Source organism: Sphingopyxis selenitireducens (genome assembly GCF_051550705.1).
In the GTDB taxonomy this organism is placed as follows: Bacteria; Pseudomonadota; Alphaproteobacteria; order Sphingomonadales; family Sphingomonadaceae; genus Sphingopyxis.
In genome coordinates, this window is sequence record NZ_JBPULG010000007.1 from 57,672 (window position 1) to 172,687 (window position 115,016).

Sequence of the window (115,016 nt, forward strand, 5' to 3'; positions counted from 1 at the left end):
GCTGCAACGCGCTGCCGACGACCTGACCGTTCAGTAACCAATCGGGGGAGCGGGCAGGTCCATGACGGACTGGCCCGCTCCTTTCACACATTATCTTCGGGGACATTCGACCATGACCAAGCGGCCGATCTTCGCCAGCCTGCTTCTCCTCAGTTCCGCCCTTGTCGCGCCAGCGGCGCTCGCTCAGGATGCGGGTGCCGAGCCGGCCGCCGACGCGCCGGCCGAGGCATCGGCACAGCCGGATGAGGAAGACGGCGATGTTTCGATCCCCGGCGGCGCCGACGCCGAAATCGTCGTCACCGGCCGCTTCACCCCCAATATCGTCCGTGCGACTCCGGAAGTTGTCTCGGCGCTGTCGTCGGCCGATATCGCGCGGACGGGCGAGGGCGATATTTCGGGCGCGCTGCAGCGTGTCACCGGCCTCAGTGTCGTGGGCGGCGGCTATGTCTATGTTCGCGGCCTCGGCGACCGCTATTCGCTCGCGCTGCTCAACGGTTCGCCGTTGCCCAGTCCCGAGCCGCTGAAGCGTGTCGTTCCGCTCGACATCTTCCCCTCGAACGTGATCGATTCGACGCTGATCCAGAAAAGCTATTCGGCGAATTTCCCGGGCGAATTCGGCGGCGGCGTGATCAACCTCACGACCAAGGCGATCCCGCGCGAGCCCTTCCTGACCTTTAGCGGCGGGATCGGCTGGGACAGCGAGACGACCAACCAGCTTGGCTATACCTATTATGGCAGCGACACCGACTGGACCGGCTTCGACGATGGCACGCGCGACGTGCCGCCGTTGCTCAAGGCGGCATTCGGCAGCGGCAAGCCGATCCTCGAAGGCGCCGACTTCAGCCAGGACGATCTGAAGGCGATGGCGATGGAGCTTTCCAATTCGCCAACCTCGCTGGTCCAGCAGAATAATCATATCCCGGTCAACTGGTCAGCGGGCGTCACCGGCGGTACCACTATCTCGCTGGGCGACGGCGAACTCGGCATCATTGCGACCGCCGGAATCAGTAACAAGTGGCGCACCCGCGACACGCTGCAACAGACGTCGGTCGAACGCGACCTGTCGGGCGACCCGCAGACCAGCTACAACCGCGTCGTCACCGACAACCGCATCGTGGTCAACGGGCTGCTCGGTTTCGGGCTGGAGATCGGTGAGCACAAGCTGCGCTGGACCAACCTCTATATCCGCGACACGCTGAAACAGGCGCGTCTCGCGCTTGGCACCGACGCGAACCAGCAGGGTCGCGACATCATGAAGCAGGATACGGCCTGGTACGAGCGGCAGCTGATCAACACGCAGTTCGTCGGCGAATTCCACTTCGACCAGCTCAAGCTCGACCTGCGCGGCGGTTATGCCAATTCGCAGCGTGAGGCGCCCTATGAGCGCAGCTTCACCTATGTCCGCACCAATTTGCCGACTGCACAGGATCCGCTCGGCGATAAGTTCGTCAACGATCTGGGTGGCAGCCGCGGCGACGCAAGCATTGCCTTTTCGGACCTGAACGAAGATCTGTGGTCGGGCGGCGTCGATCTGTCCTACGAACTCGCTCCCCGCATCACCGCGACGGTCGGTTATGCCTATAGCGACACGCATCGCACCTCGGCGCGCCGCTCGTTCCAGTTCCGTGCGTCGAACCTGCCGCTCGCGGTGCAGCAACTGCGCCCCGACTATCTGCTTTCGGACGCGACGATCCAGCTTTACGACATCACCCTGCTCGAAACCTCGGCGCAGGATGGGACCGCGGCTTTCGCCGCCGACCTCACGACCCACGCCGGCTATGCGCAGGTGCAGGCCGAACTGACGTCGGGCGTCAACATCAACGCCGGCGTGCGTTATGAGGACGCGAAGCAGACGGTCGCGCCGATCGATCTGTTCAACACCGGATCGTCGGCGATCGTCTCAACCAATTTGAACAATGATTACTGGCTCCCGGCCGTGACCCTGACGTGGGAAGTCGCCCCCGATATGCAGCTGCGCGCCAGCGGGTCGAAAACGATCGCGCGCCCGCAGTTCCGCGAACTGGTGGCGCAAGTCTATCAGGATCCGGAATCGAACCGCCTGTATCGCGGCAACCCCTCGCTGACCGACAGCGAGCTGTGGAACGCCGAAGCGCGCTACGAATGGTATTTCGACAAGGACCAGCGCCTGTCGGTCGCGGGCTTCTACAAGTCGATCGACAATCCGATCGAAGCCTTCACTTCGCTGTCGGATTCGTCGGTCAGCACCGGCTTTGCCAATGCGCCGAAGGCGACGCTCTATGGCGCCGAGTTCGAAGTGCAGAAATATTTCCCGCTCGACACCCTGTCCGACACACCCTTCTGGCAGAGCCGCCGCCTCGTCCTGATCGGCAACTACACATATACCCAGTCGGACATTTCGGTGCGCGCTGGCGATACCACCGTGATCAACGGGGTGACCGAAGCCGCGAGCAATTATTTCTTCGACGGTGCACCGATGACCGGCCAGTCGGACCATCTGGTCAACCTCCAGATCGGACTGGAAGATCAGGACAAGCTGTCGCAGCAGACCCTGCTCCTGACCTACGCCAGCCCGCGCGTCACCAGCCGCGGTCCGTCGCGCCAGCCTGATCTGCTCGAAAAGCCGGGCATTCAGCTCGACTTCGTCGCGCGGCAGGGCCTGAACATGCTCGGCAAGGAGGTCGAGCTGAAGTTCGAGGCACGCAACCTGACCGGCCGCAAATATCAGGAAGTCCAGGAATCGGGCGACAACCGGATCTACTTCAACCGCTACAAGCTGGGCCGCACTTTCTCGCTCAGCGCCTCGCTGAAATTCTAAGCACGAAACCCTCCCTGTCGCGAAGCGATGGGGAGGGGGACCGTCGGCGTAGCCGATGGGCGAGGGGCCGGGATAAAGCCCCTCCATCAGTCCCCGCGGGACTGCCACCTTCCATGCCGACGGCACAGGCAGGATCGGGTCTGGCCCATGCCTCGAGACTCGCCCGGTTGTAAAAAAACTGTCATCTTTGCGTCAACTGCCTGTCATCAAATCCACCTAGGCGATTCGGGACGGCATTTTTCACACGGGGGACAGGGGCAATTTCATGGCGACGCTGATGTCTGGATCGGCTGTGCGGCTGTCACGCGGCGTACCCGCGTGGCTGCGCAGCGGTGCGGGTAAGCCGCGCGAGATCTGGCCGAAGCTGCTCGCGGGATTTCTTGGCGCGTTGCTCGTCTGGCAACTTGTGCGTCTGCTCTGGGTGCTGATCGTTCCGCTGTCGCCGCTCGGTGCATGGCAGCCGCAGGCGGCGGTTATTGCCTCACCCGCCGAACGCCGCGCGCTGTTCGCCAGCCTCGATCCCTTTTTCCGCACTGCGGCGCAGGGCCCCGCCAGTGCGACCGTGACCGCGCTCGGGCTGACGCTGTTCGGCATCAATCTCAACGAAGCGACCGGCGGCGGCTCGGCGATCATCGCGGGCGAGGATGGGGTGCAGAACAGCTATGCCGTCGGTGATGAGATCGCGCCCGGCGTGAAGCTGGTCGGTGTCGCCTTCGATCATGTGACGCTCGACCGCAGCGGCGCGCGCGAGAGCCTGTTCCTCGACCAGAGCGGCGAGGCGCCCGTCGCCGGCTCCGCGACCCCCTTGCCTGCACCGACGCCCGAAATCGGCAGCGCGGCGGCCGGCGGGGTCAGCACCAATGGCGAAATGTTGCCCGCCGCGCTCAAGGCCGGTGTGGGCTTCGCTCCGCGGACCGAAGAAGGGCGCGTCACGGGTCTGGTCGTCCAGCCGCAGGGCGATGGCGCCGCCTTCCGTGCCGCGGGCCTGCGTCCCGGCGATGTCATCCGCTCGGTCAACGGCCGCCCGATCGGCTCGGCGGCCGACGCCGCCGGGCTTGCCAATCAACTCACCCCGGGCGCCCGCCTGTCGCTCGAAGTCGAGCGCGGCGCCAGCGTCGTCCCCATTGCCCTTTTTCTCGCAAAGCCCTGATATCCATGCGTTTCAAACTGTCCCTGATGCTTGCCGCCGCGCTTGTTTCCGCAACCCCCGCGTCGGCCCAATATACGCTCAACGTCCGTGACGCCGATATTCGCGCCTTCATTCAGGACGCGGCGCGGATCACGGGGCGGACTTTCGTCATCGACGGCCGCGTCAACGGCAAGGTGTCGGTCGTCACCGACCGCCCGCTGTCGCGCAGCGAATATTTCGAGATTTTCCTGTCGACCCTGCGCTCGAACGGGCTCGTCGCGGTTCCCGGCCCGAACGGCGCCTATCGCGTCCAGCCGATCGACGGTGCGGCGGCGCAGCCCGGCCGGATCGGCAGCGGCGGGGCGGCGCAGAACCAGTTCGTCACCGAAATCATTCGCCTGCGTCACATCGACGCCGTCGCGGCGGTCGAGACCTTGCGCCCGCTGGTCAGCCCGCAGGGCTCGCTGACCGCGAACCGCAACGCGAACAGTCTTGTGGTCGCCGATTTCGCGGACAATATCCGCCGCATTCGCTCGCTCGCGTCGAGCATCGACCGCGACAGTTCGACCAGCCAGATCGTCACGCTGAAAAACGCCGGAGCGCGTGAAATCGCCGCCGCGCTTCAGGCGCTGGTCCCGGCGGCGGGCGAAGGCGCGAAGTCGCCGGTCGCGATCGTCCCGATCGACAGCAGCAATGCCATTGCCCTGCGCGGCGATCAGGCGCTGGTCGCGCGCTTCGTATCGATGGCGAATGATCTTGACGCAAAGGCAGCGGGTGGCACCGAACTTCGCGTTTACTGGCTCGAACACGCCAATGCCGAAACATTGCTGCCGACGCTGCAACAGCTCATCGGTGGCGGCAGCGATCCCGCGCAAAAGGCGGGGCTGTCGCCGGCCACCTCTTCATCGTCGTCGGGCAGCAGCAGCACGCCGGCGCCAGCACCTGCGGCAACCACGGCGGTTTCGACCGGCGGCGGCGGAAGCGGCAGCATATCGACCCGCGGCCCCGCGATCGTCACGCGCTACGAAGGCGCGAACGCGATCATCGTCGCCGCGAACAGCGAAGTTCAGCGCATGCTGGGCGAACTGATCCGTCAACTCGACAGCCGCCGCCAACAGGTGCTGGTCGAGGCGATCGTCGTCGAAATCGGCGACGATGCGGCCAAGCGTCTCGGCGTCCAGTTCCTCCTCGGCGGCAAGAATATTCCGTTCGTCGCGACGAGCTACAGCAATGCGCAGCCGAACATATTGACGCTGGGCGGCGCCTATGCCGCGAACCAGTTGTCGCAGCAGACCACGACGGTCAACGGGACCACCACGGTCACTCAGACCAACAGTTCGCTCGGCAACAGCCTGCAGGAAGCCGCTGCGGCATCACTCTTGACTGCGACCGGCGGCTTTGCCGGTTTCGCGGGAGATATCGGTAAGAACACGATTTTCGGCGCGATCATCAATGCGGTGAAATCCGATACCACCTCGAACCTGCTCGCGACCCCGCACATCGTCACGCTGGACAATCAGGCGGCGAAATTCCTCGTCGGACAGGATGTTCCGATCACGACCGGCGAGAAACTGGGCGACAATTTCGAAAATGCCTTCCGCACCGTTCAGCGCGAAGAGGTCGGGATCAAGCTGGAAGTGACGCCGCAGGTCAATGGCGCGGGCGAAGTGAAGATGTTCCTCCGTCAGGAAGTGTCGAGCGTCGCCGGACCAGTGTCGTCGCGCAACAGCGACCTCATCCTCAACAAACGCGCGTTTGAGACGGTGCTGACCGTCGACGATGGCGAAATCCTCGCGATCGGCGGGCTGCTCAACGATGACGAGCGCAAGACGATCGAGCGCATCCCGCTCCTCAGTGACATTCCGCTGCTTGGCGAATTGTTCAAATCGCGCAGCCGCACGCGGTCGAAAACCAACCTCATGGTCTTCATCCGCCCGACTATCCTGCGCAACCGCGAGGATAATGCCGCGCTCACCGCACGCCGCTACGGCTATATCCGCGACTTCCAGTTGCGACGGAATCCCGATGAGGAGCCCGCGATCGATACGCTGGTGCGCGACTATCTGGGCGCGGTGCCGCCCGCGCTGACTGCGGCGACCGCCGCCGATATCACCGTCGGCCCGGTCGATTTGCCCGCGCTGCGTGGTCCCGAGGGCAGCGTCTCGACGACCGACGTCCCCCCCTCGATTTCAAAGGCGCCTGCGCCTCCCGCCGGAGATTATCCGTGACCGATGGCGAACCGACCGCCGCGCCGCTTCCGACGCCGGTCGACATCCCTTATGGCTTTGCGCGGGCGCATGGCGTCGTGATCGCGCAGGGCGAAGGCGGTGCGTGGCTCGCGACGCTGCGCGAGGACGCCGATCCCGCGGTGCTGATCGAGGTGAAGCGCTATCTTTCGCAGCCGCTGCGCGTCGCGACCGCGAGCGTCGCCGATTTCGACCGGCTGCTCTCCGACCATTATGCCGTCGATAGTTCGGCCGCCGCGATGGCGGGGTCGCTCGATGGCAGCGACATCGACTTCAGCCTGCCGAGCGCCGAGGATTTGCTCGACAGCGCCGATGATGCGCCCGCGATCCGGCTGATCAATGCCATCATCGCCGAAGCGGTGCGCCAGGGCGTCAGCGATATTCATATCGAGCCCTATGAAAGCGGGCTTGTCGTTCGGATGCGTACCGACGGCGTGCTGCGCGAGCATTTGCGCATGCCGCCGCATGTCGCTCCCGTCGTCGTCAGCCGTATCAAGGTGATGGCGCGCCTCGACATCGCCGAACGCCGCGTGCCGCAGGACGGCCGCATCGGGCTGACCCTTGCGGGCAAGGCGGTCGATGTTCGCGTCTCGACGCTCCCCAGCCGTGCCGGCGAGCGCGTCGTGATGCGTATCCTCGACAAGGATGCCGCGGGGATCGACTTCGACGTCCTCGGCCTGTCGGGGGCCGCCGACCAGATTTTGCGCGAAGCACTCGCCGAACCCAATGGCATCATCCTCGTCACCGGGCCGACCGGATCGGGCAAGACGACGTCGCTCTATGCCGCGCTCAAGCAGCTCAACGACGGCCAGCGCAATATCCTGACCGTCGAGGACCCGGTTGAATATGCGGTCGACGGCGTCGGCCAGACGCAGGTGAACAGCAAGGTCGGGCTCGACTTCGCTGCGGGTCTGCGCGCCATCCTGCGACAGGATCCCGACGTCGTGATGGTCGGCGAAATCCGCGACCGCGAAACCGCCGACATCGCGGTGCAGGCCTCGCTGACCGGCCATCTGGTCCTCTCGACCGTTCACACCAATGATGCCGTCGGTGCGATCACGCGCCTGAAGGATTTGAAGGTCGAACCTTTCCTGCTCGCCTCGACCCTTCGTGCTGTCATCGCGCAGCGACTGGTCCGCAAACTTTGCGATCATTGCCGCGAGCCCGTTCAGGCCGACAATAGCGTCGCCGCGATCCTCGGCCTCGACATCGGTACGGTGATCTGGCGGCCCAAGGGCTGCGAGCATTGCAATGGCACGGGTTATAAGGGACGCATCGGGGTGTTCGAGGCGATCAAGGTCGACGATACCGTGCGCCGCTACATCTATAATGGCGGCGACGAGGCGATGATTGCGCGCCACGCTTTCCTGAAATCGCCGACGCTCGCCTCGGCGGCGCGGACGATGGTTGCGAAGGGGCTGACGACGGCCGAAGAGGCGATCCGTGTCGCGCGGCGCGAGGAAATCGATGCCTGATTATCGCTATGTGGCGATTGATCCGCAGGGCCGCGAGCGCACGGGGCGGTTGACCGCCGCCAACGACGATGCCGCGCGCGCCGACCTGATGCGGCGGAAATTTCATATCGTCGCGGTCGAAGCCGCCGGGGCAAAGCCGTCTGGCGGCCGTTCCTTGCTCGCGTTTCGCCGTAACAGACTGTCGGGCAAGGATCTTGCGCTCTTCACCCGCCAGCTCGCGACGCTTGCCGAAGTCGCACCGCTCGAAGAGGCGTTGCGCACGCTGACCCGGCAGAGCGAGGCGGAAAGCGCGCGTGCCGTCATTGGCGACGTTCACGCCGGACTGCTCGAAGGCCGCCGCCTCGCCGATGCGATGGCGCGCCAGCCGGGCAGCTTCCCGCCGCTCTACCGCGCGATGGTCGCGGCGGGCGAAACCACGGGCAGCCTGACGACCATCCTCGCGCGGCTCGCCGACCTGCTCGAACGCCAGGCCGAAGTGCGCGGGAAGCTGATCGCCGCGCTGGCTTATCCGATCGTGCTCGCGGTGGTCGCGGTCGGCGTCGTCGCGGCGCTGATGATCTTCGTCGTCCCGCGCGTGGTCGAGCAATTCACCGATGTCGGTCAGCAACTGCCCTTCCTGACCCGCGCGGTGATCGCTATCTCGGGCTTTGCCGCCAACTGGTGGTGGCTGATTGCACTGCTGATCGCTGCGGCAAGCTTCGGCTGGATCAGCGCGATGCGGCGCCCGGCGTTCAAGGCGCGCGTCGATGCGCGCCTGCTGCGCCTGCCCCTCTTTGGCCGCCTGCTCCGGGATCTCTATGCCGCGCGTTTTGCCCGCACGCTGTCGACGATGGTGTCCAGCCGCCTGCCGCTTGTCGAGGGTCTGCGGCTGACCCTGCCGACGATCCGCAACGCCGCGCTTACCGGCGCGACTGCGGCGATCGTCGATCAGGTGCGTGCGGGCGGCAGCCTGTCGGCGGCGCTCCGCGATGCCGGGGTTTTTCCGCCCCTGCTCGTCTACATGACCGCCAGCGGCGAAAGCGCCGGCCGGCTCGAACAGATGCTGGAGCGCGCGGCCGATTATCTAGAGCGCGAATTTGATCGTTTCACGGCGGCGTCGATGGCGTTACTCGAGCCTGTCATAATTGTCGTTATGGGGTCGTGCGTTGCCCTTATCATCCTCGCCATTCTGCTTCCGATCCTTCAGTTGCAGAACCTAGCAGGTCTATGAAAATGTCCCTGATGCAGCTTTTCTTCCGTCTCATGCTCGATCCGTCCTTTGCAGATCGGGGCCGTTCGCCCGTAAAACGGCAACGCAAGAAGGACGAACGCGGCTTCACCCTGACCGAGTTGATGGTTGTGATCTTCATCATCGGGCTGCTCGCGACGGTGGTGATGATCAACGTTCTGCCGAGCCAGGACAGGGCGATGGTGACCAAGGCCAAGGCGGATATCGCGACGCTGGAGACCGCGCTCGAACAATATCGCCTCGATAATCTGACCTATCCGGCCTCGTCCGACGGGCTGAACGCACTCAGTGTCGCGCCGCCTTCGCTCGCGCAGCCCGAACGCTATCGCCGCGGCGGCTATATCAAGAAACTGCCCGCCGATCCGTGGGGCCGTCCCTATAATTACCAGGCCCCCGGCCCGGACGGGAAGGCGTTCGACGTCTGGTCGCTGGGCGCCGACGGGGCACCGGGCGGGACCGACGACAATGCCGATATTCGCGGAGACAGCTGAGGACGCAGCACCCGGCCGTCGCAAGGCAAAGACTGGCGGCTTTACGCTGGTCGAGTTGATGGTCGTGCTCGCGATCCTCGGGCTCGCTGCGACCGCAGTTGTGCTGACGATCCCCGGCGAAGAGCGCAACGTCCGCAGCGAAGCCGATCGCCTCGCCGCGCGCCTCGCTGGCGCGCGCGATGTCGCGGTGATCGAGGGGCGCAGCGTTTCGGTCAACTTCGCGCCCTCGGGCTATGGCTTCGAACGACGTATCGGCGGCGAATGGCAACCTTTGCCCGGCCGGGCCTTTGCCCAGCGCAACTGGCCAGCCGACATCCGCTTCGTTGCGGGCGACGGTCAGGGCGCGGCGCGAATCCTCTTCGACCGTGTAGGAACCAGCCCGACGCCGCAGGTCGTTGTCCTGTCGGGCGGCGACGCGCGGGAGGTCGTGCGCGTGTCGGCGACGGGGGAGGTCAGCCGTGGGCAGTGATCGCGCCAAAACTTGCGAGAGCGGCTTTACCCTGCTCGAAATGCTGGTGGCGCTCAGCATCATCAGCATCGCCGCGCTGACCCTCGTGCGGCTCGACGCCTATGCGGTGCGAACCGCGGGCGATCTCGACGAAAGCACGATGGCGGGCGTCGTCGCGCAGAACCGCGCGGTCGAACTGTGGACCGACCCGGCGCCGCCGACGATCGGCAACAGCGCATCGTCGGTCGCCAACGCCGGCCGCAACTGGCGGATCGAACAGCGGGTCAAGCGGACCGCCGACGACAGCCTGCTGCAAATCGATCTGATAGTCCGGCCTGAGTCCGGGCGCGGGCAGTCGGTGCTGACGATCATCCGGCCGTCGCGATGAACGTGGAACGGCCTTCCGTGGGCGACCGCGGCTTCACTCTCGTCGAAATGCTCATTTCGCTGTCGCTCTTTGCTGCGATCGCCGCGATGGGTGTCGGGCTGCTGCGGAGCAGCGTCGATACGCAAGACGCGGTGCAGGAGCGGCTGAAGGCGATGGGCGGCGTCAACCGCCTCCGGGCGTTGATAGCGAACGATCTGGCCCAGGCGCTTCCGCGCCCCACGCGCGGCCCGTCGGGCGAAACCATTCCGGCGTTTATCGGGTCGGAGAGCGGCTTCGCTTTCGTTCATGGCGGTGCAGGGGCGTTCGATGGTGGCCCGCGTCCGGCGGTCGAGCGTGTCGGCTATGCGGTGGTGGGCAACGAATGGCGCCGCGCCGTCCAGCCGATGCTCGACGGCACTGCAATGGGGGAGGGCGATCGGCTGGCCGGCGACGTGCGCGCGGTTTCCGTTCGCTACCGCGACGAAAACGGCGCGTGGGGCAGCGTCTGGACGTCGGAACCCGGCGACCGCCTGCCGCGCGCGGTCGAAGTGCGGTTGACCCGTGAAGGCCGCGCCCCGCTCGTCATGCTTTTCCTGACCGCGCCGGCCCCGCCGCCGCCGCTTGTTGCTCCGGTGCCGGCACCATGACCCAAGGTTCGAAAGAGGAACGCGGCGCGGCGCTGCTGAGTGTCTTGCTGCTCGTCGCGGTGATGGCGGTTATCGCTGCGACCGCGCTCGACCGGCTGACGCTGGCAACTCGCATCGCCGGCAGTGCGGCCACGGTTGATCAGGGGCGCGCATACAGCTTTGCCGCCGAAGAAATTGCGCTGCGCCGCGTGGCTGATCTGGTCGGGCGCGATCCTGCCAAGCTGACGCTCGCCGGCGACTGGCTCGGGCGCGATTTTGTCCTGCCGCTACCGGGGGGCGAGGGGAAGGCGCGGCTGGCCGACGCCAATAATTGCTTCAACCTCAACAGCCTGGTTGCCGAAACCGCACCCGGGTTGCTCAGCCAGCGTTCGGTTATGATGCGGCAATTTGGCGAGTTGATGACCTTGCTTGGCATCGACCCGGGCGAGGCACAGGCGATCGCCGGGGCGGCGGCGGACTGGATCGACAGTGACAGCAACGAAGGCCCCCTGGGCGCCGAGGACGGCGTCTATCGATCGATGTCGAATTCCTATCTGCCCGCGAACCGCAAGATGGCCGACATCAGCGAGCTGCGCGCGGTGCGCGGGGTGTCGCCCAAAATTTATGCGCGGCTGAAACCCTGGATTTGTGTGCTTCCGGTCGCCGAACCGGTGCGGCTCAACGTCAACACACTCGCACCCGAACAGGCGCCGCTGGTTGCGATGCTGATGCCGGGCGAAATCTCCATCGCCGATGCACGGGCAGCGCTGGCGGCACGGCCTGCGGGCGGCTATGGCAGCAGCGAGCGATTCTGGAAGGCCCGCTCGCTCGAACGGTTTGCTCCGGGCGATGTCGGCGAACAGGCCGGGGTGACGAGCCGCTGGCTGACGCTGACGACGAATGTGACGATGGGGGACGGGTTTTTGACGGCAGTTTCACTCATCGATGCCAATGGCGGTGCACCCGCTGCCGGGCAGGCGCCGCCGGTCATCGTTCGCCGCGATTGGGGCGAGGCCGACTGATATGACGCGCTCGCTGCTTCTCTGGCTGCCTTCTGTGGCGGCCCTCGCCGACAAGGATTCGCCGCCGCCCGCATGGTTGCGCATCGACAATGGCGTGATCGTCGATTCGGGACAGGATGACGGCTGGATCGATGCGTGGGAAAAACCACAGGACGACGGCGCCGATGACCGGCTGATCGCGCTCGCGCCCGTCGCCGACGTGCCGCTGCGCTGGCTTCATTATCCCGATGCAGCGCCCGCTCAGGCCTCCGCCGCGGCGCGCATCGACACGCTGAAGGCCAGCCTGGGTGACGCCGCGGCACTGCATATCGTCGCTGGCCAGCCCGCCGAAGCAGGGCAGGCGGTGCCGGTGGCTGTGACCACTCACGCCGCGATGACCGCCTGGATCGATTGGCTCAAAGCGCGGGGACTTTCTCCTGCGGCGATCATCCCGGCGGGGGCCGCGGTGCCGCCCCCCGAACCCGATCATGTGTGGTCGGCGGAGCTTGGCGGCGAACAGATTATCCGTACCATCACCCGCGCCTATGTCTCCGATCCCGAACTCGACCCGCTGATCGCCGGAGGTCATGATATTGCGCCGCTCGGCGCCGACCGGATGCGCGACGCACTGCTTCTGACGCTCGCCGCACCGCCCATTGACCTTCTGAGCGGAGGGTGGAAGCCGAAGCGGAGCTGGTCGGTCGATCCGGTCATGTTACGATTGGCCAAGTTTCTGACGATCGGACTGCTCGTCATCAGCCTGCTCATCCCGATCATCCATGCCGTGCGGCTGGCCGCAGATACCAGCCGCGCCGACAGCGCAGTGGTCGCAACCGCAACGAAGGTCGGGATCAAGGCGTCGGACGCGACGGCGGCAGAGGCCGAACTCGATCGCCGCCTTGCGGCCGCAGGCGGCGGGCCGCTTGCTTTCTCGGTCCCGGCATCCGCGCTTTATGATGCGATGGCAGACGCACCGGGCGTGACGCTGAAAACCCTGTCGCATCGTACCGACGGCACGCTGACGACGACCCTCGCCGCGCCGCGCATCGATGATGTCAATCAGGTCCTGCTCGCGCTGCAGGCGCGTGGCTATCGCATCACCGCGCAGCCGATGGCGGGCACCGACGGCCAGCAAATGGCCAATGTAACGATCCGGGCGGTGCCATGACCGAGAAATTGCAGAATTGGTGGATCGCGCTGTCGGTGCGCGAACGCTGGCTGGTTGGCATAGCGGGGGTGTTGGCGCTTGGCGTCATCATCTGGGGGCTCGGGCGTCCGGCCTATGCGGCCTTCACCGACCTTGAAGCGCAGCATCGCGCCGCGATCGAACGCGAAGGCCGGGTGGCGGCAAAGGTGCAGCTGTTGGCGCAGCGGCCTGCGAAACCGCTCACGGCGGCGCTCGATGCGGTCGCGATCGACCAGTATCTCGCGCAGTCGGCGGGCGAAATCGGCTTGACCCTTGATCGCAACGAAGCGCGCGGCGACCGGCAGGCGACGATTGCCATCGCGACGGCAAAGGCTCCGATACTCACCGATTGGCTCGCCGCGCTGGAAGCACAGGGTTTCGTTGTCGATCAGCTGACGATCACTCCCGCTGCCGACGGCACCGTCGGCATGACCGCCGAGCTTCGAAAGGGCGGACAATGACGCTGCGCAGGCGCTGGATTTTTATAGCGGCGCTGCTCGCGTTGCTGCTGATCGTCGCAACCTTCCCGATGCGGCTCGCGCTGGGGCTGTCGGGCGCATCGGACGCCGGCGTCACCGCGCGCGAGGTTCGTGGGTCGGTATGGTCGGGTCAACTGGCCGAGGCGCGGCTGGGCGCACTGCCGCTCGGCACCGTGCGCGCCAGCCTGTCACCGCTCGCGCTGCTGACGGGGCGGATCGAAATGGCGTTCGCGCGTGCCGACGACCGGCTTGGCGCGCTGGCCGGGCGCCTGCACGGCAGCAATCCGCGCGGGGTGTCGGACGTCAATGGCGTCACCTCGATGTCGGGCGGGCTCGGCATGATCCCCGTCGACACGATCCGCTTCGAAGGCGCCACCGTGCAATTCGACAACGCCGGGAAATGCGCGGCAGCGAGCGGACGGCTTCATCTTTCGGTCACAGCGCCGATCGCCGGGCTCGACCTGTCGCGCGGCCTGTCGGGGCCGCTGACGTGCGCGAACGGCCGTGCGCAAGCGGCGCTCGCCAGCCAGTCGGGGATGGAACGACTAACGCTGTCATTCGACGGCAGCGGTGCCTGGCGCGCGCAGTTCGCGATCAACGTCGACCGTGATCCCACGATGGCGGCTGCGCTTTCGCTCCTGGGTTTCAAAGCCGGCTCGGGCGGGTTCGTTCTGGCGACCTCTGGCCGTTTCTGACATGCGTGCCCTCGACGCCTTGCCCTATGGCCTGGGCGTCGGTTTGGCCGCGCTGATCGGGCTGATCCTCGGCAGTTTCATCGCAACGCTGGTGCTGCGCTGGCCCGCCGAGCGTTCGGTGCTCGGGCGGTCGCATTGCGATGCTTGCGAGCGGCCGCTCGCGGCATGGGATCTCGTGCCTTTGCTCTCGGCGCTTTTGTCACGCGGACGCTGTCGTCGATGCGGTGCGCGAATCGATCCTTTCCATAGCCGTGTGGAAATCGCTTCGGCGTTGATCGGCGCGTTGGCGCTCGCCTTCATGCCCGGTGTCTCGGGTTGGCTCTGGGCGTTGTTCGGTTGGCTGTTGCTGCCGCTTGCGCTGCTCGACGCGCGTCACCTGTGGTTGCCCGATCGCCTGAACGCATTGCTCGCGGCCACCGGCTTGCTGTTCGCGGGGCCGCTGATGGGGACAGTGCTCACCGACCGCTGGATCGGCGCCGTTGCGGGCGGGCTCGCGCTGGCGCTGGTCGCCTGGGGCTATCGCCGCGCGCGCGGCGCCGACGGCATGGGCGGCGGCGATCCCAAGCTGGTCGCCGCGCTCGGCGCGTGGCTGGGCTGGCAGGCATTGCCGCTGGTGCTGCTGCTCGCCAGCGTCGGCGGGCTGGCATGGGCGCTTGCGACCCAAGGAAAAGGGGACCAGCCACTGGTTCAGCGGCGGATCCCCTTTGGTCTTTTTGTCAGCATCGCGGCCTTTGCCGCAGTGCCGATCTGGCTGCTGATCAGCGGCCGATAATGACGGTCACCGCGCGGCGGTTCTTCGCATAGGCTTCTTCGGTCGAACCCAGTTCTGCCGGGCGTTCCTTGCCATAGCTGATCACCTGAATCCGGTTCGGATCGACGCCGATCGAGGCAAGATAATTCTTCGCGGCGTTGGCACGGCGTTCGCCCAGCGCGATGTTGTAATCGCGGGTGCCGCGCTCATCGGCGTGACCTTCCAGCGTGACGCGCACCGCAGGGTTGCGTTGCAGCCATTGCGCCTGGCTCTGCAGCGTCGCCTGGTCTTCGGCATCGACATTATACTGGTCGAAACCAAAGAAGACGCGATCGGAAGACACGTTGGCAACGAAATCTTCCTGCGATCCGGGGACGACCCCCGTGCCGGTTCCGGCGCCGGTGTCGCTTCCCGTACCCTCGGGAGCCGGCGGCAGCACTTCAGGCGCCTTTTTCGAGCAGGCGCCAACAGCAAACATGGTGATCGCCGCGATCATCGCGGTGGTTTTGCGTATCGTCATGATTTCTGTCCTTTATTGTTGCGTAGGTGGTTAAGTGCCGACGGGATGAACGCATGTTGAACGCGATGTTCCAATCCCGCAGATTTCCTTTGGTTCCCGCTTATTTCGCGCCTCAGGGCAGCACCGGACCCCAGCTGGGATCCGATCCGTCTTGCGGGGTCGGCAGGCGGCGCAGGTTCACGCCGGTCAGGTCGACCTGCCACAGGCTGGACTTGCCCTCGCGGCCCGGCGAGGTGCGGAAGAATTGCAGTACGCGGCCGTTCGGCGACCAGGTCGGCGCCTCATCCTGCCAGCTGTTGGTCAGCATACGCGTGCCGCCGCCTGCGGGGGTCATCACCCCGATGCGGAACTCGCCGCCGCCCATGCGGGTGAAGGCGATCAAATCGCCGCGCGGCGACCATTCGGGGGTGGCATAACGGCCGCCGCCAAAGCTGATCCGCTGCTGGTTCGACCCGTCGATGTTCATCGTATAGATTTGCTGATTGCCCGACCGATCGCTTTCGAACACGATCTTCTTGCCGTCGGGGGAGAAGCTGCCGCCGACGTCGATTCCCGGGGTGCTGGTCAGCCGGACCGGCGTCCCACCATTGGCCGAGATGCGATAAATGTCGGTGTTGCCGCCGACCGCCATCGAATAGAGGATCTGGGATCCGTCGGGCGACCAGCGCGGGGCGAAGGTCGCGTTGCCGCTCTCGGTCACCAGCTTCTGCGACCCGTTGGCGACGTCATAGATGAACACGCGGACGCGGTTGTTCAAATAGCTGACATAGACGATCTTCTTGTAATCGGGTGAGAATCGCGGGCTGATCGCCAGCGCTTGGCCGTTGGTGATGAAACGGTGATTGCCACCATCGCTGTCCATGATCGCAAGCCGCTTGATACGGTTCCCCTTCGGCCCGCTCTCCGCGATATAGGCGACGCGGCTGTCAAAGAAGGGCGCTTCGCCCGACAGGCGCGAGTAAATCGCGTCGGCGCATTTGTGCGCGGCGCGGCGCCAGTCGCCGGGCTGGATTTCAAAGCCTTGACGCACCAGTTCGCTGCCCAGCTGGGTGTCGTAGAGATAACAGCCGACGACGAGCCCGCCGGTTCCGCTCGCCTGGACAAAACCATGCACCACATTTTCGGCGTTGCGTGCCTGCCAGTCGGCGAATTGCGGTGCGCGCACTTCGGACATGCTGATTGCACGCAGGCTACCGGGGCCGAGCGGCGCGTAAAGGCCGCTGCGCTCGAGGTCGGCGGCGATGACTTCGGCGATCTGGCGGCCAAGGCTGTCGGTGCGAAGCCCTGCAACGGTCGTGACGGCGGGCGTCGCGAGCGCCGGGACGGCGATGACAGTGCGGTCCTGGGACAGCGTGCCCTCGATCGTTTCGCGCGGTTCGGTTGGCGTGACTGCGGGCGGCGCGGCCGTCTGCGCCAGAACCGGCGCAGCGGTCAGCAACAGGGCGAAGGACAGGCTGGTGCGGAGGATCATCTCACTTACCTCTTGATGAAATCGAGCGTGTAATTCTGCCAGAAGCTGTAATTTTCTTCGGGCAGGTCGAAGGGCGCGGCGAGTTCCACCGCGCGTTTGGCGCATTCCTGGTGGCGCTTTATCTGGAATGTGTTGCTGTCATTTTCACCCGATGTCGTGACGCTGCTGAAACCGGCGAGCGCACCCGATTGGGTCAGGCGGAATTTCACGACGGTTTTCAGCTGATCGACATCGACTCCGCTGACCCGGCAGCTGTCCCAGCGGGGGCGGATGGCGGCCTTGATGCTGACGTCGATCGATCGCCGGACTTCAGCAGCCGTCGCGGCGGCGGGGGCGCCCTTTTTGGCGGGCGTTTTGGGCGCGTCCTTCGCCAACCCGTCGGTGATCCCGTCGAGCCTGCCCGTCGGCCGCGTCGGGGTCTTCTTGGCCGGCGGAGCTTTGGGTGCGGCTTTGGGCTGCGCCTTTCGCGCGGCGGGTGGTTGTCTTTTGACCGGTTCGGATTTGGGACGAGCAACCTGTTTTGGGGTGGGCGCCGGGGTCGGCCGTACCACGGGGTCCGGCTCGGGCGGCGCGGGCATCGGTTCGGGCGCCGCGATATCGATCGCATCCTCTTCGCCCAGTCGCGCGGCGGGCGGCGTGTCGCTGATCACCGGCGCGGTCGATTGCACCGCGGTTTCGGCGATCAGGTCGACCTCCATCGGCGGGTTGTCGAAACGGCGATCGCCAGCGGTCCACTGCACCGAAAGCAGGCCGATAATGACGATATGCGCCGCCACCGCGACAGCGACGCCGCGTCCTTCATTTCCCCCCAATGCCCGTATTTCGGTCATCGTCCTTGCCTATTGCCCGCTATCTGAACCCGCGGTGACCGCTGGTTCAACGGCCGCGGGCGCGGTCTCTGATCCCGTTGTCACCAGCGCAATCCGCGACAGGCCGGCGCGGTTGAGTTCACCCATCACGCGCATCACGCGGCCATAGTCGAGGCCCTTGTCGGCGCGCAGCATGATCTGGCGCGGTTTGTCGCCGTCCTTCGCTTCGCTGGCGATCGCTTCGAGCCGTGCGGGCAAATCGGCCTCGGGCACCACCTCTTCACCGATATAGAGCGTATCATCGGCGTTGATCGACAGCTGCACCGGTTCCTGCTCCTCGGTCTCGACCGGCTTGGCCCGGCTTTCGGGCAGGTCGATCGGCACGGCGGAGGCGAGCAGAGGCGCGGTGATCATGAAGATGATCAACAGAACCAGCATCACGTCGACCAGCGGGGTGACGTTGATTTCCGACATCGGCGCGCGATGCCGCCCGCGGCCGCGCCGTGCGCCGGTGCCGCCCGAGGGACCCGTCATCGCCATCAGGCTTCGACCTCAAGCTCGCGGCTGAAGGTTGCGTGCAGCCCGTCAGCGAAGCGGCCGAGGCGCGATTCGAGCCGGTTCAGGCGCTGCGAGAAGCTGTTATACGCGATCACCGCGGGAATGGCGGCAAACAGCCCGATCGCGGTCGCGAACAGTGCTTCGGCGATCCCTGGTGCGACGACGGCAAGGCTGCTGTTATTTTCGGCCGCGATCGCGGTGAAGCTGCGCATGATGCCCCACACGGTACCGAACAGTCCGACGAAGGGCGCCACCGAACCGATCGTCGCGAGTGTCCCGATCTTTTCGGCCAGCCGGTCGACTTCGCCCGCAATCGCCGAATTCATTGCAATGCCCAGCCGTTCGCGGGTGCCGTCGCGGTCGACGGCTTTGCCCACAGTCGACCGGCGCCATTCCGAAATTCCGGCGCCCAGGATCTTGGCGCTCGGCAGTTCCTCGCGGCCATTTTCCTCGTAAAATTTGTCGATATTGCCCGCGCGCCAGAAATCGCGCTCGAAGCGTTCGGACGAACTCATCATCTTGCCGACGCTGCGGCCGTGGCCGATGATGACTGCCCAGACATAGATGGAGGCGCCGAGAAGCCCGATCATCACGCCCTTCACGACCCAGTCGGCTTGCAGGAACAGTGCCACGGGGGACAGCGTCGCCGCATCGGCGGCCAGCGAGATATTGTCTAGCAAGGGAAATTCTCTCCATTCATGATGGCGGTAAATCGGTCGGCCCAGCCCGCGGGCTGGCGGCGCGGCCGGCCTTCGGGTGACAGAAATGCAGCGGTCACGCGTCCGTCTGTAAGCGTTTCGTCGCTTAACGTGTCATGACCGCGAAGGATGCGCTGTGCGATCATTACGCTCGCGCCGCGCACCGCCTCGACCGTGCTGACGATCAGCAAATCATCGTCAAGCTTCGCCGGGCTACGATATTTTATGGTCAGATCGGTGACGGCCCATGCGCCTTCGCCGCCCTCCATCGCCGCGCGCTGGTCGATCCCGGCGAGGCGCAGCATGTCGGATCGTGCACGCTCCATATAGCGCAGATAATTGGCGTGATAGACGATCCCCGACAGGTCGGTGTCTTCGAAATAGACCCGCGCCCGATAATGATGCGCGGCTCCGACGAAGGCGCCGGGGACGAAGGGTGGGGGAACGTCAACCATTGTTCCGACCGATAGCCGCTGGGCGACTCGCCGCAAAGCCCTCTTCAACGGTTCGTCGCACCTTCGTGCCATTTGGCAGAAGAAAACGGCGCAATTGCGCGCTACTTGCCCTGATCGAACAATCCATCCTGCGATCCCGCCGGCGGGTTGAGCCCCAGATGCTTCCACGCGCTGGCGTTGAGCATGCGTCCGCGCGCGGTGCGCGCGATCAGCCCGATCTGGAGCAGATAGGGTTCGATCACATCCTCGATCGTGTCGCGGGGTTCCGAAAGTCCCGCCGCGAGCGTCTCAACGCCGACCGGCCCGCCGCGATAAATATCGGCGATCATCGTCAGGTAACGGCGGTCCATGGCGTCGAGCCCGAGGGAATCGACCTCCAGCCGGTTGAGCGCGGCATCGGCGGCCTTGCGATCGACGATCGCATGGCCCGCGACGGTGGCAAAGTCGCGCACGCGGCGCAGCAGTCGCCCCGCGATGCGCGGCGTGCCGCGCGCGCGTTTGGCAATCTCCAGCGCGCCGTCGGGTGCGATCGGCAGCGACAGCAGCTTCGCGGCGCGGGTGATCACCTGTTCCAGCTCGCCATGGGTATAGAAATGGAGCCGTACCGGGATGCCGAAACGGTCGCGCAGCGGGGTGGTCAGCAGACCTTGCCGCGTCGTCGCGCCGACCAGCGTGAATTTGGGCAGGTCGATCCGCACCGATCGCGCCGACGGCCCTTCGCCGATCATGATGTCGAGCGCGCGGTCCTCCATGGCCGGATAGAGAATTTCCTCGACCGCAGGCGACAGGCGGTGGATTTCGTCGATAAACAGCACATCGCCGTCCTCGAGATTGGTGAGCAGCGCAGCGAGGTCGCCCGCCTTGGCGATCACCGGGCCTGACGTGGACCGAAAGCCGACGCCGAGTTCGCGCGCGACGATCTGCGCCAGCGTCGTTTTGCCGAGCCCCGGGGGGCCAAAGAACAGCACATGGTCGAGCGCATCGCCGCGCGTCTTCGCCGCTTCGACAAAGATGCGCAGATTCTCGCGCGCCGCGGCCTGTCCGACGAATTCGGCGAGCGATTTGGGGCGCAGCGCGGCGTCGGCATCCTCGGGGGTGCGGATCGGGGTCGTAAGGCCGGCGGATTCAGTCATAATGTTCTATTGCATCGCCAGTGATCGAAACCCAAGGCTCCTTGCGGTCCTCCCAGACCGAAAACTGCGGCTTGAAGTCGTGGCCGGGTTCGAAATTGCCGAGCGGTATCGCATAGGCGTCATGATAAGGCCGCGCCCGGTACCAGACGCCCGAACCGCAGGTGCCGCAAAAGAAGAAGTCGGCGCTATTCCCGCTGTCGCCGGTATATTGCCACATCTTCGCCGCGCCCTCGGTGCGAACCTGTTCGGCAGGGAAGCGGACCTGAGCGGCAAACGCGCTCCCGCTCCGCGCTTTGCATTCGCGGCAATGGCAGACCGAAACGCGGATCGGCTCGCCGGTGCAGGCGATCCGGACCTCGCCGCAGCGGCACCCTGCATTGCGGACGCGCTCGCTCACTTTGCCGCTTTCTTGAGCGCCACCCGCACGAGTGCATCAAGGCTCGCGCCCGCACCCAGCTCCTCGCTGGCGGCAGCGACCGCAGTACTCGCTTCGCCGGGTTTGAAGCCGAGGCCGGTAAGGGCGGTGACGGCGTCGCCGAGCGGGCCGGGGGTTGCGGAGTAAGACGAGCTTGAGCTTCCCGAAATCCCACCCAGCGCTCCCGCCTTATCCTTCAACTCATGTGTAATCCGCTGCGCCAGCTTCGGTCCGACGCCGTTGGCGCGTGCGATCATCGCGCTGTCGCCGCTTGCCAGCGCACGCTGCAAATCGCCGATTTCGAGTGCCGACAGGATGGCCAGCGCGACCTTCGTGCCGACGCCCTGAACATGGGTGAGCAGGCGGAACCAGTCGCGCTCTTCGGCGCGGGCGAAGCCGAGCAGGCGCATAAAATCCTCGCCGACCAGCATTTCGGTGTGGATGGTGACGTCGCTGCCGGTCTCGCCGAGCGCGTCGAGAGTCCGTGCCGATGCTTCGACCAGATAACCGACGCCACCGACGTCGATCACCGCATGGCCCGCGCCGCTGCTGTCCAGTCGTCCGGTGAGTTTTGCGATCATGCGACATGCCTAGCGTGACAGGAATGAAAAGGGAACAAGGAAGGAGGAATGTCTCACGCAAAGGCGCAAAGGCACGAAGAAGAAAGAGGGACTCACACAAAGACACAAAGATGTCGGCTTCAACCGAGCCCTTGGGTTTGCGTCCAACGGCTGCCAAATTTCCTGCCGGATTTCATCCGGCCATAAAAAGATGGAGTTCACACATCAGGTCATCGTCCGCGCAGAAAACCACCCTCTTTGTGTCTTTGTGTGAGTCCTCTCCCCTTCTTTTTTTCTTCGCGCCTTTGCGCCTTTGCGTGAGACCATTTCCTAAAAGCGCGTCCGGTGGTTGGCATGACAGATCGCGACCGCCAGCGCGTCGGCGGCATCGGCTCCCACGACCTTCGCTCCGGGCAGCAGGATGCGGAGCATCGCCTGCACCTGTTCCTTCGCCGCAGCGCCGGTGCCGACGATCGCCTTCTTGACGAGGCGCGGCGCATATTCACCGACGGTCAGGCCTCCGCGCGCACAGCCGAGCAGCGCGACGCCGCGTGCATGCGCCAGCTTCAATGTCGACTGCGGGTTGTCGTTGACGAAGACTTCTTCGACTGCGGCGCACTGCGGGCCATAATCGGCGATCACCGCCGCAAGTACGGTGTCGAGATAGGCGAGGCGGTCGGGCAGCGGCGCCTTGGTGTCGGTCTTGATCTGGCCGTTGGCGACATGGCTGATCCGGCTGCCCTCAACGCGGATCACGCCCCACCCGGTGCAGGTAAGCGATGGGTCGAGGCCGAGGATGATCATATCGTTCCGTTCGTGTCGAGCGAAGTCGAGACACCGTGAAGGCATGCGCTGCCGATGGGCATCTCGACTTCGCTCGATGCGAACGGGTGTTGGCGTTTTTTAGCCAAGCTTTTCCATCACCGCGTCGGGGATTTCATAATTGCCCCACACGGTCTGGACATCGTCATCATCGTCGAGCGTGTCGATCAGCTTGAACAATGTCTGCGCCATCGCCTGGTCGTTGACTTCGCTCTTCAGCGTCGGGCGCCAGGCGAGTTTCACGCCTTCGGCTTCGCCGAGCTTGGCCTCGAGCGCTTTCGCGACTTCGTGCAGGCCATCGACGTTGGTCCAGATTTCATGGCCGTCTTCGGACGATTCGACGTCGTTCGCGCCAGCGTCCAGCGCGGCTTCGAAAACCGTGTCGGCGTCGCCTGCCTTGGCCGGATAGCTGATCAGGCCGAGCCGGTCGAAACCGTGGCTGACGCTGCCCGATGTGCCAAGATTGCCGCCGTTCTTGCTGAAGGCGGTGCGGACGTTGGTCGCGGTGCGGTTGCGGTTGTCGGTCAAGGCTTCGACGATCAACGAAACACCGCCGGGGCCATAGCCTTCATAGCGGATTTCTTCGTAATTATCGCCGTCGTTGCCCGATGCCTTGTCGATCGCGCGCTGGATATTATCCTTCGGCACCGACTGCGCCTTGGCGGCGTTGATCGCGGCGCGCAGGCGCGCGTTCGCGTCGGGGTCGGGCAGGCCCATTTTCGCCGCGACGGTGATTTCGCGTGAAAGCTTGGAAAACAGCGAGCTGCGCTTTTTGTCCTGCGCACCCTTGCGGTGCATGATGTTCTTGAATTTACTATGGCCGGCCAAACCAACCTCCATCGGTGTTTTTGAAATGTGTCGCCGCCCTAGCGCGGCGACAGCCATCAGACAATCACGGCGGTTCCCGACGCGCTGACCATCAGCATCGATCCATTCTGGCCGAGCACTTCATAGTCGAGGTCGACGCCGACCACGGCCGTGCCACCCAGCCGCGCCGCTTCGGCTTCCATCTCGGCGATGGCCTCCTTGCGCGCGCGGGCCAGAACGTCTTCATATTTGCCCGACCGCCCGCCGACGATATCGGTGATGCTGGCGAACAAATCGCGGAAAAGATTGGCCCCGACGATCACTTCGCCGGTGACGATGCCCAGATATTCGCGGACCGGACGGCCCTCGAGCGTGTTGGTGGTGGTGCTGAACATCGTCTCTCTCCTCGTTGGAATGGCGGACGTCGGTCGATCGGCTTTTAGTCGATCCCGAGCGCCGATTTATACACGTCCAGAATCGCTTCCATTTCCTTGCGGTCGTGCGGTGGCAATTTACGCAGGCGGACGATCTGGCGCATGATCTTGGGGTCGTAACCCTGTGATTTCGATTCATTATAGGTGTCGCGAATATCGTCGGCGATGCCCTTTTTCTCTTCTTCCAGCCGTTCGATGCGCTCGATGAAAAGACGCAGTTGCTGGTCGGACACGGTGGCTTCGCTCATTTTTAACTCCGCTAAGTCTGGATGGGGTGGCGCGAGAATCGCCTTGGCGTCGCAGTAGCGAGGTCAGGGATTCTTGGCCATGCTTTCTTCCATCCTTGCGAGCTGTTCGGGTGTCGCGGGGGTGTGGTGCTGCGCTTTCCATGTCGCGGTGGACATGCCGTGGACGATCGCGCGGCCAGCCTCCTTGTCCATATCGCCCGCTTCGGCGATCCAGTCGCCCAGGCAGTTGCGGCAGAAACCGGCAAGGCCCATCAGGTCGATGTTCGCGGCGTCGCTGCGATGCTGGAGCAAGCGGACGAGGCGGCGGAAGGCTGCGGCCGCGACGGCATCGTCCAACGTGTCGAGCGCGTCGTTGGGGGCGGGCTGGTCTTCGCTGCAGGACATCGTGGCTTCTCCGTTCGTCGGCTGGGTGGATGAATAGCTATACGGCGGTTGCGTTGGCGCGATCAACGCGTCATGCCACGCCGGACGTAACGGCAGTTCAACCAGCGGAGCAAATGTGGTCCAGCAATTTACCCCCCGCCAGCGCAAGGTGCGCATCTTGGCGACCCTTGGCCCCGCGAGTGCAACCCCCGAGATGATCGCCGCGCTGCACCGCGCCGGCGCCGACGCCTTTCGCGTCAATATGAGCCATGGCGACCATGCCGGCCACGCCAAGGTAATCGCCGCGATCCGCGCCCTTGAAAAGGGAACCGGCCGCCCGACGACGATCCTCGTCGACCTGCAGGGGCCGAAGCTGCGCGTCGGCGCGTTCAGGGACGGCCCCGTCGAACTGGTGAAGGGCGCGCCCTTCACGCTCGATACCGATACCGCGCCGGGCGACGTGACGCGCGTTCACCTGCCACACCCCGAACTTTTTGCGGCGGCCGAGGCGGGCACGCGCCTGCTGATCGACGATGGCAAGCTGGTGCTGCGGGTTCAGAGCGTCAGCGCCGACCGGATCGAGACGCTGGTCGAGGTCGGCGGCAAGATTTCGGACCGCAAGGGCGTCAATGTCCCCGACGTCGTCGTTCCGCTCGCCGCTTTAACCGAAAAGGACCGCAAGGACCTGACCTTCGCGCTTGAGCAACATGTCGACTGGGTCGCGCTGTCGTTCGTTCAGCGGCCCGAAGATGTCGCCGAGGCGCGGCGGTTGATTGGCGGCAAGGCTGCTTTGCTCGTGAAATTCGAGAAGCCCGCCGGCGTCCAGCGGCTCGAGGAGATATTGGAGATCGCCGACGCAGCGATGGTCGCGCGCGGCGACCTCGGCGTCGAATTGCCCCCCGAAGCGGTGCCGCCGCTGCAAAAGCGCATCGTCGCGACCGCGCGGCGCATGGGCAAGCCGGTGGTCGTCGCGACGCAGATGCTCGAATCGATGATCGTCTCGCCATCGCCGACGCGCGCCGAAGTGTCCGACGTCGCGACCGCCATTTACGACGGCGCCGACGCGATCATGCTCTCGGCCGAAACCGCGGCGGGTGCCTGGCCGGTCGAGGCGGTGACGATGATGGACAGCATCGCGCGCTCGGTCGAAAGCGACCCCGACTATTATCGCCGCCTGCATTTCACCGAGACCGCACCCGATGCGACGACCGCTGATGCGCTGGCCGAAGCCGCGGGCACGATCATCCAGACGATTGCCGCCGACGCGATCATCTGTTTCACCGCATCGGGGTCGACCGCGCGCCGGGTTGCGCGCGAGCGGCCCAATGCGCCGCTTCTCGTGCTGACACCAAAGAAAGAGGCGGCGCGGCGCATGGGTCTCTTGTGGGGCGCGCACGCGGTGCCGACCAAGGATATCGGCAGCTTCGAAGAAATGATCGCCAAGGGCAAGCGCATGGCGCTGCGTCACGGGATCGGCCGCGCGGGTGCCAAGCTGGTGATGACGGCGGGGGTTCCCTTTGGCACGCCGGGGTCGACCAACGTGCTCCACGTCGCGACGCTGACCGGGGATGAGCTGCGCGACTACGCGGATTGACTCAGTCTGGCACAAGAGTTTCCGCCCGATTCAGAAAATTTTCGAGGTGATTCAGAACGGGACGTTGAAAAATGGTAAATGCTCTTTGCACCATTGACGCAGGGCGGCATAGTTGGTGGATGTAGTGCGTCGGATCCGCATGGGGGGATCGGCATCAACAGTCCGGAGGTCCATTCCGCGTGTCCGCACCGTTTCGTTTTCCGCGCTTTTTCGTAACGAGCCCGGCGCCTTGCCCCTATCTGGCGGGCAAGACCGAGCGTAAGGTTTTTACGGAGCTTAGCGGGAATAATGCGAACGAACTGAACGACGCGCTGGGCCGTATCGGGTTCCGGCGCAGCCAGTCGGTCGCCTATCGTCCGAGCTGCGCCGATTGCTCCGCCTGTGTGTCGGTGCGCGTCTGCGCGAATGAGTTCACCCCCAGCAATTCGCAGAAGCGCAACCTGCGCCGCAACGGCGACCTCGTCGCCACCGCCTGCAAGCCCTGGGCCACCGAAGAACAATATGCGCTGCTGCGTTCCTACCTCGGTTCACGCCATCCGAATGGCGGCATGGCCGATATGGACGAGCAGGATTTCGGCGACATGGTCGAACAGACCCCGGTCGACAGTTACATGATCGAATATCGGGAACCGACGGCGGACGGCAGCAAGGGCCGGCTGATCGGTTGCTGCCTGACCGATCGGCAGGGCGACGGCTTGTCGATGATCTACAGCTTCTTCGACGCTCATCATCCGCTGCGCGAGGGGCTGGGCACCTATATCATCGCCGACCATGTGCTGCGCGCCGCCAAGGCGGGGTTGCCCTATGTCTATCTCGGCTACTGGATCGAAGGGTCGACGCGCATGGCGTATAAGGCACGCTTCCGCCCGATCGAGCGCCTCGGTCCCGACGGCTGGTCGCGTTTCGAGCCGACCGCGTCCGATCGCGTCGCGGCGATATTCGAACTCGCCTGAGGCGAGATAGCTTGCCCGTTGACGTGCATGCTTTTCCATTTCATTGAATGTGCAGGGGATTTTCGAGGCGGGGAATGAAGGAGACGACCTTGTCCTGTGATCCCATCGCCACGAAGCTTCTGTTTTCAGCCATCGCGACCAGCCTTGCCCTCGGTGCCGTGCCGTTGGCGGCGCAGCCACAAGGCGGCACGGGAACGCGCGATGGCGCCGCGGTCCATGGGGTCGAGCAGGCACACCGGATCGATTGCGAAGGTCGTCCCGCCGAAGTGTCCGGATCGGACAATCGCATCGATTTCGTCGGTGATTGCCCCGGGCTGACGGTCAACGGCGTCGACAACCAGATCAGCATCATCCTGCGTCCCGGCGCTCCACTCCGCGTTTCGGGCGTCGACAATGTCGTGACCTGGCGCGTGGCCGGAAAAGGCAAACCGCGCGTGTCGGTCCAGGGCGTCGACAACCAGATACGGCCGTCGCGCTGAGGCGCATAAAATTAAAGCGCCCGAGCAACGCGAATCCCATCTGTTGCGAACGTCTCGCAGGAACTGGAATCTCGACCTCGCCAGTTGACCTTGCCCCGCTTTCAAGGGCATAGCTCTTCGCCCAGGACATAAGTCCGGGTCGCATCCATTGTGATCTCGCCGGGGGGCTGGCGAAGGGGGGATAGGGATGCCTAAGTGCAATCTTTTCAGTGTCATGGCCGCCGCGTTGACTGACGGCCGCTGCAATCGGCGTGCGCCCGCATGAGCGAGCCGGTCAAGGTCGCGATCATCGGTTCGGGTCCAGCGGGGCTGAGCGCTGCTTCGCGCGCGGCGCAGCTCGGGCTCAGCCATGTGCTGCTCGAAAAGACCGATCATCTGTCGGACACCATCTACAAATATCAAAAGGGCAAGCATGTCATGGCGACGCCCAATCGCCTCGACCTGCGCTCCGACTGCCGTTTCGACGAGGGCGCGCGCGAAACGATCCTTGGCATTTGGGACGAGGATGCCGCCGCCAACAAGATCAGCGTCGCCTATCATGCCGAAGTCGTCGAGGTGACGGGCGAAAAGGGCGCGTTCCAGATCAAGACCGCGAAGGGCGACACCATCGTCGCCGAACATATCGTGCTCGCGATTGGAACGCAGGGCAATCCGAACCGGATGCGCTGCCCCGGCAACGATTTGCCGCACATCATCTATACCGTCGACGACCCCGAAGATTTCAAGGACAAGCATATCACCGTCGTCGGATCGGGCGACGCGGGGATCGAAAATGCGCTCGGCGTCGCTGAAGAGGCGCTTGAAAACACGGTCACCATCCTTAACCGATCGAAGGATTTCGCGCGCGCCAAGCCGAAGAATGTCTCCGACATGATGGAGGCCGGCGAAAACGGCTTTATGAGTATCCGCACCGAGACCCAGCCCAAGCTGGTCGAACCGGGCTGGCTGACGCTCGAAACCCCGACCGGTGACGAAAAGATCGAATGCGACGTCATCGTCGCCCGCCTCGGCTCGGTCGCGCCGCGCGCCTTCGTCGAATCGATGGGGATCGAGTTTACCGGCCCCGACCGCGAAGCCTTTCCGAAACTGTCGCCGACGTTCGAGACGACGGTTCCCGGCATCTATGTCATCGGTGCGCTTGCCGGTTACCCGCTGATCAAGCATTGCATGAATCAGGGCTATGACGTCGTCGAGTTCATCAACGGCAATGGCGCGCTGACCCCTGCCGATGAAAAGGATCTGGCGGCGATTTTCGCGGGCCTGCCGCAGCAGAAGACGGTCAGCGAATGGCTGGAATTCCTGCGCACGCGCATCCGCATCTTCGCCGATGTCTCGCCGCTCCAGATGCGCGAGTTCATGCTCGATTCGAAGGTCGCCTTTTACCGCACCGGCGACGTGGTGTTCGAAAAGGATGAGCCCGGATCGTCGCTCTTCGCGATCGCCGACGGACAGGCGCTGGTCGAAGTCGCGCCCGGCGTGACCGTGCCGATCGAGGAAGGCTCGATCTTTGGCGAAGTCGGCCTGATTTCGGGCCGCAAGCGCGGCGCGACAATCCGCGCCGGTGCCGACAGTATTTTCGTCGAAGTGTCGCGCACCGCGGCGCTGAAGCTGATGGGATCGGTTCCGGGCGCCAAGCGCGTCATCAACCGCATCTCGCTCGAACGCCAGCTGCTTCAGATTTTCAAGGGCGGCCTGACCGTCGAAGATCTGGCGCCGGTCGTGGACGATGCCGAAGTGATCCGCGTTCCCGCGGGCAAGGTCGTGCTTCAGGAAGGCGATGAAGGCGACGACGTCTTTGTCATCCGGTCAGGATCGATGGTCGTCGAAAAGGATATCGGCGGCAAACCCATCTTCCTGCGCTATCTGCCCGCGGGCAGCTATTTCGGCGAAATGGCGGTGCTCAGCGGCGCGCCGCGCAACGCCACGGTCAAAGCCGCGGTCGGCAGCGAGGTCATCAAGCTGACCGGCGCCGGTTTCAAGGCGATGCTCGACGCGCGGCCGCAAGTGCGTGAGGCGACCGAAAAAGCCGTCGCCGAACGCGCGCAGATGAACAGCTTCATCGAATCGCGCAAGGCGAGCTATTCGAGTGCGGTCGATCTTTATTCGGACACCGCGACCTTCATCATGAAGGAAGGGCTGGGTGAGGCGACGGACGCGCTGCTGATCGACGAAAACCTCTGCGTCGGCTGCGACAATTGCGAAAAGGCGTGCGCCGACAGCCATGAGGGTCTATCGCGGCTCGACCGCGAGGCGGGCAAGACTTTCGCGCATCTTCATGTGCCCACCAGCTGCCGCCACTGCGAACATCCGCATTGCATGGCCGACTGCCCGCCGAACGTGATCCATCGCGGCCCCGACGGCGAAGTGTTCATGGAGGACGGGTGCATCGGCTGCGGCAACTGCATGCGCAACTGCCCCTATGGCGTGATCCGCATGGAGGCCGCGCCGCCGCAAAAGCCCAGCCTGCTGCGCTGGCTGCTCACCGGCTTCGGCCCCGGGCCCGGCGAACCCTCGCCCAAATGGACCAAGGCGAATATGCCAGAGGGCAAGAAGCCCAAGAAAATCGCGGTGAAGTGCGACATGTGCAAGGGCATTTCGGGCGGTCCCGCCTGCGTGCGCGCGTGCCCGACCGGCGCCGCGATCCGCGTCTCGCCTGAAGAATTCCTGTCGATCGCGCGGCTCGAAGAGGATGCCGGCTGATGGCAAGCCTCTTTTCACGCAGCCGCAACAAGGCGACCCAGACCGAGCGTATTCGCGAGCGGCGCCACGAAGGCTTTCTGCGCCACGCGGATTTCCGCTGGGCAAAGATTTCGGGCGGGCTCTGCCTGCTCATCATCGTCAGCTATGCGCTGGTCGATGTCACCCCGCGGCACAATGGCGGCAGCTGGTATGGCTATACGCTCGGCACCATCGGCGCCGGGTTGATCCTCTGGCTCACCGCCTTGGGCTATCGCAAGCGCAAGATGACGAGCACCGCCTGGTCGCTGAAGGCGTGGACCTCGGCGCATGTCTATCTCGGGCTCAGCCTGATCGTGATCGGCACCTGGCACACCGGATTCCAGCTCGGCTGGAACGTCCACACGCTGGCGTGGGCGCTGATGATGCTGGTGATCCTCTCGGGGCTCTATGGCGTCATCGCTTATTCAACCTTGCCCAAGGCGCTGTCGAACAACCGCGACGAAATGACGCAGATGCAGATGCTCGAGGCGATCCGCGCTTTCGACCGGCAATTGCACGCGGCGGCGCAGCCGCTGACGCCCGAGGATACCGCGCCGGTACTCGCGGCGCTAGAGGAAGACCCGTTCGCGGGCGGCGTCCGCGCGCGCCTGTCGGGACGTTACCCCGGGTGCGCGACCGCCGCCGCGCTCCGCACCCTGTCGACCTCGCGCAGCAGCGATGCCGAGGCGCGCGAAAAGGTCGTCGGACTGTTGTCGCAAAAGGAAGCGGCGCTGACGCGGCTGCGCAAGCATCTGCGTATTCGCGGGCTGCTCGAAATCTGGCTCTATGTGCATGTGCCGCTGACTTTCGCGCTGATCGCGGCGCTGTCGGCGCATATCATCAGCGTCTTTTTCTACTGGTAAGGCGGGGAGGGGAAATATGAGCTTCATCCTGCGCCGCATTTCGACGACGAAAACCGGCAAGCAAATCATCCGCGATCAGGCGCTGCCCGGCGATGTGATCACGCTGGGCCGTGACGGCAGCAATATCATCCATATCGCCGATCTGGCGGTGAACCCGCAGCATGCGACGATCACCAGCAAGGACGGGCGCCATGTCCGCGTCGCGGCGCAGGAAGGGTTGGGGTTCGACCTTAACGGCCGCACCCATGACGTCGCCGACATCGACAGCGCGGCGGGCGGCGAGCTGCGCTTTGGCGGCCACCGGCTGACCATCGCGCGCGAGGGCGACAATATCATCCTGCTCGTCGAGCGGATCGACGATGTCTCGCAGTCGTCAAAGGATGTCGACGAGGTAAAGGCCTTCTCGCTGCAGGGCGTGATGATTGGCAAGCGCCTCGGCGCATGGACGTTCGGCCTGCTGATGCTGCTCGCCTTCCTGGTCGGGCCGATCTGGGCGTGGCACAGCTATAAAAACGTCAACGAGCGCCCCGATGGCTATCATGCCGACACGGCATGGCTGTCGGGCGATTTGTCGAGCGCCCACGCCAGCCTGAAAAAGGACTGCCAGTCGTGCCATGTCGAACCCTTTGTGGCGGTGACTGACAAGGCGTGCGTGAGCTGCCACACCGGCGAACATAAGGCGATGAGCATGGCGCATGCCAATGCGCCGACCGCAATGCTGCTCGCCGCGCGCCACCCGCCCGGGGTGGGCGAGCGGATTCTCAAGGGCTTCGCCAAGACCTTCAACCGGCCGCAGGGGCGCTGCGTCGATTGCCATACCGAGCATGAGGGCGCCGGGCCGATGCCCGCGACGCCGCAGAAATTCTGTGCCGACTGTCACGACGGCATGGCGGCGCGGCTCAAGACCGCGGGGCATCCGACGACGCTCGCCGACGCCGCCGATTTTGGCACGGGTCATCCCGAATTCCGCCCGCTCGTCCGCGCGGCGCCCGGCGCCAAGCCGACCCGCGCGATGCCGGGCAAGGACGTGCGCGATTTCGGCGGCCTGAAATTCCCGCACGACATGCATTTGCAGGCGGCCGGCGGGGTTGCGCGCATGGCGGCGAGCTTCCGCGGCCGCTATGATTTCGGGAAAAAGCTCGAGTGCAGCAATTGCCACAAGCCCGAGGCCGACGGGGTGCGGATCAAGCCGGTCGAGATGCAACGCGACTGCGCGATGTGCCACAGCCTCGCCTTCGAAACCGTCGGCGGCGTGACGCGGACCTTGCGCCATGGCGAGCCCGATCAGGTCGTCGCCGACCTCACCGCCTATTATCGCTCGACCCCGCCGACGCGGCCGCTCCAGCTTGGCGGCATGGAACGGCGGCGCCCCGGCGCCTATGCCGAGGGGCAGGTGTATAACATCTATTTCCGCGAGGTTGCGGTCCGCCCGAACCGCGCTCAGGATGCCGTTCGCGCGGTCTTCTCGAAGGGCGGTGCCTGTTACGACTGCCACACCGTCGTCGCGCCGCAGGGGGGGAACGGCTGGCGCGTGACGCCGGTGAACCAGACCCAGCGCTTCCTGCAAAAGGGCTGGTTTGACCATGACGCGCATAAGGAAACCGAATGCGCCGACTGCCACACCGGCGCGGTCGCCTCAAAGCAATCGAGCGACCTGCTTGTGCCCGGGCTGCGCCAGTGCCGCGATTGCCATGTCGGCGAAACCGGGGCGCGGCTGGTCAAGGTTCAAACCGCAACCGAATCGCCATGCGCCATGTGCCACGAATATCATTCGGACGGTGGCAAGCCGTGGATGCCGTCGCGCCAGCGCAAGAAGAATGTGACCGCAATCACAGATCGTCCATCGCGCGGTGCTTATGATGTGAGCGTGATCACAGGTCCTGAACGGCAGGGGCTTTATGACGTGACGTGGCGCACACCGGCGCTGCACGGCGCGAGGCGAGGTGGATGATGACAATGGGGCGGCTGGGACGAGGCGGCTGGAGCAGGGGACGCACATGCTGATCGCCCAGATCACCGATCTGCATATCGGGTTCGATCCTGACAATCCGGCGGAATATAATCGCAAGCGGCTCGACGAAGTGCTCGACGTGCTGATTGACGGTCCGAACCGTCCCGACCTTTTGCTCGCGACCGGCGACATCAGCGACCGCGGCGACCCCGACAGCTATCGCCGCCTCGCGACCGCCTTTTCGCGTTGCCCCTTTCCGGTGTGGCCGAGCGTCGGCAACCACGACCTGCGTGATAATTTCCATGAGCGTTTCCCGGGTTTCGACGACGGCAATGGCTTCGTTCAATATGCAATCGAGCTTCCCGAACTCCGGCTGGTGACGATCGACACGCTCGAGGAAGGGCGCCACGGCGGCGCTTTCTGCGACATACGCGCCGCCTGGCTCGACGCCGAACTGGCAAAAGCCCCTGACAAGCCGACCTATATCGTCATGCACCATCCGCCGATCGAAAGCGGGATCGAGTGGATGAACACCCACGCCGACGAACCATGGGTTGCGACGTTCACCAACGTCGTGCGCCGCCACGATCAGGTGCGCGGGCTGATCTGCGGCCACCTTCACCGCAGCGTCACCGTGGCGTGGGAAGGGCGCACCATCGCCATCTGTTCGTCAACCGCGCCGCAGGTTGCGCTCGATCTGCGTCCGATCGACGAAGATCGTCCCGACGACCGTCCGATGATCGTCGCCGAAGACCCCGCCTATGCGCTCCACCGCTGGAACGGGCGCGAACTGGTCAGCTTTTACGACCACGCTGGTGCACACACAATGCTCGCCAAATATGATGCGAATTTGCAGTCGCTGGTGCGCGAGTTGAAAGCCGAGCGGCCGGGTTAATCGAGGACCAGCTCTTCGGGCCCGGACAGCACATGGCCGAAATGATGGCGCCACAGGTTGGCGCCCAGCGACGCCGACGGATCGAGCGATGACCCGACGCTCAGCCATTGAAGCAAGGTCGGTTGCAGCCCCGCATCGAACAGCATGAAGCCCGCGGCGAGGCAGCAGGTATCGGCCTGCACGCCGCACACCAGCACCCGGTCGACCCCCAGCGATTTCAGATAGTCGATCGCCGCGACCGGCGGCAGATAGCCATGCTTGATGAAAATATGGTCGGCCGGAACAAGGCTGTCGTCATGCGCGCCGGGCTTCCAGCCAAGCTGGCGCTCGAAGGGCGTAACTGACTCATCATGACGTTCGACGGTGGCGATCGTCGGCAAGCGCCGACTGAGTTCGGTTATCGCCGCGATGGTAGGGGCAGGGACCGCAAAACTCGGCTGTACGTCGACGACGAGCAGCGCCTGTTTGCGAGCGGCCATAGCGCCTAATAACCCAGCGTCAGGTCGACCTGCGGCGCGACCGCCTCGCCCTTCTTCCAGCGATCCAGATTTTCCAGAAAACGCTCGGCCGATCGCACGAACATCTTGTCCTGCGCGCGGCCCGACAGGTGCATGGTGATATGGGCGTTGTCGAGGCTCCACAGCGGGTCGTCGGCGGGCAGCGGCTCGGGGGTCGTGACGTCGAGGAAGGCGGCTGCGATGCTCTGGCTATCGAGCGCGGCGACCAGCGCATCCTGATCGACGACCGCGCCGCGCGCGATATTGATGAGCGTCGCCGCGGGCTTCATCGCCGCGAGTTCGGCGGCGCCGATCATCCCGTCGGTTTCGGGGGTCGCAGGGACCGCGAGGATCACCCAGTCGAAATCGCCCAGCTTCGCGCGCCACTGATCGGGGGTCAGCGTATTGGGCCCCGGCGAACGGCGGACGACAGTGACATCGACCGCAAAAGCCTTGAGCCTCTCTTCGACCAGTTTGCCGATCGCGCCATAGCCGAGCAGCAACGCCTTCGATCCGAACAATTCGCCCTTGCCCGGCGATTCCATCAGCCATTCGCGGCGCTCCTGCGCGCGCACGACTTCGCGATAGCCCTTGGCGACGGTCAGCATTCCCATCACGACATATTCGGCGATGGTGATTGCGTTGATCCCCGCGCCGTTGGTCACCACCGTTCCCCGTTCGCGGAGAAGGTCCAGCGGCAGGCCATCGACCCCGGCGTAGATGGAGTTCAGCCATTTCAGGTTCGTCGCGGCGGAGATGACCGCCGCCATGTCCCTTTTGTCGTACATGTCGAACCAGCCGATCTCGGCCGTCGGCGAGAGCGCCATCGCTTCCTCCTTCGACATGAAGAAACGCGGTTCGACCCAGTCGGGGAGGCGGCTTTCGACGAGCGGGCGGATCAAGCCCGAAAGGACGGTGACGGTCTTGGTCATAACTTTCCTACTGCTGAAATGCGCGCCAGCCTGCCCAGGCGAGCGGAATGAGGCCGATCAGATCGACGAGAGCGATGGTGCCGAGCGCTGCGGGGCGCCCGTATGTGACGTAGAGCAACAGGAAACCGAGCATGCTGATCGCGGCCAGCAGGGTTGCCAGCTTGCGTCCGCCGGGATCGAAAGCCGCCCAGATACACGCAATGAACACCGCGAAAAACAGCGCCGCACGGTGATGCATGAGCAGGAACAACGGGCTGTCGGGCGCAACGCCGTAAAGCCGCGTGATCAGCGCCGGCCGGAACAGCGCGAGCGCCGGAACCAGATGGACAAGACCGACAAGGAGCCAGCAGATCAGTTGCGACATGCAACGAAGCTAGCATCCCGCGAAGCCGGAACAAGCCTCTAAATCGCGTCCAGCCGCCAGTCCCAGCCGAGTGGGTCGCCGTCCATCACCTCGACCCCTGCCGCTATAAGTTCGTCGCGCAGCGCATCGGAGGCGGCGAAGTCCTTGGCGGCCCGCGCGTCCTTGCGACGGACGAGCGCGGCTTCGATATCATCCTCGCTGATCGTCGCGGCTTTAGGACGCAAGCGCAGGTCGGCGCGCGAGATGGAAAGCAACTCGAGCCCCAGCACCGCATCCATCGCGGCGAGCGCAGCGCGCTTTTGCCCGGCGTCGATCTTTTTCATTGCCGCCGCTTCTTCGATCAGCGTCAGCCCGACGGCCGTTCCCAGATCGTCCGACATGGCGGCGTCGAATCTCGTCAGCAGGTCGGTCAGGCGCCGGTCGGATATTTCGGCATCTTCGGCGTCGCGAACCGATGCCGCCGCCATCACCAGCCGCTTCAGCCGCGTGAGCGCCGCGCCCAGACCTTCCCAGGAAAACTCCAACTCGCTGCGATAATGCGCCTGCAGGCACATCAGGCGATAGGCGAGGGGATGATAACCCCGGTCGGCGAGCAGTTGGAGCCGCAGAAATTCGCCCGACGATTTCGACATTTTGCCGCCGCGATCGATCAGGAAATTATTGTGCATCCACAGGCGCGCCCCCGAATGTTCGGCGTGGTCGAGCCCGCCGCAACCGCGGAACGCCTGATTCTGCGCGATCTCGTTGGGGTGGTGGATTTCGCGATGGTCGATGCCACCGGTGTGGATGTCGAACGGCATGCCGAGTTCGGCTTCGCCCATGACCGAGCATTCGAGATGCCAGCCGGGTGCGCCGCGACCCCAAGGGGAATCCCACTCCATCTGGCGCGTCTCGCCCGCCGGGGTTTTGCGCCAGATTGCGAAATCGGCCGCGTGACGCTTGCCATCGACCTCCTCGATCCGGCCTTCGCCTTCGTCGGTGACGGCGCGCGCGAGCCGGCCATAATCGGCCACGGTGGAAACGTCGAAATAGAGGCCGCTCTCAAGCTCATAGCAATGCTTGTCGGCGATGCTTTTGGCGAATTCGATCATCCGGGCGACATAGTCGGTCGCGACCGTCCATTTGGCGGGATCGCGGACATTCAGCCATTGAAGGTCGCGCTTGAACTCGGCGGTGTAAAAGGCCGCAATATCCCACGCCGACTTGCCTTGCAGCGCGGCGGCCTTTTCCATCTTGTCGTCGCCGGCATCGGCGTCCGACGTCAGATGCCCGACGTCGGTGATATTGATGATGTGGCGCAGCTTATAGCCCTTGAAGGCCAGCGTGCGGCCCAGCGTGTCGGCAAAGACATAGGCGCGCATATTGCCGATGTGCTGGAAGTTATAGACCGTCGGCCCGCACGAATAGACGCGCGCCTCATCCGCATGGACGGGAACAAAATCCTCAAGACTGCGCGTCAGGCTGTTGAACAGCCGCAGCGGTGTTGCGGAAGCGGAGGCATGGGCGTCGGTCATAGCCTTGCCCATGCCTTGCCGTGCCCGCCTGCGTCAACCGAAACGCGGTTCACTCGGCGGGGGGCGTCCACAGATCGTCGTTGCCTGCGCCGGTCACAGGATCGTCGAGTAGCGGTTCGCCGGTCAGCGGGTCGATGTCGCGCATCGTGATCAGCGGCGTCGGCAGATTATTGCCTTCGGCTTCTTCGCCATCGGGCTCGGACGGATCGTCGACCACATCCTGGACCGGGAAGTTTGTTTCGGGATCAAGCGAGATGGTGGTGCAGGCCCCGCTGAACGCGATCAGACAGCCGTTGAGGGTCGACCGGCGATCGAAATTGTTCGCGGTGCCCGATGGTGCCGCGCCGGAAATGGTCAGGAAGGCCAGTGTGTCGAACCCCGTAACCTGTCCCGTTGAGCCCAGCTGGACGCCGTTGATCACGATCCCGGAGGTCGGCCCCGCCGTCACGACATCGAGGCCGCCCGCGCCAAAGGTCAGTCCGCGGCGTTCGGCAAAGGTGGTTCCGGCACCGCTGTTCTGGACATAGAAGCCCCGGCCCACATCCGCGCTGATGCCGCGTGCGAACAGCGCGCCTTCGTCGCTGGCTACGCCGTCATTCTCGGCCAGCCGCGTGTTGATCGCATCGGTGGTCGTGGCGGCACGGACGTCGGCGATCGCGGCCAGCGTGGCGACGATAATCTCGTCCGAGGCCATGTTGAGCTGTCCGCCCGGTGCGTTGTTGACGCCCGTGAGCCGGACCGTTCCCTGACCCACAATGACTTCCAGCGCGGTGTCGGCGAACAGGTTCAGCGAACTGGCGTCGGACAGATCGCTCAGTTGCACATTGCCGATCACGCGCGCCCTGCCCGGGGTCTCGATCGTCAGCGATCCATTGTTGCCAAGGTTCGACGACGAATTTCCGCCTGTCATCGTGAAACTGTCGATGATGACGTCGGCATCCACGGAAACGCCCGAGGAGGAGGGAGGCACGACGGGGCCGGAAATCCGGATGTCGCTGCCGAACAGCAGCGCCATTTCACCGGCATCGATGTGATAGCCACTCCGCGTGCCCGTACCGCCGATGAAGGTCTGGCGGCCGGCATTGCCGTTGGTCAGTTGCAGCGTTGTGGTCACCCCGGAGGTGCCGGCGCGGCCGTTGGTCCCGATGCTGATATCGGCCGAGGTCAACGCCATGGTGCGACCGGTCACCGCCCCTGTCAGGGTCAGCAGATTGCCGGCTTGGGCGGTCAGTCCCTGTGTCGCGGCGACGTTGCCCAGCGTCATATCGGTACGCGCCGACAGATCGACGCTGTTCGCGGTCAGTTGCGAGACGCCGACGGCACCATTGGTCGAGGTCAGCGCGGCGCGGCCCGCGACCGTTCCGCTCGTCACTGCGATGTCGCCACCGTTGGTGACGATGGCATCCCCGGTGGCGGCGTTGATCTGGCTGAAGACCAGATTTCCGCTGCCGCCGCCGATCTGGACGCTTTGGCCGTTCGCATTGACGGGGCCGGCCGACGTTAGGCTGTCGACCGAAATCGCGCCGCCGGCGCTGATAAGAGCCGTGGTGCCGCCGCTTGCGACGGTTCCGGCCGTCACGCCATTCGCGCCGTCGATCGCAATATTGCGTCCGGCGGTGATGGGGGCGGTGGCCGACACCGCGCCGGTCGAAGCGACAATGATGTCGTTGAACGCGTTCAGATTGCCCAACGTCGTGGCGCCGCCTTGTGTGCGGATGCTGCTATCGGCGTCGGTCGCACTTCCAACGGTAAAGCCGCTACCGGACAAATAGCTGAGGGTACGGGTGCTGACGCCTGCGCCTGTCGTGGTGACATTTTGCGCGGTGATCGCGCCGGAAGCGCGAATCTCTGCGTCGTCGCCTGCCGTAAAGTCCGACAGGTTCGCCGTGGTTCCGGCCAGGATCAGCACATCCTCACCCGCGGACCCGCCGTTGACCGTGGCCGCCTGACCGGCATTGACGCCGACCATGCGCCCGGCACTCGCGCCGGTGAGGAGGGCATTGCCCGCCGCATCGACGAACAAATTGCCTTCGGCCGCCACGCCATTGGGATCGACCCAGCCGCCATCGGCGGCCACCGATGTTGCGATCGTGATATTGCCCGCTGACCTCAGCAGGACATTGCCGCCCGACGCAATGATGTTGCCGGTAATTCCCTCCGCGCCGGGCGCGGTGCCCGATGCGGTCAGGAAAACGCTGCCGCCCGCGCCGATGCTGTTGAAGGCGATCGACTGACCATCGACCGCGACAAAGCCGCCCGCGGTCGAATTGCCCAGGTCGACTGCGCCCGGCGAACTGACGACGATGTCGCCGCCGGTGATGATCGAATTGAGCCCGGTGCGGAAGCTGCCGGCCGTGGCGCTGAAGTCGTTGCCCGCTTCGGCATGTTCGACGCTCGCGGCGCCCGTGCTGTTGATGACGATATTGGTGCCGTCCAGCCGATCGACGCTGATCGTGCCATTGGGGCCGGTGGCGGTGAGCGACAGGGTCGATGCGGAGCCGAACAGGCTTCCCGCCGCGCCGCTGATGCTGGTTCCCGCGCTGATCAAAAGCTCGTCGCCGGCGTCGATCGTTGGCGCGGTTCCGCTGCGCTGATCGTGGCGAATATCGATCTGGTCCCCGGCATTCATGGCAAGGCCGGTTCCGGATCTGACGGCGCCAGCGCCCTGCGCATACACGCCGATCGAGCCGTCGGTCGTCAGCGCCATATTGGCGGTGGTCGCGATCGTGCCGCCCGCGGCGGACAGGAAAATACCCGCCGTCGCAGTGCCGGTGTCGTTGTTGGTGGGGGGGGCGATGCCGGTCGCGGTCGCATTCAGACTGGCCATGCTGATGTTGCCACCGGCGCGCAGTTCGATGCGGCCCGCATTGTCGCCGCTGGCGTTGATATTGGTGTCGCCCAGGATGATTTGTCCGGTCGTGGCCTCGATCACCACGCGGCCGCCCGTCGTGGGCGTCGTGGTTCCAGCGCCGCCGGGCGTGCCTGCACCGCCGCCGCCGGTGCCTCCGGCGCCGGAATCGGCGCTGGCGTCGATATCGACGGCAGAGCCGTTCGAAGTGATCGTGCCGCCATTGGTTCGCAGCAGGATCGTCCCGCCTTGCCCTGTTCCGGCATTTCCTCCGGAGCCACCGGTTCCGCCCGCGCTTTCATTGCCGGCGCCGTCGCCGCCGTCGCCGCCTGTGCCGCCGCTGCTGAGCAGAACGGGAGCGCTGACGTTGGTGGACAGGAGCGTGACGGTCGCGCCATTGTCGGCACCGATTTCCAGCGTGCCGCCCTGGCCATTGCCGCCAAGGCCACCGGAGGGTGCGACCGCAAGGGTTGCAAAGGGAGAGAGGCCGCCCTGGCCGCCCGCGCCACCGATTGCATTGGCGATAAAGCTCACCTGTTCCATCGTGACATTGCCGTTGGCGCCATCGGCGCGCGCGCGCGCGGTACCGCCGACGGCATTGCCGCCATTGCCGCCGTTGCCGTCGCGGCCGTCGCCGCCGACGCCGCCCTGCGCCCCGGCATCGAGCGTAACGGGGAGCGCCCCGGCATCGAAATTATTGACGACCGCCTGCGCGGTGCCGCCGGTTGCATTGCCGCCGTTGCCGCCGACATTATGCGCCCCGCCGTCGCCGCCGACGCCGCGCGCGATACTCGCCGTAAGGTCGGTGATATTTGCTGCGGCCGCCAGGCTGACGGTTGCAGTGCCGCCCTGACCATTGCCGCCTTGTCCGCCCGTCCCAATGCCCGTTGCCGCGGTCATGCCAAAGAAATTGGCGTCGCCGCCATTGCCGCCGATGCCCGTCGCATCGGCGACCATATTGCTGGAGGAAACCGTTCCGCTGATCAGGTTGATCGTTGCGGCGCCGCCGGTGCCATTGCCGCCGTCGCCGGTCACACCCGGCGTACCGCCTGTGCTGGAGAAGGAGAGAAAGTCGCCGCCAGCGCCGCCTGAGCCGATCGCCGATGCGCCGATCGCGCTCGCATTGACCACTGCCGAACCGTCGATCGTGATCGTCGCGGTGCCGCCCTGACCGGCGCCACCCCGGCCGCCCGCGACGGGATTGAGCGGGTCGAAGTCATTACCGCTCACGCCAAAACCGCCGGTGCCGTTCGCCGATGCCGAGATATCGGCCGTCGTGATCGTCCCGCCCAGCAAGTTGATCGTTGCGATTCCCCCGATGCCGTCTCCCGACTGGCCTGCGGCGGCATCGCCCAAGCCGTTGGCGCTGACCGTCAGGTCGGTGATGGATATTTCGCCGCCGGTCTGCGTGAAGGTCGCCGTGCCGCCCCGGCCCGTGCTGCTTCCCGTCGCGCCGCCCTCGCCGTCGGCGGACAGCCGGATGGCACCGCCGGTCAGCGAGCCGCCCTGTATGTCGATCGTTATGATGCCACCCCGACCGTTTCCGGCAGGATCGGGGAATGTGCCGGGGGGAACTTCGGCAATGACGTGGGATTCGCCGTTGGCGAATGCCGTGAGTTCGCCGAGGCTGATGGCGCTGCTGTTCGACGCGTCCGCAACGGTGCGGACAAGAATCGATCCGCCGGTGCCGGTTATGATACCCGCCCCGGGAGCGGTGGCCCCGCCCGAAACGCCACCCGCCGACAGATTATTGTCCGCCGGAAGATTGATCGTCCCTGCATCGGCGATCAAGCTGATTGATCCGCCCGTGGCCGCGCTTCCGGCGGTGCTGACCCCTGTCACGGCACTGGCATCGAAGCTGTTCCCGGCGCTTCCTGTCCCGGAAATCTGTCCTCCGTCGGACGCAATCAGGTTGATATTTCCGCCCAGCGCCGCGCCGTTGGTGCCACTGACATTGACGACCGACGCGCTGGCATCGACCCGGAAATTGTCGGCACTGATCGTGCCGCCATCGGCGATGAAATCGACATTGCCGCCGGTTCCGCTGCCCGCGCTCTCAGCGATAGTCGGCGACGAACTTCCGCCTCTGGCCTGAACATTAATCGCGGATGCCGTGCTGATGGCCCCTCCGGATGTCGCGCTGACCGTAACAAGCCCTCCGGTGCCGCTGCCGAAACTCTCGCCGAGCAAACCCTCTGCGGTAACCGACAGGTCGATGTTGCCGTTGGCCGTGAGGGTCGATCCGTTGGCGGCGCTCAGTATGACATCGCCGCCGCGCGCATTCCCCGATTGTCCGGTCGTGCCGCTAAGGCTGAAGCCGACCCCGCCTTGCGCGTTGGCATTGAGCGCCAACTGATTTGCCTGCAAGGTGACGCCGCCCGCAACGGTCAGCGTAGCGGTTCCGCCCCGCGCGTCGCCGCCGGTGGCATTTTCGCTGTTGGTGGCATCGCCGCCCAATCCGCTGGCATCCATGGTGAGAAGACCCAGCGACGCTGTCGCGCTACTGTTCACATTGATGATCAGTTCGGCGCGTCCTCCGGTGCCGTCGCCGCCGTTTTGGGCGTCCATCGGGCCGCTGGATCCCCCGCCATTGCCTTGAGCGACAAGCGAGGTGTTCGGGAGTGCGAACGATGTGTTCGTCCCGCTGATTTCGATACGTGCCGTGCCGCCCGTCCCATTGCCCGACTGAAGGGGACCGAATCCTCCGCTGCCATTCGCGCTGAGCGACACATTGTTGGATGCGCTGAAGTTCGCGCCATTGGCGACGGTCAGCACGGCCGTGCCGCCCTGCGCATCGCCGCCGACCGGGACAGAGATATTATTGGGTCCAGATGCGGAAGCGTCGATGGTAACGACGTTTGTGCTCAATGTGGACCCGGCATTGCTGACCGAAATGCTGGCATTGCCGCCGCGTGCGTTTCCGGCCAGACCATTGGTTCCGATATCGGCTCCCGCGCTGGCGGATATCGATATGACCGGGGATATGACGCTGCCGCCGGTAATCGTCAGGCTGGCGTTCCCGCCCACACTGTCGCCGGTCGCGGTGGCGGGTTGGCTCAGCGATGTGATCTGCAAAAAATTGCCGGTCGACAGCGTTCCGCCGCTGACATTGACGGCAACATTGCCTGCCGTGCCAGCGACCCCGTCCGACCGGATCGTCAGATTGCCCGTCGCGCCGCCCTGCTGACCCGCGCCAATGTTGAGCGAAGCGCCGGCATCGCCGCTGAAAACCGCGTCGCCTTCGACGAAGATTTGTCCGGCTGACGACAGCGGTGACGGCGATGCCGGGATCTGTTGCAGCGCCTCCGCCGCAAAAGTTCCGGTGGCATTGGCCGATGTGCTGCTGCGGAACAGCGTGTCATTGACGATGATGTTGGCGGCCGTCCCGTTGACCGGGGCAAAATTCTGGTTGCCTTCGGTAATATTATAGCCCGCCGACAGGCGCACAGCGCCATCGGGATCGGTCTGCGCCGACAGGGCGTCGTCATAACCGATCGCGCCCGATATCAGCATCGTAATGGCGTCATTTTTGGGAATGGCGACCATATAGATGCGGTTTTGGTCGTTATCGCCCTGCTGATGAGCGGGGCCGGTCGTGGTGCCGGTGTGGGTGATGACATTGCCGCCCTCGGCGCCGACCGTGACATTGATGTCGAACAGCCCGCTGACATTGCCGATCCGGATGTCCGCCTGTTCGGCGGCGACATAGGCGGCCGACCCGTCGACCCGGACATTGCCGGCCTGAACGACGCGCGGTGCGACCAGCGCGACATAGCTGCTGCCCGGGTTGAAACCGGTGTTCGCGTTGATGGTGCCATTGACGGTTACGGCCGACGTGCCGGTTGCGCCGCGAAAGCGGATCGTGCGATCGGGGCCGAACAGCCCGCCGGTTGTGTCGATGTCGTTGGTGGTCAGCACAAGGCTGCCGACATTGATGACGCCGGTGCTGCCGATCAGCACGCCGCCTGCGTTATAGAACCATATATTGCCGGTTTGCCCGGCCGAAGGATTGGTGTCGAAGCTGTTGACGGTGCCGTTCAGCGCGATCTCCCGGCTCAGCGATCCGCCGCCGCTGTTCACGAAGCGGTTGAGAACGGTATAATCGCCCGAGCCCGAAAAATTCCAGTTTTCCCCGGCCGGCAGAAAGTCGATCGCGCCGCCGGTCGGCGCCGAATCATTGGGGATCCAGTTGATGATCGTCTCGGGCGCCGTGACATTCACCGTCGTCGTGTTGCCGCCCGGGTTGGGCTCGACCGTGACGCCGGGGGTCGGAACGTGGACCCCGTTGACCTGCGCCAGCGCGGGGCCGCCAAAGGCGAGGGCGATCAGTCCCGCCGCAATCGCACAGCTTTCGAGCAGGCGTCCTTTGCCGTTGCGGTTCGATGTGGAGGTTGCAGTGGCACGCATGACAGTCGTCCTCGATGCAGAATTCATGGATCAGCGTGCCCGCACGCCGAACTGGGTCGTAAAGGAAAGCAAGAGCCGCGGGTCGGGCCTTTCGGTCAGAAAGCCCGCGCGGTTGAGTGGAACCGCCAGCGTCAAATCGACCCGCCCCAGATCGCCATAGGCGGCACGGATGCCGCCGCCGGCCGAATAGAGCTTCTGCGGATCGAGGCCGTTGAATGCCTTGTCCTCGTTCCACACCCACGCCGCGTCGAAAAAGACGAAGGGCTGGAAGACGAAGCTTTTGGTGTTCGCAGGAACGAAGGAACCGTAACGCGCCTCCAGCGCCACCGCGGCGCCGCTGTCGCCGATCACCGTCCCGGCGTCGAAGCCGCGCCCGATGGTGAAATTGCCGCCCGAAAACTCCTCATAGGCGAGCAGCGGGTCGCTCGCCCACTGCGCGCGCGGCGCCACCGACAGGGTGAAGTCGGGAACGGGCCGCCATTCGGCCTGCGCATTGGCGCGGATCAGGAAAGCGTCGGGCTTGCCTTCGATACGGGTCAGCGGGACGACTCCGGGCCGGAAACAGGCCGCGCCGCCCGGGCCGCAATCGTCGCTGGCGCCGAGGAAGCTCAAACCCTGCCGCGCCTCGATCGACGTGGCGAGCGACCAGCGCGGTTCGGCGGGGCTATAGCCGCTGCGCCCGGCGATCGATGCAGGATCGATCCAGCCCGCGTCGGCGCGCAGGTTGATGACGCGCAGGCGGTCGCGGTTGAGGTCCAAACTGCCCAGCGCAATATCCTGGTCGATGATGTCGAGCCCGCCGCCGACGGTAAGGCGCTGCGCCTGCGCCAATATGAGCGGATAGGATGCGAACAGGCTGATGATCTGGGTATCCGATTTCAGCGGCAGTCCGGCGATGTCGGGGCGCGTCCAGGCATAGGTATAGCCCGCGCCCAGCCGCAGACCGTTGCCACCAACGCGGAATTCATGCGCGGCCTGAACGACCTGCTGTTCGTCGATGTCGGCGGTCGAAAAGACGCTGAGCGTCGTGAGATCGCCCATGCCGGTCAGCCCGGCGAAGCGCGCGCGGGCGACCCCGCCCCAGCGACCCACGTCACGGGTTCCGAAATTCTGGATGTTGGCGTCGAACATGACCGGGGTACGCGCGACCGTAACCTCGCCAACGACTTCGCCCGGCGCGTCGCCGGGGCGCAGGGTCAGCCGCGCATCCATCCCCGGAATATCGCGCGCGAGCAGCAGGTAACGTTCCGCGGCGTTGATGTTGAACACCGGCAGGTCGTCGAGGCGCGACAGATAGCGTTGAAGCAGCCCTTCGTTGCCACCCGCGTCGCCGCGGACTTCGATCCGCGTCATCCGTGCGGCGAGGATATCGAGGCGGACGATGCCGTCACCGATTGTCTGCGGCGGAACGCGGACGGCGGCCAGATAGCCTTTCGACCGCAAAATCGTCGCGGCGCGGTCGCGAATGTCGCACACGACCGAAATCGGGACATCCTGCCCGACGCGGTCCGACCAGCTCGGATCGAGCAGCGCAGGGTCGATGCCTTCGACGGCCGAGAACTGGACGCCGCGCAGGACGATGCGGACATTGGCGAATTCGGGGTTGGCAAGCGGGCAGGGGGCACGTTCGATGCTGTCGTCTGCGGCGACAATGCGTTCGCTCGGCGGTGCGGCGGGTGCCAGCGTCGGTTGCTGAATTTGCTCGCGCGTCGGGATTTGCGGTGTCGACTGTGCCTGCGCGGCGAATGGCATTGCGGCCGCGATCAGCCCCATCGATCGCCATGCGATCCTGCCCAAATCCCCCATGCCCGTCATCACCACCCCTTGTGTATCGAGGGCACGCGCCGCCACCGCTGCGTGCCGTTTCAGTCTGTTCTGCCGGTCGGCCGGCAGTCCAATTCGATCCAGGGAATGGAGGCGCCGTCTGCGCGGCAACTCTTCATCCCATTGTTATCAGACGGGCCCGGCGGCTTCAATGCCGCCCATACCCCATCAGCCCCCGGTCGCTTCGCTGTCGGCCATTGTATCGACCAAACGATTAAGCTGCGGTGTGCAGCCCTTGGCCATCAGCATGTCGACCGATCCCTCGACCGTTTCCGGGGCATTTGCGAGGGCGGCAAAGCGCACCGTGACCGGCGCGGCGAGGCCGGCGCCCGACAGGCGATAATCGACGCCATATTGGACCGGCATCACGTCGGTCGGCCATTTGCGGAAATTCGCGCCCTCGATGAAGGCGACCGTTGCGCTTTTGTCGGCGCGTTCGATCTTGAGCAGTTCGTCGCTGTCCATATGCGGGCGCCACAGCATCAGCGATGCGGGATCGGTCACGCAGAAAGTGCCGGCGTCGCGATAGTCGAGCAGCCACAGGTTCGGCGCGCGGACATCGGCCGCCGCCGTTTCGCCGGGACCGCGCGAAAATCCGCCGCGCGACCGCATTGTCGGTCCCTTGGCAAGCATACGGCTGACGGCCGTGCCCATCGACTGGCTCGATGCGATTGCCCCCGTCGCGCCATAGGTGCCGGGGCCGGACAGGGTGCGCGTCTTGCCCGCCTGCATCAGCACGATCTTGTCGCCGGCGACCAGCGTCAGCTTGTCGGTCGGCTTCAGTTTGGCGCCGGTCGGATATTTGCTCGCCGAGGGTCCGGTCGAACGAATGACCATCGATTGGGCGGCGGCGGTGCCGACGACGGCGACCGCCATGACGGCGGCAACGGCGGTCAGGCTCAGGCGGCGCGTCCGGGTGTCAGGAAAGGACATAGCTTTCTCCCATTTTGGTCTGGTTGAGGCGTTCTATCAGGAACATGATGGCTGCATCCTGACTAAATTCGCTGGTTAACGCTGTGGCGCCGGTCACATAGGCATTTTTATCGCCCGCCATGTGCGCGGCGACAAGTGCGGAGATGCGCGCGCGCTGTTCGGGGGACAGGTCGGCGCGCGGGGTCAGGGCGTCGACCGGCTGCGCACGGCCGCGCAGCGTGACACGGCCGATTGGCACCAGATCGTCGCGTTCGGAACGCGCCGCGGCTTCGGCCGAAATCAATACCCCGGTTTTCAAACTCTTGTTGGCCGCCTCAAGCCGCGAGGCGGTGTTCATCGCGTCGCCGAGCGCCGTATATTGGATGCGGCCTTCGCCGCCAAAATTGCCGACGATCGCATCGCCGACATGCAGTCCGACGCGCGTCATGCCCAGCGGCGGAACGCCTTCCGCCATATCGACGCGGAATTTCTCGCCCGCTTCGAACATCGCGAGCGCCGCCGATGCCGCGCGCTCGCCGTCGTCGGGTCGGCTGAGCGGGGCGCCCCAAAAGGCAACCACGGCGTCGCCGACGAATTTGTCGATGGTCCCGCCATGTTCCAGCACGATATCGGAGAGCCGGTCGAGATATTCATTGAGCAGGCGCGCGACGGTTTCCGGCGTCACCGCGTGGCTGAGCTTGGTAAAGCCCTCAAGGTCGGTGAAAACGCAGAAAATGTTGCGCCGTTCGCCGTGCAACGACAGTTGGTCCGGGTCGCGCATGATCTGCGCCGCGACGTCGGCGGGCAGATATTTGCCGAGCGCAGATTGCGCGAAGGCGCGCTGGTGCGACCCGATGGTGCGCGCCGCGGTGCCGACGGCGGCATAGCCGAAGAGCCAGCCGAGCGCCCAGCCAAATGCGGGCAACGTCGTCGTATCGACCCCGCGCCCGTGCAGCCAGAAGGGGAAGGCCGCGAAAAAGGCCATCTGGCCCAGAAAGGCGATCGCGACCCAGCGCGCGCGCAGGTCGATCAGGCTGGTGAGCCCTCCCGCGAGTACGACAAGGATGGCGAGGGCCCAGAGCACCGGGCCGGGCACAGGTTTCGACCAGGCGTTGTCGAGCTGCTGCGCCAGCATATGCGCGTGCACTTCCAGCCCGATCATTGTCTCATGCAATCCGGTCAGCGCATCGGGAAAACGGCTGAGCGGTGTGTTGAACTGATCGTTATCGATGATGTCGCCGCCGATCAGGACATAGCGGCCCTTGACCAGCTCCGAAAATCCCGCGCGCATGTCGGCATCCATCGGCATCGCGAACGTGTCGATCGGGATATTGGCGAAGACCGGCTCTTCCTGCCCCTTGGTGGCGCGGGCCGGAACAAGGAAACGGATATTGCCCTGATAATTGGCGAACGCGGGATCGACCGGCGCCAGCGCATTGGCCATCAGCGGCGGCAGCCCTTTCGGCCGGTCGGGCCAGGTCCGGATCACGCTGTCGGCATCGGTGCGGAACAGGACGCTGGTCGGCTTCGTCTTGCCGGTGGTGACGTCGGCCAGATAGGATTGCAGATATTTCTGCTGTTCATAAAAGATGGTGTTCGGATTGCTTTCCTGTTCGGCATAGGCGAGCCAGGTGGGCGTCGTCATTGCGCGCAGCTGCGCCTTCAGCAACGCGTCGTCGGGGCGCGGTGAATCAAAGGCAATATCGATGCCGATCGCCTTTGCCCCCATCTGGTCGAGATTGCCGAGCGCGCGTGCCAGCAGCGTGCGGTCCAGCGGCGACCTTATGCCCGTTTTGAACAGGGTTTCGTCATTATAGGTGACCATGACGATGCGCTTGTCCTGTCCGACATGCGGCGCCATCACCGTGGCGCGGGCATCGTACAGCGCGCGTTCGGCATCGCCGATCAGCGGAAGGTCCCAGCTCGACCGGGCGATCAGCGTTGCGACGATCAGAAAGACAAAAGTTGCGGCCATGCGCGATGGGCCGAGTTGTTTTGCCAGCCGGCGAATACGCTTGCCCAGCGGCACGGCGGCGGGTTGGCCGTCGGGCTGCGCGGTGCCGGGCGCGGGTTTGATCGTCTGGACTGCGGTCATGGATCAGCGGGCCGCGCGACCGGCTGTTTCTCCGGCGGACGGGGCCTTTGCGGTCACGCTGTTGCCGCTGAGCAGCGCCTGGCCGCCGTCGCCGATGATTGCAAAGCCCGCCCAATAATAGGGGTGTGAGGTTTGCGCGTCGTCCATCAGCGTCACCTGCGTCGCCCATAGCGCGTCGGCGACGCTTTCACCGGGCTTCGCGGCAAACAATCCGCCGATCAGCCGCTTGGTGGCGTTGAAATCGTCGGGGGCTGGCCAATGGCTGGCGATGACCGACCGTCCGCCCGCGCCGATGAAGCTGCGCACCAGCCCGTCGAGCGCATTGCCGCCGCCGCTGGACACGCCCGCTTCGCGGGTCGCCGCGACCGACGCCGCACCAGCGGTGTCGCAGGCCGAAAGGATAACGAGATCGGCGTCGATCTTGAGGTCGAAGATCTCCTGAAAGGTCAGAAGCCCGTCCGAATCGCCGTTGCCGAACGAGGTGATCAGGGCCGGACGCGCCGGGCAGGACGGGCGCGGTGCGGTGACCAGACCATGGGTGGCGAAATGGATGATACGATATTCATCGAGGTCGGTGCGATTCTTGACCGCCGTGTCGGTAAAGGCGCCGCCGGTCAGCAAAGTGGCGGCATCGCGGCCCATCGTTCCTGCTGCGGTGACGAGTTCATCGGCGGAAATCGGCCGGCTCCATTGCCCGATGTCCCATTGGCACGTGCCATCGACGCCGCCCGCTTCGCCGCCGCGGATGCCCAGCGAGGGCAATGTCCCGGTGACCGGAAGATTCTGGCCCAGACCCAGATATTGCTGTGTTCCGCGCGATGGCGCCGCCTGCCGCGCATTGCGAAAGCCGAGCGCCGACACGGCGGTGCTGGGCCGCGACGTCCGGCCCAGCCATGCGATCCGGCGCATGTCGAACGGATCGGCGTCGGGGTCGAGTACCCGCCGTTCATAGTCGGCGAGGCCGGTGTCGGCGGTGACGAGCAGGTTGATCGGAAGCCGCAGCATGGCGCCATCGGGTTCGAAGATCAGATGCGGGATGGTCGGCAGTTGCGCGGCCGCAGGGCCGAACAATTGACCGAAAAGCTTATATGCCCCGGCAGCGTCGAAGGGGTAGGTGACCCGGCGGCCGTTCTCGACCATCGATATGGTCGACCGGATGCCATCGACCGCGGTTTCGAGCGCGGTTGCGCTGATATCCGACTTCCAGAGCTGCGCCTTGTCGGGCGCGATCAGCATGGCATAAACCGCGTCGCCGACGACGAGCATTTTCAGATAGGCTTCATCGGCCCGCAAAGCCGTCTGGAGTTCGGCCAGATCGAGCTTGCCCGATGCAACGACCCGATATTGCGGAAAGGCTGATAGCGCGACGACGGTTTCAGCCTGCTGGAAAGACAGATTGTCGAGCTGGGTTTTGACATTGGCGCGCAACGCGTTGATTTCGGGCGACGCCGGAAGCTGTGCCAGCCGCGCATCCTCGATCCGCGCGCGTTCGATGTCGCGATTGAGGGTCGTCGCCTGACGGAACAGCCGTGACCCTTCGTCGCTGCCGCCCGACAGTTCGCGCGCCAGAATGGCCTGCGTATCGGCGACACCGGGGCGGACCTGCAACTGGCTGGCGACGAAAAAGTCGCTGACCGCACCCGGATCGCTGGCGGCGCGGCCCGCGAGCAGCCGGTAATAGGGGCCCATCATATTGGCCATGCCGGTTGTCGAACGCTGCGACTGCGCCAGCGCGGTCACGACTTCGCGGTAAATGCCCAGTGCCTTGTCGTCCTGCCCGTGCCGGGTCAGGAAGGCGGCATAGCGTGCGCGGGCCGAGGCGAGGGCGTTAGTTTCCGGATATTCGACCGCCAGCGCATTGACCGATTCCCGGAAGCGCGCGTCGGCGGCGCCATTGTCGCCCAGCGCCTCTTCGGTGAGCGCAAGTTCGCCCAGCATTTGCGAACGCAGGCGGATGATCGACGTCACCCGGCCTTCGCGCACTGCCACGGCGTCGGACAATCCCTTGAGCTGCGCCGCTTTCGCCGCGCGGGCATTGCCGCGCAGCCGCTCGACCGTGCCAAGCAGATGGCCTGCCTGTGCGTCGATGATCTGCGCGCGCTCGGCGGGCGACAGGCGTTCGCGGCCCGACCCCTGGCGAACCATGCCGCTGTCGTTGCCGCTGTTCACTGCGGCGGCGATTTCGGGGGTTAGTGTGACCGCGCCGCTATCGACCGAAATTCCGCCGCTCATCGCTGCGATCGGCGCCCGCAGCAGCGCCGCGGCTCCGTCATAATCGCGCTGGTTCAGCGCATCGATGGCCCGGAAATTGCGGCGCAGGCGCAATTGTACGGGGTCGTTGGTCGGCGCCGCTGCAACCTCGGCGAACAGGCGTGCGGCCTCGGCAAATTCGCCCAGATTCGATTTCTGCAACGCGCGGTTGAGCGTGAATTCGCTGGGGTCGAGGTCGGCGGCCGCCTGTTCGTCGAGTGTGCGGCGCGACAAGGCTTCGAAAAATTCGGCCGCCTCGGCATAGTCGCCGCTATGGTTCCGGCGATATCCCTCGGCCAGCGCCTTGTCGACGTCGATTGCCCCTGCGAGTGTGCGGGCAAAGCCATCGTTGCCGCCAATCGAGGTCGTTGCGACCTTGATGACGCCGGGGACGACCTTGCGCTGGCGTATCGATTCGAGCGCGAGGTTCAGCGCGTCGTCATAGGCGGCAAAGCCTTCGACGGTATAAGCGGTGTTCGCATCGGATTCGATCCGGGTCTTCCACGCGATAGGGCTGTCCTTGACCGTGCAGGCGCCGTCGGCGGTGCATTGGATCGCACCGGTGCGGGCTTGCTCGATCCGGGCCCGGGCTTCGGCGGGGCCGGTGCGCAGCATGCGGACATATCCGACCGGCTGGCTCGCATCGCGGCACAGGATCATCCAGGCACGGTCGAACATGCCCTTGACCACGCTGTCGCGCACTGTCGCCTGCACTTCGCACAGCGATCCGCCCTGATCGCCGATCGAAAAACTGTCCTGAAGCGTGGGGTCGCTGCCCTGCGCCAGCGCAACCTGGGGGGCTGTCAGGCACAGCGCCGCCAGAATCGGTAGTTGATACGGACGTCGAGCGGTCATTACGCAAATCCCCCAAACACACGCGCAGACACCCCGTGCCATTCGTATGGCAAGGCGCAGTCTTCATTTCTGCGGTGCGACCCATTCCCTGCGAAAGATACTAAACCCTTCTGAAAAAAAAGGGAAGTGATCTGCCTCACACGCGGCTTGCGCCCCGGGGGTGCGCAACCTATCTGCACTGGGACATTTTTTAATCCGAATGAGGACATGATGACGCAATTCGACGATCGCGAACGGGCATTCGAAGCGCAATTCGCACGCGACCAGGAAGTGCAATTCCGGATCACCGCACGCCGCAACCGGCTGGTCGGCGAATGGGCGGCCGAGCGCATGGGCCTGACGCCCGAGGAAACCGACGCTTACGCCAAGGCCGTGGTGCAGGCCGATTTCGAGGAAGCGGGCGACGAGGATGTGATCCGCAAGCTGGCGGGCGATCTGACCGCGGCGCACGTGGAAATCAGCGACGCCGAAATTCGCGAGGCTCTGGGCGAAAAGGCGGTCGAGGCACGGCGCCAGTTCATGGACAGCCAGGGCTGAGGGAGCGCACTGATGGGAATGCGCGAATCGGACTTGCGGGCGATGATCGTCGCGGCCTTCCCCGATGCGGAGGTTTCGATCACCGATCTGGCCGGCGATAATGATCATTATGCCGCGCATGTGGTCAGTGCCGCTTTTCAGGGAATGAGCCGCGTCGCTCAGCACAAGGCGGTCTATTCCGCGCTGGGGGGGCGCATGGGCGGCGAACTTCATGCCTTGCAATTGACGACGGCCATCCCCTCATAGGGGCCATGACTTATTTGCGGCGCGCGTCTGCGCGCCCGACCGGAGATACGACCATGACCGAAGCCACCCCCAGCGCCGTTGGCGACCGCATTGCGAAGCTGGTCGCCGACCATCCTGTTTTGCTGTTCATGAAGGGCACGCCGCTTTTCCCGCAATGCGGCTTTTCGTCGCGCGCGATCGCGATGCTCGACCGCCTCGGCGTCGAATATGAAACCGTCGACGTGCTGCAGGACATGGAAATCCGTCAGGGCATCAAGGAGTTTTCGGACTGGCCGACGATCCCCCAGCTTTATGTGAAGGGCGAGTTTGTCGGTGGATCGGACATCATGATGGAAATGTGGGAAGCCGGTGAGCTTCACACGGCGGTCAGCGACATTCCGCCCCGCGCTGAGTAATATAGCCGCGCAATTGCGCAGATTGACGCCGCCCCTGCTTTTGCGGGGGCGGCGTTTTTCGTGGCGCGCCGCTGCAAGGAAAGAGCATTCGGGGGGCGGGGTCTTTCGACCGCTCGCCCCCCGTTTGCATCGGGGGTAAGTGAAGATATCCCGGGTGGGGGCCGGGGGTGTCAGGGACCAGACCGACACCCCCCGCCGCTCCATTGAGCGGAACACTCGGGAACATATTTACTCATTCAATTGCCATGCCAAATTGCTGTCCCCGGCGATTTCGGCGCCACATGATGGTTAGCATTTTCCTAACGCCGCCCTGCCCTGTAAAGAAATCCGACACCGTCCCATTCATGTCGCATTCAGGCTATTGACTACATTTGTAGTCGATGTAGATGAAGGCGCCAAAGGGAGGGGTTCCGCAATGGCCGAGAGAGCAAGCGATTCAGAGATGCAGGTGCTGTCGGCGCTGTGGGAAGATGCCCCGCAGACCGCTGCCGAGCTGACGGGCCGCATCGGCAAGCTCAACGGATGGACGCAGGCGACGGTCAAGACGTTGCTCGCCCGGCTGGTTCAGAAGGGTGCGGTGAAGGCGGAGGCTGATGGCCGGCGCTTTCTCTATCGCCCCGCCGTCGATCGTGCAGAGGCGGTGGGCGATGAATCGCAGCGCTTCGTCGATCGGCTGTTCGGTGGCCGGGTCAGCCCGTTGATCGCCCATCTCGCACAGCGTGAAGCGCTGTCGGACACCGATATTGCAGAGATTGAGGCGCTGCTGAGGAAGCTCAAGTCATGAGCATCGCGATGCTGCTTCAGGCGTGGGCCGACACGCTCGTCACCACCGCCGCGCTCGTCCTGCTGGTGCTGCTGATCCGCAAGCCTTTCGCCCGTCATTTTGGTCCTCGACTTGCCTATACGCTGTGGCTCGTGCTCGCGCTGCGGCTGGCGCTTCCGCCGCTGCCTTTTGGCGAGGCCGTGGTCGTCGATACGGTGGCGACACAGCAACCGTCCGTCGGTGCCTATCTGATCCCGGTCGATGCGATGGCGGCGGCGCCTGCCGCCGCGCCGCTCTGGACGTTCGCCGACCTGCTGCCGATCCTGTTTGCCGTCTGGGCCGTCGGTGTCCTGACCGTCCTCGTCGCGGCGATGCTGTCGCACCGGCGCTTTCTGCGGACCGTTCTTGGCGAAGCGGTGAAGCTTGAGCCGATCGGCAAGATCCGGCTGGTGATGACCGATGCGGTCGATGGTCCGGTCGCCTTTGGCCTGCTGCGCCGTTATGTCGCGGTGCCCCATGACTTTTTTGCCCGCTACGTCGCCGACGAGCGCGCGCTCGCGATCGACCATGAACTGGCGCACCACCGCCATGGCGATTTATGGGCCAATGCCGCCGCTTTGCTGTTGCTCGCCGCGCAATGGTTCAATCCTTTCGCCTGGCGGGCGATCCGCGCCTTTCGTTTCGATCAGGAGGCCGCGTGCGATGCCCGGGTGCTGACGATGGCCGACACCGGACCGCGCGAAGTGCGGACCGCACGCTATGCGACCGCCATTGCCAAGTCCGCGATGGGCTCGCGGCTGTCGCTCGCGGCGCCGATGGCGGTCCATGACAATCTGCAGGAACGGCTGACGATGCTGATGCAGCAGGATGTTTCGAAACAGCGCGGCCTCGTCGGTCGGTTGCTGGTCGGCAGCGCGACGCTCGCGGTACTGGCGACAACGGCGACGCTGGTTCCCGCCGGTATTGCGAATGCGAGCGTCGAGGCAGGCGATTTGATTGTCCCGCCAGAACCGCCGACGCCGCCGGCCCCGCCCGAGGCGCCCGTTCCACCGGAGCCGGTCGAGGGCGTGGATCATGTCATGCACTTCACCTCGCACGGCGCTGGCGAAGCGGTCGCGGCGAATGGCGAAACCCACCGTCAGCTAACCCGTACCGTGGTGCGGACCGAGGTCGATGATGACGACACGGCTCCGGCAAAGCGGCAGGTCGATATTCGCGTGCCCGGCAACCTCTCGCGCGCCGAGATTCTCGCGACTTTGAGAGAGCAGGGCGTGACCGGCGACCGCGCCAATATGATCGCCGACCGGCTGGACGCGAAACATAAGGAGCGTTTCCGTGTCGTGATCCCGCCGATCCCTCCAGTTCCGCCGGTCAAGGTTCCGCCCGTTCGGGTTTCGGGCTGGGACAAGTTCGGTGAAAAGGTGACCCCCGTGACCAGTTGCAGGGCCGGAAAAAAATCGCTGCCGATCGTCAACGTCGAAAACCGCAACGGCAAAAACTACAGCCGTGTCACGGTGGCCAGTTGCAGCGATGCGGCGGGAATTTCGGTGGCGCAGATTGCTGCGCTGAAAGAGACCCGCGACGATTTCATCCATGGAGATGGATCGCGGGGGCTGTCCGCCGAAATTCGTGCTCAGGTCGCCGCCGATTTGAACCGCGCAATTGCCGATATGGAGCGGGCGAGCAGGTAGGGCCGCGCGTCACAAGGTTTGTGTCACCGATCCGAAGTCCCTTTCGAGGTCGGCGACCGGGGTGGGGAAGGGAGCGGCATGGCCGTTCCCTTTTCTCGTTCCAGCCCTTTTCCTTTCGCATCCGCGATGCCACATGGATGATGTGAGCGAAGAAAAACCCTGGCCCGACACGATCCGCGCCGGCGATTGCGAACAGCATGAGCCGCTGGTGCGCCGCGTCCTCGCGCCCAACCCGTCCCCCTATACCTTCACCGGAACCCAGACCTGGATTGTCGGCGCGGGAAGCGATGTCGCGGTGATCGACCCCGGTCCGACGGGATCGGGGATGAGCGTCGGCGATCCGGGCGACGCCAATGGTGTGGGCCATGTCGAGGCGATCCTGCGCGCCACGGAAGGCCAGCGCATTGCCGCCATCCTGTGCACCCACACCCACCGCGATCACAGTCCCGCCGCGGCGCCGCTGAAGGCCGCGACAGGCGCGCCGATCATCGGCTGCGCGCCGCTCGCGCTTCGCGACGACGGGCCGCGTGCCGATTCGGCGTTCGATCCCGATTATGCGCCCGACCGGGTGCTGGCTGATAGCGAACGGATTTCGGGCGACGGCTGGACGCTCGAAGCGATCGCGACCCCGGGGCACACGTCGAACCACCTTTGTTTCGGGCTCGTCGAAAGCGGTGCATTATTTACCGGCGATCATGTCATGGCGTGGTCGACCAGCGTCGTCAGTCCTCCCGACGGCGATATGGCGGCCTATATGGCCAGCCTGTCGAAGCTTTATGAACGCGACGATCGCATCTATTATCCCGCGCATGGTCCCGCTGTGACCAAGCCTCGCCAGCTTGTGCGCGGCATGCTTGGCCACCGCCGCCAGCGTGAGCGGCAGATTTTGCGCGAGCTGGAAAAGGGAACCGCTGTGATCCCCGTCATGGTGGCGCATATGTACAAGGGCCTGGACCCACGGCTGACTGGCGCGGCCGGCCGCTCGGTGCTTGCGCACCTGCTCGATCTCCAGTCGCGGGGGATCGTGCGGGCGCAGGAAGATGAATGGGAACTCGCCTGAATGTTGTGGACGCTTTTGATCGCCGCCGCCCAGCCGGCTGTGGTGGCCGATCCCGCCGTCATCGCGCTGGTGGCGGGGGAGGGCAATCAGCTATGCCTGCCCGACAAGAGCCTGTGTTTCGACCTTCCGGCCCCCGAGGTGGGTGGTCATTTGCAGGTGGCCTCGCCGGGCGGCGAGGCGGGTGATTGGTCGCTGCCTTTCGTCCCGAACGAGGGCGATGCTTTGACGCTTTGGCCGCATCTGATTGCCGTACCGCCGCACGACGGCGCCGCGCCGGAATCACGCCAATATCTGATCGGCGTCGTCACGACGCAGAGCGCGATGTATTCTGGCGGCGGCGGTTCGGGCAGCCGCTTGCACCTATTACGCCTCGATACATCGCCGTCGATGATAGATGTTGGCGATGAAGTGCTCGACGTCGTCTGGGACAGTTCACTCCTGATCCGCGCCTGTTTTTCGGAAAAGGATATGGAGGATCGGCTCGGCGCTTGCCACGACGATTATGGTTTCAAGGCTACGCTGACGGTCGCCCCCCATGATGGCGGCGAACTTCCGGCGCTTACCTATCGCAGCTTCGCCACCGCCTATCCGCAAACCTCGCGGCGTACAGAAGATAACAGCGGTCAGAAACTGAAGAAGAGCGACCTTGCCCAATGGAGCGATCCCGAGTGCAGCTACACCCGGACGCTCCGCTATAACCCCGCGACGTCGCGCTATGAAATGGACCGGCCGGCGCCCGATTGTTCGAGTTATACAACGCCATGACCACGACTTCATCTTCCTCGCGTATCGTCTCGCGCCTGATCCTGCTCGCGGCAGCGCTGGTGTTGCTGCTGGCCGCCTGGTGGATGGTCTCTGCATGGCGTGACTGGCAAAAGGGCTATGACCCCGAAACCGTGGTCGCCGCCAGCCTTCAGGGGCTTCAGGAACAGAATATCCTCGTGCCCTTCACCGCGCGCTATGTCGCCGTGGTGACCTCGACGCAGAGCCGGCTGGGGCTCAGCGCCAAAAAGACGCTGATCATGCCGGGAACGGTCCGCTATGAAGTCGATCTTGGCAAGCTTAAGCAATCGGACCTCGACTGGGATGCGACGACCAATGCGCTGACCGTCACGCTGCCGCCGCTCCGTCTCGCGGGACCGGAAATCGACATCGACGCGATCAGCGAATTTCGCGACGGTGCGATCCTGCTGACGCTCACCGACGCCGAACAGACGCTCGACGCGGCCAATCGCAAGGCCGCGCAGGACGAGTTGATCAAGCAGGCGAAGGGAACGACGCCGATGCGGCTCGCGCAGGGCGCGGCGCGCACCGCCATCGAACAAAGCTTTGCCATGCCGCTCAAGGCTGCCGGGATCGATGCCAAAGTAACGGCGCGCTTCGCCAACTAAATCTGTGCTGTTCGCGCTGTCGCTGTTGCGCTAGATATTTCGCCGGGTCCGGCCAGTGGGGAAAATGGCATGGCGACAACGGTAACAGGTGCAGTGCGCGCCGAGCGTTTCTGGCAACGAATGGCCATTGGCCTCGCGATTTTCATTGTCTTCGGCTTTCTGCAATTCGCGGCGCGCGGGGTCGTCGATCCGGCAAAGGCGCCATTCTGGGTGCATATGCATGCTGTCGCGATGCTCGGCTGGCTGGCGCTACTGATTGCCCAGCCGACCCTGGCGTCGCAGGGCAATCTGGCGCTTCATCGCCGGCTCGGGTGGATTGGCGCGGCACTCGCGCTTTTCATCGTGTGCCTCACCATTTTTACCGGCATCGCGTCGCTGGAACTGCGCCGCTTTCCACCCTTTTTCACGCCGCCCTATTTTCTGGTTCTGACCACGGTCGAGGCGCTGGTCTTTGGCGCCGTGGTGGCCTGGGCGATCCGCCGTCGCCGTGCCACCGACTGGCACCGCAGGCTGATGATGGGCGCGACGATCGTCCTGCTCGAGCCCGCGCTGGGTCGAATTCTTCCGATGCCGCTGATGATCGGCTGGTCCGACGTGCCGATCGCCCTGTGTCAACTCGCGGTCGTCGCTATCATCGCGGGCCACGACCGGCGAACGCTGGGATATGTCCATCCGGCAACAAAGGCGGTTGCCGCCATTGTCGTTGGGGTACGCATCACCATCTATTTGCTGCCGATGGCGCCGCCCATTATCGCGCTGGCCGAAAGGCTCGCTGGCGGCTGACGCCGCGTTGCCCTGTCGGCGGACGCGGTGTAGGGGGACGTCGGGCACAAGCCATATAAGGACAAGCCATGACTGCTCCCATCCGCGAGAATCTTTCGGGTCTCGACCTGCGCGCTGAAATCGACCGGCTCCGCAAGGAACGCAACGCCGTCATTCTGGCGCATTATTACCAAAAGCCCGAGATTCAGGATCTCGCCGATTTCGTCGGCGACAGCCTCGAACTGTCGCGCAAGGCGGCGGATACCGACGCCGATGTCATCGCCTTTTGCGGCGTGAAATTCATGGCCGAGACCGCGAAGATATTGTCGCCGGAAAAGATCGTCATCCTGCCCGACATGGACGCCGGTTGCAGCCTGGAAGACAGCTGCCCGCCCGAACAGTTCGCGCGCTTCCGCGCTCAGCATCCCGACCATATCGCGCTGACCTACATCAACTGCTCGGCGGCGGTGAAGGCATTGAGCGACATCATCGTCACCTCGTCGAGCGCCGAGACGATCATCAGCCAGCTGCCCGCGGACCAGAAGATCATCTTCGGCCCCGACCGCCATCTTGGCGGTTATATGAACCGCAAGTTCGGGCGCGACATGTTGCTGTGGCCGGGTGTGTGCATCGTCCATGAGGCATTCAGCGAGACCGAGCTTCTGAAGCTGAAGGCGCAGCATCCGGGCGCTCCCGTCGCAGCGCACCCCGAATGCCCGCCCTATATTGTCGATCATGCCGACTATGTCGGATCGACCAGCGGCATCTTGCAATTTGCCAAGACATTTGAAGGCGATACGCTGATCGTTGCGACCGAACCGCACATCATCCATCAGATGGAACTGGCGATCCCGGAGAAGAATTTCATCGGCGCGCCGGGGGCCGACGGCAACTGCAACTGCAACATCTGCCCCTATATGGCGCTCAACACGATGGAAAAACTCTACATCGCGCTGCGCGACCTGTCGCCGCGGATCGAGATGGATGAGGAACTGCGACTGGGCGCGCGCAAAAGCCTCGACCGGATGCTCGAAATGGCATCGGGGACGCTCGGCAAGGGCGATCTCGGCCAGCGATAAATTGCACGGCAGTCGGCGGGGCGAGAAGCACCCGCCGACCGTTGGTGATTGCCTTCTGCGAAAAAGGCCATAGGTTCCGTCGTCTAAGGCGCGAGTCTCGCCTTCTGTGCGAGCGCCGAACGGCGAATATTTGCGTCCTGGGCAGGAGCATGATCGCATGGCGGAAGATTGGCTGGCGGATGTCAGGAAATATGTCGCGAACGCCGATGAAGCGGTGGTCGGGGCGATCGTCAAATATCTCGGAATAGCGCTTCGAAATCGCGACTCTTCGCTCGTTTCCTTTTCGGATAAAAAGGAAACCGACCGGGTCCGCGAAAACTTCCTCAAAAAGAAGCTCGGGCTGACCCACGACGATGCGGCGCTCGACGCCGCGATCGCCGATGTCGGCGTGCAGATGAAGGGCGACCGGACCAAGAACCGCGTCACCGTCTATTATCTTCTCGCGCAGCATTTCGGCCTGCTCAATATTTTCGGCGGCGTCGCGGGCGCGGCAGCTGCCGGGGCGGCCGGGGCTGCCGGTGCCGCAGCGGCTTTGGGTTCGCTTGGCGGCGATGATGACGACGGCAAGGTGGATCGCGATACGGCTTCCGTGGCGCCACTCGCGGCGGCGGGGCTGGGCGGTGCTGCGGGGGCGGCTGCTGCGCCCGCCCCGGCTGCAGCTGCGGCCCCGCCAGCGCCGGTAGCGGCCTCGCCCGCGCCAACGGCTCCGCCACCGGCTTCGGCCGCGCCGCAGAACGCCTATTCGAGCGTGGAGGATGAAAAGTCCGGCGGCGGCATGGGGTGGTTGCCTTGGCTGCTGCTCGGTTTGCTGTTGCTGGCGCTGCTCTTCTTCGGGCTGCGCTATTGCTCGAAACAGGAGGTCGCCGCGCCGGTTGCGAGCGATGCTACAGTCGCTGGCGCGCCGGTCGATCCCGCCGCAGCGACCGGCACGCCCGGTGATGCAACAGTCACGGCGGCGCCTGTTGCTGCGGTTCCTGCGGGCGCGGGGGTGGTTGCCGCTGACCGGCAAGGCAAGCCGTCACTGACGGTCTATTTCGATGTCGGCAAGTCTGCGGTGCATAATGATCTGACCACCGCTGCGGCGGCGGTGAAGGCTTATGTCGCCGGTAACCCCACTGCGACGCTGGCGGTTTCGGGCTTCAACGACCCCACCGGCAATGCCGCCGCGAACGCCGAACTGTCGAAGACCCGGGCGCAAGCGGTCAAGGCCGCGCTCGAGAAGCTGGGGATCGCTGCGGACAAGGTTGTTCTGGCCAAACCCGCCGACACAACGGGAGCGGGCGCGAACGATGCCGAATCGCGCCGTGTCGAAGTGGTGGTGGTCGAGTGACCATCTCTCACCCTTGAAAGCAAAAAGGGGGAAGCGGGGCCTGCGGGTCCCGCTTTTTTTGTCCGGGCAAGACCCGAGTCGTCCGATCGAGTCGCCTTTAAGACCCCCGAAAATGAATCCCAAAATGTTGCGCAGCTGTTACAAAAATGCTGCGCAGCATAGGCATGTTGCTAATGCCCGACTTATCCACAAGCATGGGGGGTCTAAAGCTGTTTTGCGCTGCTTTTTCCTTGGCGGACCCGGCGCTTCATGTCAGCTTCCAATCATCGGACGACAGAGACGTCGGACCGCCGGGACATCAAGGGTGGTTGCAAGACTAGCCTGAAGAGAACGGTCGGATTGGCGAAGAAATTGACCGATAGCCTGATCACGGAACGCAGCGATTCCCACGAGTTGATGTGGACCCGATCGGGTACAGGAAATGCAGTCCATCGCTTGGACCGCGAATGCTTCGGCAGACGCAATGAAAAGATGATGAAGGGCTTTCCAGGTGCGGCCGGCCCCCGAAAGGGGGCCGACCAAACCGTCGCCGGATTGTTCCGGATCGAGCCGCGATATTTCGTTTTGCGGATCGCTGATCGCAAGAGAAGCGGGCCGGGATGAGATAGGGTGGCAACGCCCGGAGCAGAACCGGATAGTGGGGGTTGGCAGCGATGCCGACCCCCATTTCGTATGCCTGCGGCGCATGCCCCGAACCGATATTTTTCCAGCCCTGTGATCCTCGTCACACCCCGATCCAATCGGGTCGCCTAGTCGCGTCCTTGCGACCCAGACTGGTTCCTTGACGGGAACTGATCTCCCTTCCCCGGCCGTGTCCTTCGGGGCCGGCCGGGAACTTTTCGCGCTCCCTGCGATTATCCCTTCATCGTTGAAACGAGGTTCAGGCGCGATCAAGCGCCTGCGCAAGTCGATGGCCGGGCGCTCGCCCGGCCGGTTCAGAAAGGGAGAGATCATGGGCCTCATCATCACCTTGATCGTCGGCGGCGTTATCGGCTGGCTGGCGAGTATCGTCATGCGCACCGATGCGCAGCAGGGGATCATCCTGAACGTCGTCGTAGGCATCGTCGGCGCATTTCTCGGCAATTTCCTCGGCGGCTTCTTCGGGATGGGCGCCAGCCTCGCGGTTTTCAGTCCGGTCGGACTGCTTTGGGCGTTTATCGGCGCGGTGGTCCTGTTGGGGATCATCAATCTTGTGCGACGCGGCAGCGTCCGTTGAACGGTGCGGCGGCGCGTGCGAATTTCGCCCCGCCGCCATATCGAACGCCGCCATATCGCTAGGTGGTTCGGATATTTTGAGTTACCAATGGATTGTCCGCATTCGTCGGGCTTCAATTTGATCGTAAGGGGGTCATGTTATGTTGGATTTCATTATCGCAATCGTCATGGGCGGCGTCATCGGCTGGCTGGCGAGCATCGTTATGAAGACCGATGCGCAGCAAGGCATTTTCCTGAATATCGTCGTCGGCTGTATCGGGTCGATCCTTGGCCGTTTTCTGCTCGGCGGGTTGCTCGGTGGCGGGCATCTGCGCGGCGATGCGTTTGACCCGATGACCTTGCTCACCGCATTTCTCGGCGCGGTGATCTTGCTCGGCATCGTCAATCTGGTGCGCCGCGGCCGCGTCCGCTAGACAGCATTCCACCATCCCCGGGTCCTGCAAAAGGCCCGGCCATAAAGGGCGGCCACCGATGGGTGAGCCGCCCTTTTTACATGCATGTAAACACTGGTAATTGCACCGGGACTTTTGTATTCGACGCGCCTCGACGGGCGGGCCGTGGGCGATGTTTCGCCTCTTGCATGCGGTGGCTTAATTGGATAATACACCTTCAACGGGATCATCGGTCCTGTCTTGCTGGCTGGGGGGATCGCTTTCGAGCGTTGCCGGGCCGGCTGCCGCGAACGGCAGATGAGGAATTCGGCGTGAACTACGAGCGGAAAGTGGATGTGATGGACAGCTTGGCGGGCTCTGCTCAGAGTTATTATGACGAGGCGGACAGCCGTCGCAAGCGCACCCGGCTGATCGTCGCGATGGTGCTGATCGCGCTCGCGCTGGTGGCAACATGGTATGCCTTTACCTCGATCAAGGGGGGGGCGGCCGATGGCGCCGCGGCCGGCGCTGACGGCGCAGCGGCTCCCAATGTCACCGTCGTTATTCCGGGTCGTCAGTCGGTCGAAGCCGTGATCTCCGCCAATGGTGCGATTGCCGCACGGCGCGAAATGCCGGTCGGCGTTGCGGGCGAAGGCGGCGAGGTCGAGCGCGTGCTCGTCGAACCCGGCCAGTGGGTCGGTGCGGGACAGACGCTCGCGATCATCGACCGGTCGGTCCAAACCCAGCAGGCGGCCGCTCTTGCGGCCTCGATCCGCGTGGCACAGGCTGACGCCAGCCTGGCGCAGGCCGAGCTGGAGCGTGCGCAGGCGCTGGTTTCACGCGGCTTTATCTCGAAAGCCGATATGGACCGCAAGCGCGCGACCCGCGATGCCGCCAATGCGCGTGTCCGCGTGGCGCAGGCCCAATATGCCGAGGCGCAGGCGCGCAACGGCCGGCTTAATATCGTCGCTCCGGCGGCGGGCCTTGTCCTGACGCGCGCCGTCGAACCCGGCCAGATCGTCGGAGCGGGCAGCGGCGTGTTGTTCCGCATGGCGAAGGGCGGCGAAATGGAAATGCTGGCGCAGATGGCCGAAGCCGATCTGCAGCGTGTGCCCGTCGGTACCCGTGCCACGGTGACCCCGGTCGGTTCCAACCAGCAAATCGTGGGTCAGGTGTGGCAGGTGTCGCCGGTTATCAATCCCGAAACGCGGCAGGGTCTCGTGCGGATATCGATTCCCTATAGTGCCGCGACGCGCCCCGGCGGCTTTGCCGACGCGCGCCTCGTCTCGGGCACGGCCGAAGCGCCGTTGCTTCCCGAAAGCGCTGTGCAGAGCGGCCCCGAAGGCAATTTCGTCCTGATCGTCGACAATAAAAATGCGATCCAGCGCCGCTCGGTCAAGGTCGGCACGGTCACCGACGCCGGGGTGTCGATCGCCTCGGGGCTGACCGGGACCGAACGGGTTGTCGTCCTCGCGGGCGCCTTCCTCAATCCCGGGGACAAGGTGAAGCCGGTGGTACAGAAGTCGTCGCGATAATCGGCCGGCTACCGGATCGCACACGCATAAATTGCACGCGGACAAGGGCGTTTGAACCATGAACTTTCGTAACATCTCCGCCTGGAGCATCCGCAATCCGGTGCCGCCGATCGTCATGTTCGTCCTGTTGTTGCTGGCGGGCCTTGTCAGTTTCAACCGTATGGACGTGAATGATCAGCCGGACGTCGAATTTCCGGCGGTGCAGGTCGTCGTCGTGCAACCCGGCGCCGCGCCGACCGAGCTTGAGACGCAGGTCACCCAGCGGATCGAGGCGGCGGTGCGCGGCGTCAGCGGCGTCGATGAAATGTCCTCCTATGTCAGTGAGGGCAACAGCCGCACCTTCGTCCAGTTCGCCATCGGGACGCCGATCGACCGCGCCTATAACGACGTCAATCAGGCGGTCTCGCAAATTCGCAGCGACCTGCCCGAAGGTATCCTCGAACCGCAGGTGGTGCGTGTCGACATCGCTGGCGGGCCAATCACCTTTTTCGCGGTCGAAACCTCCGACATGACGCTGGAGCAGCTGTCGTGGTTCGTTGACAATACCGTCGCCAAGGAATTGCTGTCGGTTCCGGGCATGGCGAAGGTCAGCCGTTCGGGCGGCGTCAGCCGCGAAATCCGCGTCATCCTCGATCCTGCGCGGATGCAAAGCTATGGCCTGACCGCCAGTCAGGTGAATCAGCAGCTGCGTCAGGTGAACGTCAACGCCGCAGGCGGGCGCACCGAAATCGCCGGATCCGAACAGGCAGTCCGCGTGCTCGGCAATGCGGAAAACGCCTTTCAGCTCGGCGAAACGCGCATCTCGGTCGGCAACGGCCGCACGATCCGCCTCGCCGACGTCGCCAAGGTCAGCGACGGCTATGCCGAACAGCGCAACGTTGCGATGATCAAGGGACGGCAGGTGCTGTCTTTCTCGATCGAAAAGGCCAAGGGTGCGTCGGACGTCACCGTCCATGACGAAGCGATGAAGAAGCTTGCGGAGATCAAGAAGAACAACCCGCAGGTCAACTTCAAGATCCTCTTCACGCGTACCGATTATACCAAAGAGCAATATAGCAGCTCGATGCTTGCGATGGTCGAGGGCGCGGTGCTCGCGGTCGTCGTCGTCTTCCTGTTCCTGCGCGACTGGCGCGCGACGCTGATCAGCGCGATGGCCATCCCGCTGTCGGCCATCCCGACATTCTGGTTCATGGACATGATGGGCTTTTCGCTGAACAGCCTGTCGCTGCTCGCGCTCAGCCTCGTCGCGGGGGTGCTCGTCGACGATGCGATCGTGGAGATCGAGAATATCGTCAGGCATATGCGAATGGGCAAAACCGCCTATCAGGCATCGATCGACGCCGCCGACGAAATCGGCCTTGCCGTTGTCGCGACGACAATGTCGATCGTCGCGGTCTTCCTTCCCGTTGCCTTGATGCCCGGCATTTCGGGGCAATTCTTCATCCAGTTCGGTATGACCGTTGTCTTTGCGGTGCTGATGAGCCTTGCCGTCGCCCGTATGATTACGCCGATGATCGCCGCCTATTTCCTGTCCGCGCAGGGCGAACAGGATCATGCTGGCGGGCCGTGGATCGACCGCTATGAGCGCGTTCTCGGCTGGACCCTCGATAACTCGAAGCACAAGGTCGTGCGCGCTCGCTATCAGGACGAGCCGACCCGGCTCGCCTATTTCGCGGTGCCGTTCGGGCTGGCCATTCTCTATGTCCTCTATGCCATATACGCCTATTTCCAGCCCGTCCCCTTGGGACAGGATGGCCCCAATACGGCACTGTACTTCATGTTGCAGACGCCTTTCGCCGCCATTGCCGTCTTTCTGGTCGCAACCCTTCTTGCGATCCTGCTCGGCGCATTGGCTTGGCGGGTCGGCATGCGGCAATGGGCGTTCACCGGCTGGGCCAATTTCATGCTTCAGCGTGCCTGGGCGCGGTTGTTCGATCATCGTGTGTGGATCGTGGGTATCGGCGGCCTCGCTTTCGCCATCAGCCTGATCTTGTTCGGGACGTTGCCGCAGCAATTCCAGCCGACGATGAACAGCGACTATAGCCAGGTGAAATATGAACTGCCGCCCGGGACGACGCTGGCGCAGAGCGAAAATATCGTCCGGCAGATCGAGGCGATTCTCGACACCGATCCGGTGGTCGAAACCGCATTTTACGACGTCAATATTGCTGGCGGAAACGCCTTTCTGACGCTCAAGAAAGAGCGCCCGATGAGCAGCGTCGAATGGGAACGCAGCCTTCAGCCGAAGCTCGCCGCGATCCCCGATGCGCGGGTGTCGTTCCAGAGCCAGTCGGGCGGCTTTTCGGGGCGCGACATCACGATGGTCGTCGGCGGCGACGATCCGGTCGCGCTTGAACGCCATGCGATGAAAATCGTCGGCGAAATGAGCAAGCTCAAGGAAATTCGCGCGCCACGGATCGAGGGGGATATTCCGCGTCCCGAAATCATCGTCAATCCGCGCATGGACCTTGCCGCTGAACTCGGCGTAACGACCGCAGCGCTCAGCCAGACGATCCGCATCGCGACGCTGGGCGATATCGATCAGAATGCCGCCAAATTCTCGCTGTCCGATCGACAGATTCCGATCCGCGTCCTTCTGTCCGAAGATTCACGCCGCAGCCTTGCGACGATCGAAAATCTGCCGGTGCCGACGTCGGGCGGGACCACCGTGCCGCTGAAGTCGGTGGCGGAAATCGGCTTTGGCGCCGGCCCCACCGAACTGCGCCGCTATAATCAGACACGGCGCATCGTGATCGGCGCCGATCTTGCGCCGGGGCTGGTCACCGGCGACGCGCAGAAAAAGATCGATGCACTGCCTGCGGTCAAGAATATGCCGCAGGGCGTCCGCAAGGTCATTCAGGGTGATCAGAAATGGCAGGCCGAACTGGCGGTGAATTTCGCAATCGCAGTCGTATCGGGTCTCGCCCTCGTCTTTTCGACGCTGGTATTGCTCTATCGCCGCTTCCTGTCGCCACTGGTCAATATGTCGTCGCTGTTGCTGGCGCCGCTTGGCGGGCTGCTCGGGCTTTGGATTACCGGCATGGAAATCTCGATGCCCGTCTATATCGGCCTTCTCATGCTGCTCGGCATCGTTGCCAAAAACTCGATCCTGCTCGTCGATTTTGCGATCGAGGAGATGGATCATGGCGTCGCGAAGCGCGAGGCGCTGCTCGACGCGGGACGCAAGCGTGCACAGCCGATCGTGATGACGACGGTGGCAATGGTCGCAGGCATGGTGCCGACCGCGCTCTCGCTGTCGGGCGACGGCGCATGGCGTGCGCCGATGGGGGTTGTCGTCATCGGCGGCCTCATCCTGTCGACGTTGCTGACGCTGCTGATCGTGCCGGCGGGCTTCAGCTTGGCCGACAGCATCGAAAAGCGCCTTGGCCGCTTCTTCTCGAACAACCTGCTCACCTATAAAAAGGGCGACGACACAAAGCCGCACGGCGAACCCGCGCCGCAGCCCGCAGAGTGACGGCTGGCCGCGACCCTTTGGCGGGTCGCGGCCGCGCCGGTTGCAACCTTTGCCGCGCTTCGCCATTGGTTGCGCATGACTGAAAGCCTATTGCCCGTCGTAGAGCCGCCGCGTCCGCATCCGCCGGGCTTCGGCGTCGCCGTTCCGACCGGCGGGCTCAACATCCGCGTCGTCGCGACGGGCCTGCTCGTCGTCATGGCGCTGGTCTTCATCGGCGCGAAATATTTTCAGGATGTTCACCCGGTAGTCGGCTTCGTCCGCGCCTTTGCCGAGGCCGCGATGGTTGGCGGGCTTGCCGACTGGTTCGCGGTGACTGCTTTGTTCCGTCACCCGATGGGACTGCCGATCCCGCACACCGCCATCGTTCCGCGTAACAAGAACCGCATCGGCGACACGCTCGCGCGCTTCCTTCTGACCAATTTCCTGCTGCCGCGCCTGATCGCGCGCAAGATGCAGACGGTCGACGTCGCGGGCGCGGTCGGCAAATTCCTGTCGGAGCCGGGCGAGGGCGGGGGACGGCTGCGGCTGGGCGCGTCGCGGATCATCGCCGACGGGCTCGGCGCGCTCGACCAGCAACGGCTGGGCGGCATCGTCAAATCGGCGATCGCCGACCGGCTGCGCGAACTCGATATAGCGCCGCTGCTTGGTCAGGCGTTGCAAGCGGCGCTCGCCGAGGGGCGGCACCAGCCGCTGCTCGATGCGATGGTCAAATGGGGATCGAAGACGCTCGAACTCAACGACCATCTCATTCACCAGATGGTCCACGACAACAGCAACGCGATCGTGCGTTTCACCGGGCTCGATGAAAGCATTTCGAACCGGATCGTCGCGGGTCTGTCAAAGCTGCTCAGCGAAATGGCGGTCGATGAGACGCATCCCCTGCGCATCCGGGTCGAGGAAGGCCTCGCCAAAATGGCGCTCGACCTGCAGCACGACCCCGAAGTCAAGGCGAAGGTCGCCAAGGTCCGCGACGAATTGCTCGAGAATAAGGCGGTCAAGCGCTGGCTCGACGGATTGTGGGAACAGGGCCGCAGTGCGCTGCTCAAGGCGGCGCGCGATCCCGAAACCATGCTGGCCGGGCGGATCGGCGAACTGGTCACCCAGTTCGGCGCGATGCTGGGCGAGGATGCGTCGATCAAACGCACGCTCAACCGCTACGCGCGCCGTGCGGTGGTCGGCGTCGTCGACAGCTATGGCGAGACGGCGCTGAAACTGGTGTCGGACACGGTCCGCGGCTGGGATGCCAAGACGATCACCGACCGGCTGGAAAATGCCGTCGGCGACGACCTCCAATATATCCGCATCAACGGGACGCTGGTCGGCGGTTTGGTCGGCGTGCTGATCCACACGGTGGATGTGCTGCTATAATCTCATTGCCTCCTTTTTCCGTCATCCCCGCGAAGGCGGGGATCCAGCTTTTTCAAGATGTTGCATAGCTGGACCCCCGCCTTCGCGGGGGTGACGGGTCAGGGAGAGGCTGCGATTGCCGCCAGTCCCTCGCGGTAGGTCGAAAGGCGCGGCGCCCAGCCGAGCAGCCGTTTCGCCTTGCCATTCGCGACACGGCGGTTCTCGGCATAAAAGGCCAGCGCCGCCGGAGACAGGCCCGCCTCTTCCAGCGATTGCAGCGGCGGCAATGGCGCGCCGAGCATCGCGCAGCCCCATTCGATCAACCGGTTCTGGTGGCAGGGCTCGTCGTCGGCGAGGTTATAGACCCCCGCCGGACCCGCGAAGGACGCGATCACGCCGCTCGCCAGATCGTCGACATGGATGCGGCTGAAGACCTGATCGGGCAGGTCGATGCGATGCGCGCGGCCCTCGCGAATGCGGTCGAGGGTCGAGCGGCCGGGACCATAGATGCCGGGCAAGCGAAACACCGAAACATCGCCGCGCAATTGCTGCCAGGCCGCATCGGCGGCGTTGCGGTCGGGGCGGCGGCCGGTAACCGGCGCGCCTTCATCGACCCACGCGCCGCCCGCATCGCCATAGACGCCGGTCGAGGAGAGGTAGCCGACCCACTGCGCGGGGGCCAGGGCGATCGCTTCGCCATAGCGCGCGAGTACCGGATCTGCCCCTTCGGCGGGCGGCACCGACGACAGGATATGCGTCGCCGAACGCAGCGCCGCGAGCACCGCGGCCTCGTCGGCAAAGGCGATGCTGTCGCCTCTGCCGTCGCGGGTCGTCCCGGTCACGTCCCACCCGCGCGCGGTGAGGCGGCTCGCCAGATGGCCGGCGGCATAGCCCAGCCCGAAAATCACTATCTGTCCCATGGCGCGCCTTATTGCGCGCCCGGCGCCCCGCGCCTAGACCCCATCACATGACCGACGCCTCCTCCACGCCCGCCATTCCCGTCACCATCCATCGCGGCGACTACCGCCCACCCGAATGGCAGGTGCCCGACATCGCGCTCGATTTTGCGCTGGGGATCGACGCGACGAAGGTGGTCGCGAGCCTGTCGGTCGTGCGCCACGCCGACGCGCCCGCGCCGCTACTGCTGCGCGGCGACGGGATCACGCCCGCCGAAGTGCGCGTCGATGGTGCGGTGTGGAACGACTGGCGGATGGATGGCAGCGATCTGATCATCGACCTCGGTGAACGGACAGCCGCGGCGGTCGAGATTGATACCGTCGTCAACCCGGCGTCGAACACCCAGCTTATGGGCCTTTATGCCTCGAACGGCATGCTCTGCACCCAGTGCGAGGCCGAGGGGTTCCGCCGGATCACCTTCCACCCCGACCGTCCCGATGTGCTCAGCCGCTACAAGGTTCGCATGGAAGGCGACAAGGCGGCATTCCCGATCCTGCTGTCGAACGGCAACTGCATCGAACAGGGGGAAGGCGAAGGCGGTAAACACTGGGCCTTGTGGGAAGACCCGTGGCCCAAGCCTTCCTATCTCTTCGCGCTCGTCGCGGGCGACCTTGTCGTCAACAAGGACAGTTTCACCACCATGTCGGGCCGAGAGGTCGAACTCGGCATCTGGGTTCGCGCGGGCGACGAGGACCGCACCGGCCATGCGATGCAGGCGCTCAAGGACAGCATGGCATGGGACGAGCGCGTCTATGGCCGCGAATATGACCTCGACCTGTTCAACATCGTCGCGGTCAGCGATTTCAACATGGGGGCGATGGAGAATAAGGGGCTCAACGTCTTCAACACCCGCTACATCCTCGCGGACCCCGACACCGCGACCGACGTCGATTATGACGGGGTCGAGGGCGTCGTCGCGCATGAGTATTTCCACAATTGGTCGGGCAACCGCGTCACCTGTCGCGACTGGTTCCAGCTTAGCCTGAAAGAGGGCTTCACCGTCTATCGCGACCAGAGTTTCTCGGCCGATATGGGATCGCCCCCGGTCAAGCGGATCGAGGATGTTCGTCTGCTCCGCGCCGCGCAATTCCCTGAGGATGCGGGACCGCTTGCGCATCCGATCCGCCCTGACAGCTATCAGGAAATATCGAACTTCTACACCGCGACCATCTATAACAAGGGTGCCGAGATCATCCGCATGATGGCGACGATGGTCGGCCCCGAACGCTTTCGGAAGGGCACCGATCTCTATTTCGACCGCCACGACGGGGAAGCTGCAACCTGCGAGGATTTCGTGCGCGCGATCGAGGATGGCGCGGGCATCGACCTGACGCAATTCCGCCTCTGGTACAGTCAGGCCGGGACGCCGCGGATCACCGCGCGCATCGCGACCGACGAAAGCAATGGCGAACGCACGCTGCATCTTTCACAGCATATGCCGGCGACCGCGGGGCAAGCCGACAAGGCGCCGATGCTCATCCCGCTGCGGATCAAGGCTTATGATCTGGATGGCGGTCATGCGACGGAGGAAGAACAGCTGATCCTCCTCGATCGCGCCGAAATGGCGGTCCCGCTCGGTCACTATCGCAGCACGCCGATGCTCTCGCTCAACCGCGGTTTCTCGGCGCCGGTGATCGTCGAATTCGCGCGCGAAGAGGGCGAGCTGGAATGGCTCGCGGCCAATGACGACGATCCGTTCGCCCGCTATGAGGCGCTGCAGCAGTTGATGCTCGACACGCTCGTTGCTGCGGTTTCGGGCAAGCCGCATGACGGCGGGGCGGTGATTGCCGCTATTGGGCAGACGCTCGCCAGCGCGACCACCGACCCGGCCTTCGTTGCCGAGGCGGTGCTGCTGCCCAGCGAGGCCTTCATCGGCGACCAGATGCTGATCGTCGATCCCGATGCCATCCGGCGCGAGCGATTGGCGCTGCAGGGAGCGATCGGCGCCGCGCTCGAAAGCGAATGGCGTGCGATCCTTGACCAGCCCGCTCCGGCCGCGACCGAACTGACCCCGCTCGCCAAGGGCGGGCGGCGCCTTCGCGGCGTCGCGCTGGCCTATCTCGCCGCCACCGGCGCAAAGGATGCTTCGGCGCTGGCGTTCGGCATCTTTGACGCCGCCGACGGTATGACCGAACGGCAGGCCGCGCTCGCGACGCTCGCGCACGGCGACAGCAAGGAGCGCGCGCAGGCGCTCGACATTTTCTACCAGCGCTATCGGAACAATCCGCTGGTGCTCGACAAATGGTTTCAGGTGCAGGCGTGGTCGCTGCGTTCCGATACGGTCGCGGCGGTGGCTGCACTGGCACAGCACCCCGACTTCACGCTCACCAACCCCAATCGCGTCCGCTCGCTTTACGGCGCCTTCTCGGCGAATCAGGCCGCCTTCCATCAGGCGGATGGCGCGGGCTATCGCCTGATCGCGGACCTTGTCATCGCGCTCGATCCGAAGAATCCGCAGACTGCGGCACGGATGATCCCGCCCCTCGGCCGCTGGAAACGCTTCGACGACGCCCGCGCCGCGATGATGAAGGCCGAACTGGAACGCATATTGGCGCAGCCGGGCCTGTCGCGCGATGTGACCGAACAGGCGAGCAAGAGCCTGCTGGGGTGATTGGGCGGAATGGGCCCAAAGCAACTGTTTTCCCGCTCAACGGAAAATCACTCTCCCGCGCCTAGGGCAGCCTCCTGAAGTGCGGAGGCTGCCCTAGGCGTCACTTCAGTTCTTTTTTCCTACCACTATGCCACCGCCGAAGCCGCCTCCGCCCACGAGGGAGAAGGTCCCTCCGATTTCGGCGGCAGCGGGGCCATAGAAATAGCCCCCCAAAGTGCTGGAATAGATTCCCCCAGGGTCGCTATTGCCGATATTTCCGTTAAACTGATTGCCTCTGTCAATGGACCCGTTGATGTTGTGGGAGCCAAGGCCTTTGAGAGCGCCAGTGACGACATTTTGCCCGACGGGGTCCATGGAAAAGGCGAATGTACCGGCTGCGAAATTTGCGGCGAAGCTGCTCGTGCCGGAAAGCGAATAGGCGCCACTATTGTCTGCGAACTGCCCGTCGATGTGGGTGCGATAAGATGCGGACCCGGTGCGCGGCATGTCGCTCGCAGTGGTTAGAACGCCATAGGTGAAGAAGGCTGTGTCGACGTCCAATGTGGCGCCATTGTCGGTAATTGTCTGCAAGGCACCATAGCTGGCATAGGTGAGCGCCAGCTCGGTATTGGCGGTGCCCGGATTAAACAGCGCAAGATTTTCTTGTCGGTTGCCACTGCTCTTTTGATAAGAGGTAATCACCGGGCCGCTCGATGCAGCGACACGGTTCGAGGGTGCAAAGGTCGATGGAGGCAGAGTCGTGCCGGTCACCGTGTAGGATTGGGTGTTCGCATCATATTCAATCAGCGCGGCTCCGTGCCCGGTGGGGCCGCGCTGGGTTGCCCCGCCCGTGGCCCGCGCGAAATTATATTGGATGACGGCAGCACGGCCGACAAATTTCTCGCTATACTGCAGGTTCGTGAGAGTGCTGTTGGTGCGCGCAACGGGGGGCAACGGCGTCGATCCCACGTTGCTGCTGCCTCCGCCGCAGGCGGACAGCGCGGTACATGCAAGACTTACTATAACAAGCTTCTGGTAATGCATAATTTTTCCCCCGAGATTGGGCACTGTTTGCCATGAGGGAAATTGCCGTCAAGATTAAATGAGAGAATGGGGGGCGCGGGCCAAAGTTTTTTCTGTATTCGCAGGTGAAATCCCGAGTGGTTCGCTTGAAACAGATTTTCTGGAGAGGATCCGGTCAGAAAAGCCTGCGTCAATGCGCCATATGTTCTTGGGAGTTATTTCTCCCTCTGCCGCTTTGCAAATCAGGTCGAAGAAAACAGCTTCGTTCCGACGACGCCGATGACGATCAGCGCCATGAAGCCGATCTGGATGCCGTTCACCTTCTCGTCGAAATAGACGATTCCGCCGATGATCACGCCGACCGCGCCAAGCCCGGTCCAGATCGCATAAGCCGTCCCGGCGGAGATGCCGCGCATCGCAAAGGCCAGCAGCGCCATGTTTACAAAGCTCAGGGTGATGGGAACGGCCGATGCCTGCCAGGTGCCGACCGTCGCGGCCCATTTCAGGCTGAGGGCCCAGACGATCTCGGTGCACACGGCAATTGCGAGGATGACCCACGCCATATCAATTTCCTTCGAGTTGGCGGGCTCGAGAGAAATGGGCGCAAACCGGAAACCCGAAAGAGGCTGCGCGTATCGACAGGCGATGATGAGCGGGGCCATTAAGGCCGCCGCCGCGAAATGGCAACCCGCGTGCGCGCGGGATGCGGATGAGGTTAGCTACCATTTGTGCGATGCCTCATGCAAACAACCGTCACCCCCGCGAAGGCGGGGGTCGTCATCGGCCTAGCGTAAGGTTGCCAGCGGCCCCGCCTTCGCGGGGGTGACGGTTTAAGCCCCCAGCCAGCCCGCGACGTCGGCGGCGACCTTGTTCGCCGCGCGGGTCAGCGCGGCGCCGGCGGTCTTGGCCTCCACCTTGCCGCCCAGCGCCTCGCGCGCTTCGAAACGCCGCTGGGTAACGCTCTTGCCCGCCGTCGACACCAGCATCGCCTGATAGACAACGACCGCTTCGTTCGTCCGCTCGTCGATGCCGAATTCCATCAGCTGCCCCGCGAGTTGTTCGCCCGGGGCGGTCAGATATTGACCTTCGTCGAGGATGACGCGCGACGTGCGCGCCGACACGGTTTCGGACAGCAGGCGCTGGAACAGGCGCGAGGGCGCCTCGACCCATTGCGCGTCCTTCACATAGGCGACGCTTCCGGCGCCTTGCTGGACCGGGATGCGAACCGTGCGCAGTTTCTGGGGGGCGGAGGGGATGAGGATCGTCATCGTCGCCGCGTCGGTCGCCGTGCGCGCTTCGCCCGTGGTCGGCGCGGCATCGGCGTCGAGTGTCAGCAGAAACGGCGGCGGCTTGGCGCCGAAGCTGACGCACGCCGACAGCGACACGGCGCCAAGGGCGATGAGCAAAGGCGTGCGAAGACGGCGGGGGCGACGGGTCATGGACAATATCCTCATGGCTTGTAATCCGGCAGCTTGTTGCCGCCGATGACCGCTCCCGCGCCCTGCTGGTCGAGCTTGTCGGTCAGGCTGGACAGGGTGGTGGAGGTCCGGCGCAGGTCGCGGATCAACGCATTGGCTTCGGGAATGGTCGTTTCGCTGAAGGTCTGGAGCCCGGGCCGCGCGTCGGCGATCGCGCCTTCCAGCGTCGCCATCGACGCGCTCGCCGATTTCAGCGTGTCGCGCAAATTGGCCATCGCCGGGTCGACGTTGCGGTCGATCGTGCCCTGCGCCGATGCGGCAAGATTGCCGATCTGTTCGGCGGCGGTGCCCGTCTGCTGGATCGCGATGCGCGTGTCGGCGAGCGCCTTTTCGATCGCCGGGCCATTGCGTGCGAGGATGGCGGTCGATTGCTCGACATTTTTCAGGATGCCGGCAAAGCTGGCCTGATTTTCATCATCGGCCAACTCGGCGAGGCGCTCGGTCAGCGTCGAGAGGCGCTGGAGCAACTGAGGTGCGGTGTTGAGCAATTCGCCGAGCCCGCCGATACGATTGGGGATCACGGGCTTGCCTGCGGGGCCCTTGTCGGTGATCGGCGGCGCGCCCTTGACTCCGCCGTTGAGCGAAATCTGCGAGACCCCGGTGAAGCCGACGCCTTCCAGCGCGGCGGTGGTGCCCTGCACGATCGGGATGCCTTCGTTGACCTCGATGCGGACGCGGACAAACTGGGGATCATCGGGAAGCAGCGCGATTTCGCGGACCTGGCCGACCGGCACGCCCGAATATTGGACCTGCGCGCCCTTGGTCAGTCCGTCGACCGATTGTTTGAAGAAGATGTCATATTCGCGCTTGGGACCGCCGCTGTCGTTGGCGAGCCAGACGACGAAAAAGGCGAGCGCCGCTGTGAACAGCAGGACGAAGGCGCCAACCAGCACATTGTTCGACCGTGTTTCCATCAGCTTTTCCTATCCTGCCGCTCGGCGGCGATGTTGCAGCCTGCGGCTGCGCGCCCCCGCGGCCCGTTGAAATAATCCTGTATCCACGGATGCTCGGTGGCAAGCAGTTCCGGGATCGTCCCGACCGCGATCACCTTCTTCTCCGCCAGCACCGCAACCCGGTCGCAGGTGGCATAGAGCGTGTCGAGATCATGCGTGATCAGAAAGACGGTCAGGCCCATCGTATCGGCCAGTTCGCGGATCAACTCGTCGAACTTCGCGGCGCCGATGGGATCGAGCCCGGCGGTCGGTTCGTCGAGGAAGAGCAGCGCGGGATCGAGCGCCAGCGCGCGGGCTAGGCCGGCGCGCTTGACCATCCCGCCCGACAGCTCGGCGGGGAATTTGGGACCGGCATCGGGCGGCAACCCCACCATCGCGACCTTGTACGCCGCGATCTCGTCGAGCAGCTGCTGGTCGAGCCGCGGATAATATTCGCGCAGCGGAACCTGGATATTTTCGGCAACGCTCAGCGTCGAGAAGAGCGCGCCGCCCTGAAACATCACGCCCCAGCGGCGGCGCAGGTCACGCGATTCCTCTTCATTGACGATGGTGTCGAGCGTCTTGCCATAGACTTCGATCTCGCCCGCTGAGGGAATTTGCAGTCCGACGATCGAGCGCATCAGCACCGATTTGCCGGTGCCCGATCCGCCGACGACCCCCAATATTTCGCCCGCACGGACGTCGAGGTCGAGCCCGTCGTGGATCACCGCTTCGCCGAACTGGTTCCTGAGGCCGCGAATGCGGATCGCATAGTCGAACTGCTCCGGCCGCACCGCGTCGGCGGCTGCCAGCTCTTCCTGGATTTCGGCCTGTATGTCGTCGCTCATCAATTCCATCCGATCGACGAGAAGAAGACGGCGAACATCGCATCGAGGACGATGACGAGGAAGATCGCGGCGACGACCGCCGATGTCGTGCGCTTACCGACTTCCTCCGCATTCTGGCGCACCTGCATGCCTTCGTAACAGCCGGTGACCCCGATCAGCAGGCCGAACACCGGCGCCTTGATCAGCATGATGTAAAAATCGGTCATCGGGATGATTTCGCGCAGCCGCTGGATATAGGTCAGCGGCGGCATGTCGAGCCCGACCCAGACGAAAGCGCCGCCGCCCATGATCGCACAGATGCTGGCGTAAAAGCCGAGCAAGGGCATGGTGATCGTCGACGCCGCGACGCGCGGCAGCACAATGGCTTCCATCGGCGACACCCCGATCGTGCGCATCGCGTCGATTTCTTCGGTCAGCTTCATCGTGCCGATCTGTGCGGCAAAGGCCGATCCCGACCGCCCCGCGACCATGATCGCGGTCATCAGCAGGCCGAGTTCGCGGATCGAGGCGCGGCCGACGAGGTTGATCGTGAACACCTCCAGCCCGAATTGGCGCAGCTGCACCGCACCCTGCTGCGCGATGACGATGCCGATCAGAAAACTCATCAGGCCGATGATCGGCAGGGCGTCGAGGCCGACGGTCTGAAAGCGGGTGACGATGGCATTCCAGCGCAACCGGCGGCGGGCCCGGATCTGGACGGCGAGCGCGATGAGCATCGCGCCAAAAAAATCGATGATGCCCAGCAACTCGTGCCAGATCGACCGGCTGGCGGTGCCGATTTGATCGAGCGTGCGGAGCCATGCCGGGCGGCGGTCGCTGTGGACGCGATATTCGCTCTTGTCGCTGGCAAGGGCGTCGAGCAGGCGGCGCGCCTCTTCGCTCGCGCCGATGATTTTGGCGCCATGTTCGTTGACGGTACGCGTCACGATCCATGCGCCGACGGTGTCGATCCGGTCGATCGCCGACAGGTCGAGGCTGGAAATGGGGCCCAGCTCACCAAGCCGTGCCGGCACATCGCCGAGGCGCGCGAGCGTCAGCCGGCCGGAAAACCGGACCTCGGCGCCATCGGCGCCTTCACTATGTTCGAAATCCGCGCTGGCCACCATCGTGCGGAGGACATTGGATGATTTGCCCCGGAACGGCAAGCGAATCCCGCCCCTTGGCCACGGCGCGCGACCGCCCTATGAGCGGGGGATGGAAGCGCCGCCCACCCCCGACTACGCTCACCGTGTTGCCATGTACGACATGGACCGCACGATCACCCGCGCGGGAACCTACAGCGGCTTTCTGATGCATGTCGCGCGCCGCCGTCAGCAATGGCGCTTGCTGCTGCTGCCGCTCGTCGGGCTCGCCGGTGCGGCATATTCTTTGCGTCTGATCGACCGGTCGCGGTTGAAGGCGATCAACCTGCGCCTGCTCGTCGGCAAGCGCTTCGCCCGCGCCGAAATCCTGCCGCTCGCGGAAAGCTATGCCGACAAGGTGATTGCCGGCGGGCTGCACCCCGCCGCGCTCGAACAGATCGCGGCCGACCGGGCGGCAGGATATCGCCTGCTGCTCGCGACGGCATCCTTCCACCTGTATGTCGATGCGATCGCGCGGCGGCTGGGGATCGACGATGTCCTCGCGACGCGGCTCGACGAGCCTGACGGCGCCGACCATATTCACGCGCGGCTGGCGGGCGACAATTGCTATGGCGAGGCGAAGTTCGCCCGGATCGCCGACTGGCTCGCCGTCAATGCGATTACCCGCGATGGCGCGCATATCCGCGCCTATTCGGACCATGTGTCCGACCACCCGATGCTGCATTTCGCCGACGAGGCGGTCGCGACGACGCCGTCACGCAAACTCAGACGGCTGGCGCCGCAAATGGGGTGGCAGGTCGTCGACTGGCGCGCGAAAAAATAGCCCCCCTCCCGCGAGCGGGGAGGGGGAGCAGGCTCAAACCGCGGCGAGCGCCTGTTCGAAATCGGCGATCAGATCGTCGGCATTCTCGATCCCGATTGAAACGCGAACCAGATTGTCGGTGATCCCCAGTGCCTTTTTGCGTTCGTCGGGAACCGACAAATGCGTCATCGCCGCCGGATGGCTCGCGAGCGTTTCGGTGCCGCCAAGGCTGACCGCCAGCTTTGCGATCTTCAGCGCGTCGAGAAAGCGGAAGCTCTCTTCCTCGCCGCCCTTGATGAACAAGGAAAAGGTCGATCCGGCGCCGGTGCAATGGCGGTCGAAAATATCCTTCTGCGGCCCGTCTTTCAGAAAGCCGAGATAGCCGAGACCGTCGACCTTCGGATGATCGCGGAGGTAGGCGCAGACCTTCTCGGCATTTTCGCCGGCGCGGCTCATCCGCAGCTCGACGGTTTCCAGCGACCGCAGCAGCATCCACGCGGTGTGCGGGTCGCAGATCGTGCCGATCGTGTTTCGCATCATGCGAATGGGGCCAAGCCAGTGCTTCGATCCCAACACGCCGCCCGCGACCAGATCGCTGTGCCCGCCGGCATATTTGGTCAGGCTGTAAAGGACGATATCGGCGCCATGCGCGAGCGGCTTCGACCAGAGCGGGCCGAGGAAGGTATTGTCGATCGCGATCGGCGGCGCGGTGCCTTCGGCAAAGGCCGCGCTGACTGCGGCGCGCATCGCCTCGACATCGACCAGCGCATTGGTCGGGTTCGCCGGGCTTTCGAGATAGACCATCGCGACCTTGCCGCCCTGCGCCGCCGCCATCTCCTTCGCGCGGCCCAGGATCGCGTCCATGTCGGCGCGCGAAGCTTCGGCAGGGAAGTCGACATAAGAGGCGCCAAAGCGCGACAATATGCGTGCGATCAGCGTCTCGGTCGCGGCATAGAGCGGCCCCGAATGGACGATGACGTCGTTCATGCTGACATGCGCGAGCAAGAGCGTCGCGATCGCCGACATGCCGCTGGAAAAGACCAGCGCGTCTTCGGCCTTTTCCCACACACCGAGCCGCGCCTCCAATATTTCCTGGTTCGGACCGTTGAAGCGCGAATAGACAAGGCCGTCGGCGCCGCCGGGGCGCTTGCCGGTGATCCCCTCGAAATGGCGCTTGCCCGCTGCGGCGCTTTCAAAAGCGAAGGTCGAGGTCAGGAAAATCGGCGGCTTCAGCGACCCTTCGGACAGCATCGGATCATAGCCATAACCCATCATCAGCGTTGACGGCGACAGCGGATGGCCGCCGATTTCGGTCACATCCTTCTTGGGCTTGCGGCGCGGGGTGGTGCCGGTGAGGTCGCTGTTGTCGATGGGGGGCATGGGGAACTCCGATGATGGTTTCGATTGAAACTAGCGTCCTTTTGCCTGCCCGTCACCCCGGCATGACCGCTAATCCTCGACGATCAGGCTCCGTTCGCGGGTCTCGGGAAGCAACAGCGTTGCGACCCCGGCCATCGCGATCACGGCGGCGACATAGAAATAAAAGATCCATTCGACGCCCGCGCCTTTCAGGCCCAGCGCGACCATTTCGAGCGTTCCGGCGAAGATCGCATTGCCGATGGCATAGGGCAGGGCGACGCCCAGTCCCCGGATATGCGCGGGAAACAGTTCGGCCTTCACCAGCGCATTGTTCGCGCTGTAGCCGCTTTGCAGGGTGAGCGGGATCATGATGAGCAGCGCCGCGACATAGGGCGAGGTGACATGTTCCAGCGTCATGAAGGTCGGAACCGCGACGATCGCCCCGCCGATCCCGAACAGCAGAAGCATCGGCTTGCGCCCGAATTTGTCGGCGAGCGCCCCGAACACAGGCTGCATCGCGGTAAACCACAGCAACGCGGCAGCGATGATATAGGTCGCGGTCGCCTTGTCGAAGCCGACGGTGTTGTAGAGATATTTCTGCATATAGCTGGTGTAGGTATAGGCCGCGAGCCCGCCGCCTGCCGACAGCATGCCGACGAGGATGCTTTCGCGGCGATGCTCGCGCCACAGCAGCGCTGCGGTCGATGCCGGGCGGTCGACCGCCTGATTTTCGAACGATGGTGTTTCGGCGAGATTGCGGCGGAGCAGAAAAACGCCAAGCGCGAGCAGCGCGCCGATGACGAAGGGAATGCGCCAGCCCCATGCGGTCAGCTCGGCTTCGGTAAGGAAGGCCTGCAGCACCACGGCGACGAAGATCGCGCACAACTGCCCGCCGCACAGCGTCATATATTGGAAACTCGCCCAGAATCCGCGATGTTCGCGCGGCGCCATTTCCGACAAATAGGTCGCGCTCGCGCCATATTCGCCGCCCAGCGACAGGCCTTGCATCATCCGGGCGATCAGCAATGTCGCGGGGCCAAGCAGCCCCGCCGTCGCATAGGTCGGCGCGACGGCGATCAGGATCGATCCGCCGAACATCAGCGCGACCGACAGCGTCAGCCCTGCCTTGCGCCCGCGCGTATCGGCAAAGCGCCCCATCACCCACGCGCCGATCGGGCGCATGACAAAACCGACGGCAAAGATTGCGGCGGTGCTCAGCAATTGGGCGGTCGGATCGGCCTTGGGGAAGAAGACCGGGGCGAAATAAATGGCGAAGGCCGCATAGGCGAACCAGTCATACCATTCGACCAGATTGCCGGCCGATCCGCCGATAATCGAAACCATCCGCTTGCGCGGTATCGCCAAGGCCTTCATCCGCTCGCTCTCCCCCAAACCCGCTTTTCTTGCGTCACCGATGAATGATGCGTCTATCTCAGTCCGATCACCGACAGCTGACGGCCATAGCTGTTCTCGTTTTTATGACACGCCCGGCGATAGCTGAAATAATCTTGCGGCAAGGCATAGGTATCCTGCCCGCCGATGGCAATTCGCTTCACGTCTGCCGCGGCGACGCGCGCGGCGACATAGGCGGCGATATCGAACATCGCATGACCCGGCCGCCCGGCGGCGAAGAAGCGCTCGTTGGCAGGATCGTCGGCGGTAAAGCGTTCGACGAAACCATTATCGACCTCATAAGATGCGCGGGCGATGCACGGACCGATCGCGACCGCGATGCTGGCGCGGCTCGCGCCCAGACTTTCCATTGCAGCGATCGTCGCGTCGGTGACGCCTGCCAGTGCGCCTTTCCAGCCCGCATGTGCCGCCCCGACGACGCCCGCTTCGGCATCGGCGAACAGCACGGGGACACAGTCAGCGGTCAATATGCCGAGCAAAATGCCGGGGGTCCGCGTCGCGAGTGCATCAGCCTCGGGCCGTGCGGCCAGATCGCTGTCCTCATCGACGATGATGCAGCGGTTGCCATGGACCTGATAGAGGCCGGTCAGCGCCGCGCCGGGCAGCGCCGCTTCGGTGACACGCCGCCGGTTCTCGGCGATCAGCGCCGGATCGTCGTTCGACCCCAGCCCGCAGTTAAGCGAAGCAAGCTCGTCCGTCGACACGCCGCCTTGGCGTCCGAAAAATCCGTGCGCCATGCCATCGAGCGACGGCGCGGTGACGAAGGGCGCGGTCACAGGTCCAGCCTCCAGATCCGGTCTTCGTCGACATGATTGCCGACGCGAAACGGATTGCGGCCGACATCGGCAAAACCATAGCGGCGGTAAAAGGCCTGCGCGCGCGGGTTCTCGGTGAAGACCGAGAGGTAGAGGATCGACGCGCGCTCGCGCGCCCAGGCGATCCCCCATTCCATCAGGGCCGCAGCGATGCCGGTACCCTTCGCGGCCTCACCGACATAAAGCTGGTGAAGCTCGGTCGCATCGTCGCCCGGTTGGCCCGGCGGCAGGTCGAAATCGATCGGCCCCATTTTGACGAAGCCCGCAATCGCGCCATCCTCGCCGCGCGCCAGTGCGATCGCCCAGGCGGGATCGGACAGCTGGGCGCGGATGCGTTCGGGCGGGTTCCAGCCGGTCAGGAACGCCGCAAGGTCGGCGGGGTCATAAATATGGCCGAAGGTGTGCTCGAAGGAATCGGCCGCGAAGCGGCTCAACTCTTCGGCATCTTCGTTGCGGGCCAAAATCAGATTCGTCATGCTGCCTTTCCAGTCGCGCCAAATCCTTCGGGGTGAGGCCAGCCCGGCGCGTGGACGGCCATGACCTTGAACAATTCGCCCATCGCATCGGGCTTGACCAGCCGGTCGCGTTGCGCCGCCAGTTCGTCGGCGCGATCGGGCGCGGCGCGCGCCAGCGCCTGTGCCCGCGCGTCGATTCCCAGACCTTGCAGCCACGCCCCCTGGTTGACGGGGCCGGCGACGCGCGTCCCGGTACGCCGCGCGGCGTCGGCGAGCGCGGTGAAATCGACATGGGCTGTCAGGTCGACCTCGCCCGGATCGGCGAAGGGATCGGCGAAGCGATGCGCCTTGACCGCTTGCAGCGTATCGCCTGCGGCGGGGCCATGATAACCATAGTCGATCGCCAGCATCGCACCGCCCTGGCGCGCGACGCGAAAAGCGCAATCCTGCATGATTGTGGCGGCGATCGGCGCGGTTTCGACGATCGCGCCTTCGCTTCGCTGGCGCAGTGCGGCGGGGACGGCATCGTCGGCCGGTATGTCGCCGGGAAGGGGCACCAGCTTGTCGTCCCTCTGTCTCACCACGCGTTCGCGCCAGCCGCCCGCGGTCTTCACATATTGATGGATCGGCAGGGCGTCGAAAAATTCATTGGCGACGATGATGATGGCGTCGGTGCCGGGCAGGTCGGACACACTATCATGATGTTCGGCCGAGGGCAGGCGCGCCAGTTGCGCGGCGCGCAGGGTCGGGCTGGTTTCGACCAGGTGCACGCTCAGCGGCGTGCAACCGAAACGCGCCATCGCGCGCAGCGCATCGGCGGCGAGCGTGCCGCGTCCGGGGCCCAGCTCGACATAGCGAAAGACCGGGCTGCCCGCGCGCAGCCACAGGTCGGCAATCCATATGCCGACCATTTCGCCGAACATCTGGCTGATCTCGGGCGCGGTGGTGAAATCGCCAGCGGCACCCAGCGGGTCGCGCGTCGCATAATAATGGGCGTTGGCCGCCGCCATATAGTCGGCAACGGTCATGGCGCGTGCGGCGGCAATATCCCTGATGATCTCCTCGGGGCTTGGTTGGCCGTCAGGCAATGCTGTCGGTTCCCGCGATCGGTTCGACGCGCTGGCGGCGGCCTTTGGCGGTCGCGACCAGCCACACGCCGATGATGATCATCGGCAAGGTCAGCGTCTGTCCCATCGTCAGCCCCCACGACAGCGTGCCGAGCTGGACGTCCGGTTCGCGCACGAACTCGACCGCAAAGCGGCTGAGGCCATAGATGATCGCCGCCATCCCGAACAGGAATCCGGGCCGGTAACGCGCGTCGGTGCGCCAGAAGAAAAAGGCGAGGATCGCCATCATCAACAGGCCTTCGAGCCCCGCCTCGTACAGCTGGCTCGGGTGACGCGGGTCCATCGTCCCGCTGCCCGGAAAGATGATCGCCCAGGGAACGGTCGTCGCGCGGCCCCACAGCTCGCCGTTCACGAAATTGGCGAGGCGGCCGAGGAACAGGCCGAAGGGGACGACGCAGGCGACATAGTCGCAGAAACGCAGGAAGCTGAGCTTGTCCTTCCTCGTCATATACCAGATCGCGACCAGCACGCCGATCGTCCCGCCGTGCAGCGACATGCCGCCATCCCACAGCCGGAAAATGCCCATCGGGTCTTCCAGATAGGCGCCCAGATTATAGAAAAGCACATAGCCAAGGCGCCCGCCGATGATGATGCCCAGCATGGCGTAAAAGATCAGGTCGTCGGCGTGACGGCGCGCCATCGGGGCGCCCGGCTGGGCGATCAATTTCAGCAGATACCAGTAACCGAGGAAGATGCCGGCAAGATAGGCGAGCGCGTACCAGCGGATCGGCAAACCGAAGACGCTGAACGCAATTTCGCTGTTTTCTCCCATCAGATCATGGAAGTTCACATATTGCGTTGCTTCGGTTAGAGTTGCAAAAAGAAACATATTGTCTCGGACCTTCCCCAGGAGAGGCCTTCCCCATAAGGGGTAAGTGCATCGAGACCAAGAGGAGAGATACCCCATGCCATCCGCGCTCGATCTGCGCCTGGAAGCTGCCTTTAATCTGATCAGCGGCCCGGGCGGGCCCATCCAGATCGGGTCCGTCGAACGCTTTGGCCGCCAGATGCCGTTCATCACCAACGCCCCGACCAATCTGGCCGATTATATCGCCTTTTTCGCGATGCAGCACGGTGATGCGACCTTCCTTGTCGAGGGCGACGAGCGGCTGAGCTTCAAGCAGGCCTATATGGCGGCGCGTCAGGTCGCCGCGGGCCTGATCGACGGTCATGGCGTCCAGCGCGGCGACCGCGTCGCGATCGCGATGCGCAACGCCAACGCCTGGTGCATAACCTATATGGGTGTGCTGATCGCCGGCGGCTGTGCGACCCTGCTCAACGGCTGGTGGCAGGGCGCCGAACTCGCGGCGGGGATCGAGGACAGCGAAGCAAAGCTCGTCATCGCCGATCCGCAGCGCGCGGCGCGCCTCGCGGAAGCCGAGCATGGCGCCAAGGTCGTGACGCTCGATATCAGCAAACCGATTGCCGAAGCGATCGCCCCGATCACCAGCGCGGGCGGCGGTGCGGACACGGTGTTGCCGACGCTGACCGGACAGGATCTTGCGACCATCCTCTTCACCTCGGGCTCGACCGGCCAGTCGAAGGGCGCCTATTCGCGGCACGAAGCGGTGGTGCAGGCGATCTTCAACTATGTTGCCCAGACGGCGGGCATCGTCGTGCTGCTGACGCAGGACGGCCAGATGTCGGACATTCAGCCCGCGACTTTGGTGTGCACGCCCTTGTTCCACGTCACCGCCGAAATTCCGGTGTTCATGCAGAGCCTCGCTCTGGGCCGCAAACTGGTCTTGATGCCGAAATGGAATGCTGAGGATGCGATGCGGCTGATCCAGGACGAGCAATGCAATTATTTCGTCGGCGTGCCGCTGATGAGCTATGAGATTCTCGTCCACCCGAACCGCTCGAAATATGATTTGTCGACGTGCAAAAGCTATGCGGCCGGCGGCGCGCCGCGCCCGCCCGAGCATGTGAAGCGCCTCGCCGAGGGGATGGATGGCGGCAAGCCGCTGCTGGGTTACGGTCTCACCGAAACTAACGCCGTCGGCTGCGGCAACCTCAACGAAAATTACATGGCCAAGCCGCTGTCGACGGGGCCGGCGTCGAAGCCGCTCGTCGATCTCGCGATCCTCGACGACAATGGCAATGATCTGGCGCAAGGTCAGGTTGGCGAGGTGTGCATCCGCTCGGTCGCCAATTTCGAGGGCTATTGGAACAACGAAGCTGCGACAAAGGCGGCCTTTTTCGACAATGGCTATTTCCGCACGGGCGACCTGGGCTATCTCGATGAAGACGGCTATCTCTTCATCGTCGACCGCAAGAAGGATATCATCATCCGCGGCGGTGAGAATATCAGCTGTCAGGAAGTCGAAGCCGCGATCTACGAGCATCCCGAAGCGAATGAATGCGCGGTGTTCGGCCTGCCCGACGAGCGCCTCGGCGAAATCGTCGGCGCGGTGATCTGGATGAAGCCGGGCAGCACCGTCGACGCCGACGCGATGTGTGCCTTCCTCGGTCAGCGACTGGCACCCTATAAGGTACCGGCGCAGATCTGGATGTCGAACGAAGCGCTGCCCAAACTCGGCAGCGAAAAGATCGACAAGGTGTCGCTGCGCAACCAGTATCGGGAAACCTATGCGGCGTTGACCGTCGCATAAACGGCGCGGGAAGGAGCGAGAAGGGGTTATGGCCGCGCCGGAAATCCCCGTCGCTCCTTCCGATGCCGCGCCGCCGGCGCGCGTTTATCGCCACCGCTTGCCGACCCGCATCTGGCACTGGGTCAATGCCGTCACCCTGCTGATCCTGCTGATGAGCGGGCTCATGATCTTCAACGCCCATCCGCGCCTCTATTGGGGCGAATATGGCGCAAATCCTGACCCGGCGTGGCTGGCGATCGGATCGACGCCGAAAACCGGCTATTTGCGCGTCGGCGACTGGCGGATCGAGACGACCGGGGTGCTCGGCCGCTGGACCGACGCGGCGGGGGAGGAACAGACCTGGGCCTTTCCCGGCTGGGCGACGATTCCGACCAGCTATAATCTTGCCGACGGGCGGCGCTGGCATCTCTTCTTCGCGTGGGTGCTCGCGATCGGGCTGACACTTTACATGTTGTGGAGCCTCTTCGGCGGTCATTTGCGCAAGAATTTGCACGTCCGCCGCGCCGAATGGTCGCCGCGCCATATCTGGCGCGACATCAGGGACCATGCCCGATTGCGTTTCCCGGCCGGCGAAGCCGCGGCCCGCTATAATATCCTCCAGAAACTCAGCTATATATCGGCCATCTTTGTCATGCTGCCGCTGATGATCGCGACCGGACTCACCATGTCGCCGGGGTTCAATGCCGCCGCCCCATGGCTTGTCGACCTGTTCGGCGGACGTCAGTCGGCGCGCTCGATCCATTTTCTTGTCGCCTTTGGCCTCGTCGCCTTCTTCCTCGTCCATATCGTCATGGTGCTGCTCGCGGGGCCGGTGAACGAGGTTCGTTCGATGGTCACCGGCTGGTTTCGTCTGCGGCCCGATCGGGGCGAGGGCGCATGAAAGGGATCATCCTTCCGCGCCGCCAGTTGATCGCGCGGGCGGGTGGCCTTGCAGCGGCTGCGGGGGCGCTGCCGCTCCTCGCGGGCTGCGATGCGATCAACGATGCCCCTGCAGTGCGCAAGATCCTCTCGATGGGGGAGGTGATGCACCAGCACAGCCAGCGCGCGCTGACCGACCGCAACGCGCTCGCGCGCGAATTCACCCGCGCCGACCTGTCGCCCGTCTTTCGCCCCAACGGGACGCGGTTTCCCGAGGGGGCTGCCTATGCCGCGCACGCGGCGCGCGGCTTTGCCGACTGGCGCGTCACGGTGTCGGGTCTGGTGAACAAGCCGCTGTCGCTGTCGCTCGCCGACCTTCGCGCCATGCCGCAGAGAACCCAGATCACCCGCCACGACTGTGTCGAGGGGTGGAGCGCGATCGGCGAATGGACCGGGGTGCAACTGAGCCGCCTGCTCGCCGCCGCGGGGCTCAGGGATCGCGCGCGCTATATCGTCTTTCGCTGCGCCGACCGCATCGGCGACGCCAATTATTATGAAAGCTGCGACCTCGTCGATGCGCTGCACCCCCAGACGATTCTCGCCTGGGCGCTCAACCGGCAGGTCCTGCCGATCGCCAACGGCGCCCCGCTGCGCCTGCGCATCGAGCGGCAACTCGGCTATAAGCACGCCAAATATCTGACCGGGATCGAGGCGGTGGCCAGCCTCGACAGTATCGGTTCAGGCAAGGGCGGATATTGGGAAGATCGTGTTGATTATGAATGGTATGCGGGCATCTGAACGCAACCTTCTAACCCCCGGAAAGTTGTGAGTTCGCTTCTATGTCGATTCTACGCCCGTTTCTCTCGCGCATCGTCCGGCAGGGCCGGCTGACCGTCGTCGCCCCCGACGGCACGACGGAAATTTTCGGAAATCCCGCGCCCGGCTTTCCCAACATCTCCATTCGTTTCACCCGCGCCGCCGCGATGCGCCGCATCATCCTCGACCCGCGGCTCGGCGCGGCGGACGCTTTCATGGATGGCGATCTCGAAATCGTCGAGGGCGACATCATGGACTTCATCGCTCTGATCCGCATGAACGCGCCGTGGGATCGGGGCGGAAAACTCCAGGACAAGACACGCGTCGGCGAATGGCTCGACGGGATCAAGACGCGGCTCAATTCGATCAACCGCCGCCGCCAGTCGCGCGCCAATGTCGCGCATCATTATGACATCGGCAACGATCTCTACCGGCTCTTCCTCGACGACGACATGCAATATAGCTGCGCATATTGGCCGCGCGAAGACATGTCGCTCGACGAAGCGCAGACCGCGAAAAAGGCGCATATCGCCGCCAAGCTCGCTTTGAAGCCGGGGCAGCGCATTCTCGACATCGGCTGCGGCTGGGGCGGCATGGCGATCACGCTGGCGAAGCTCGAACAGGTCGAGGTGCTGGGCATCACCCTGTCCGAAGAGCAACTCGCGCTCGCGCGGCACCGCGCCGAAGAGGCCGGGGTCGCCGATCGTGTGCGCTTCGAACTCATCGACTATCGCGACCTTGCGGAACGCGAGCCCGGCCGGTTCGACCGCATCGTTTCGGTCGGCATGTTCGAACATGTCGGTGCCGCCAATTTCGAGACTTTCTTCCGCGCCGCCGCCAATCTGATGAACGCCGACGGCGTGATGCTGCTCCACACCATCGGCCGCTTCGGCGGACCCGGCGCAACCGACGCTTTCACCCGCAAATATATCTTCCCGGGCGGCTATATCCCGGCGCTCAGCGAAACGCTGGCGGCGAGCGAGAAAAGCCGGCTGATCGCCACCGACGTCGAAACGCTGCGCCTCCATTATGCGCTGACCTTGCGCCAATGGTATGTGCGGACGGTGGCGCACGAGGCTCAGATCGTCGCGATGATGGGCGCGCGTTTCTATCGCATGTGGACCTTCTACCTCGCCGGCGCGACCGCGGCGTTCGAAAGCGGCGGCATGGGCAATTACCAGATCCAGTTCGCACGCAGCCGCCACGCGCTGCCCCTGACGCGCGACTATATGGCCGAGGCCGAAAAAACCTGTCTCCAGCCTCGCGACGTGCAAGGTGGAAGGACATCCGCTTAGGGATGGAAAGTGCACGTGTCGTCGATCGAGCGGTTGGGCTACAATAAAGCTATGAGTGATCGTAAATGTCATTACTACGAATGCCAAGTAAAGCTAGTGAAGCAGAAGCGGGCACCGGATAAGGGCAAGTGATGAGTAAGGCCGTTGTTACGCCACGATGGGCTTGGGCGGCATTTTTGATAGCGATGGCCGTTATCGCGTATTTGTCCACGCCTGGTTGGATAGTCCGTTTCATCGTCTTTCTGTGGCTGACGATTCCTGTAATTTGGTGGGCCCGGAGACAGGCAAGAAAGCTGGCGGCGGAGAAGGCGAAGCTATGAGGCCTCGTAGCGGGCGGAATTATCGCAAAAGCATATGGCCGCAATCGATCGCATTCAGACCGTCCTGTATTCCCGTTCGTGTCGAGCGAATTTCAACTTTGTCACCCCGGACTTGATCCGGGGTCCATGACTTCAACGCCGCGGTGGATCCCGAATCAAGTCCGGGATGACGATGAAGGGAGATATCCTCCCTGTCGCGTAGCGATGGGGAGGGGGACCGCCGCCGCAGGCGGTGGTGGAGGGGCCGCAACGGCAGCGCCAAAGCCCCTCCGTCTGCGCTTCGCGCTGCCACCTCCCCATGGCTTCGGCACAGGGAGGGGCATAGCATTCCCATCCGGTCGACCCAGCCTTTCGTCATCCCGGGCTTGACCCGGAATCCAGCTTTTTCAGACATCGACCAGCGCCCGGCTTCAAGCGGGACCCCGGATCAAGTCCGGGTGACGATGATGGAGGCGGGCGCAATGGGGTGGAGAGCTGACCTTGCTCGCGCCGATCAACTATGCAACGCTGCAGTCATGGAAAAACTCAGCGATTGGCCCGATCATTACCAATCTCTGCGCTCGCGTGTGCGCTGGTTTTGGCTGATTGGTGCTGGCCAAATCGTCGCTACGCTTGTGCTCGTTCTATTAATTGCGCCGATCTCTGATCGGCTGGCTGCGGTTGTCTTTGTCGCGTCGGTGCTAATCTATTGGATCGCCTTTCCTTTCGTCACGTTTCGATTGTTTGCGTTCCGATGCCCCAAATGCGTTCAGAGAACCGTCCCGTTCTGGAGAGTGCCGCCCCCATTTCTAATCAACTGTGGTGGGTGCAAAATCCCTCTAAAATAGGAAGTGAATAGCGCCGATAATCGGTCGTTGCCCGACATCCCCCTAAACCGGGTAGCGCTCGTTCATCACATCCCAGCTCAGCGCAACAAGCCTTTCCAGCACCCCAAGATCCACATCGGCGAGCTTGCTGATGTAAAGGCACGACTTGCCGGTCTTGTGCTTGCCCAGATGAGCCAGCAGCGCGTCGGCCTCGGCCTGCCGGTCGCCATAATGGCCCATCAGATAGAGCGTCATCGCTGCCTTACGCGGCGAGAAGCCAGCGCGGCACATCGTGCCCGAACGGCCGCTGTCATATACATAGTCATAACTGCCATAACCGATGATCGATGGCCCCCACATTCTGGGTTCGAGGCCGGTGATGCGGCGGTGCATCGCGTCGATCGTCCCGGCTTCCTCGCGGCGGCGCGCTTCGGTTATGGCCGCGATGAAATCGGCGGCAATGGCTTCGGTGGCTTTGGTCTTGATTTCACTTTTGGCCATGACCCTTCTCCCGATGCGGCCTCTGCGGTCCGAAATGCCTTTCCTACAATGTCACGCCATGTTTTATACTGACAGATGACCGTCGCATCATCTTTGTTTCCCGTCACACCGCCTATGGGCTTGCATGGCGTGGAAGGGCAAATGAGGGGGGACGTGGTGTGTACTTCCTATACTTTGGAATAAAATTTCGCGGCCTCACCGGCCGAACCGGCGCTCCGAATCGCGTCAGCATGTTGCGCCCCGGGCGGCGTCCTGCTAGCCGCGCCCGCGTCTTTCCTCGCCAAAAGGTGCCATCATGTCCGAGTCTTTCAAACGCGTCGTCCTTGCCTATTCCGGAGGGCTCGACACCAGCGTTATCGTGAAATGGCTGCAGGTCACCTATGGCTGCGAAGTCGTGACCTTCACCGCCGACCTCGGGCAGGGCGAGGAGCTGGAGCCCGCGCGCGCCAAGGCCGAGCTGATGGGGATCAAGCCCGAGCATATCTATATCGACGATCTGCGCGAGGAATTCGTCCGCGATTTCATCTTCCCGATGATGCGCGCCAATGCTCGTTATGAGGGCGATTATCTGCTCGGCACCAGCATCGCGCGCCCGCTCATCTCGAAGCGGCTGGTCGAGATTGCCGCCGAAACCGGCGCCGATGCAGTCGCGCATGGCGCGACGGGCAAGGGCAATGATCAGGTGCGCTTCGAACTCAGCGCCTATGCGCTGAACCCCGATATCAAGGTGATCGCACCGTGGCGCGAATGGGATCTCGCCAGCCGCACCGCGCTGATCGAATTTGCCGAAAAGCATCAGATTCCGGTCCCCAAGGACAAGCGCGGCGAAAGCCCGTTCTCGACCGACGCGAACCTTCTCCACACCTCGTCCGAAGGCAAGGTGCTCGAGGATCCGTGGGAAGAAACCCCCGATTATGTCTATTCGCGCACGGTGAATCCCGAGGATGCACCCGACACCCCCGAATATATCACGATCGATTTTGCGAAGGGCGACGGCATCGCGCTGAATGGAGAAGCGATGTCGCCCGCGACGCTGCTTGCTGCGCTCAATGACCTTGGCCGCAAGCATGGCATCGGCCGTCTCGATCTGGTCGAAAACCGCTATGTCGGCATGAAGTCGCGCGGCATGTATGAAACGCCCGGCGGCGAAATCTATGCGCGCGCTCATCGCGGCATCGAAAGCATCACCCTCGACCGCGGTGCCGCGCACCTCAAGGACGAGCTGATGCCGAAATATGCCGAGCTCATCTATAATGGTTTCTGGTTCAGCCCCGAGCGCGAGATGCTGCAGGCGGCGATCGATCACAGCCAGGAAAAGGTCGACGGCACCGTCCGGCTCAAACTCTACAAGGGCAATGCCTCGGTCGTCGGGCGCAAGTCGCCGAACAGCCTCTACAGCGAACGCCATGTGACCTTCGAGGATGACGCAGGCGCCTATGACCAGAAGGATGCGGCGGGCTTCATCAAGCTCAACGCGCTCCGCCTGAAGCTGCTCGCAAAGCGCGACCGCTGATCGCGGGGACTCGCGGCGGCATGGCCGCGGCGAAAGATATCGGAATCGGCCGGCCGGGACAGATCGCTGTTCCGGCCGGTTTCGATTGAAATACGGATTAGCAAGGCGGGGCAACCTGCGCTAAGGCTCATGACGTGACCGCGACCCGCTTTTTCTCCGACAATGCCGCTACCGTACACCCCGGCGTGATGGATGCGCTGGTCGCCGCCAACCGGGTCGATACGGCCTATGATGGCGACGCGATCAGCCAGTCGCTCGATGCGGCCTTTTCCGATCTGTTCGAAACCAGTTGCGAAGTCGTCTGGATCGCGACCGGCACTGCGGCGAACAGCATCATCCTCGCCCATTTCGTGCGGCCTTGGCAGGGCATCCTCTGTTACGAGGAAGCGCATATCGAGGTGGACGAATGCGGCGCGCCCTCCTTTTATTCGGGCGGTGCCAAGCTGATGACGCTGCCCGGCAGCGGTGCGAAAATCGATGCCGGGGCTCTGCGCGCCCGCATCGCCGGAATCCGCCGGGACGTCCATCAGGTTCAGCCTGCGGCGATCAGCATCACCAACGCCACCGAATATGGTCTTGCATGGCGCCCGCAAGAAGTCGGTGCGATCAGCGAGATCGCCCGGTCGAGCGGAATGAAGCTGCACATGGACGGCGCGCGCTTTGCCAATGCCGTCGCCCATCTGGGCTGTGCGCCCGCCGACGTCACCTGGCGTGCGGGGGTCGATGCACTGTCATTCGGCTTTACCAAAAATGGCGCGATGATGGCCGAGGCGATCGTCTTTTTCGGCGGCAGCGGCGGCGCCGGCGTGCGCGAACTCAAGAAACGCGGCGGCCATTTGCTCAGCAAGGGGCGGTTCGTCGCGGCGCAGATCCGCGCGATGCTGGCGGACGATTTATGGCTGACCAATGCGCGCGCCGCCAATGCGGGCGCGGCGGCACTCGCTGCCGCCTGCCATTCGCGGCTGATGTATCCGGTCGAGGCGAATGAGCTTTTCATTCGCCTGACGCCGGAGGAAGCGGCAAAGCTGCGCGCAGCCGGGTTCGATTTTTACGACTGGGGCGATGGCGCAGCGCGACTGGTCGTCAGCTGGGATCAGGATGCCGCGGCGGTCGCACCGTTGGCGGCGGCGATTTCGGCACTGTGAGCGCGCAACCGCTGACGCTGCTCAACCCGCGCGTTCTCATTCCCTTTGCCTTGGTAACGCTGATCTGGGGTTCGACCTGGATCGTCATCACAGGGCAGTTGGGCATCGTGCCGCCAAGCTGGTCGGTGACCTATCGCTTTGCGGTTGCCGCGATCGCGATGTTTGCCTTTGCGGCGATCCGGCGCGAGCGTCTGGGGCTAAGTCCCCGCGCGCTGGCCTTTGCCGCGGTGCTGGGGATCGCTCAATTCGCGTTCAACTTCAACTTCGTCTACCGCGCCGAACAGCATATCACGTCGGGACTGGTCGCGGTGCTCTTCGCGCTGCTCATCGTTCCCAACACGCTGATGGGCCGCATCTTTCTCAAAACGCCGCTCGAACGGCGCTTTCTTGTCGGGGCGGGAATCGCGATCGTCGGCGTCGGGCTGATGATCCTTCACGAATATCGCGCTGCGGCGCTTGGCGCTGCGGCGGTGCTGACGGGAACGGCCTTCACGCTCGCGGGCGTCACCAGCGCTTCGATCGCAAATGTCATGCAGGGCAGCAAGATTGCGCGCGCGCAGTCGATGACGGTGATGCTCGCCTGGGCCATGCTCTTCGGGGCGTTGATCGACGGGGCTTTCGCCTGGATTACCACCGGCCCCCCGGTGATCGAGCCGACCGCCGCTTATCTCGGCGGGGTTCTTTATCTGGGCGTCATCGCCAGCGCGGTGACCTTTCCTCTCTATTTCAATATCATCCGCGCGGTCGGGCCGGGACAGGCGGCGTGGTCGAGCGTGCTGATCCCGATCATCGCGATGGGCTTTTCGACGGTTTTCGAGGATTATCACTGGGCGCCGCTGTCGATCGCTGGCGGCGTAGTCGCACTGATCGGACTGGTGATTGCGGTCGCGAAACGGCCCGAACGGCCCTCGGTCAGCGGCAATATGGTATCGGTTCCGGTCACCGACCGTCCATCCGACGACGCTTGATAAGCGAACGCTCGGCGTAGCTTTTCCAGAGGAGGTCGAGCTTGTCGGCGGAGACGGGGGTTCCTTCCGGGTCAGTCACCCGGACGGATGTCAGGCCTTGGTCGATCATCTTATTCGCTGTTCGGGCCGCCGCTTCCAGCGATGGTGTGACGGTCGGCCCGACCTCCTCGCCGCCAGCGAGGCCCCAGACGTAATATTTACGGTATGCGGCCACTAACCCGCGCTGTTCCGCTCGATGTCGGCCCCAACCGCCTGTAACTTTTCTTCGAGACGCTCATAGCCACGATCCAGGTGATAAACACGATTTACCTCGGTTTGACCCTCCGCGGCGAGGCCGGCGATGATCAGGCTCATCGAAGCGCGCAGGTCCGTTGCCATCACCGGCGCACCGACGAGGCTGTCGACTCCGCGTACCACTGCACTGCGGCCGCGCACGTCGATGTCGCAGCCCATGCGCGCAAGCTCCGGCACGTGCATATAGCGGTTTTCAAAGATGGTTTCGGTGAACAGGCTGGCGCCCTTGCCGAGCGTCGCCATCGCCATGAACTGGGCCTGCATGTCGGTCGCGAAGCCCGGATAGGGCGCTGTCGACAGGGTGACAGGCTCGGCGCGGGAGGACATGGCTATGCGGATTCCGGCCTTCGTTTCCTCGACCGTCGCGCCGGCTTCGCGGAGCGCGGCGAGGGTGGCTTCCATTTCGCTCGCCTTGGCGCCGACGAGTTCGACATCGCCCTGGGTGATGACGGCGGCGCAGGCATAGCTGCCCGCCTCGATGCGGTCGGCCATGACGCGATAGGTCGCGCCGTGGAGGCGGTCGACGCCCTCGATCGTCAGCGTTTCGGTGCCGATCCCGTCGATCTGTGCGCCCATCGCGACGAGGCAGTTGCAGAGGTCAACAATCTCCGGCTCGCGCGCCGCATTTTCGAGGACGCTGCTGCCCTTTGCAAGCACGGCGGCCATCACCGCATTTTCGGTCGCGCCGACCGAGACGACGGGGAAGGTGAACTTGCCGCCCGCAAGGCGTCCGCCGGGAGCGGTTGCTTTCACATAGCCCGAAGCGAGCTCGATTTCGGCGCCCAAGGCTTCGAGCGCTTTCAGATGAAGGTCGATCGGGCGGTTGCCGATCGCGCAGCCGCCGGGAAGCGAGACGGTCGCTTCGCCCGCGCGCGCGAGCAGGGGGCCAAGGACGAGGATCGACGCGCGCATCTTGCGGACGATATCATAGGGCGCGACGGTCGAGGTCAGGGTGGTGGTGCGCGCCGTCATCACGCGGCCGAAATCCTCGGGCCGCGACCCTTCGATCGTCGTCGAACAACCGAGCTGGTTGAGCAGATGCCCAAAGCCGTCGACGTCGGCGAGACGCGGCAGGTTGCGCAGCGTCAGCGGCTCATCGGTGAGCAGCGCGCACGGCAGCAGGGTGAGCGCGGCGTTCTTGGCGCCGGAGATGGGGATACGGCCCTTGAGTCGCTGGCCGCCGCGAATGACGATTTGATCCATCGGCTGTCTTTAGCGCACGCCAGCCGACACGCAAGCGGGTCGCGTTGCCATGCCTGTTGCCACCACCGCATTTAGTCTGGAAAGATGGGGCGAATGAAGAGGTTGAGCCGGGCGAACGGATTCGGGGATGATGATAAAGGGTGACAAGCCGATCGCGGCGCTCTGGTCGCGTGCCTATCTGTTGCTGACGATGACGGCGCTGTTCTGGGCGGGCAATTCGATCGTCGGGCGCGCCGCGCGCGATCTGGTGCCGCCCGCCGCGCTGTCCTTCTGGCGCTGGGTGATCGCGCTGGCCTTGCTCCTTCCGCTCGCTTGGCCGCATCTGAAGCGCGACTGGCGCGCGCTGCGCGCGAACTGGCCGATCATGCTATTGCTGGGAACGCTGGGGATCGGCGCATTCAACACGATGCTCTATACCGGGCTCCAGACGACGACGGCGCTCAATTCGATGATGCTGCAGTCGGCGCAGCCGGCGCTGATCCTGATGGTCGGCGCACTGGTGATGAGCGATCGGACGAGTGCGCGGCAGATCGCGGGGGTGCTGGTCTCGCTCGTCGGGGTGCTGACCATCATCTCGCGCGGCGATGTCGGTGCGCTTGTGGGGCTGGAACTCAATGCTGGCGACGCGATTATCGGGGTCGCGGTGGTCTTGTGGGCGATTTATTCGGTGTTCCTGCGCCGGCGTCCGCAGGTGCATCCGCTGAGCTTTCTCGCTGCGTCGATCATGGTCGGGATCATGGTGATTTCGCCCGTCTATGCCGCCGAGCTATGGCGCGGCCGTGCGATCGTTCCGGGGTGGGAAAGCGCGCTGGCGATCGCTTATGTGTCGATCTTTCCATCCTTCCTCGCCTATCTTTTCTTCAACCGCGGGGTCGAGTTGATCGGATCGGCAGCGACCGGCCAATATCTCAATATCATGCCCTTGATGGGGGCCGGACTCGCGATGCTTTTTCTCGGCGAACGACTGCACCTGTTCCACGTTGCCGGGCTGGCGCTGGTCGTTGCGGGTATCCTTGTCGCCGGGCGAAATGTGCAGGCGCCGACCGCGACGGGCGAAGCGCGACAGACCTGACGGGGATGGTTAAATCGCCGCGAATGGGCGGCGACTTTCCGCATGGCGTCGCGCGCCATATTGTGGGACTATTCCCGCCGATCTCCGATTGAAGCAAGGGCGTGCGTAGCGGACATCATATTTGCAACAGGGGAAGGACAAGCCATGCGGAATCCTGTCGTCACGATCATCACCACAGCATCGTTGATTGCCTCTCAGCTGGCCGTTCCGGTCGCTGCGCAGACGCGGCCCACGCCCCCTTCGGGTGGACCGGAGATACTACCGGCGCCCGGCCAGCCTGAAACGCAGCCGACCTGGCCTACCCGGCCAACGCCCCCCGGCACGGGCGGTCCGGCCATTCAGCCGCCGCGGCCTGTGGAGCCAACCCGCCCGACTCGGCCGACCTGGCCGGTCCGGCCGACCCCGCCGGGAACGGGTGGACCCGCCATTCAGCCGCCGCGGCCGGGGAATGAGTTTGCGGGAACGATCCGCTGCGAATCGCGGAACAACAAGATCCAGCGCTGTAATGTCCGCACCGAGAATCGCGTCGAGTTGCAGCGCGTCATCGGCGGACGATGCTCGAAGGGCCGCGACTGGGGCTTTACCGCGAACCAGATCTGGGTATCGGGCGGGTGCCGCGCGCAATTCGCCTATGGCTATGGATATGACAATGGCGGCGGTTATCCGACCCCGCTGCCGCAGCCGGTCGGCGATTATGCGGGGACCATTCGCTGCGAATCGCGCAACAATCGCTATGAGCAATGCAATGTCCGCACCGAAAACCGTGTCGAACTGGTGCGCCGGTTGGGCGGGACGTGCAACAACGGGCGGCAATGGGGCTACACGTCCAGCTATGTCTGGGTGAACAGCGGATGCCGCGCCGAATTCGGCTATGGCTATGGCAACAGCCGGCCCGATAAAGACAAGGACAAGGGGCCGAGTACCGGCCTGATCATCGGCGGCATCGTCGTTGCGGGCGGGCTGTTGGCGTTGCTCGCGAGCAAGAAGAAAAAGCCGGAAACGGCGAACGAACCTGCCACCGATGTCGAAGAAACGGTGACGACGCCGACCTATCCGGCCGGTCCGCCGGCGACGCTTTCGGCCAATCTGAGCAGCCTGCCGAGTGCGGCGCGGACGTCGGTGCAAAATTGCCTGAACGATGCGGCGCGCCAGATCGGGGTAACCGGCGGGACGCGGCTGTCCTATGATCGCCTCGTCAATCTGGAACAGGGCAATGGCGGCTGGCGTATCCGCGCCGCGATGACCGCGACCTATCCCGATGGAAATCGCACGCTGGAAATGTACTGCCGCGCGACCCCGAGCCAGATCATCCAGCTGGACTTCAGCTAGGGTCAGGACCCATTGATTCCGCGATCGAGGTTTGAGGCGATTTTGCTCAGGGCTAGGAGGCAAGGCGAAGGAATATGTCGATATTTCAAGACTTGCCGACAACGCCATGGGCAAAATCGATCAAATCCGAAGGGACGTCGAAATGGCTTCGATCTCGGACCCGTGCGGTCTTGCGGGTAGCGATGCTACCCGCTGCATCCGCCCGAGCCCGATATCTTCGCCATTTCGACGCCTCGAACGTGGAATCAATGGGTCCTGACCCTAGGATCAGGGTCGCGTCATTGCGAGGAGCGTAGCGTCGAAGCAATCTCCGGTTGCCGGCCTCAGGTCAGGTCCAAGGCTGGAGATTGCTTCGCTGTGCTCGCAATGACGGGTCGTTCGTGATCAGCGCCCCAGCGCTTCTTCGACCTGCGCCAGCCGGTCCTTCCCGAAGAAGATTTCTTCGCCGACGAAGAAGGTCGGGATGCCGAATACCCCGCGTGCGACCGCGGCTTCGGTGTTGGCGACGAGCCCGGCCTTGATCGCAGGTTCCTGTGTCCGGGCGAGGAGAGCGGGCCCGTCGAAGCCGTTCGCCGACAGGAAGGTGGCGATCACATCGGGGTCGTCCATCTTCAGGCCATCCTCCCACATCGCGCGGTTCACGACGTCGATATAATCGTCGAGATTGCCTTCGTCGTCGGCGACAATCGCACCGCGCATGATGGTCAGTGTGTTGATCGGGAAATGCGGATTCATACGGAATCGGGTCAGGCCGTGCCGCTCGATGAAGCGCCGCATCTCCAGATTTTCATAGGCGAGTTTCGCAGGCGCATCGGCATATTGGATCATCGGCGCTCTGTTGCCCGTCGCCTTGAAGATGCCGCCGAGCAGGCAGGGGGTGATGACAAGGTCGGCGCCGGTGCGGTCGAGCAGTTCGGGCAGGACTTTCAGCGTCAGATAGGCGTTGGGGCTGCCGAAATCGAAAATGAGTTCAAGGGTCTTGGTCATGTTCCGGATCCTTTCTTCTCCGTTGGGAGAAGGAGATGGGGCCTTGTCGCCGCAGTCGATTAGGCGGAGTTGGGTGAGGGGATATGCGAGCCTCTGGCTCGCGCGGTCGGTGTCAGGCCGCTCACCCTCACCCAGCTATGACTAGCCAGCAAGCTGGCAAGTCTGCGCAACCCTCCCCCATCAAGGGGGAGGGAAGATGGGGGCTCACCACTTCTCACCCCAGGGGCGAAGGTCGAGTTCGTGGGTCCATGCGCTTTTCGGCTGTTTGTGCAGCATGACATAATTGGCGGCGATGGCGTCGGGATTGAGGATCAGTTGCTGCGCCTTGGCATTGTCGAAATCGGGGTGGCGGCCTTTGATGAAATCGGTGTCGATCGCGCCGTCGATGACGCTGTGCGCAACATGGATGCCCTGCGGCCCCAGTTCGCGCGCCATCGACTGGGCGAGCATACGCAGCGCCGCTTTGGCGCCCGAAAAAGCCGAGAAGCCCGCCCCGCCGCGCAAGGATGCGGTCGCGCCGGTGAAGATGATCGTGCCGCGCCCGCGTGGGCCCATGCGCTTTGCCGCTTCGCGCCCCATCAGGAAACCGCCGAGGCAGGCCATTTCCCAGACCTTGGTGTAAACGCGCACCGTGGTTTCGGCGATCGGGAAATTCACATTGGCGCCGATGTTGAACACCGCGACCTCGACCGGACCGACCTCCGCCTCCACGGTGTCGAACAGCGCGATCATCTCGTCCTCGCTGCGTGCATCGCCGGGGAAGGCGCGGGCCTGATAGCCGTCGTCGCGGATCGACCCCGCCAGCGCCTCCAGCGCATCGGCATTGCGGGGGCGGCGGTTGACGCAGGCGGTGAGGCCCTCGGCGGCAAAGGCGCGGGCGATGGCGCCGCCGGTGGCGTCGCCGGCGCCGATGATGACGGCTGCGGGATGGGACATGAGCGAATCTCCTCTTGTGATCGATAGTAACTATGATAATCATAGTAACAAGAGATTTTTGAGCGTCGCGCTATTTTATGCTGTGCTCCGGCGAAAGCCGGGGTGCATAGCGGCAAGGGCGGTAATACCATCTGGATCCCGGCTTTCGCCGGGGAACGGCAAGCGGAGACATGGAAAACCAATGCCCAAACGCGCCGATCTGTCGGATACTTTCTGCCCCGTCGGCCGGTCCGCCGAATTGCTCGGCGACCGCGCGGTGCTGCTGATCCTGCGCGAGCTTTTCTTCGGGCGGCGCCGGTTCGAGGCGATGGCGCAGAATACCGGACTGGGGCCGCAACTCGTATCGGCGCGGCTCAAATTGCTTGTCGATGAGGGCGTCGCCGAGCGCCGTGCCTATCAGGAGCGGCCGCTGCGGCACGAATATTGGCTGACCGACAAGGGCAAGGGCTTGTTCGAGGTGCTGTACGCGATGCGCAACTGGGCCGAGCGCTGGGCCTATGCGCCGGGCGAGACCGGTGAGGGGCACGCGATCCGCTATGTGCACCGGGCGTGCGGCGCCGATGTCGGGACCGCGAAAATCTGTCCGGGGTGCGGAGCCGAACTTGGCTATGGCGATCTGAAGGGTGAACCGTCGCCGGTGCTGAAGGCTGAGCAGACGGCGAGGCTGGGCGCCTGATTCATCGGAATAGCGTGAGGTTGCGGGCTGGAGATTGCCTCGCTCCGCTCGCAATGACGGATGTGGGGAGGCGGCTTACGCCTTTTCCAGCGTGCATTGCAGCGGGTGCTGGTTCTGTCGTGCGGCGTCCATCACCTGATTGACCTTGGTCTCGGCGACTTCGTAACTGAACACGCCGCACACGCCGACGCCCTGTTGGTGGACGTGGAGCATCACCTGCGTCGCCTGTTCGATGTCCATGTTGAAGAAGCGTTGCAGTACCATCACGACGAACTCCATCGGAGTATAATCGTCGTTGAGCAGCAGCACCTTGTACATCGAGGGCTTTTTCGCCTTCGCGCGGGTGCGGGTAGCGATGCCGACGCCGGGCGAACCGGGCGCGCCATCGTCCTTGTCCGCCATGGCGTGGACGGGGTGCGAGTTGGAAGCAGGAAGCATCATCACGAGGATATCGCAAGCATCGGGCGAAGCGCAAGGGGCGGGGTGTCACATTCACCCGCTTTTCGTTGCCATCGGGTGCCCAAAAACAAGAACCGCCCGCTTCCGGTGGAAGCGAGCGGTCTTGTGAGCGTCAGCGCGGGCGGGGAGGGAGGGGAGAGTGGCCCGCGCCAACTTTCAGAAAATAAAGGCCCTTAGGCTGCCTTCATCTTCGAAGTGATGACCGAAACGCGGTTCGAGATCGGGGCGAAGCTGTCGTTCGCCATCTTCACGACCAGTTCGCTGGTCTTCGAGCTCTGCGCGACGGCGGCGTCGAAAGCCTTCTTGCTGTTCTCGGCATAGAGCTTGAAGAAATCGACCGGCGACTTGACGGCGGTATAGCCCTTCAGCGCGGCGGTGGTGTCTTCAAAGCTCTTGCGAGCGAAGGTCACGCCTTCCTGGCCCAGAACTTCGAGGTTCTTGGCAGCGATCTTGCCAGCTTCGACGAAGGCTTCGACGTTCGCCTTGTTGAATTCGACAGCTTCCTTTGCCTTCTCGTTGAAGTCGGCGGTCAGGGCTTCGGCGCGGGTCTTCGCTTCGTCGGCGAACTTCTTGACGGTGTCGTTCATGGTCTTGAATCCTTTGGTGGCGGCGGCGACCGGCTTCGGTGCGGCCTTCAGCGTCTTGGGGGCAATGGTCTTTGCGGCGGCCTTCTTGGGGGCAACCTTCTTTGCCGCGGCCTTGGGGGCTGCAGCCTTTTTCGCGACCGGCTTGGCTGCTGCCTTGGCGGTTGCGGCTTTCACGGGTGCCGGAGCGGCGGCCGGCGTCGCAACGACCGGAGCAGCGGGAGTCGCCACGGGGGCGGCGGGGGTTTCCAGCGTTGCGGCTTCGAAAGCCTTTTCAGCACTATCCATCTTGGTAGCCATCGGGACAACTCCTTTATGTTGCAGTGCACAATATAGGAGCGATGCGGCGATTTCAAGAGATTTATTGTGCAGCGCACAAAATTCTTGTCGCCGTCATCCGGGGCAGGATATTCGCCTGATATTACCGCTGTTTGACATAGCGCCCGGGGGCGTCTTCGATTGCCTTTTTGGCGCCTTTTCCGGGGATGCGTGCGCCCTTGGCCGGAACTTTCGCACTATCTTGAGCGCGAATCCACTCGATCCAGTGCGGCCACCAGCTGCCCTTGGTCTCGCTCGCGCCCGCAACAAATTCCTCGAGCGACGCCGCATTGCTGTCGCCGGTCCAATATTGATATTTGCCCGCTGCGGGCGGATTGACCACCCCCGCGATATGTCCCGATCCTGCGAGCAGGAAGGTTTTGGGCCCCGCGAGATGATCCATCAGCCGCCACACGCTGGCGAGCGGCGCGATATGATCCTCGCGCCCAGCCTGAATGAAGGCGGGGGTCTCGATCCTGCGAAGGTCGATGGGCGTCCCGCACGCGGACAGGCTGTTCGGGATGACCATCCGGTTGTCGCGATAGAGATCGACCAGATATTGGCGGTGCCACTTTGCGGGCAGGTTCGTCGTGTCGCCATTCCAGTAGAGCAGGTCGAAGGGCGGATAGTCGTTGCCGAGCAGATAATTGCTCACGACATAATTCCAGATCAGGTCGCGCCCGCGCAGGCTGTTGAAGGTTGCGGCCATATAGCGGCCGTCGAGATAGCCGGGGGCCGAAAGCTGTTCGAGCAGGGCCAGATAGCCGTCGTCGACGAACATCTTGAGGTCGCCGGCATGTTCGAAATCGACCTGCGCGGTGAAAAAGGTCACCGACTTCACCCGATCGGCTTCGCCCTTCGCCGCCAGCATCGCGAGCGTCGCGGCGAGGGTCGTTCCGGCGACGCAATAGCCGATGGCGTGGACCGCGGGGACGCCGAGCGCATCGCGCACCGTGTCGATCGCATCGACCTGCGCCGCGATATAATCGTCCCAGACGATATGCTTCATCGTCTCGTCGGCCGATTTCCACGACACCATGAATACGCTCAGGCCCTGTTCGACCGCCCAGGCGACAAAGCTCTTCGCGGGGTTGAGGTCGAGGATATAGAAGCGGTTGATCCACGGCGGGAAGATGATGAGCGGGACCGCCAGCACGTCCGGGGTCGTCGGTGCATAGTGGATCAGCTGGTATAGCTCGGTCTCGTGGATCACCTTGCCGGGGGTCGTCGCGATATTGACCCCGACCTCGAACGCGTCGGGATCGACATGGCTGAGCTGTCCGCGCGCAAGGTCGGCGAGCATATGCTTCAGGCCCTTGAGCAGGCTTTCGCCGCGCGTTTCGACCGCGCGCTTCAGGACTTCAGGGTTGGTGAGCGCGAGGTTGGTGGGCGACAGGGCGTCAGCCATATTCTTCGCGGCAAATTCCAGCTTCGCGCGCGCGGCGTCATCCAGTCCCGGAAGCTGGCGCGTCGTCGCGAGGAGCTGGTCGGAGAGCAGGCCATAGGTCTGGCGGATCAGCGCGAAGGCGGGGTTCTGCGTCCAGTCCGGATCGGCGAAGCGGCGGTCCTTTGGTGCCTCGGCCGGCGTGGCGGGCGCGATGGCGGGGTTCAGCGTCGCGAGCGAAGTCCAGAAGGCCACGCCCTGTTCCCACATTTTTGACGTCTGTTCGGCCCAGAGCTGGCTCGCCGGATTGTCCAGCCATTGGGCCGGGTCGAACAGCGCTGCGGCGCCTTTGGCACCTTCGGCCTGAGTCTGCGCATATTCGAGCATCATCTGCTGCGCGCGGCCCATGACGCTGGTCCATTGCTGCATATCTTCGGGGGAGGGCATGAAGGAAAAAGGGAGGTCGGTGGTGTCGCTGCTGTCGCCGTTCTTGGGGCCTGCGTCGCTCATGTTCGTTCCCGCTGGTCAGTGCCGATATTATGCCTATAACAAGCCGCGGCGCGGCTGGCGAGCAGCCGTTCGCGCCACTTCCGGAATATAACGTAAAGGAGTTGTTCTAGTTTCCCATGTCTGAAGATGAATTCTATCGCATCAAGCGCCTGCCGCCCTATGTCATCGCCGAAGTTAATGCGATGCGTGCGGCCGCCCGCGCCTCGGGCGAAGACATCATCGACCTGGGAATGGGCAACCCCGACTTGCCGCCGCCGCCGCATGTGATTGAAAAATTGTGCGAAGTGGCGATGAAGCCCGACGCGCACGGCTACTCGCAGTCCAAGGGGATTCCGGGACTTCGCAAGGCCCAGGCCAATTATTACGCGCGCCGTTTCAACGTCGAACTCGACCCCGAAACCGAAGTTGTCGTGACGATGGGGTCGAAGGAAGGGCTTGCCAGCCTCGCGACCGCGATCACAGGCCCGGGCGACGTCGTGCTGGCGCCGAACCCCAGCTATCCGATCCATACCTTCGGTTTCATTATCGCGGGCGCGACGATCCGCAGCGTGCCGACGACACCTGACGAAAATTACTGGCGTGCGCTCGACCGCGCGATGGCCTTTACCGTGCCGCGCCCGTCGATCCTGGTCGTCAACTATCCGTCGAACCCGACGGCCGAGTCCGTCGACCTTGCTTTTTACGAGCGTCTGGTTGCCTGGGCGAAGGAGAATAAGGTCTGGGTCCTGAGCGACCTTGCCTATTCGGAGCTTTATTACGACGGCAATCCGACCCCCTCGATCCTGCAGGTCCCGGGCGCGAAGGATGTCGCGATCGAATTCACCTCGATGTCGAAAACCTATTCGATGGCGGGCTGGCGCATGGGCTTTGCAGTCGGCAACAAGCGTTTGATCGCTGCTATGACGCGGGTGAAATCCTATCTCGACTATGGCGCGTTCACGCCGATTCAGGCGGCGGCCTGCGCGGCGCTCAACGGCCCGCAGGATATCGTGCAGAAGAACCGCGACCTCTATCAGAAGCGCCGCGACGTGATGGTCGAGAGCTTCGCCCGAGCAGGCTGGGACATCCCGAGCCCCAAGGCGTCGATGTTCGCCTGGGCGCCGCTGCCGCCCGCGCTCAAGGACATGGGCAGCCTGGAATTTTCCAAGCAATTGCTGACCGAGGCCAAGGTCGCGGTGGCGCCCGGCGTCGGCTATGGCGAGGATGGCGAAGGCTATGTCCGCATCGCGATGGTCGAAAATGAGCAGCGCATCCGTCAGGCCGCGCGCAATATTCGCAAATTCCTTCAGGCGCATGGCGTCAACACCCCGTCGGTCGCGGCGGGCAGCGGGGGCTAATGCTTCCGGACGCGAGCGCGATTGCCCAGACGATCCAGTTGTCGGTCACGCCAGTGTTCTTGCTGGTGGCGACCGGCAGCCTTTTGAATGTCATTGCGGGCCGTCTCGCGCGCGTGGTCGATCGGTCGCGTTCGCTGATGACGCGCTGGCCCGAAACCGAGGGCCCGGAGCATGAGCGGATCGTCGCGGAATTGCGCATCGCCGACCGGCGCATGGGGATCATCAACAATTCGATCCTTTCGGCGGTGGCGTGCGGGATCGTCGTGTGCCTGCTCGTCGCCTTGCTGTTCACGCAGGCCTTTACCGGGATCAATCTGGCGGTTGCGGCGTCATGGGCCTTTGCGGTTGCCATGCTCCTTTTGCTTGTCTCGCTGATATTGTTCCTGATCGAAGTGCGGCTGGCCATTCGGGCCATTCAGGTACCGATGGAGTTGCTCGAACGCGAGCAGTCGAGCTGGAAGCAGCGACTGGGCGGGCGTTAGCGGCTCCGCGCCATCACCGAGCCGGCTGTTCGTGCTGAGCTTGTCGAAGAAGCGTGCTTTCTTTCTTATTGGGTTGAAAGACAGAACAGCCCCTCGATAAGCTCAGGGCGAGCGGGTTCGTCGGCAGCCGGGCATTTTTTTCGGCCCGACTTTTTTATGCCGCCGCGTGGTCAAGCTGCCGTAGCGGCAATTGCGAACACCCCCTTTTCAACCCGTCCGAACGGCGTTGACAGGGCAGGGACCCGCCTGCACCCTCCGTATTGGAGAGTGTAATGAACCAGAAAATGGCCTTCCCCCAAGGCATCGGGTCACAGCCCGCCGACGGCGTTTCCACACAGGCACGATCGATGCTGTGGATATTGCTGATCGTTTATATCTTCAATTTCCTCGACCGGCAGATCGTCAATATCCTTGCCGAGCCGATCAAGACCGATCTTGGCCTGACCGATACCGAACTCGGGTTGCTCGCGGGGCCGGCCTTTGCGGTCTTTTATGCGCTGCTGGGCATTCCGATCGCGCGCTACGCCGACAAGGACGGGACCAATCGCGTCCGGTTGATCGCGCTTTCGCTGACCATCTGGTCGGCGATGACGGCGGTCTGCGGACTGGCGCAGAATTTCGTCCAGCTGCTGTTCGCCCGCATCGGCGTCGGGATCGGCGAGGCGGGATGCACCCCCGCCGCCCATTCTTTGATCAGCGACAGCGTGCCCCCCGAAAAACGATCGTCCGCGATCGCTTTCTATGGCCTTGGCCTTCCGGTCGGGTCGCTCCTTGGACTGATCATCGGCGGGGTCGTCAACGATATTTATGGCTGGCGCGTTGCGCTGATGCTCGTCGGTGCGCCGGGATTGCTGCTCGCGGTGATCGTGCTGTTCATCATGCGCGAGCCGCGGCACAGTCGTTCGGCGGAGGCTGTGGCCGCCGCAGCGGCGGTTGTGCCCCTGTCGACGCGTGATGCGCTGCGCGAGATTTTCGCCTCGCGCGCCTATATCTATATTCTGATCGCCGCCTCGGTCGTCGCCTTCCTCGGCTATGGCAAGAGTTTGTGGACGATCAGCTTTTTCATCCGCAGCCATGGCCTGTCGACGACCGAGGCGGGGCTGTCGATGGCGGTGGCGCTGGGGCTCGCGGGAATACTCGGCACCTGGCTCGGCGGCAAGTTCGCGGACAAGTTCGGCGCGCGTGACAAGAAGCATATATTGACCTTTCCGGCCTTTGGCATGGCACTCGCGGCTCCGATCCTGTTCCTCGGTTATCTGGTGGAGGATTGGCGGATCGCGGTGGCGTTGCTGATCGTGCCGACGGCGCTCAATGCGGCCTATTATGGTCCCGCCTATGGCTGTGTGCAGGGGCTGGTGCGGCCGCAGGCGCGCGCGGTCGCGGCATCGGTGATGCTGTTCGGACAGAATCTGATCGGACTGGGGCTTGGCCCCTTTCTGTTCGGCGTATTATCCGACGCGCTGGCGCCGGTCGCCGGGCAGGAAAGCGTGCGCTGGGTGCTTTATGGCGCAGCATGGCTTGGCCTGATCCCGGCGTTTTTCTTCTGGCGCGCGAGCCTTCGGCTGAAGGCGGAGCTGAAGTCGGGCTAGGCGCTTTTCGTCATTTCGAGCGGAGCGAAGCAATCTCCAGCCATCGACCATATGTCTGGTCGATGGGTGGAGATTGCCGCGTCGCCTTCGGCTCCTCGCAATGACGAAATTCAGAAGGGCGCTCCGGCCTTCGCCCGATGGGCTTTCGCCGCGTCGATCCACCAGACGAGGTCATCGGCGAAGCGCGGGAAGGCTTTTGCCAGCCGCCCGCCATCCTCGCCTGTCGGCTGGCCATCGGCATCGAACGCACCGCCGATGCGCGCGAGGCCGAGCGGGGTCGAGGTGACGACCATGCCCATCGCGCCGAGCGTGGTGCGCCATGCGGTCGCCGAGCGGACGCCGGCGAAAGGACCTGCGGAATAGGATGCGATGGCCGCCGGGCACCACGCATATTCGCCAAGATAATGATCGACGAGATTCTTGAGCCCGGGTTGCAGCCCGCCATTATATTCGCCCGCGACAAAGACATAGCCATCGGCAGTGGCAATTTTTGCGGCGAGTTCAGCCATCGCGGACGGCGCTTCGCCCGCCGCATAGTCGCTGAAACGCCGGTCGAGCATCGGCAGATCGATCGCCTTGGCGTCGATCAATTCGGCGCTATCGCCGCGGGCGGCAAGGGCGTCGACGATCCAGCGCGCGAGTTTGATGCCTTGCCGGTCGCTGCGATAGCTGCCGTAGAAGACGAGAATGTTGCGGGACATGAAAACTCCGGGTCAGGGACGGATGGTGATTGGGGTGCCGTCGGGAACGAGGTCCCACAGCTGCTCTATCTCGTCATTTGACAGGGCGATACAGCCGTCGGTCCAGTCCTGCGCGATCGCGGGGCCGGGCCATGCGTTGGGCTGGCCATGGATGAAGATGTCGCCGCCGGGCGATCGGCCGCGCGCCTTTGCATAGGCGCGGTCGGCGGCATCGGGATAGGATATGCGAAGCGACAGGTGATAGGCGCTGTTGGGGTTGCGGCCGTTGATCGTGTAGCGACCCTCGGGCGTGCGTTCGTCGTCTTCGAACCTTTTGTGTCCGGTTGGCACGTCGCCGAAGCGGATATTGGTATAGCGTTTGATCTCGCGGTCGCCGGCATAGGCGATGAGGATACGCTCGCTCTTGTCGACGAGCAGCCGGTCGGCTTTCGTGTCTGCCGGAGGGGCTGGCGTTTCGGACTGCGCCGGGCCGCACGCGGCGAGCAGCAGCAAGATCGGAACGGTGAAGCTTCGCATCGGGATATCCTAAGCCCTTGCGCCGGGGTCGCAAGCGGTTGCCAGCCGTGCGGCAGGGCCTAAAGTGGCGGTGGGGGAGATACATATCATGAAAATATACCGCACGCCCGATGCGCGCTTTGCCGCGTTGCCCGACTGGCCGTTCACGCCCAACTATTGCGAGATCGCAGGCGGGCTGCGCGTCCATTATGTTGACGAGGGTGCGGCCGACGCGCAGCCGGTGCTGATGCTGCATGGCGAGCCGACCTGGGCCTATCTTTATCGCCATATGATCGGCCCCGCCGTCGATGCGGGGTTTCGCGTCGTTGCGCCCGATCTGATCGGTTTCGGCCGGTCGGACAAGCCGCTCGATCGCGGCCTACACAGCTATGCGGCGCAGGTGGCGTGGATGCGGCAATGGATCGAGGCGCTCGACCTTCGGGATATTATCCTTGCCTGTCAGGATTGGGGGTCGTTGATCGGCCTGCGGCTCGTCGCCGAAATGCCCGATCGCTTCGCGGGCGTAGCCTTGTCTAACGGCGGGCTGCCCGAGGGGCAGGCGGCACCGCGTGCCTTTGCGATCTGGCGTGCTTTCTCACGCTACAGCCCGGTGTTTCCGATCGGCAAGATCGTCAAGGCGGGGACCAAGCGTGAATTGAGCGCGGCGGAAATCGCCGCTTATGACGCGCCCTTTCCGACGCGGGTGTCGAAGGTTGCGGCGCGGGTCTATCCGGGTTTTGTGCCGCTGGGTGACAATGTTGCGGTGCCCGATCAAAAGCGGGCGTGGGCGGCGCTGGAAGGTTTCGACAAGCCGTTCCTGTGTTGCTTTTCCGACGGCGATCCGATCACGCGCGGCGGCGATGCCTTGTTCACCGCGCGGGTCCCGGGAACGCGCGGCGTCGCACATCGCACGCTGAAAGGCGGGCATTTCATTCAGGAGGATGACCCGGCGGGATTTGTCGCGGCGATCCGCGATGTGGCGGTGGCGGGACGGCCGAAATAGTATCAATCCTCCCTGTCGCGCAGCGATGGGGAGGAGGACCGCGACCGGAGGGCGTGGTGGAGGGGCTGCGACTTCAGCGCCAAAGCCCCTCCGTCAGCGCTTCGCGCTGCCACCTCCCCATGGCTTCGCCACAGGGAGGATAAGAGGGTTCAATCGCTGAACGGGTCGCGGATCAGGATCGTGTCTTCGCGTTCGGGGCTGGTCGATACGAGCGCGATCGGGGTTTCGATCAGTTCCTGCACGCGCTGGACATATTTGATCGCCTGTGCCGGCAAGTCGGCATAGCTGCGCGCACCGGCGGTCGTTTCGTGCCAGCCGTCCATTTCCTCGTAAATCGGCTCAACTTCGGCCTGATCGGCGGCATGGGCGGGGAAATAGTCGAGAATCTTCCCCCGGAGGCGATAGCCGGTGCAGATGCGGATGGTGTCGAAGCCGTCGAGCACGTCGAGCTTCGTCAACGCGATGCCGGTGACACCCGATACGGCGCAGCTCTGGCGCACCAGCACCGCGTCGAACCAGCCGCAGCGACGCTTGCGACCGGTGACGGTGCCGAATTCATGGCCGCGTTCGCCCAGCCGCTGGCCGATCTCGTCCTCGAGTTCGGTCGGGAAGGGACCGCTGCCGACGCGGGTCGTATAGGCCTTGGCGATGCCGAGCACGAAGCCGACGGCGCTGGGGCCGAGGCCTGAACCGGCTGCAGCGGTGCCGCTGACGGTGTTGGAGCTGGTGACGAAGGGGTAGGTGCCGTGATCGACGTCGAGCAGCACGCCCTGAGCGCCTTCGAACAGGATACGCGCGCCGGCCTTGCGGACCTTCTTAAGGCGCTTCCACACCGGCTGGGCATATTCGAGCACATAGTCGGCAATTTCGGCGAGATCGGCTTTCAGCCGGTCGCGGTCGATCGGCGGCTCGCCGAAGCCCGCGCGCAGCGCGTCATGATGTGCGGTCAAGCGGTCGATCTGCGGATCGAGCTTGTCGAGGTGAGCGAGGTCGCAGACGCGAATCGCACGGCGGCCGACCTTGTCCTCATAGGCAGGGCCGATGCCGCGGCCGGTGGTGCCGATCTTGCCGGCGCCCGCAGCGGTTTCGCGCAGCGCGTCGAGGTCGCGGTGGAACGGCAGGATCAGCGCGCAATTGTCGGCGATCGCGAAATTCTCGGGGTTGATGGCAACGCCTTGACCGCGCAGCTTGGTGATCTCGTCGCGCAGCGCCCAGGGGTCGAGGACGACGCCGTTGCCGATGATCGACAGCGTGCCGGTGACGATGCCCGAGGGGAGCAGCGAGAGTTTGTAGGTCTGATTGCCGACCACCAGCGTATGGCCGGCGTTGTGGCCGCCCTGGAAACGGACCACGGCGTCGGCGCGGCTGGCGAGCCAGTCGACGATCTTGCCCTTGCCCTCGTCGCCCCATTGCGACCCGATGACGGTAACATTTGCCATGACAATGTCCTGCTGTGCGGGGCCCAAAAGCAACAAGCGCGGCCCGGCGCGGCCTTAGCGGATTTGGCCGAAGAGGCAAGCGCAGTGGCACGGACGGGCGACATTTCTGCGCTGCGCGGCTATGGGTGGCGGCATATCCTGAACGCCGAAGGATGGTTGAAATGATCGAATCGGACGCGCCCTATCATGCGCATATCTATTATGAGCCGGACGAGCGGCCGGCCGCGGCGGCGCTGCGTGACGCGTTCGGGGAGGATGAGGCGATTCTCTTTGTCGGGGCGATGACCGATGCCGGCGTCGGGCCGCATCCGGTTGCGCAATATGAAGTGCATTTTTTGGGGCGCAGCGTCGGTGTGGTGATTGCGGCGATAGAGGCGACGGGGCTGCGCGCGCTCGTCCATCCGCTCACCGACGATGATCTGGCTGATCATACGACGCTGGCGCGCTGGATCGGCGCGCCGGTTGAGCTGGATCTGACGGTGCTCGATCCACCGGGGGTGAATCAGGGCGTGCCGCGCTTTGGGAAGGCCGATTTTTAAACTTCGACCGGCCCGTCGGCGCTGAGGGTGAAGCCGCAGCCGAGCGCGCGGGCATCGTCGCCGTCCGACAGCGCCGCGACCGTCTGCCACCCGTCGGCGCGCAGGCTTGCAGCGAGTGCGGTGTCATGGCCGAGCGGCAGGAAGATGCGGCGGTCGGCGTCATCCTCGGCGCCGAGGCCTTCGTCGATCAGCGGATCGGGATAGAGCGAGAAGCCGACGGCGGCTTCTTCATGTTCTTCGCCGACGGGAATCGCATAGCCGCCACCGCGGCCGATCGCGTCGCCCTGTCCGGGAACGAAAATCTGGAAACCGAACCAGCTTTGATAGGCGAAGCCGTGGCGTTCGGTGGGGTCGAGCGTCAGTGTGACGCGGCCGCGCACCGGCGCGGCGATGGCTTCGAGCGCGTCGATGCGGCTGGTGAGGGCCCCCGTCGTATCGAAGGCGCGCAGATCGGCGATCGCCTGATCGAACGGGCCCGTAGCGCGGAGCAGCGGCAGATAGGCATGGGCGCCGAGCCGCGCGAGCGCGCCGGCGTCCTTGGCGTCCAGTTCATCGCGCAGCTGGTCGATATTCGCCGCGACCGGCAGCGGGCCGTTCGCGAGCAGATCGACGACGTCGGGCAAGGTGAAGTCGAGCGTGACAGGGCCGATGCCCGCAGCCTCGAGCGCGTCGATCGCGACGCTGACGATCTCGCGTGCGGCGGCGACGCTGTCGCTGCCGATCAGTTCGGCGCCGACCTGCAGCATTTCGCGCGCGGGGCGGAGCTGGCTGGCGCGCAGTTTGACGACTTGCCCGGCGTAGCAAAGGCGCAGCGGACGCGGCGCCCCTGCGAGCAGCGACGTGGCGATGCGGCCGACCTGCCGGGTGATGTCGGGGCGGAGCGCCAAGGTGCGCTGTGATACCGGGTCGGTGAAGCGGAGGAGGTCGCGCGAGGCGCGTTCGTCATTGCCGCCCAGCGTTTCGCGAAACTCGGCGAGTGGCGGCGACACGCGGCCATAGCCATGCGCGCGCATCGCATCGACGAGCGCACGGGTCACGCGCGACGCGGCCTCGGCCTGTTGGGGGAGGCGGTCGCGCAGACCTTCGGGTAGCAGGGCAGGGGCCTTGGTCATGGGTGCGGCCTTAGGCGGGTGGGAAGGCGGATTCAACAGTAACTCCCCCTCCCGCTTGCGGGAGGGGTTGGGGGTGGGTCAGCACCGTTGCACGGCCCACCCCGCTGCGACTAGCGGACAAGTCCGCAAGTCTCGCTGCCCCTCCCGCAAGCGGGAGGGGGACTTTAGATTAAAACTTCAAACCCTTGACCGTCTTCACGCCGGGCAGCTGGCACAGCTGCCACAGCAGCGGCTCGGGCATCGCCGAGTCGAGCGACAGCAACAGCACCGCTTCGCCGCCGGCATCGCGGCGACCGAGGTGGAAGGTGCCGATGTTGAGCCCGGCATCGCCCAGCGTGGTGCCGATGCGGCCGATGAAGCCCGGGGCATCTTCGTTGACGATATAGAGCATGTCGCCGTCGAGATCGGCCTCGACCTTGATCCCGAACATTTCAACGAGGCGCGGGTCGCCGTTGCTGAACAGCGTGCCCGCGACCGAACGGTCGCCCTGGCTGGTCGCGACGGTGACACGGATCAGCGTGTGGTAATCGCCTTCGCGATCATGGCGCACTTCGCGCACATCGAGCCCGCGTTCGCGTGCCAGATGCGGTGCGTTGACCATGTTCACGCTGTCCGAATAGCGGCGCATCAGGCCGGTGAGCACCGCGGCGGTGATCGGCTTGAGGTTGAGTTCGGCGGCGGCGCCTTCGGCCTCGATCGAAATGGTGGTGAGGTTGTCGTGGGCGAGCTGGCCGATCAGGCTGCCGAGCTTTTCGGCGAGCGCCATATAGGGACGCAGCTTCGGGGCTTCCTCGGCCGACAGGCTGGGGACGTTGAGCGCGTTGGTGATGCCGCCGGTGAGGAGATAGTCCGACAGCTGTTCGGCGACCTGAATGGCGACATTGACCTGCGCTTCGTCGGTCGAGGCGCCGAGGTGCGGGGTGCAGATGAAGTTCGGGGTGCTGAACAGCGGATGGTCGGCCGACGGCGGCTCGGTCGCGAACACGTCGAGGGCGGCGCCCGCGACATGACCCGAATCGAGCGCATCCTTCAGCGCGGCTTCGTCGATCAGCCCGCCGCGTGCGCAGTTGATGATCCGCACGCCCTTCTTGGTCTTGGCGAGATTTTCGGCCGACAGGATGTTGCGCGTCTGGTCGGTCAGCGGCGTGTGCAACGTGATGAAATCGGCGCGCGACAGCAATCCTTCCAGATCGACCTTTTCGACACCGAGCTCGATCGCGCGTTCGGGGGTCAGGAAGGGGTCGAAGGCGACAACCTTCATCCGCAGACCCAGCGCGCGTTCGGCGACGATGCTGCCGATATTGCCGCAACCGATCAGGCCGAGGGTCTTCGAGGTCAGTTCGACGCCCATGAAATCATTCTTCGGCCATTTGCCCGCTTGCGTCAGCGTGTTGGCTTCGGGAATCTGGCGGGCGAGGGCGAACATCATTGCGACCGCATGTTCGGCGGTGGTGATGCTGTTGCCGAACGGCGTGTTCATCACGATGACGCC

Annotated in this window: 104 protein-coding genes (2 of these 104 cut by a window edge); 56 read left to right on the forward strand and 48 right to left on the reverse strand. The window is 64.2% G+C overall.

Annotated features, from left to right (window positions below):
• From ACSYDV_RS21185 to ACSYDV_RS21255, 15 genes are all read left to right on the forward strand, one after another.
• A protein-coding gene (locus ACSYDV_RS21185) for a beta-helix domain-containing protein (RefSeq protein WP_438326061.1) crosses the window boundary here: on the forward strand, positions 1-26 show its final stretch. It extends 1,537 nt beyond the left edge of the window; the window shows 26 of its 1,563 coding nt (coding positions 1,538-1,563); its start codon lies off the left edge, out of view; its stop codon occupies positions 24-26.
• An 86-nt stretch (positions 27-112) separates the two neighbouring features.
• Positions 113-2,797, forward strand: a complete 2,685-nt coding sequence (locus ACSYDV_RS21190; RefSeq protein ID WP_438326062.1) for a TonB-dependent receptor domain-containing protein — start codon at positions 113-115, stop codon at positions 2,795-2,797.
• Positions 2,798-3,062: 265 nt separating this feature from the next.
• The gene (locus ACSYDV_RS21195; RefSeq protein WP_438326063.1) at positions 3,063-3,947 is read left to right on the forward strand and encodes a type II secretion system protein N; all 885 of its coding nucleotides are present in this window, start codon (positions 3,063-3,065) and stop codon (positions 3,945-3,947) included.
• A 5-nt stretch (positions 3,948-3,952) separates the two neighbouring features.
• On the forward strand, positions 3,953-6,154 hold the full coding sequence (gene gspD, locus ACSYDV_RS21200) for a type II secretion system secretin GspD (protein ID WP_438326064.1): 2,202 nt from the start codon (positions 3,953-3,955) through the stop codon (positions 6,152-6,154).
• Complete coding sequence (gene gspE, locus ACSYDV_RS21205) at positions 6,151-7,647, forward strand: type II secretion system ATPase GspE (RefSeq protein WP_438326065.1); 1,497 nt, start codon at positions 6,151-6,153, stop codon at positions 7,645-7,647. The genes gspD and gspE overlap by 4 nt, the downstream gene beginning before the upstream one ends.
• The gene (gene gspF, locus ACSYDV_RS21210; protein WP_438326066.1) at positions 7,640-8,857 is read left to right on the forward strand and encodes a type II secretion system inner membrane protein GspF; all 1,218 of its coding nucleotides are present in this window, start codon (positions 7,640-7,642) and stop codon (positions 8,855-8,857) included. Before gspE ends, gspF begins: the two co-directional genes overlap by 8 nt.
• A gap of 2 nt (positions 8,858-8,859) precedes the next feature.
• Positions 8,860-9,366, forward strand: coding sequence for a type II secretion system major pseudopilin GspG (gspG, locus tag ACSYDV_RS21215; RefSeq protein ID WP_438326205.1), 507 nt, complete (start codon positions 8,860-8,862; stop codon positions 9,364-9,366).
• Positions 9,341-9,835 carry a GspH/FimT family pseudopilin gene (locus tag ACSYDV_RS21220; protein ID WP_438326067.1) on the forward strand — a complete coding sequence of 165 codons (495 nt, stop codon included), beginning with the start codon at positions 9,341-9,343 and terminating at the stop codon, positions 9,833-9,835. Before gspG ends, ACSYDV_RS21220 begins: the two co-directional genes overlap by 26 nt.
• Positions 9,825-10,202, forward strand: coding sequence for a type II secretion system minor pseudopilin GspI (gene gspI / locus ACSYDV_RS21225; RefSeq protein WP_438326068.1), 378 nt, complete (start codon positions 9,825-9,827; stop codon positions 10,200-10,202). The genes ACSYDV_RS21220 and gspI overlap by 11 nt, the downstream gene beginning before the upstream one ends.
• 17 nt (positions 10,203-10,219) lie before the next feature.
• Positions 10,220-10,828, forward strand: a complete 609-nt coding sequence (gspJ, locus tag ACSYDV_RS21230) for a type II secretion system minor pseudopilin GspJ (protein WP_438326069.1) — start codon at positions 10,220-10,222, stop codon at positions 10,826-10,828.
• A complete protein-coding gene (gene gspK, locus ACSYDV_RS21235; protein WP_438326070.1) occupies positions 10,825-11,829 on the forward strand; it encodes a type II secretion system minor pseudopilin GspK in 1,005 nt (334 codons plus the stop codon). Before gspJ ends, gspK begins: the two co-directional genes overlap by 4 nt.
• Before the next feature lies 1 nt (position 11,830).
• A complete protein-coding gene (gene gspL, locus ACSYDV_RS21240; protein WP_438326071.1) occupies positions 11,831-12,976 on the forward strand; it encodes a type II secretion system protein GspL in 1,146 nt (381 codons plus the stop codon).
• Entirely contained in the window at positions 12,973-13,455 is a 483-nt protein-coding gene (locus ACSYDV_RS21245) for a type II secretion system protein M (RefSeq protein ID WP_438326072.1), read from the forward strand. Before gspL ends, ACSYDV_RS21245 begins: the two co-directional genes overlap by 4 nt.
• Positions 13,452-14,168 carry a type II secretion system protein N gene (locus ACSYDV_RS21250; protein WP_438326073.1) on the forward strand — a complete coding sequence of 239 codons (717 nt, stop codon included), beginning with the start codon at positions 13,452-13,454 and terminating at the stop codon, positions 14,166-14,168. The genes ACSYDV_RS21245 and ACSYDV_RS21250 overlap by 4 nt, the downstream gene beginning before the upstream one ends.
• A gap of 1 nt (position 14,169) precedes the next feature.
• A complete protein-coding gene (locus ACSYDV_RS21255) occupies positions 14,170-14,940 on the forward strand; it encodes a prepilin peptidase (RefSeq protein WP_438326074.1) in 771 nt (256 codons plus the stop codon).
• Here ACSYDV_RS21255 and pal read toward each other — a convergent pair.
• From pal to ACSYDV_RS21325, 14 genes are all read right to left on the reverse strand, one after another.
• Positions 14,927-15,439: a peptidoglycan-associated lipoprotein Pal gene (pal, locus tag ACSYDV_RS21260; protein WP_438326075.1), complete on the reverse strand. Its 513-nt coding sequence runs from the start codon at positions 15,437-15,439 to the stop codon at positions 14,927-14,929. The genes ACSYDV_RS21255 and pal overlap by 14 nt on opposite strands.
• 112 nt (positions 15,440-15,551) lie before the next feature.
• Positions 15,552-16,910 carry a Tol-Pal system beta propeller repeat protein TolB gene (tolB, locus tag ACSYDV_RS21265; RefSeq protein ID WP_438326076.1) on the reverse strand — a complete coding sequence of 453 codons (1,359 nt, stop codon included), beginning with the start codon at positions 16,908-16,910 and terminating at the stop codon, positions 15,552-15,554.
• A 5-nt stretch (positions 16,911-16,915) separates the two neighbouring features.
• Complete coding sequence (tolA, locus tag ACSYDV_RS21270; protein WP_438326077.1) at positions 16,916-17,740, reverse strand: cell envelope integrity protein TolA; 825 nt, start codon at positions 17,738-17,740, stop codon at positions 16,916-16,918.
• Positions 17,741-17,749: 9 nt separating this feature from the next.
• Positions 17,750-18,259, reverse strand: coding sequence for a protein TolR (gene tolR, locus ACSYDV_RS21275; protein WP_438326078.1), 510 nt, complete (start codon positions 18,257-18,259; stop codon positions 17,750-17,752).
• The gene (gene tolQ / locus ACSYDV_RS21280; RefSeq protein ID WP_438326079.1) at positions 18,259-18,957 is read right to left on the reverse strand and encodes a protein TolQ; all 699 of its coding nucleotides are present in this window, start codon (positions 18,955-18,957) and stop codon (positions 18,259-18,261) included. The genes tolR and tolQ overlap by 1 nt, the downstream gene beginning before the upstream one ends.
• Positions 18,951-19,430: a YbgC/FadM family acyl-CoA thioesterase gene (locus ACSYDV_RS21285; protein ID WP_438326080.1), complete on the reverse strand. Its 480-nt coding sequence runs from the start codon at positions 19,428-19,430 to the stop codon at positions 18,951-18,953. The genes tolQ and ACSYDV_RS21285 overlap by 7 nt, the downstream gene beginning before the upstream one ends.
• Before the next feature lie 101 nt (positions 19,431-19,531).
• Complete coding sequence (gene ruvB, locus ACSYDV_RS21290; protein ID WP_438326081.1) at positions 19,532-20,563, reverse strand: Holliday junction branch migration DNA helicase RuvB; 1,032 nt, start codon at positions 20,561-20,563, stop codon at positions 19,532-19,534.
• Positions 20,556-20,960 (reverse strand): GFA family protein, encoded by a 405-nt coding sequence (locus tag ACSYDV_RS21295; RefSeq protein WP_438326082.1) that lies wholly within the window; start codon positions 20,958-20,960, stop codon positions 20,556-20,558. The genes ruvB and ACSYDV_RS21295 overlap by 8 nt, the downstream gene beginning before the upstream one ends.
• Positions 20,957-21,559 (reverse strand): Holliday junction branch migration protein RuvA, encoded by a 603-nt coding sequence (ruvA, locus tag ACSYDV_RS21300; RefSeq protein WP_438326083.1) that lies wholly within the window; start codon positions 21,557-21,559, stop codon positions 20,957-20,959. Before ruvA ends, ACSYDV_RS21295 begins: the two co-directional genes overlap by 4 nt.
• 309 nt (positions 21,560-21,868) lie before the next feature.
• On the reverse strand, positions 21,869-22,342 hold the full coding sequence (gene ruvC / locus ACSYDV_RS21305; protein ID WP_438326084.1) for a crossover junction endodeoxyribonuclease RuvC: 474 nt from the start codon (positions 22,340-22,342) through the stop codon (positions 21,869-21,871).
• A 99-nt stretch (positions 22,343-22,441) separates the two neighbouring features.
• Positions 22,442-23,188: a YebC/PmpR family DNA-binding transcriptional regulator gene (locus tag ACSYDV_RS21310; protein ID WP_438326085.1), complete on the reverse strand. Its 747-nt coding sequence runs from the start codon at positions 23,186-23,188 to the stop codon at positions 22,442-22,444.
• A gap of 56 nt (positions 23,189-23,244) precedes the next feature.
• Positions 23,245-23,562, reverse strand: a complete 318-nt coding sequence (locus ACSYDV_RS21315) for a heavy metal-binding domain-containing protein (RefSeq protein ID WP_088474123.1) — start codon at positions 23,560-23,562, stop codon at positions 23,245-23,247.
• Between the two features lie 44 nt (positions 23,563-23,606).
• Positions 23,607-23,849, reverse strand: a complete 243-nt coding sequence (locus tag ACSYDV_RS21320) for a DUF2312 domain-containing protein (RefSeq protein WP_088474124.1) — start codon at positions 23,847-23,849, stop codon at positions 23,607-23,609.
• Positions 23,850-23,912: 63 nt separating this feature from the next.
• Positions 23,913-24,233, reverse strand: a complete 321-nt coding sequence (locus tag ACSYDV_RS21325) for a DUF1244 domain-containing protein (RefSeq protein WP_438326086.1) — start codon at positions 24,231-24,233, stop codon at positions 23,913-23,915.
• 115 nt (positions 24,234-24,348) lie between these two features.
• Here ACSYDV_RS21325 and pyk point away from each other — a divergent pair, with 115 nt between their 5' ends.
• The 7 genes from pyk (at position 24,349) to ACSYDV_RS21360 (ending at position 33,665) form a co-directional block, all read left to right on the forward strand.
• Positions 24,349-25,806 carry a pyruvate kinase gene (gene pyk / locus ACSYDV_RS21330; RefSeq protein ID WP_438326087.1) on the forward strand — a complete coding sequence of 486 codons (1,458 nt, stop codon included), beginning with the start codon at positions 24,349-24,351 and terminating at the stop codon, positions 25,804-25,806.
• A 179-nt stretch (positions 25,807-25,985) separates the two neighbouring features.
• Entirely contained in the window at positions 25,986-26,759 is a 774-nt protein-coding gene (locus tag ACSYDV_RS21335) for an arginyltransferase (RefSeq protein WP_438326088.1), read from the forward strand.
• Between the two features lie 89 nt (positions 26,760-26,848).
• Positions 26,849-27,238 (forward strand): DUF3060 domain-containing protein, encoded by a 390-nt coding sequence (locus ACSYDV_RS21340; RefSeq protein WP_438326089.1) that lies wholly within the window; start codon positions 26,849-26,851, stop codon positions 27,236-27,238.
• Positions 27,239-27,499: 261 nt separating this feature from the next.
• Complete coding sequence (locus ACSYDV_RS21345) at positions 27,500-29,938, forward strand: NAD(P)-binding domain-containing protein (RefSeq protein ID WP_438326090.1); 2,439 nt, start codon at positions 27,500-27,502, stop codon at positions 29,936-29,938.
• The gene (locus tag ACSYDV_RS21350; RefSeq protein WP_438326091.1) at positions 29,938-30,819 is read left to right on the forward strand and encodes a hypothetical protein; all 882 of its coding nucleotides are present in this window, start codon (positions 29,938-29,940) and stop codon (positions 30,817-30,819) included. The genes ACSYDV_RS21345 and ACSYDV_RS21350 overlap by 1 nt, the downstream gene beginning before the upstream one ends.
• Positions 30,820-30,835: 16 nt before the next feature.
• Positions 30,836-32,770, forward strand: coding sequence for a cytochrome c3 family protein (locus ACSYDV_RS21355; protein ID WP_438326092.1), 1,935 nt, complete (start codon positions 30,836-30,838; stop codon positions 32,768-32,770).
• Between the two features lie 46 nt (positions 32,771-32,816).
• On the forward strand, positions 32,817-33,665 hold the full coding sequence (locus ACSYDV_RS21360) for a phosphodiesterase (protein WP_438326093.1): 849 nt from the start codon (positions 32,817-32,819) through the stop codon (positions 33,663-33,665).
• On the opposite strand, the gene ACSYDV_RS21365 is transcribed toward ACSYDV_RS21360, so the two are convergent.
• The 9 genes from ACSYDV_RS21365 to ACSYDV_RS21405 all read right to left on the reverse strand — a co-directional run bounded on the left by ACSYDV_RS21365 (position 33,662) and on the right by ACSYDV_RS21405 (position 52,163).
• Entirely contained in the window at positions 33,662-34,144 is a 483-nt protein-coding gene (locus ACSYDV_RS21365; protein WP_438326094.1) for a cysteine hydrolase family protein, read from the reverse strand. The two genes, ACSYDV_RS21360 and ACSYDV_RS21365, sit on opposite strands and share 4 nt — an antisense overlap.
• A gap of 5 nt (positions 34,145-34,149) precedes the next feature.
• Complete coding sequence (locus tag ACSYDV_RS21370) at positions 34,150-35,094, reverse strand: D-2-hydroxyacid dehydrogenase (RefSeq protein ID WP_438326095.1); 945 nt, start codon at positions 35,092-35,094, stop codon at positions 34,150-34,152.
• A 7-nt stretch (positions 35,095-35,101) separates the two neighbouring features.
• Positions 35,102-35,458, reverse strand: coding sequence for a hypothetical protein (locus ACSYDV_RS21375; protein ID WP_438326096.1), 357 nt, complete (start codon positions 35,456-35,458; stop codon positions 35,102-35,104).
• 38 nt (positions 35,459-35,496) lie between these two features.
• A complete protein-coding gene (cysS, locus tag ACSYDV_RS21380; protein WP_438326097.1) occupies positions 35,497-36,972 on the reverse strand; it encodes a cysteine--tRNA ligase in 1,476 nt (491 codons plus the stop codon).
• A 49-nt stretch (positions 36,973-37,021) separates the two neighbouring features.
• Positions 37,022-44,227 (reverse strand): hypothetical protein, encoded by a 7,206-nt coding sequence (locus tag ACSYDV_RS21385; protein WP_438326098.1) that lies wholly within the window; start codon positions 44,225-44,227, stop codon positions 37,022-37,024.
• A gap of 30 nt (positions 44,228-44,257) precedes the next feature.
• Positions 44,258-46,042 (reverse strand): ShlB/FhaC/HecB family hemolysin secretion/activation protein, encoded by a 1,785-nt coding sequence (locus tag ACSYDV_RS21390; RefSeq protein WP_438326099.1) that lies wholly within the window; start codon positions 46,040-46,042, stop codon positions 44,258-44,260.
• A gap of 177 nt (positions 46,043-46,219) precedes the next feature.
• On the reverse strand, positions 46,220-46,984 hold the full coding sequence (locus ACSYDV_RS21395) for a hypothetical protein (protein ID WP_438326100.1): 765 nt from the start codon (positions 46,982-46,984) through the stop codon (positions 46,220-46,222).
• On the reverse strand, positions 46,971-49,058 hold the full coding sequence (locus ACSYDV_RS21400; RefSeq protein WP_438326101.1) for a CHASE2 domain-containing protein: 2,088 nt from the start codon (positions 49,056-49,058) through the stop codon (positions 46,971-46,973). The genes ACSYDV_RS21395 and ACSYDV_RS21400 overlap by 14 nt, the downstream gene beginning before the upstream one ends.
• A gap of 3 nt (positions 49,059-49,061) precedes the next feature.
• Positions 49,062-52,163, reverse strand: a complete 3,102-nt coding sequence (locus ACSYDV_RS21405; RefSeq protein ID WP_438326102.1) for a CHAT domain-containing protein — start codon at positions 52,161-52,163, stop codon at positions 49,062-49,064.
• 210 nt (positions 52,164-52,373) lie between these two features.
• Between ACSYDV_RS21405 and ACSYDV_RS21410 the strand changes: the two genes are divergently transcribed.
• The 17 genes from ACSYDV_RS21410 to ACSYDV_RS21490 all read left to right on the forward strand — a co-directional run bounded on the left by ACSYDV_RS21410 (position 52,374) and on the right by ACSYDV_RS21490 (position 69,381).
• Complete coding sequence (locus ACSYDV_RS21410; RefSeq protein WP_438326103.1) at positions 52,374-52,700, forward strand: DUF1476 domain-containing protein; 327 nt, start codon at positions 52,374-52,376, stop codon at positions 52,698-52,700.
• A gap of 12 nt (positions 52,701-52,712) precedes the next feature.
• Positions 52,713-52,946 carry a BolA/IbaG family iron-sulfur metabolism protein gene (locus ACSYDV_RS21415; protein WP_438326104.1) on the forward strand — a complete coding sequence of 78 codons (234 nt, stop codon included), beginning with the start codon at positions 52,713-52,715 and terminating at the stop codon, positions 52,944-52,946.
• Between the two features lie 53 nt (positions 52,947-52,999).
• On the forward strand, positions 53,000-53,341 hold the full coding sequence (gene grxD, locus ACSYDV_RS21420; RefSeq protein WP_438326105.1) for a Grx4 family monothiol glutaredoxin: 342 nt from the start codon (positions 53,000-53,002) through the stop codon (positions 53,339-53,341).
• 415 nt (positions 53,342-53,756) lie between these two features.
• Complete coding sequence (locus ACSYDV_RS21425) at positions 53,757-54,125, forward strand: BlaI/MecI/CopY family transcriptional regulator (protein WP_438326106.1); 369 nt, start codon at positions 53,757-53,759, stop codon at positions 54,123-54,125.
• Entirely contained in the window at positions 54,122-55,795 is a 1,674-nt protein-coding gene (locus ACSYDV_RS21430; protein WP_438326107.1) for a M56 family metallopeptidase, read from the forward strand. The genes ACSYDV_RS21425 and ACSYDV_RS21430 overlap by 4 nt, the downstream gene beginning before the upstream one ends.
• A 133-nt stretch (positions 55,796-55,928) precedes the next feature.
• Positions 55,929-56,855: an MBL fold metallo-hydrolase gene (locus ACSYDV_RS21435; protein WP_438326108.1), complete on the forward strand. Its 927-nt coding sequence runs from the start codon at positions 55,929-55,931 to the stop codon at positions 56,853-56,855.
• Positions 56,856-57,620: a hypothetical protein gene (locus tag ACSYDV_RS21440; RefSeq protein ID WP_438326109.1), complete on the forward strand. Its 765-nt coding sequence runs from the start codon at positions 56,856-56,858 to the stop codon at positions 57,618-57,620.
• The gene (locus tag ACSYDV_RS21445) at positions 57,617-58,246 is read left to right on the forward strand and encodes a DUF4230 domain-containing protein (protein ID WP_438326110.1); all 630 of its coding nucleotides are present in this window, start codon (positions 57,617-57,619) and stop codon (positions 58,244-58,246) included. Before ACSYDV_RS21440 ends, ACSYDV_RS21445 begins: the two co-directional genes overlap by 4 nt.
• Positions 58,247-58,315: 69 nt before the next feature.
• Positions 58,316-59,029, forward strand: coding sequence for an adenylate cyclase (locus ACSYDV_RS21450; protein WP_438326111.1), 714 nt, complete (start codon positions 58,316-58,318; stop codon positions 59,027-59,029).
• 68 nt (positions 59,030-59,097) lie between these two features.
• Positions 59,098-60,087, forward strand: a complete 990-nt coding sequence (nadA, locus tag ACSYDV_RS21455; protein ID WP_438326112.1) for a quinolinate synthase NadA — start codon at positions 59,098-59,100, stop codon at positions 60,085-60,087.
• Between the two features lie 157 nt (positions 60,088-60,244).
• The gene (locus ACSYDV_RS21460) at positions 60,245-61,417 is read left to right on the forward strand and encodes a DUF2853 family protein (RefSeq protein ID WP_438326113.1); all 1,173 of its coding nucleotides are present in this window, start codon (positions 60,245-60,247) and stop codon (positions 61,415-61,417) included.
• Positions 61,418-61,756: 339 nt separating this feature from the next.
• Complete coding sequence (locus ACSYDV_RS21465) at positions 61,757-62,020, forward strand: hypothetical protein (RefSeq protein ID WP_438326114.1); 264 nt, start codon at positions 61,757-61,759, stop codon at positions 62,018-62,020.
• 349 nt (positions 62,021-62,369) lie between these two features.
• Positions 62,370-62,633, forward strand: a complete 264-nt coding sequence (locus tag ACSYDV_RS21470; protein WP_438326115.1) for a GlsB/YeaQ/YmgE family stress response membrane protein — start codon at positions 62,370-62,372, stop codon at positions 62,631-62,633.
• Positions 62,634-62,772: 139 nt separating this feature from the next.
• Positions 62,773-63,045, forward strand: coding sequence for a GlsB/YeaQ/YmgE family stress response membrane protein (locus tag ACSYDV_RS21475; protein WP_438326116.1), 273 nt, complete (start codon positions 62,773-62,775; stop codon positions 63,043-63,045).
• Positions 63,046-63,335: 290 nt separating this feature from the next.
• A complete protein-coding gene (locus tag ACSYDV_RS21480) occupies positions 63,336-64,538 on the forward strand; it encodes an efflux RND transporter periplasmic adaptor subunit (RefSeq protein WP_438326117.1) in 1,203 nt (400 codons plus the stop codon).
• A 58-nt stretch (positions 64,539-64,596) separates the two neighbouring features.
• Positions 64,597-68,013: an efflux RND transporter permease subunit gene (locus tag ACSYDV_RS21485; RefSeq protein ID WP_438326118.1), complete on the forward strand. Its 3,417-nt coding sequence runs from the start codon at positions 64,597-64,599 to the stop codon at positions 68,011-68,013.
• A gap of 75 nt (positions 68,014-68,088) precedes the next feature.
• Entirely contained in the window at positions 68,089-69,381 is a 1,293-nt protein-coding gene (locus ACSYDV_RS21490; RefSeq protein ID WP_438326119.1) for a DUF445 domain-containing protein, read from the forward strand.
• Between the two features lie 98 nt (positions 69,382-69,479).
• On the opposite strand, the gene ACSYDV_RS21495 is transcribed toward ACSYDV_RS21490, so the two are convergent.
• The gene (locus ACSYDV_RS21495) at positions 69,480-70,280 is read right to left on the reverse strand and encodes a Rossmann-fold NAD(P)-binding domain-containing protein (RefSeq protein WP_438326120.1); all 801 of its coding nucleotides are present in this window, start codon (positions 70,278-70,280) and stop codon (positions 69,480-69,482) included.
• Positions 70,281-70,327: 47 nt separating this feature from the next.
• Between ACSYDV_RS21495 and pepN the strand changes: the two genes are divergently transcribed.
• The gene (pepN, locus tag ACSYDV_RS21500; RefSeq protein ID WP_438326121.1) at positions 70,328-72,928 is read left to right on the forward strand and encodes an aminopeptidase N; all 2,601 of its coding nucleotides are present in this window, start codon (positions 70,328-70,330) and stop codon (positions 72,926-72,928) included.
• A 105-nt stretch (positions 72,929-73,033) separates the two neighbouring features.
• On the opposite strand, the gene ACSYDV_RS21505 is transcribed toward pepN, so the two are convergent.
• The 6 genes from ACSYDV_RS21505 to ACSYDV_RS21530 all read right to left on the reverse strand — a co-directional run bounded on the left by ACSYDV_RS21505 (position 73,034) and on the right by ACSYDV_RS21530 (position 78,294).
• Entirely contained in the window at positions 73,034-73,975 is a 942-nt protein-coding gene (locus ACSYDV_RS21505) for a transferrin-binding protein-like solute binding protein (RefSeq protein WP_438326122.1), read from the reverse strand.
• A 197-nt stretch (positions 73,976-74,172) separates the two neighbouring features.
• Positions 74,173-74,493: a DMT family transporter gene (locus ACSYDV_RS21510; protein ID WP_438326123.1), complete on the reverse strand. Its 321-nt coding sequence runs from the start codon at positions 74,491-74,493 to the stop codon at positions 74,173-74,175.
• A 267-nt stretch (positions 74,494-74,760) separates the two neighbouring features.
• On the reverse strand, positions 74,761-75,369 hold the full coding sequence (locus tag ACSYDV_RS21515) for an ABC-type transport auxiliary lipoprotein family protein (RefSeq protein ID WP_438326124.1): 609 nt from the start codon (positions 75,367-75,369) through the stop codon (positions 74,761-74,763).
• An 11-nt stretch (positions 75,370-75,380) separates the two neighbouring features.
• Positions 75,381-76,322 carry an MlaD family protein gene (locus ACSYDV_RS21520; protein ID WP_438326125.1) on the reverse strand — a complete coding sequence of 314 codons (942 nt, stop codon included), beginning with the start codon at positions 76,320-76,322 and terminating at the stop codon, positions 75,381-75,383.
• Complete coding sequence (locus tag ACSYDV_RS21525) at positions 76,322-77,188, reverse strand: ABC transporter ATP-binding protein (RefSeq protein WP_438326126.1); 867 nt, start codon at positions 77,186-77,188, stop codon at positions 76,322-76,324. The genes ACSYDV_RS21520 and ACSYDV_RS21525 overlap by 1 nt, the downstream gene beginning before the upstream one ends.
• Positions 77,188-78,294, reverse strand: coding sequence for an ABC transporter permease (locus ACSYDV_RS21530; RefSeq protein WP_438326206.1), 1,107 nt, complete (start codon positions 78,292-78,294; stop codon positions 77,188-77,190). The genes ACSYDV_RS21525 and ACSYDV_RS21530 overlap by 1 nt, the downstream gene beginning before the upstream one ends.
• A gap of 88 nt (positions 78,295-78,382) precedes the next feature.
• On the opposite strand from ACSYDV_RS21530, the gene ACSYDV_RS21535 reads away from it, so the two are divergent.
• Positions 78,383-79,093 carry an HAD family hydrolase gene (locus tag ACSYDV_RS21535; RefSeq protein WP_438326127.1) on the forward strand — a complete coding sequence of 237 codons (711 nt, stop codon included), beginning with the start codon at positions 78,383-78,385 and terminating at the stop codon, positions 79,091-79,093.
• 33 nt (positions 79,094-79,126) lie between these two features.
• Here ACSYDV_RS21535 and ACSYDV_RS21540 read toward each other — a convergent pair whose 3' ends face one another.
• The 6 genes from ACSYDV_RS21540 to lgt all read right to left on the reverse strand — a co-directional run bounded on the left by ACSYDV_RS21540 (position 79,127) and on the right by lgt (position 85,070).
• Positions 79,127-80,452 (reverse strand): cystathionine gamma-synthase family protein, encoded by a 1,326-nt coding sequence (locus ACSYDV_RS21540; protein WP_438326128.1) that lies wholly within the window; start codon positions 80,450-80,452, stop codon positions 79,127-79,129.
• A gap of 69 nt (positions 80,453-80,521) precedes the next feature.
• A complete protein-coding gene (locus ACSYDV_RS21545; protein WP_438326129.1) occupies positions 80,522-81,805 on the reverse strand; it encodes an MFS transporter in 1,284 nt (427 codons plus the stop codon).
• Positions 81,806-81,858: 53 nt separating this feature from the next.
• On the reverse strand, positions 81,859-82,620 hold the full coding sequence (gene pgeF, locus ACSYDV_RS21550; RefSeq protein WP_438326130.1) for a peptidoglycan editing factor PgeF: 762 nt from the start codon (positions 82,618-82,620) through the stop codon (positions 81,859-81,861).
• On the reverse strand, positions 82,617-83,135 hold the full coding sequence (locus ACSYDV_RS21555; protein ID WP_438326131.1) for a GNAT family N-acetyltransferase: 519 nt from the start codon (positions 83,133-83,135) through the stop codon (positions 82,617-82,619). The genes pgeF and ACSYDV_RS21555 overlap by 4 nt, the downstream gene beginning before the upstream one ends.
• Positions 83,132-84,142, reverse strand: coding sequence for a class I SAM-dependent methyltransferase (locus ACSYDV_RS21560; RefSeq protein ID WP_438326207.1), 1,011 nt, complete (start codon positions 84,140-84,142; stop codon positions 83,132-83,134). The genes ACSYDV_RS21555 and ACSYDV_RS21560 overlap by 4 nt, the downstream gene beginning before the upstream one ends.
• A 52-nt stretch (positions 84,143-84,194) precedes the next feature.
• On the reverse strand, positions 84,195-85,070 hold the full coding sequence (gene lgt / locus ACSYDV_RS21565; protein ID WP_438326132.1) for a prolipoprotein diacylglyceryl transferase: 876 nt from the start codon (positions 85,068-85,070) through the stop codon (positions 84,195-84,197).
• A 76-nt stretch (positions 85,071-85,146) separates the two neighbouring features.
• Between lgt and ACSYDV_RS21570 the strand changes: the two genes are divergently transcribed.
• Genes ACSYDV_RS21570 through ACSYDV_RS21585 form a run of 4 tightly spaced genes read left to right on the forward strand, consistent with a single transcriptional unit; the run spans position 85,147 to position 89,822 of the window.
• On the forward strand, positions 85,147-86,853 hold the full coding sequence (locus ACSYDV_RS21570) for a class I adenylate-forming enzyme family protein (RefSeq protein WP_438326133.1): 1,707 nt from the start codon (positions 85,147-85,149) through the stop codon (positions 86,851-86,853).
• 28 nt (positions 86,854-86,881) lie between these two features.
• A complete protein-coding gene (locus ACSYDV_RS21575) occupies positions 86,882-87,733 on the forward strand; it encodes a cytochrome b/b6 domain-containing protein (RefSeq protein ID WP_438326134.1) in 852 nt (283 codons plus the stop codon).
• A complete protein-coding gene (locus ACSYDV_RS21580; protein ID WP_438326135.1) occupies positions 87,730-88,509 on the forward strand; it encodes a molybdopterin-dependent oxidoreductase in 780 nt (259 codons plus the stop codon). The genes ACSYDV_RS21575 and ACSYDV_RS21580 overlap by 4 nt, the downstream gene beginning before the upstream one ends.
• Positions 88,510-88,550: 41 nt before the next feature.
• Positions 88,551-89,822 (forward strand): class I SAM-dependent methyltransferase, encoded by a 1,272-nt coding sequence (locus ACSYDV_RS21585; RefSeq protein WP_438326136.1) that lies wholly within the window; start codon positions 88,551-88,553, stop codon positions 89,820-89,822.
• A gap of 1,189 nt (positions 89,823-91,011) precedes the next feature.
• Here the strand turns inward: ACSYDV_RS21585 and ACSYDV_RS21590 are convergent.
• Positions 91,012-91,449, reverse strand: a complete 438-nt coding sequence (locus ACSYDV_RS21590) for a DUF1801 domain-containing protein (protein WP_438326137.1) — start codon at positions 91,447-91,449, stop codon at positions 91,012-91,014.
• 295 nt (positions 91,450-91,744) lie between these two features.
• On the opposite strand from ACSYDV_RS21590, the gene ACSYDV_RS21595 reads away from it, so the two are divergent.
• The 3 genes from ACSYDV_RS21595 (at position 91,745) to ACSYDV_RS21605 (ending at position 95,075) form a co-directional block, all read left to right on the forward strand.
• Positions 91,745-92,962, forward strand: coding sequence for an argininosuccinate synthase (locus tag ACSYDV_RS21595; protein WP_088474447.1), 1,218 nt, complete (start codon positions 91,745-91,747; stop codon positions 92,960-92,962).
• A gap of 134 nt (positions 92,963-93,096) precedes the next feature.
• A complete protein-coding gene (locus ACSYDV_RS21600; protein WP_438326138.1) occupies positions 93,097-94,107 on the forward strand; it encodes a threonine aldolase family protein in 1,011 nt (336 codons plus the stop codon).
• The gene (locus tag ACSYDV_RS21605; protein WP_438326139.1) at positions 94,104-95,075 is read left to right on the forward strand and encodes a DMT family transporter; all 972 of its coding nucleotides are present in this window, start codon (positions 94,104-94,106) and stop codon (positions 95,073-95,075) included. Before ACSYDV_RS21600 ends, ACSYDV_RS21605 begins: the two co-directional genes overlap by 4 nt.
• A 213-nt stretch (positions 95,076-95,288) precedes the next feature.
• Here ACSYDV_RS21605 and murA read toward each other — a convergent pair whose 3' ends face one another.
• Positions 95,289-96,572: a UDP-N-acetylglucosamine 1-carboxyvinyltransferase gene (gene murA / locus ACSYDV_RS21610; protein WP_438326140.1), complete on the reverse strand. Its 1,284-nt coding sequence runs from the start codon at positions 96,570-96,572 to the stop codon at positions 95,289-95,291.
• A gap of 127 nt (positions 96,573-96,699) precedes the next feature.
• On the opposite strand from murA, the gene ACSYDV_RS21615 reads away from it, so the two are divergent.
• Both ACSYDV_RS21615 and ACSYDV_RS21620 read left to right on the forward strand, forming a co-directional pair.
• Complete coding sequence (locus tag ACSYDV_RS21615) at positions 96,700-97,644, forward strand: DMT family transporter (RefSeq protein WP_438326141.1); 945 nt, start codon at positions 96,700-96,702, stop codon at positions 97,642-97,644.
• Positions 97,645-97,788: 144 nt separating this feature from the next.
• Entirely contained in the window at positions 97,789-98,973 is a 1,185-nt protein-coding gene (locus ACSYDV_RS21620) for a DUF3011 domain-containing protein (protein WP_438326142.1), read from the forward strand.
• A gap of 384 nt (positions 98,974-99,357) precedes the next feature.
• Here the strand turns inward: ACSYDV_RS21620 and ACSYDV_RS21625 are convergent, their stop codons facing one another.
• Together ACSYDV_RS21625 and ACSYDV_RS21630 are read right to left on the reverse strand one after the other, a co-directional pair.
• The gene (locus ACSYDV_RS21625; RefSeq protein ID WP_438326143.1) at positions 99,358-99,960 is read right to left on the reverse strand and encodes a 2-hydroxychromene-2-carboxylate isomerase; all 603 of its coding nucleotides are present in this window, start codon (positions 99,958-99,960) and stop codon (positions 99,358-99,360) included.
• Between the two features lie 204 nt (positions 99,961-100,164).
• Positions 100,165-100,896: an SDR family oxidoreductase gene (locus tag ACSYDV_RS21630; protein ID WP_438326144.1), complete on the reverse strand. Its 732-nt coding sequence runs from the start codon at positions 100,894-100,896 to the stop codon at positions 100,165-100,167.
• Between the two features lie 181 nt (positions 100,897-101,077).
• Between ACSYDV_RS21630 and ACSYDV_RS21635 the strand changes: the two genes are divergently transcribed.
• Positions 101,078-101,572, forward strand: coding sequence for a winged helix-turn-helix transcriptional regulator (locus ACSYDV_RS21635; RefSeq protein WP_438326145.1), 495 nt, complete (start codon positions 101,078-101,080; stop codon positions 101,570-101,572).
• A gap of 75 nt (positions 101,573-101,647) precedes the next feature.
• Here the strand turns inward: ACSYDV_RS21635 and clpS are convergent, their stop codons facing one another.
• From clpS to ACSYDV_RS21650, 3 genes are all read right to left on the reverse strand, one after another.
• Positions 101,648-102,013: an ATP-dependent Clp protease adapter ClpS gene (gene clpS / locus ACSYDV_RS21640; RefSeq protein ID WP_438326146.1), complete on the reverse strand. Its 366-nt coding sequence runs from the start codon at positions 102,011-102,013 to the stop codon at positions 101,648-101,650.
• A 191-nt stretch (positions 102,014-102,204) separates the two neighbouring features.
• On the reverse strand, positions 102,205-102,915 hold the full coding sequence (locus ACSYDV_RS21645) for a phasin family protein (RefSeq protein ID WP_438326147.1): 711 nt from the start codon (positions 102,913-102,915) through the stop codon (positions 102,205-102,207).
• Positions 102,916-103,036: 121 nt separating this feature from the next.
• Positions 103,037-104,827 (reverse strand): PHA/PHB synthase family protein, encoded by a 1,791-nt coding sequence (locus ACSYDV_RS21650; RefSeq protein WP_438326148.1) that lies wholly within the window; start codon positions 104,825-104,827, stop codon positions 103,037-103,039.
• 116 nt (positions 104,828-104,943) lie between these two features.
• On the opposite strand from ACSYDV_RS21650, the gene ACSYDV_RS21655 reads away from it, so the two are divergent.
• The 3 genes from ACSYDV_RS21655 (at position 104,944) to ACSYDV_RS21665 (ending at position 108,235) form a co-directional block, all read left to right on the forward strand.
• On the forward strand, positions 104,944-106,164 hold the full coding sequence (locus ACSYDV_RS21655; RefSeq protein WP_438326149.1) for an LL-diaminopimelate aminotransferase: 1,221 nt from the start codon (positions 104,944-104,946) through the stop codon (positions 106,162-106,164).
• On the forward strand, positions 106,164-106,646 hold the full coding sequence (locus tag ACSYDV_RS21660) for a DUF2721 domain-containing protein (protein ID WP_438326150.1): 483 nt from the start codon (positions 106,164-106,166) through the stop codon (positions 106,644-106,646). The genes ACSYDV_RS21655 and ACSYDV_RS21660 overlap by 1 nt, the downstream gene beginning before the upstream one ends.
• Positions 106,647-106,918: 272 nt before the next feature.
• Positions 106,919-108,235 (forward strand): spinster family MFS transporter, encoded by a 1,317-nt coding sequence (locus ACSYDV_RS21665; protein WP_438326151.1) that lies wholly within the window; start codon positions 106,919-106,921, stop codon positions 108,233-108,235.
• A 110-nt stretch (positions 108,236-108,345) separates the two neighbouring features.
• Here the strand turns inward: ACSYDV_RS21665 and ACSYDV_RS21670 are convergent, their stop codons facing one another.
• Both ACSYDV_RS21670 and ACSYDV_RS21675 read right to left on the reverse strand, forming a co-directional pair.
• A complete protein-coding gene (locus tag ACSYDV_RS21670; protein WP_438326152.1) occupies positions 108,346-108,936 on the reverse strand; it encodes an NADPH-dependent FMN reductase in 591 nt (196 codons plus the stop codon).
• A 12-nt stretch (positions 108,937-108,948) separates the two neighbouring features.
• Complete coding sequence (locus ACSYDV_RS21675) at positions 108,949-109,452, reverse strand: L,D-transpeptidase family protein (protein ID WP_438326153.1); 504 nt, start codon at positions 109,450-109,452, stop codon at positions 108,949-108,951.
• Positions 109,453-109,540: 88 nt separating this feature from the next.
• Between ACSYDV_RS21675 and ACSYDV_RS21680 the strand changes: the two genes are divergently transcribed.
• Positions 109,541-110,434 carry a haloalkane dehalogenase gene (locus ACSYDV_RS21680; RefSeq protein ID WP_438326154.1) on the forward strand — a complete coding sequence of 298 codons (894 nt, stop codon included), beginning with the start codon at positions 109,541-109,543 and terminating at the stop codon, positions 110,432-110,434.
• A gap of 149 nt (positions 110,435-110,583) precedes the next feature.
• On the opposite strand, the gene ACSYDV_RS21685 is transcribed toward ACSYDV_RS21680, so the two are convergent.
• Positions 110,584-111,873, reverse strand: coding sequence for an adenylosuccinate synthase (locus ACSYDV_RS21685; RefSeq protein ID WP_438326155.1), 1,290 nt, complete (start codon positions 111,871-111,873; stop codon positions 110,584-110,586).
• A gap of 161 nt (positions 111,874-112,034) precedes the next feature.
• On the opposite strand from ACSYDV_RS21685, the gene ACSYDV_RS21690 reads away from it, so the two are divergent.
• Entirely contained in the window at positions 112,035-112,412 is a 378-nt protein-coding gene (locus ACSYDV_RS21690; RefSeq protein ID WP_438326156.1) for a DOPA 4,5-dioxygenase family protein, read from the forward strand.
• Here ACSYDV_RS21690 and ACSYDV_RS21695 read toward each other — a convergent pair.
• Together ACSYDV_RS21695 and serA are read right to left on the reverse strand one after the other, a co-directional pair.
• A complete protein-coding gene (locus ACSYDV_RS21695) occupies positions 112,409-113,524 on the reverse strand; it encodes an ATP phosphoribosyltransferase regulatory subunit (RefSeq protein ID WP_438326157.1) in 1,116 nt (371 codons plus the stop codon). The genes ACSYDV_RS21690 and ACSYDV_RS21695 overlap by 4 nt on opposite strands.
• A gap of 169 nt (positions 113,525-113,693) precedes the next feature.
• Positions 113,694-115,016, reverse strand: the 3' portion of a protein-coding gene (gene serA / locus ACSYDV_RS21700; RefSeq protein ID WP_438326158.1) for a phosphoglycerate dehydrogenase. 264 nt of this gene lie beyond the right edge of the window; only the last 1,323 of its 1,587 coding nucleotides appear in the window; its start codon lies beyond the right edge, outside the window; the stop codon is at positions 113,694-113,696.

Bases quoted from the DNA above. Each gene is read 5' to 3' on its own strand.
- ruvC (WP_438326084.1), bottom strand. From the start codon at position 22,342: ATGATCATCCTCGGCCTCGACCCATCGCTTACCTGCACCGGGTGGGGC.
- murA (WP_438326140.1), bottom strand. From the start codon at position 96,572: ATGGATCAAATCGTCATTCGCGGCGGCCAGCGACTCAAGGGCCGTATC.
- ACSYDV_RS21665 (WP_438326151.1), top strand. From the start codon at position 106,919: ATGAACCAGAAAATGGCCTTCCCCCAAGGCATCGGGTCACAGCCCGCC.
- ACSYDV_RS21520 (WP_438326125.1), bottom strand. From the start codon at position 76,322: ATGGAAACACGGTCGAACAATGTGCTGGTTGGCGCCTTCGTCCTGCTG.
- ACSYDV_RS21620 (WP_438326142.1), top strand. From the start codon at position 97,789: ATGCGGAATCCTGTCGTCACGATCATCACCACAGCATCGTTGATTGCC.
- ACSYDV_RS21510 (WP_438326123.1), bottom strand. From the start codon at position 74,493: ATGGCGTGGGTCATCCTCGCAATTGCCGTGTGCACCGAGATCGTCTGG.
- ACSYDV_RS21325 (WP_438326086.1), bottom strand. From the start codon at position 24,233: ATGTCCTGCAGCGAAGACCAGCCCGCCCCCAACGACGCGCTCGACACG.
- ACSYDV_RS21660 (WP_438326150.1), top strand. From the start codon at position 106,164: ATGCTTCCGGACGCGAGCGCGATTGCCCAGACGATCCAGTTGTCGGTC.
- ACSYDV_RS21635 (WP_438326145.1), top strand. From the start codon at position 101,078: ATGCCCAAACGCGCCGATCTGTCGGATACTTTCTGCCCCGTCGGCCGG.
- ACSYDV_RS21405 (WP_438326102.1), bottom strand. From the start codon at position 52,163: ATGACCGCTCGACGTCCGTATCAACTACCGATTCTGGCGGCGCTGTGC.
- ACSYDV_RS21375 (WP_438326096.1), bottom strand. From the start codon at position 35,458: ATGTCGCAACTGATCTGCTGGCTCCTTGTCGGTCTTGTCCATCTGGTT.
- ACSYDV_RS21645 (WP_438326147.1), bottom strand. From the start codon at position 102,915: ATGGCTACCAAGATGGATAGTGCTGAAAAGGCTTTCGAAGCCGCAACG.
- ACSYDV_RS21625 (WP_438326143.1), bottom strand. From the start codon at position 99,960: ATGACCAAGACCCTTGAACTCATTTTCGATTTCGGCAGCCCCAACGCC.
- ACSYDV_RS21425 (WP_438326106.1), top strand. From the start codon at position 53,757: ATGGCCGAGAGAGCAAGCGATTCAGAGATGCAGGTGCTGTCGGCGCTG.
- ruvA (WP_438326083.1), bottom strand. From the start codon at position 21,559: ATGATCGCAAAACTCACCGGACGACTGGACAGCAGCGGCGCGGGCCAT.
- ACSYDV_RS21470 (WP_438326115.1), top strand. From the start codon at position 62,370: ATGGGCCTCATCATCACCTTGATCGTCGGCGGCGTTATCGGCTGGCTG.
- gspF (WP_438326066.1), top strand. From the start codon at position 7,640: ATGCCTGATTATCGCTATGTGGCGATTGATCCGCAGGGCCGCGAGCGC.
- ACSYDV_RS21540 (WP_438326128.1), bottom strand. From the start codon at position 80,452: ATGCCCCCCATCGACAACAGCGACCTCACCGGCACCACCCCGCGCCGC.
- ACSYDV_RS21685 (WP_438326155.1), bottom strand. From the start codon at position 111,873: ATGGCAAATGTTACCGTCATCGGGTCGCAATGGGGCGACGAGGGCAAG.
- pepN (WP_438326121.1), top strand. From the start codon at position 70,328: ATGACCGACGCCTCCTCCACGCCCGCCATTCCCGTCACCATCCATCGC.
- ACSYDV_RS21695 (WP_438326157.1), bottom strand. From the start codon at position 113,524: ATGACCAAGGCCCCTGCCCTGCTACCCGAAGGTCTGCGCGACCGCCTC.
- ACSYDV_RS21570 (WP_438326133.1), top strand. From the start codon at position 85,147: ATGCCATCCGCGCTCGATCTGCGCCTGGAAGCTGCCTTTAATCTGATC.
- ACSYDV_RS21580 (WP_438326135.1), top strand. From the start codon at position 87,730: ATGAAAGGGATCATCCTTCCGCGCCGCCAGTTGATCGCGCGGGCGGGT.
- ruvB (WP_438326081.1), bottom strand. From the start codon at position 20,563: ATGACTGAATCCGCCGGCCTTACGACCCCGATCCGCACCCCCGAGGAT.
- ACSYDV_RS21365 (WP_438326094.1), bottom strand. From the start codon at position 34,144: ATGGCCGCTCGCAAACAGGCGCTGCTCGTCGTCGACGTACAGCCGAGT.
- ACSYDV_RS21450 (WP_438326111.1), top strand. From the start codon at position 58,316: ATGGCGACAACGGTAACAGGTGCAGTGCGCGCCGAGCGTTTCTGGCAA.
- ACSYDV_RS21495 (WP_438326120.1), bottom strand. From the start codon at position 70,280: ATGGGACAGATAGTGATTTTCGGGCTGGGCTATGCCGCCGGCCATCTG.
- ACSYDV_RS21530 (WP_438326206.1), bottom strand. From the start codon at position 78,294: ATGGTGGCCAGCGCGGATTTCGAACATAGTGAAGGCGCCGATGGCGCC.
- ACSYDV_RS21590 (WP_438326137.1), bottom strand. From the start codon at position 91,449: ATGGCCAAAAGTGAAATCAAGACCAAAGCCACCGAAGCCATTGCCGCC.
- ACSYDV_RS21690 (WP_438326156.1), top strand. From the start codon at position 112,035: ATGATCGAATCGGACGCGCCCTATCATGCGCATATCTATTATGAGCCG.
- ACSYDV_RS21475 (WP_438326116.1), top strand. From the start codon at position 62,773: ATGTTGGATTTCATTATCGCAATCGTCATGGGCGGCGTCATCGGCTGG.
- gspL (WP_438326071.1), top strand. From the start codon at position 11,831: ATGACGCGCTCGCTGCTTCTCTGGCTGCCTTCTGTGGCGGCCCTCGCC.
- ACSYDV_RS21320 (WP_088474124.1), bottom strand. From the start codon at position 23,849: ATGAGCGAAGCCACCGTGTCCGACCAGCAACTGCGTCTTTTCATCGAG.
- ACSYDV_RS21655 (WP_438326149.1), top strand. From the start codon at position 104,944: ATGTCTGAAGATGAATTCTATCGCATCAAGCGCCTGCCGCCCTATGTC.
- ACSYDV_RS21490 (WP_438326119.1), top strand. From the start codon at position 68,089: ATGACTGAAAGCCTATTGCCCGTCGTAGAGCCGCCGCGTCCGCATCCG.
- ACSYDV_RS21575 (WP_438326134.1), top strand. From the start codon at position 86,882: ATGGCCGCGCCGGAAATCCCCGTCGCTCCTTCCGATGCCGCGCCGCCG.
- ACSYDV_RS21355 (WP_438326092.1), top strand. From the start codon at position 30,836: ATGAGCTTCATCCTGCGCCGCATTTCGACGACGAAAACCGGCAAGCAA.
- ACSYDV_RS21680 (WP_438326154.1), top strand. From the start codon at position 109,541: ATGAAAATATACCGCACGCCCGATGCGCGCTTTGCCGCGTTGCCCGAC.
- ACSYDV_RS21350 (WP_438326091.1), top strand. From the start codon at position 29,938: ATGGCAAGCCTCTTTTCACGCAGCCGCAACAAGGCGACCCAGACCGAG.
- ACSYDV_RS21675 (WP_438326153.1), bottom strand. From the start codon at position 109,452: ATGCGAAGCTTCACCGTTCCGATCTTGCTGCTGCTCGCCGCGTGCGGC.
- ACSYDV_RS21585 (WP_438326136.1), top strand. From the start codon at position 88,551: ATGTCGATTCTACGCCCGTTTCTCTCGCGCATCGTCCGGCAGGGCCGG.
- gspG (WP_438326205.1), top strand. From the start codon at position 8,860: ATGTCCCTGATGCAGCTTTTCTTCCGTCTCATGCTCGATCCGTCCTTT.
- ACSYDV_RS21245 (WP_438326072.1), top strand. From the start codon at position 12,973: ATGACCGAGAAATTGCAGAATTGGTGGATCGCGCTGTCGGTGCGCGAA.
- ACSYDV_RS21390 (WP_438326099.1), bottom strand. From the start codon at position 46,042: ATGACGGGCATGGGGGATTTGGGCAGGATCGCATGGCGATCGATGGGG.
- ACSYDV_RS21430 (WP_438326107.1), top strand. From the start codon at position 54,122: ATGAGCATCGCGATGCTGCTTCAGGCGTGGGCCGACACGCTCGTCACC.
- ACSYDV_RS21250 (WP_438326073.1), top strand. From the start codon at position 13,452: ATGACGCTGCGCAGGCGCTGGATTTTTATAGCGGCGCTGCTCGCGTTG.
- ACSYDV_RS21255 (WP_438326074.1), top strand. From the start codon at position 14,170: ATGCGTGCCCTCGACGCCTTGCCCTATGGCCTGGGCGTCGGTTTGGCC.
- ACSYDV_RS21385 (WP_438326098.1), bottom strand. From the start codon at position 44,227: ATGCGTGCCACTGCAACCTCCACATCGAACCGCAACGGCAAAGGACGC.
- ACSYDV_RS21555 (WP_438326131.1), bottom strand. From the start codon at position 83,135: ATGACGAATCTGATTTTGGCCCGCAACGAAGATGCCGAAGAGTTGAGC.
- ACSYDV_RS21440 (WP_438326109.1), top strand. From the start codon at position 56,856: ATGTTGTGGACGCTTTTGATCGCCGCCGCCCAGCCGGCTGTGGTGGCC.
- ACSYDV_RS21315 (WP_088474123.1), bottom strand. From the start codon at position 23,562: ATGTTCAGCACCACCACCAACACGCTCGAGGGCCGTCCGGTCCGCGAA.
- ACSYDV_RS21535 (WP_438326127.1), top strand. From the start codon at position 78,383: ATGGAAGCGCCGCCCACCCCCGACTACGCTCACCGTGTTGCCATGTAC.
- ACSYDV_RS21545 (WP_438326129.1), bottom strand. From the start codon at position 81,805: ATGAAGGCCTTGGCGATACCGCGCAAGCGGATGGTTTCGATTATCGGC.
- ACSYDV_RS21345 (WP_438326090.1), top strand. From the start codon at position 27,500: ATGAGCGAGCCGGTCAAGGTCGCGATCATCGGTTCGGGTCCAGCGGGG.
- ACSYDV_RS21445 (WP_438326110.1), top strand. From the start codon at position 57,617: ATGACCACGACTTCATCTTCCTCGCGTATCGTCTCGCGCCTGATCCTG.
- ACSYDV_RS21220 (WP_438326067.1), top strand. From the start codon at position 9,341: ATGCCGATATTCGCGGAGACAGCTGAGGACGCAGCACCCGGCCGTCGC.
- ACSYDV_RS21485 (WP_438326118.1), top strand. From the start codon at position 64,597: ATGAACTTTCGTAACATCTCCGCCTGGAGCATCCGCAATCCGGTGCCG.
- ACSYDV_RS21195 (WP_438326063.1), top strand. From the start codon at position 3,063: ATGGCGACGCTGATGTCTGGATCGGCTGTGCGGCTGTCACGCGGCGTA.
- ACSYDV_RS21415 (WP_438326104.1), top strand. From the start codon at position 52,713: ATGGGAATGCGCGAATCGGACTTGCGGGCGATGATCGTCGCGGCCTTC.
- ACSYDV_RS21190 (WP_438326062.1), top strand. From the start codon at position 113: ATGACCAAGCGGCCGATCTTCGCCAGCCTGCTTCTCCTCAGTTCCGCC.
- ACSYDV_RS21650 (WP_438326148.1), bottom strand. From the start codon at position 104,827: ATGAGCGACGCAGGCCCCAAGAACGGCGACAGCAGCGACACCACCGAC.
- ACSYDV_RS21515 (WP_438326124.1), bottom strand. From the start codon at position 75,369: ATGACCCGTCGCCCCCGCCGTCTTCGCACGCCTTTGCTCATCGCCCTT.
- ACSYDV_RS21525 (WP_438326126.1), bottom strand. From the start codon at position 77,188: ATGAGCGACGACATACAGGCCGAAATCCAGGAAGAGCTGGCAGCCGCC.
- ACSYDV_RS21400 (WP_438326101.1), bottom strand. From the start codon at position 49,058: ATGACCGCAGTCCAGACGATCAAACCCGCGCCCGGCACCGCGCAGCCC.
- cysS (WP_438326097.1), bottom strand. From the start codon at position 36,972: ATGACCGACGCCCATGCCTCCGCTTCCGCAACACCGCTGCGGCTGTTC.
- ACSYDV_RS21395 (WP_438326100.1), bottom strand. From the start codon at position 46,984: ATGTCCTTTCCTGACACCCGGACGCGCCGCCTGAGCCTGACCGCCGTT.
- ACSYDV_RS21410 (WP_438326103.1), top strand. From the start codon at position 52,374: ATGACGCAATTCGACGATCGCGAACGGGCATTCGAAGCGCAATTCGCA.
- clpS (WP_438326146.1), bottom strand. From the start codon at position 102,013: ATGATGCTTCCTGCTTCCAACTCGCACCCCGTCCACGCCATGGCGGAC.
- nadA (WP_438326112.1), top strand. From the start codon at position 59,098: ATGACTGCTCCCATCCGCGAGAATCTTTCGGGTCTCGACCTGCGCGCT.
- ACSYDV_RS21370 (WP_438326095.1), bottom strand. From the start codon at position 35,094: ATGACCAAGACCGTCACCGTCCTTTCGGGCTTGATCCGCCCGCTCGTC.
- pal (WP_438326075.1), bottom strand. From the start codon at position 15,439: ATGACGATACGCAAAACCACCGCGATGATCGCGGCGATCACCATGTTT.
- tolR (WP_438326078.1), bottom strand. From the start codon at position 18,259: ATGGCGATGACGGGTCCCTCGGGCGGCACCGGCGCACGGCGCGGCCGC.
- ACSYDV_RS21595 (WP_088474447.1), top strand. From the start codon at position 91,745: ATGTCCGAGTCTTTCAAACGCGTCGTCCTTGCCTATTCCGGAGGGCTC.
- lgt (WP_438326132.1), bottom strand. From the start codon at position 85,070: ATGTTTCTTTTTGCAACTCTAACCGAAGCAACGCAATATGTGAACTTC.
- grxD (WP_438326105.1), top strand. From the start codon at position 53,000: ATGACCGAAGCCACCCCCAGCGCCGTTGGCGACCGCATTGCGAAGCTG.
- ACSYDV_RS21630 (WP_438326144.1), bottom strand. From the start codon at position 100,896: ATGTCCCATCCCGCAGCCGTCATCATCGGCGCCGGCGACGCCACCGGC.
- ACSYDV_RS21460 (WP_438326113.1), top strand. From the start codon at position 60,245: ATGGCGGAAGATTGGCTGGCGGATGTCAGGAAATATGTCGCGAACGCC.
- gspK (WP_438326070.1), top strand. From the start codon at position 10,825: ATGACCCAAGGTTCGAAAGAGGAACGCGGCGCGGCGCTGCTGAGTGTC.
- ACSYDV_RS21360 (WP_438326093.1), top strand. From the start codon at position 32,817: ATGCTGATCGCCCAGATCACCGATCTGCATATCGGGTTCGATCCTGAC.
- ACSYDV_RS21285 (WP_438326080.1), bottom strand. From the start codon at position 19,430: ATGGTTGACGTTCCCCCACCCTTCGTCCCCGGCGCCTTCGTCGGAGCC.
- tolA (WP_438326077.1), bottom strand. From the start codon at position 17,740: ATGACCGAAATACGGGCATTGGGGGGAAATGAAGGACGCGGCGTCGCT.
- gspD (WP_438326064.1), top strand. From the start codon at position 3,953: ATGCGTTTCAAACTGTCCCTGATGCTTGCCGCCGCGCTTGTTTCCGCA.
- ACSYDV_RS21670 (WP_438326152.1), bottom strand. From the start codon at position 108,936: ATGTCCCGCAACATTCTCGTCTTCTACGGCAGCTATCGCAGCGACCGG.
- ACSYDV_RS21615 (WP_438326141.1), top strand. From the start codon at position 96,700: ATGATGATAAAGGGTGACAAGCCGATCGCGGCGCTCTGGTCGCGTGCC.
- tolB (WP_438326076.1), bottom strand. From the start codon at position 16,910: ATGATCCTCCGCACCAGCCTGTCCTTCGCCCTGTTGCTGACCGCTGCG.
- ACSYDV_RS21560 (WP_438326207.1), bottom strand. From the start codon at position 84,142: ATGACCGTTGCCGACTATATGGCGGCGGCCAACGCCCATTATTATGCG.
- ACSYDV_RS21435 (WP_438326108.1), top strand. From the start codon at position 55,929: ATGGATGATGTGAGCGAAGAAAAACCCTGGCCCGACACGATCCGCGCC.